The sequence below is a fragment of the Pelodictyon clathratiforme genome (genome assembly GCF_982375515.1).
In genome coordinates, this window is sequence record NZ_OZ455102.1 from 219,353 (window position 1) to 334,695 (window position 115,343).

General features: G+C 47.1%; 118 protein-coding genes, 1 tRNA gene and 1 pseudogene (2 of these 120 running past the window's edge). 100 read left to right on the forward strand and 20 right to left on the reverse strand.

The genetic code is table 11. The annotated features are described in order from the left end of the window. From AC56AD_RS01145 to gatB, 14 genes are all read left to right on the forward strand, one after another. Positions 1-233 carry the 3' portion of a DUF4405 domain-containing protein gene (locus AC56AD_RS01145; RefSeq protein ID WP_012507069.1) on the forward strand. It extends 250 nt beyond the left edge of the window, so the window shows 233 of its 483 coding nt (coding positions 251-483); its start codon lies off the left edge, out of view; its stop codon occupies positions 231-233. Positions 234-567: 334 nt separating this feature from the next. Further along, positions 568-2,931, forward strand: coding sequence for a tetratricopeptide repeat protein (locus AC56AD_RS01150; protein WP_012507070.1), 2,364 nt, complete (start codon positions 568-570; stop codon positions 2,929-2,931). Positions 2,932-3,071: 140 nt separating this feature from the next. Further along, positions 3,072-3,404, forward strand: a complete 333-nt coding sequence (locus AC56AD_RS01155) for a hypothetical protein (protein ID WP_150085543.1) — start codon at positions 3,072-3,074, stop codon at positions 3,402-3,404. Positions 3,405-3,461: 57 nt separating this feature from the next. Further along, entirely contained in the window at positions 3,462-3,929 is a 468-nt protein-coding gene (locus AC56AD_RS01160; protein WP_190274010.1) for an Lcl C-terminal domain-containing protein, read from the forward strand. Between the two features lie 31 nt (positions 3,930-3,960). Then, positions 3,961-4,983 (forward strand): sulfate ABC transporter substrate-binding protein, encoded by a 1,023-nt coding sequence (locus AC56AD_RS01165; RefSeq protein WP_273279107.1) that lies wholly within the window; start codon positions 3,961-3,963, stop codon positions 4,981-4,983. 89 nt (positions 4,984-5,072) lie between these two features. Then, complete coding sequence (locus AC56AD_RS01170) at positions 5,073-6,083, forward strand: vWA domain-containing protein (RefSeq protein ID WP_012507074.1); 1,011 nt, start codon at positions 5,073-5,075, stop codon at positions 6,081-6,083. 85 nt (positions 6,084-6,168) lie between these two features. After that, entirely contained in the window at positions 6,169-7,155 is a 987-nt protein-coding gene (locus tag AC56AD_RS01175) for a vWA domain-containing protein (protein ID WP_223293948.1), read from the forward strand. Between the two features lie 107 nt (positions 7,156-7,262). Beyond that, positions 7,263-7,562 carry a hypothetical protein gene (locus AC56AD_RS01180; RefSeq protein WP_012507076.1) on the forward strand — a complete coding sequence of 100 codons (300 nt, stop codon included), beginning with the start codon at positions 7,263-7,265 and terminating at the stop codon, positions 7,560-7,562. A 30-nt stretch (positions 7,563-7,592) separates the two neighbouring features. Continuing rightward, the gene (locus tag AC56AD_RS01185) at positions 7,593-8,918 is read left to right on the forward strand and encodes a Clp protease N-terminal domain-containing protein (RefSeq protein WP_012507077.1); all 1,326 of its coding nucleotides are present in this window, start codon (positions 7,593-7,595) and stop codon (positions 8,916-8,918) included. A 111-nt stretch (positions 8,919-9,029) separates the two neighbouring features. Beyond that, positions 9,030-11,771, forward strand: a complete 2,742-nt coding sequence (locus tag AC56AD_RS01190; RefSeq protein ID WP_012507078.1) for a BamA/TamA family outer membrane protein — start codon at positions 9,030-9,032, stop codon at positions 11,769-11,771. Positions 11,772-11,972: 201 nt separating this feature from the next. After that, positions 11,973-13,223: an ATP-binding protein gene (locus tag AC56AD_RS01195; protein WP_012507079.1), complete on the forward strand. Its 1,251-nt coding sequence runs from the start codon at positions 11,973-11,975 to the stop codon at positions 13,221-13,223. A gap of 4 nt (positions 13,224-13,227) precedes the next feature. Then, positions 13,228-15,609, forward strand: coding sequence for a tetratricopeptide repeat protein (locus AC56AD_RS01200; protein ID WP_012507080.1), 2,382 nt, complete (start codon positions 13,228-13,230; stop codon positions 15,607-15,609). A 138-nt stretch (positions 15,610-15,747) separates the two neighbouring features. After that, on the forward strand, positions 15,748-16,281 hold the full coding sequence (locus AC56AD_RS01205; protein ID WP_012507081.1) for a lipid-binding SYLF domain-containing protein: 534 nt from the start codon (positions 15,748-15,750) through the stop codon (positions 16,279-16,281). Between the two features lie 76 nt (positions 16,282-16,357). Further along, positions 16,358-17,785, forward strand: a complete 1,428-nt coding sequence (gatB, locus tag AC56AD_RS01210; protein ID WP_012507082.1) for an Asp-tRNA(Asn)/Glu-tRNA(Gln) amidotransferase subunit GatB — start codon at positions 16,358-16,360, stop codon at positions 17,783-17,785. Between the two features lie 4 nt (positions 17,786-17,789). On the opposite strand, the gene xseB is transcribed toward gatB, so the two are convergent. After that, complete coding sequence (gene xseB, locus AC56AD_RS01215; RefSeq protein ID WP_012507083.1) at positions 17,790-18,047, reverse strand: exodeoxyribonuclease VII small subunit; 258 nt, start codon at positions 18,045-18,047, stop codon at positions 17,790-17,792. Between the two features lie 72 nt (positions 18,048-18,119). Here xseB and obgE point away from each other — a divergent pair, with 72 nt between their 5' ends. The 9 genes from obgE to AC56AD_RS01260 are packed head-to-tail and all read left to right on the forward strand — an operon-like array spanning position 18,120 to position 27,571. After that, positions 18,120-19,133 carry a GTPase ObgE gene (gene obgE / locus AC56AD_RS01220; RefSeq protein WP_012507084.1) on the forward strand — a complete coding sequence of 338 codons (1,014 nt, stop codon included), beginning with the start codon at positions 18,120-18,122 and terminating at the stop codon, positions 19,131-19,133. 2 nt (positions 19,134-19,135) lie between these two features. After that, complete coding sequence (locus AC56AD_RS01225) at positions 19,136-19,603, forward strand: N-acetyltransferase (RefSeq protein ID WP_012507085.1); 468 nt, start codon at positions 19,136-19,138, stop codon at positions 19,601-19,603. A 30-nt stretch (positions 19,604-19,633) separates the two neighbouring features. Continuing rightward, positions 19,634-19,900 (forward strand): HPr family phosphocarrier protein, encoded by a 267-nt coding sequence (locus AC56AD_RS01230; protein ID WP_012507086.1) that lies wholly within the window; start codon positions 19,634-19,636, stop codon positions 19,898-19,900. 2 nt (positions 19,901-19,902) lie between these two features. Beyond that, the gene (locus AC56AD_RS01235) at positions 19,903-21,042 is read left to right on the forward strand and encodes a glycosyltransferase family 4 protein (protein WP_223293949.1); all 1,140 of its coding nucleotides are present in this window, start codon (positions 19,903-19,905) and stop codon (positions 21,040-21,042) included. Continuing rightward, complete coding sequence (locus AC56AD_RS01240) at positions 21,042-21,881, forward strand: glycosyltransferase family 2 protein (RefSeq protein WP_012507088.1); 840 nt, start codon at positions 21,042-21,044, stop codon at positions 21,879-21,881. Before AC56AD_RS01235 ends, AC56AD_RS01240 begins: the two co-directional genes overlap by 1 nt. Positions 21,882-21,903: 22 nt before the next feature. Further along, positions 21,904-22,470 carry a class I SAM-dependent methyltransferase gene (locus AC56AD_RS01245; RefSeq protein ID WP_012507089.1) on the forward strand — a complete coding sequence of 189 codons (567 nt, stop codon included), beginning with the start codon at positions 21,904-21,906 and terminating at the stop codon, positions 22,468-22,470. Continuing rightward, positions 22,451-23,617, forward strand: coding sequence for a glycosyltransferase (locus AC56AD_RS01250; RefSeq protein ID WP_012507090.1), 1,167 nt, complete (start codon positions 22,451-22,453; stop codon positions 23,615-23,617). Before AC56AD_RS01245 ends, AC56AD_RS01250 begins: the two co-directional genes overlap by 20 nt. Then, positions 23,614-25,110: an oligosaccharide flippase family protein gene (locus tag AC56AD_RS01255; RefSeq protein WP_012507091.1), complete on the forward strand. Its 1,497-nt coding sequence runs from the start codon at positions 23,614-23,616 to the stop codon at positions 25,108-25,110. The genes AC56AD_RS01250 and AC56AD_RS01255 overlap by 4 nt, the downstream gene beginning before the upstream one ends. A gap of 4 nt (positions 25,111-25,114) precedes the next feature. Further along, positions 25,115-27,571 (forward strand): putative glycosyltransferase family protein, encoded by a 2,457-nt coding sequence (locus AC56AD_RS01260; protein WP_012507092.1) that lies wholly within the window; start codon positions 25,115-25,117, stop codon positions 27,569-27,571. Positions 27,572-28,016: 445 nt separating this feature from the next. On the opposite strand, the gene AC56AD_RS01265 is transcribed toward AC56AD_RS01260, so the two are convergent. After that, positions 28,017-28,475, reverse strand: coding sequence for a HipA domain-containing protein (locus AC56AD_RS01265; protein WP_012507093.1), 459 nt, complete (start codon positions 28,473-28,475; stop codon positions 28,017-28,019). Continuing rightward, complete coding sequence (locus tag AC56AD_RS01270; RefSeq protein ID WP_223293950.1) at positions 28,472-28,846, reverse strand: helix-turn-helix domain-containing protein; 375 nt, start codon at positions 28,844-28,846, stop codon at positions 28,472-28,474. Before AC56AD_RS01270 ends, AC56AD_RS01265 begins: the two co-directional genes overlap by 4 nt. A 182-nt stretch (positions 28,847-29,028) precedes the next feature. Here AC56AD_RS01270 and AC56AD_RS01275 point away from each other — a divergent pair, with 182 nt between their 5' ends. The 3 genes from AC56AD_RS01275 to mazF all read left to right on the forward strand — a co-directional run bounded on the left by AC56AD_RS01275 (position 29,029) and on the right by mazF (position 30,921). Beyond that, entirely contained in the window at positions 29,029-30,258 is a 1,230-nt protein-coding gene (locus AC56AD_RS01275; protein ID WP_498983965.1) for an ATP-binding protein, read from the forward strand. A gap of 80 nt (positions 30,259-30,338) precedes the next feature. After that, positions 30,339-30,581, forward strand: a complete 243-nt coding sequence (locus AC56AD_RS01280) for an AbrB/MazE/SpoVT family DNA-binding domain-containing protein (RefSeq protein WP_012507096.1) — start codon at positions 30,339-30,341, stop codon at positions 30,579-30,581. Next, positions 30,556-30,921, forward strand: a complete 366-nt coding sequence (gene mazF / locus AC56AD_RS01285; RefSeq protein WP_482229374.1) for an endoribonuclease MazF — start codon at positions 30,556-30,558, stop codon at positions 30,919-30,921. Before AC56AD_RS01280 ends, mazF begins: the two co-directional genes overlap by 26 nt. Before the next feature lie 115 nt (positions 30,922-31,036). Here mazF and AC56AD_RS01290 read toward each other — a convergent pair whose 3' ends face one another. Both AC56AD_RS01290 and AC56AD_RS01295 read right to left on the reverse strand, forming a co-directional pair. Then, on the reverse strand, positions 31,037-32,281 hold the full coding sequence (locus AC56AD_RS01290; protein WP_012507098.1) for a type II toxin-antitoxin system HipA family toxin: 1,245 nt from the start codon (positions 32,279-32,281) through the stop codon (positions 31,037-31,039). Then, on the reverse strand, positions 32,268-32,612 hold the full coding sequence (locus AC56AD_RS01295; RefSeq protein WP_223293951.1) for a helix-turn-helix domain-containing protein: 345 nt from the start codon (positions 32,610-32,612) through the stop codon (positions 32,268-32,270). Before AC56AD_RS01295 ends, AC56AD_RS01290 begins: the two co-directional genes overlap by 14 nt. 210 nt (positions 32,613-32,822) lie before the next feature. On the opposite strand from AC56AD_RS01295, the gene AC56AD_RS01300 reads away from it, so the two are divergent. The 4 genes from AC56AD_RS01300 to AC56AD_RS01315 all read left to right on the forward strand — a co-directional run bounded on the left by AC56AD_RS01300 (position 32,823) and on the right by AC56AD_RS01315 (position 38,034). Then, positions 32,823-33,026, forward strand: coding sequence for a hypothetical protein (locus tag AC56AD_RS01300; RefSeq protein WP_150085546.1), 204 nt, complete (start codon positions 32,823-32,825; stop codon positions 33,024-33,026). Positions 33,027-33,764: 738 nt separating this feature from the next. Further along, positions 33,765-34,352 carry a toll/interleukin-1 receptor domain-containing protein gene (locus AC56AD_RS01305; RefSeq protein WP_012507100.1) on the forward strand — a complete coding sequence of 196 codons (588 nt, stop codon included), beginning with the start codon at positions 33,765-33,767 and terminating at the stop codon, positions 34,350-34,352. Between the two features lie 333 nt (positions 34,353-34,685). Next, the gene (locus AC56AD_RS01310) at positions 34,686-37,475 is read left to right on the forward strand and encodes a B12-binding domain-containing radical SAM protein (RefSeq protein WP_012507101.1); all 2,790 of its coding nucleotides are present in this window, start codon (positions 34,686-34,688) and stop codon (positions 37,473-37,475) included. A gap of 16 nt (positions 37,476-37,491) precedes the next feature. Next, positions 37,492-38,034, forward strand: coding sequence for an NUDIX domain-containing protein (locus AC56AD_RS01315; RefSeq protein ID WP_012507102.1), 543 nt, complete (start codon positions 37,492-37,494; stop codon positions 38,032-38,034). A gap of 81 nt (positions 38,035-38,115) precedes the next feature. On the opposite strand, the gene AC56AD_RS01320 is transcribed toward AC56AD_RS01315, so the two are convergent. Both AC56AD_RS01320 and AC56AD_RS01325 read right to left on the reverse strand, forming a co-directional pair. Beyond that, on the reverse strand, positions 38,116-38,823 hold the full coding sequence (locus tag AC56AD_RS01320) for a hypothetical protein (RefSeq protein ID WP_012507103.1): 708 nt from the start codon (positions 38,821-38,823) through the stop codon (positions 38,116-38,118). Positions 38,824-38,923: 100 nt separating this feature from the next. Further along, on the reverse strand, positions 38,924-39,952 hold the full coding sequence (locus AC56AD_RS01325) for a toll/interleukin-1 receptor domain-containing protein (protein ID WP_012507104.1): 1,029 nt from the start codon (positions 39,950-39,952) through the stop codon (positions 38,924-38,926). A gap of 612 nt (positions 39,953-40,564) precedes the next feature. On the opposite strand from AC56AD_RS01325, the gene AC56AD_RS01330 reads away from it, so the two are divergent. The 6 genes from AC56AD_RS01330 to AC56AD_RS01355 all read left to right on the forward strand — a co-directional run bounded on the left by AC56AD_RS01330 (position 40,565) and on the right by AC56AD_RS01355 (position 52,021). Continuing rightward, the gene (locus tag AC56AD_RS01330) at positions 40,565-43,678 is read left to right on the forward strand and encodes an anti-phage-associated DUF499 domain-containing protein (RefSeq protein WP_012507105.1); all 3,114 of its coding nucleotides are present in this window, start codon (positions 40,565-40,567) and stop codon (positions 43,676-43,678) included. Beyond that, positions 43,678-44,286 (forward strand): anti-phage-associated DUF3780 domain-containing protein, encoded by a 609-nt coding sequence (locus tag AC56AD_RS01335; RefSeq protein WP_012507106.1) that lies wholly within the window; start codon positions 43,678-43,680, stop codon positions 44,284-44,286. The genes AC56AD_RS01330 and AC56AD_RS01335 overlap by 1 nt, the downstream gene beginning before the upstream one ends. A gap of 5 nt (positions 44,287-44,291) precedes the next feature. Continuing rightward, on the forward strand, positions 44,292-45,422 hold the full coding sequence (locus AC56AD_RS01340) for a DUF1156 domain-containing protein (protein WP_049759870.1): 1,131 nt from the start codon (positions 44,292-44,294) through the stop codon (positions 45,420-45,422). Between the two features lie 152 nt (positions 45,423-45,574). Continuing rightward, entirely contained in the window at positions 45,575-47,287 is a 1,713-nt protein-coding gene (locus AC56AD_RS01345) for an IS1634 family transposase (RefSeq protein ID WP_012507107.1), read from the forward strand. A gap of 66 nt (positions 47,288-47,353) precedes the next feature. Continuing rightward, the gene (locus tag AC56AD_RS01350) at positions 47,354-49,270 is read left to right on the forward strand and encodes a hypothetical protein (protein ID WP_049759871.1); all 1,917 of its coding nucleotides are present in this window, start codon (positions 47,354-47,356) and stop codon (positions 49,268-49,270) included. A 3-nt stretch (positions 49,271-49,273) separates the two neighbouring features. Beyond that, positions 49,274-52,021, forward strand: coding sequence for a phospholipase D-like domain-containing anti-phage protein (locus AC56AD_RS01355; RefSeq protein ID WP_012507108.1), 2,748 nt, complete (start codon positions 49,274-49,276; stop codon positions 52,019-52,021). A 123-nt stretch (positions 52,022-52,144) separates the two neighbouring features. Here the strand turns inward: AC56AD_RS01355 and AC56AD_RS01360 are convergent, their stop codons facing one another. From AC56AD_RS01360 to AC56AD_RS01380, 5 genes and pseudogenes are all read right to left on the reverse strand, one after another. Then, the gene (locus tag AC56AD_RS01360; protein WP_012507109.1) at positions 52,145-52,447 is read right to left on the reverse strand and encodes a type II toxin-antitoxin system RelE/ParE family toxin; all 303 of its coding nucleotides are present in this window, start codon (positions 52,445-52,447) and stop codon (positions 52,145-52,147) included. After that, positions 52,444-52,674, reverse strand: a complete 231-nt coding sequence (locus AC56AD_RS01365; RefSeq protein WP_012507110.1) for an addiction module protein — start codon at positions 52,672-52,674, stop codon at positions 52,444-52,446. The genes AC56AD_RS01360 and AC56AD_RS01365 overlap by 4 nt, the downstream gene beginning before the upstream one ends. Positions 52,675-52,884: 210 nt before the next feature. Then, positions 52,885-52,935: pseudogene (locus AC56AD_RS01370) on the reverse strand (hypothetical protein); the annotation flags it as partial. Further along, positions 52,917-53,180 (reverse strand): hypothetical protein, encoded by a 264-nt coding sequence (locus AC56AD_RS01375; RefSeq protein WP_012507111.1) that lies wholly within the window; start codon positions 53,178-53,180, stop codon positions 52,917-52,919. The pseudogene AC56AD_RS01370 and the gene AC56AD_RS01375, both read right to left, overlap by 19 nt. A 484-nt stretch (positions 53,181-53,664) precedes the next feature. Beyond that, entirely contained in the window at positions 53,665-53,940 is a 276-nt protein-coding gene (locus tag AC56AD_RS01380; RefSeq protein ID WP_012507112.1) for a transcriptional regulator, read from the reverse strand. A gap of 533 nt (positions 53,941-54,473) precedes the next feature. Here AC56AD_RS01380 and rpsL point away from each other — a divergent pair. The 35 genes from rpsL to rplQ all read left to right on the forward strand — a co-directional run bounded on the left by rpsL (position 54,474) and on the right by rplQ (position 74,353). After that, positions 54,474-54,884: a 30S ribosomal protein S12 gene (rpsL, locus tag AC56AD_RS01385; protein ID WP_012507113.1), complete on the forward strand. Its 411-nt coding sequence runs from the start codon at positions 54,474-54,476 to the stop codon at positions 54,882-54,884. Between the two features lie 30 nt (positions 54,885-54,914). Next, entirely contained in the window at positions 54,915-55,382 is a 468-nt protein-coding gene (gene rpsG / locus AC56AD_RS01390; protein ID WP_012507114.1) for a 30S ribosomal protein S7, read from the forward strand. Between the two features lie 40 nt (positions 55,383-55,422). Further along, positions 55,423-57,537, forward strand: coding sequence for an elongation factor G (fusA, locus tag AC56AD_RS01395; RefSeq protein ID WP_012507115.1), 2,115 nt, complete (start codon positions 55,423-55,425; stop codon positions 57,535-57,537). A gap of 68 nt (positions 57,538-57,605) precedes the next feature. Next, entirely contained in the window at positions 57,606-58,787 is a 1,182-nt protein-coding gene (gene tuf / locus AC56AD_RS01400; protein ID WP_012507116.1) for an elongation factor Tu, read from the forward strand. A 77-nt stretch (positions 58,788-58,864) separates the two neighbouring features. Beyond that, positions 58,865-59,176, forward strand: coding sequence for a 30S ribosomal protein S10 (gene rpsJ, locus AC56AD_RS01405; RefSeq protein ID WP_012507117.1), 312 nt, complete (start codon positions 58,865-58,867; stop codon positions 59,174-59,176). 21 nt (positions 59,177-59,197) lie between these two features. Continuing rightward, positions 59,198-59,827, forward strand: a complete 630-nt coding sequence (gene rplC / locus AC56AD_RS01410; protein ID WP_012507118.1) for a 50S ribosomal protein L3 — start codon at positions 59,198-59,200, stop codon at positions 59,825-59,827. Between the two features lie 19 nt (positions 59,828-59,846). Further along, the gene (gene rplD, locus AC56AD_RS01415) at positions 59,847-60,473 is read left to right on the forward strand and encodes a 50S ribosomal protein L4 (protein ID WP_041526615.1); all 627 of its coding nucleotides are present in this window, start codon (positions 59,847-59,849) and stop codon (positions 60,471-60,473) included. Between the two features lie 31 nt (positions 60,474-60,504). Continuing rightward, a complete protein-coding gene (gene rplW / locus AC56AD_RS01420) occupies positions 60,505-60,816 on the forward strand; it encodes a 50S ribosomal protein L23 (protein WP_012507120.1) in 312 nt (103 codons plus the stop codon). Positions 60,817-60,847: 31 nt separating this feature from the next. After that, on the forward strand, positions 60,848-61,687 hold the full coding sequence (rplB, locus tag AC56AD_RS01425; RefSeq protein WP_083765299.1) for a 50S ribosomal protein L2: 840 nt from the start codon (positions 60,848-60,850) through the stop codon (positions 61,685-61,687). A 33-nt stretch (positions 61,688-61,720) separates the two neighbouring features. Further along, positions 61,721-62,020, forward strand: a complete 300-nt coding sequence (gene rpsS, locus AC56AD_RS01430) for a 30S ribosomal protein S19 (protein ID WP_012507122.1) — start codon at positions 61,721-61,723, stop codon at positions 62,018-62,020. A 30-nt stretch (positions 62,021-62,050) separates the two neighbouring features. Next, entirely contained in the window at positions 62,051-62,410 is a 360-nt protein-coding gene (rplV, locus tag AC56AD_RS01435; RefSeq protein WP_012507123.1) for a 50S ribosomal protein L22, read from the forward strand. Positions 62,411-62,426: 16 nt separating this feature from the next. Continuing rightward, positions 62,427-63,176, forward strand: coding sequence for a 30S ribosomal protein S3 (gene rpsC / locus AC56AD_RS01440; protein WP_012507124.1), 750 nt, complete (start codon positions 62,427-62,429; stop codon positions 63,174-63,176). 44 nt (positions 63,177-63,220) lie between these two features. Then, the gene (rplP, locus tag AC56AD_RS01445; protein ID WP_012507125.1) at positions 63,221-63,640 is read left to right on the forward strand and encodes a 50S ribosomal protein L16; all 420 of its coding nucleotides are present in this window, start codon (positions 63,221-63,223) and stop codon (positions 63,638-63,640) included. Between the two features lie 34 nt (positions 63,641-63,674). Then, the gene (rpmC, locus tag AC56AD_RS01450) at positions 63,675-63,881 is read left to right on the forward strand and encodes a 50S ribosomal protein L29 (protein ID WP_012507126.1); all 207 of its coding nucleotides are present in this window, start codon (positions 63,675-63,677) and stop codon (positions 63,879-63,881) included. 32 nt (positions 63,882-63,913) lie between these two features. Next, positions 63,914-64,213, forward strand: coding sequence for a 30S ribosomal protein S17 (gene rpsQ, locus AC56AD_RS01455; protein ID WP_273278710.1), 300 nt, complete (start codon positions 63,914-63,916; stop codon positions 64,211-64,213). A gap of 38 nt (positions 64,214-64,251) precedes the next feature. Beyond that, positions 64,252-64,620: a 50S ribosomal protein L14 gene (gene rplN, locus AC56AD_RS01460; protein WP_012507128.1), complete on the forward strand. Its 369-nt coding sequence runs from the start codon at positions 64,252-64,254 to the stop codon at positions 64,618-64,620. Positions 64,621-64,630: 10 nt separating this feature from the next. Then, positions 64,631-64,706: transfer RNA gene (locus tag AC56AD_RS01465), tRNA-Gly, on the forward strand. A gap of 31 nt (positions 64,707-64,737) precedes the next feature. Then, positions 64,738-64,980 (forward strand): 50S ribosomal protein L24, encoded by a 243-nt coding sequence (gene rplX, locus AC56AD_RS01470; protein ID WP_012507129.1) that lies wholly within the window; start codon positions 64,738-64,740, stop codon positions 64,978-64,980. 61 nt (positions 64,981-65,041) lie between these two features. Then, on the forward strand, positions 65,042-65,629 hold the full coding sequence (rplE, locus tag AC56AD_RS01475; RefSeq protein ID WP_012507130.1) for a 50S ribosomal protein L5: 588 nt from the start codon (positions 65,042-65,044) through the stop codon (positions 65,627-65,629). Positions 65,630-65,645: 16 nt separating this feature from the next. Further along, positions 65,646-65,915 (forward strand): 30S ribosomal protein S14, encoded by a 270-nt coding sequence (gene rpsN / locus AC56AD_RS01480; protein WP_012507131.1) that lies wholly within the window; start codon positions 65,646-65,648, stop codon positions 65,913-65,915. Between the two features lie 64 nt (positions 65,916-65,979). Continuing rightward, positions 65,980-66,375 (forward strand): 30S ribosomal protein S8, encoded by a 396-nt coding sequence (gene rpsH, locus AC56AD_RS01485; protein WP_012507132.1) that lies wholly within the window; start codon positions 65,980-65,982, stop codon positions 66,373-66,375. Between the two features lie 28 nt (positions 66,376-66,403). Continuing rightward, positions 66,404-66,943: a 50S ribosomal protein L6 gene (gene rplF / locus AC56AD_RS01490; protein ID WP_012507133.1), complete on the forward strand. Its 540-nt coding sequence runs from the start codon at positions 66,404-66,406 to the stop codon at positions 66,941-66,943. Positions 66,944-67,000: 57 nt separating this feature from the next. After that, the gene (gene rplR, locus AC56AD_RS01495; RefSeq protein ID WP_012507134.1) at positions 67,001-67,360 is read left to right on the forward strand and encodes a 50S ribosomal protein L18; all 360 of its coding nucleotides are present in this window, start codon (positions 67,001-67,003) and stop codon (positions 67,358-67,360) included. A 23-nt stretch (positions 67,361-67,383) separates the two neighbouring features. Further along, the gene (gene rpsE / locus AC56AD_RS01500; protein ID WP_012507135.1) at positions 67,384-67,902 is read left to right on the forward strand and encodes a 30S ribosomal protein S5; all 519 of its coding nucleotides are present in this window, start codon (positions 67,384-67,386) and stop codon (positions 67,900-67,902) included. Positions 67,903-67,919: 17 nt separating this feature from the next. Next, on the forward strand, positions 67,920-68,105 hold the full coding sequence (gene rpmD / locus AC56AD_RS01505) for a 50S ribosomal protein L30 (RefSeq protein ID WP_041526617.1): 186 nt from the start codon (positions 67,920-67,922) through the stop codon (positions 68,103-68,105). Between the two features lie 34 nt (positions 68,106-68,139). Next, positions 68,140-68,694: a 50S ribosomal protein L15 gene (gene rplO / locus AC56AD_RS01510; RefSeq protein WP_012507137.1), complete on the forward strand. Its 555-nt coding sequence runs from the start codon at positions 68,140-68,142 to the stop codon at positions 68,692-68,694. A gap of 18 nt (positions 68,695-68,712) precedes the next feature. Beyond that, complete coding sequence (gene secY / locus AC56AD_RS01515) at positions 68,713-70,044, forward strand: preprotein translocase subunit SecY (protein ID WP_012507138.1); 1,332 nt, start codon at positions 68,713-68,715, stop codon at positions 70,042-70,044. Positions 70,045-70,054: 10 nt separating this feature from the next. Next, positions 70,055-70,852, forward strand: coding sequence for a type I methionyl aminopeptidase (gene map / locus AC56AD_RS01520; protein WP_012507139.1), 798 nt, complete (start codon positions 70,055-70,057; stop codon positions 70,850-70,852). A 39-nt stretch (positions 70,853-70,891) separates the two neighbouring features. Next, complete coding sequence (infA, locus tag AC56AD_RS01525; RefSeq protein ID WP_012507140.1) at positions 70,892-71,110, forward strand: translation initiation factor IF-1; 219 nt, start codon at positions 70,892-70,894, stop codon at positions 71,108-71,110. Positions 71,111-71,226: 116 nt separating this feature from the next. Beyond that, positions 71,227-71,343, forward strand: a complete 117-nt coding sequence (rpmJ, locus tag AC56AD_RS01530; RefSeq protein WP_011362841.1) for a 50S ribosomal protein L36 — start codon at positions 71,227-71,229, stop codon at positions 71,341-71,343. A 33-nt stretch (positions 71,344-71,376) separates the two neighbouring features. Then, positions 71,377-71,754: a 30S ribosomal protein S13 gene (gene rpsM, locus AC56AD_RS01535; RefSeq protein WP_012507141.1), complete on the forward strand. Its 378-nt coding sequence runs from the start codon at positions 71,377-71,379 to the stop codon at positions 71,752-71,754. A 48-nt stretch (positions 71,755-71,802) separates the two neighbouring features. Next, entirely contained in the window at positions 71,803-72,186 is a 384-nt protein-coding gene (gene rpsK / locus AC56AD_RS01540) for a 30S ribosomal protein S11 (protein WP_012507142.1), read from the forward strand. 37 nt (positions 72,187-72,223) lie between these two features. After that, a complete protein-coding gene (gene rpsD / locus AC56AD_RS01545) occupies positions 72,224-72,835 on the forward strand; it encodes a 30S ribosomal protein S4 (RefSeq protein ID WP_012507143.1) in 612 nt (203 codons plus the stop codon). 29 nt (positions 72,836-72,864) lie between these two features. After that, positions 72,865-73,848, forward strand: a complete 984-nt coding sequence (locus tag AC56AD_RS01550) for a DNA-directed RNA polymerase subunit alpha (RefSeq protein ID WP_012507144.1) — start codon at positions 72,865-72,867, stop codon at positions 73,846-73,848. Between the two features lie 46 nt (positions 73,849-73,894). Then, positions 73,895-74,353 carry a 50S ribosomal protein L17 gene (rplQ, locus tag AC56AD_RS01555; protein WP_012507145.1) on the forward strand — a complete coding sequence of 153 codons (459 nt, stop codon included), beginning with the start codon at positions 73,895-73,897 and terminating at the stop codon, positions 74,351-74,353. A gap of 41 nt (positions 74,354-74,394) precedes the next feature. On the opposite strand, the gene rsmG is transcribed toward rplQ, so the two are convergent. After that, positions 74,395-75,081: a 16S rRNA (guanine(527)-N(7))-methyltransferase RsmG gene (gene rsmG, locus AC56AD_RS01560; protein WP_012507146.1), complete on the reverse strand. Its 687-nt coding sequence runs from the start codon at positions 75,079-75,081 to the stop codon at positions 74,395-74,397. A gap of 183 nt (positions 75,082-75,264) precedes the next feature. Between rsmG and AC56AD_RS01565 the strand changes: the two genes are divergently transcribed. After that, a complete protein-coding gene (locus AC56AD_RS01565; RefSeq protein ID WP_012507147.1) occupies positions 75,265-76,386 on the forward strand; it encodes a mannose-1-phosphate guanylyltransferase in 1,122 nt (373 codons plus the stop codon). On the opposite strand, the gene cysS is transcribed toward AC56AD_RS01565, so the two are convergent. After that, the gene (cysS, locus tag AC56AD_RS01570; protein ID WP_012507148.1) at positions 76,383-77,837 is read right to left on the reverse strand and encodes a cysteine--tRNA ligase; all 1,455 of its coding nucleotides are present in this window, start codon (positions 77,835-77,837) and stop codon (positions 76,383-76,385) included. The two genes, AC56AD_RS01565 and cysS, sit on opposite strands and share 4 nt — an antisense overlap. 144 nt (positions 77,838-77,981) lie before the next feature. On the opposite strand from cysS, the gene yihA reads away from it, so the two are divergent. From yihA to AC56AD_RS01605, 7 genes are all read left to right on the forward strand, one after another. Continuing rightward, positions 77,982-78,563 carry a ribosome biogenesis GTP-binding protein YihA/YsxC gene (gene yihA, locus AC56AD_RS01575; RefSeq protein WP_012507149.1) on the forward strand — a complete coding sequence of 194 codons (582 nt, stop codon included), beginning with the start codon at positions 77,982-77,984 and terminating at the stop codon, positions 78,561-78,563. 11 nt (positions 78,564-78,574) lie between these two features. Then, the gene (locus AC56AD_RS01580) at positions 78,575-79,879 is read left to right on the forward strand and encodes an adenylosuccinate synthase (protein WP_012507150.1); all 1,305 of its coding nucleotides are present in this window, start codon (positions 78,575-78,577) and stop codon (positions 79,877-79,879) included. Positions 79,880-79,897: 18 nt separating this feature from the next. Further along, the gene (locus tag AC56AD_RS01585; protein WP_012507151.1) at positions 79,898-80,218 is read left to right on the forward strand and encodes an MTH1187 family thiamine-binding protein; all 321 of its coding nucleotides are present in this window, start codon (positions 79,898-79,900) and stop codon (positions 80,216-80,218) included. 97 nt (positions 80,219-80,315) lie between these two features. Further along, positions 80,316-81,578, forward strand: a complete 1,263-nt coding sequence (gene bchN, locus AC56AD_RS01590; RefSeq protein ID WP_012507152.1) for a ferredoxin:protochlorophyllide reductase (ATP-dependent) subunit N — start codon at positions 80,316-80,318, stop codon at positions 81,576-81,578. A 41-nt stretch (positions 81,579-81,619) separates the two neighbouring features. After that, positions 81,620-83,227: a ferredoxin:protochlorophyllide reductase (ATP-dependent) subunit B gene (locus tag AC56AD_RS01595; RefSeq protein ID WP_012507153.1), complete on the forward strand. Its 1,608-nt coding sequence runs from the start codon at positions 81,620-81,622 to the stop codon at positions 83,225-83,227. Between the two features lie 33 nt (positions 83,228-83,260). Continuing rightward, positions 83,261-84,088, forward strand: coding sequence for a ferredoxin:protochlorophyllide reductase (ATP-dependent) iron-sulfur ATP-binding protein (gene bchL / locus AC56AD_RS01600; protein WP_012507154.1), 828 nt, complete (start codon positions 83,261-83,263; stop codon positions 84,086-84,088). Between the two features lie 71 nt (positions 84,089-84,159). Then, entirely contained in the window at positions 84,160-84,735 is a 576-nt protein-coding gene (locus tag AC56AD_RS01605) for a four helix bundle suffix domain-containing protein (RefSeq protein WP_041526381.1), read from the forward strand. Between the two features lie 89 nt (positions 84,736-84,824). Here the strand turns inward: AC56AD_RS01605 and bchJ are convergent, their stop codons facing one another. Then, on the reverse strand, positions 84,825-85,397 hold the full coding sequence (bchJ, locus tag AC56AD_RS01610; protein WP_012507156.1) for a bacteriochlorophyll 4-vinyl reductase: 573 nt from the start codon (positions 85,395-85,397) through the stop codon (positions 84,825-84,827). A 23-nt stretch (positions 85,398-85,420) separates the two neighbouring features. Beyond that, positions 85,421-86,518 (reverse strand): Ig-like domain-containing domain, encoded by a 1,098-nt coding sequence (locus AC56AD_RS01615; RefSeq protein WP_041526382.1) that lies wholly within the window; start codon positions 86,516-86,518, stop codon positions 85,421-85,423. A gap of 157 nt (positions 86,519-86,675) precedes the next feature. Between AC56AD_RS01615 and AC56AD_RS01620 the strand changes: the two genes are divergently transcribed. From AC56AD_RS01620 to AC56AD_RS01660, 9 genes are read left to right on the forward strand one after another with little or no spacing between them, the layout of a single operon-like run. Then, positions 86,676-88,145, forward strand: coding sequence for a starch synthase (locus AC56AD_RS01620; RefSeq protein ID WP_012507158.1), 1,470 nt, complete (start codon positions 86,676-86,678; stop codon positions 88,143-88,145). A gap of 8 nt (positions 88,146-88,153) precedes the next feature. Further along, a complete protein-coding gene (locus AC56AD_RS01625) occupies positions 88,154-88,744 on the forward strand; it encodes a D-glycero-alpha-D-manno-heptose-1,7-bisphosphate 7-phosphatase (RefSeq protein WP_012507159.1) in 591 nt (196 codons plus the stop codon). A gap of 36 nt (positions 88,745-88,780) precedes the next feature. Continuing rightward, positions 88,781-89,905, forward strand: coding sequence for a radical SAM family heme chaperone HemW (gene hemW, locus AC56AD_RS01630; protein WP_012507160.1), 1,125 nt, complete (start codon positions 88,781-88,783; stop codon positions 89,903-89,905). Positions 89,906-89,932: 27 nt separating this feature from the next. Further along, positions 89,933-92,575: a glycosyltransferase family 117 protein gene (locus tag AC56AD_RS01635; protein ID WP_012507161.1), complete on the forward strand. Its 2,643-nt coding sequence runs from the start codon at positions 89,933-89,935 to the stop codon at positions 92,573-92,575. 8 nt (positions 92,576-92,583) lie between these two features. Further along, positions 92,584-93,381 (forward strand): acyl-ACP--UDP-N-acetylglucosamine O-acyltransferase, encoded by a 798-nt coding sequence (gene lpxA, locus AC56AD_RS01640; protein ID WP_012507162.1) that lies wholly within the window; start codon positions 92,584-92,586, stop codon positions 93,379-93,381. Between the two features lie 19 nt (positions 93,382-93,400). Beyond that, positions 93,401-94,384 carry an ROK family protein gene (locus AC56AD_RS01645; RefSeq protein ID WP_012507163.1) on the forward strand — a complete coding sequence of 328 codons (984 nt, stop codon included), beginning with the start codon at positions 93,401-93,403 and terminating at the stop codon, positions 94,382-94,384. 18 nt (positions 94,385-94,402) lie between these two features. Beyond that, positions 94,403-95,095: a ComF family protein gene (locus AC56AD_RS01650; RefSeq protein ID WP_012507164.1), complete on the forward strand. Its 693-nt coding sequence runs from the start codon at positions 94,403-94,405 to the stop codon at positions 95,093-95,095. 7 nt (positions 95,096-95,102) lie between these two features. Beyond that, a complete protein-coding gene (locus AC56AD_RS01655; RefSeq protein WP_012507165.1) occupies positions 95,103-95,846 on the forward strand; it encodes a 16S rRNA (uracil(1498)-N(3))-methyltransferase in 744 nt (247 codons plus the stop codon). A 30-nt stretch (positions 95,847-95,876) separates the two neighbouring features. Continuing rightward, positions 95,877-96,968 (forward strand): AI-2E family transporter, encoded by a 1,092-nt coding sequence (locus tag AC56AD_RS01660; protein WP_012507166.1) that lies wholly within the window; start codon positions 95,877-95,879, stop codon positions 96,966-96,968. Between the two features lie 81 nt (positions 96,969-97,049). Here the strand turns inward: AC56AD_RS01660 and AC56AD_RS01665 are convergent, their stop codons facing one another. Further along, positions 97,050-97,472 (reverse strand): nucleoside-diphosphate kinase, encoded by a 423-nt coding sequence (locus AC56AD_RS01665; RefSeq protein WP_012507167.1) that lies wholly within the window; start codon positions 97,470-97,472, stop codon positions 97,050-97,052. Between the two features lie 395 nt (positions 97,473-97,867). Beyond that, on the reverse strand, positions 97,868-99,235 hold the full coding sequence (locus AC56AD_RS01670) for an IS1182 family transposase (protein ID WP_012507168.1): 1,368 nt from the start codon (positions 99,233-99,235) through the stop codon (positions 97,868-97,870). A gap of 814 nt (positions 99,236-100,049) precedes the next feature. On the opposite strand from AC56AD_RS01670, the gene AC56AD_RS01675 reads away from it, so the two are divergent. The 5 genes from AC56AD_RS01675 to AC56AD_RS01695 all read left to right on the forward strand — a co-directional run bounded on the left by AC56AD_RS01675 (position 100,050) and on the right by AC56AD_RS01695 (position 107,741). Further along, positions 100,050-101,849, forward strand: a complete 1,800-nt coding sequence (locus tag AC56AD_RS01675; RefSeq protein ID WP_012507169.1) for an AIPR family protein — start codon at positions 100,050-100,052, stop codon at positions 101,847-101,849. Continuing rightward, positions 101,846-103,591, forward strand: a complete 1,746-nt coding sequence (locus tag AC56AD_RS01680) for a site-specific DNA-methyltransferase (protein WP_012507170.1) — start codon at positions 101,846-101,848, stop codon at positions 103,589-103,591. Before AC56AD_RS01675 ends, AC56AD_RS01680 begins: the two co-directional genes overlap by 4 nt. A gap of 3 nt (positions 103,592-103,594) precedes the next feature. After that, positions 103,595-104,098 (forward strand): hypothetical protein, encoded by a 504-nt coding sequence (locus tag AC56AD_RS01685; protein ID WP_012507171.1) that lies wholly within the window; start codon positions 103,595-103,597, stop codon positions 104,096-104,098. Between the two features lie 3 nt (positions 104,099-104,101). Continuing rightward, positions 104,102-106,783, forward strand: a complete 2,682-nt coding sequence (locus tag AC56AD_RS01690; protein ID WP_012507172.1) for a DEAD/DEAH box helicase — start codon at positions 104,102-104,104, stop codon at positions 106,781-106,783. A 577-nt stretch (positions 106,784-107,360) separates the two neighbouring features. Next, complete coding sequence (locus AC56AD_RS01695; protein ID WP_012507173.1) at positions 107,361-107,741, forward strand: methyltransferase family protein; 381 nt, start codon at positions 107,361-107,363, stop codon at positions 107,739-107,741. A 143-nt stretch (positions 107,742-107,884) separates the two neighbouring features. Here the strand turns inward: AC56AD_RS01695 and AC56AD_RS01700 are convergent, their stop codons facing one another. Next, positions 107,885-108,046: a redoxin domain-containing protein gene (locus tag AC56AD_RS01700; protein ID WP_317623600.1), complete on the reverse strand. Its 162-nt coding sequence runs from the start codon at positions 108,044-108,046 to the stop codon at positions 107,885-107,887. A gap of 757 nt (positions 108,047-108,803) precedes the next feature. On the opposite strand from AC56AD_RS01700, the gene AC56AD_RS01705 reads away from it, so the two are divergent. Further along, entirely contained in the window at positions 108,804-109,025 is a 222-nt protein-coding gene (locus tag AC56AD_RS01705) for an addiction module protein (protein WP_012507174.1), read from the forward strand. After that, a complete protein-coding gene (locus AC56AD_RS01710; RefSeq protein WP_012507175.1) occupies positions 109,022-109,258 on the forward strand; it encodes a hypothetical protein in 237 nt (78 codons plus the stop codon). Before AC56AD_RS01705 ends, AC56AD_RS01710 begins: the two co-directional genes overlap by 4 nt. A gap of 15 nt (positions 109,259-109,273) precedes the next feature. Here the strand turns inward: AC56AD_RS01710 and AC56AD_RS01715 are convergent, their stop codons facing one another. Next, a complete protein-coding gene (locus AC56AD_RS01715) occupies positions 109,274-110,422 on the reverse strand; it encodes an IS4 family transposase (RefSeq protein ID WP_012507176.1) in 1,149 nt (382 codons plus the stop codon). Positions 110,423-110,915: 493 nt separating this feature from the next. Between AC56AD_RS01715 and AC56AD_RS01720 the strand changes: the two genes are divergently transcribed. The 5 genes from AC56AD_RS01720 to AC56AD_RS01740 all read left to right on the forward strand — a co-directional run. Next, the gene (locus AC56AD_RS01720; RefSeq protein ID WP_482229290.1) at positions 110,916-111,791 is read left to right on the forward strand and encodes a Shedu immune nuclease family protein; all 876 of its coding nucleotides are present in this window, start codon (positions 110,916-110,918) and stop codon (positions 111,789-111,791) included. 102 nt (positions 111,792-111,893) lie between these two features. Next, positions 111,894-113,135 (forward strand): hypothetical protein, encoded by a 1,242-nt coding sequence (locus tag AC56AD_RS01725; RefSeq protein ID WP_012507179.1) that lies wholly within the window; start codon positions 111,894-111,896, stop codon positions 113,133-113,135. Between the two features lie 306 nt (positions 113,136-113,441). Then, positions 113,442-114,464 carry an HNH endonuclease gene (locus tag AC56AD_RS01730; RefSeq protein ID WP_012507180.1) on the forward strand — a complete coding sequence of 341 codons (1,023 nt, stop codon included), beginning with the start codon at positions 113,442-113,444 and terminating at the stop codon, positions 114,462-114,464. Positions 114,465-114,606: 142 nt separating this feature from the next. Then, entirely contained in the window at positions 114,607-115,002 is a 396-nt protein-coding gene (locus AC56AD_RS01735; RefSeq protein ID WP_012507181.1) for a DUF4431 domain-containing protein, read from the forward strand. Between the two features lie 142 nt (positions 115,003-115,144). Continuing rightward, positions 115,145-115,343: the 5' end (the start) of a PspC domain-containing protein gene (locus tag AC56AD_RS01740; protein WP_012507182.1), read on the forward strand. Its footprint extends 224 nt past the window's final position; the window shows 199 of its 423 coding nt (coding positions 1-199); the start codon lies at positions 115,145-115,147; its stop codon lies off the right edge, out of view.

Genomic DNA, 115,343 nt, shown 5'->3' on the forward strand with positions numbered 1-115,343 from the left:
TGAAAACAAAAAGCACTGACGGAACCAGACGTTCAGTTGAGCTTCTTGCCATCATTGCTCTCTCTCTTCTTTTTGGTATTGGTACCTACAACAAAGTTCAGCCGTTTTCGGGCATACTTGATTTTGGCAGAAGCATTTCAAAATCATGGGAAGGTCCAAAAATGCAATCTCCAGAAAGGCAGCAGAGGTCAGGTACTATCATCAATTCACGCGGTAATCATGAGTCTGAATAACTTTTCAGGCTGCTGCCGGTGAGGTCGCTTCAATATTCCCTGCCATGTGGTTTGTGAAATGGACGTTGAAGCTACCCAGCGCGATTTTTCGGAGATGAAGGGGGAAATTTTCTGCCGACAGGCTTTAGGTTGTAGTGTCTGTCTGTTCAAATATGAGCGCTCGGTAGTGTAAACAAGCGGAACTCTTGCGGTAGAAGGTCGTTGAAAACAGATGGTTCTCCTTTGGAAAATACGCTGATATGATGTACCATCCAGTAATGATTTATAACGCATAACGTGCTTGGCGAGCAACCAGAACCCGTTCGTACAATTGGGGTTCCTGCAACGGAATATTATGACTGGTTATTTGCAGTATTGGCGGGGAGGAAAGTCCTGGCGCTCTGGGCGCTTTGCTGCTGCTTCGGCGGGGTTGATTTTTTTTATCATCATCGCCCTTACAGGCACGATTGGTGCCACTCTTTCCCTTGCAGCTCTCAAGAGTGATGCCAGTATGCGCACCCTTGTTGAGGCCAGGAAAGCTTTGGAACAGGCGGAAAAGAGTGCCGATCCTGATCAGATTGAGGTTGCTTTGAGTCTGAACAATCTTGCTGGTCAGTGCTTCTTTCTGAATCAATATGCAACAGCCGACACCCTTTTCAGGCGGGCACTGGCAATCCGGGAGAAATCCCTTGGTTCTGCTCACCTCGATGTGGCAACGAGTTTGAACAACCTGGCGGAGTTATATAAAATTCAGGCCCGATACGCAGAGGCAGAGCCTCTCTGCATTCGTGCACTTGCTATCCGTGAGGGCTCTTTTGGGCCGGATCATCCCTCTATTGCAATGAGTCTGAATGCTCTTGCAGGACTTTATTTTATTCAGGGACGGTATCTGGAATCCGAGCTACTCTTCAAGCGTGCATTAGCAATGCATGACAGGCTTCTTGGTCCAGACCATCCTGATCATCCCGAGGTTGTCATGGGCTTGAACAACCTTGCAACTCTTTGTCAGTTTCAGGGCAGATATACTGAAGCCGAGCCATACTATCGACGTGCACTGGCAATCAGTGAAAAGCTTGCTCGGCATGATCAACCGGAAGTTGCGACCTCTTTGAACAACTTTGCAGAGTTCTGTAAGATTCTTGGCCGTTATGCAGAAGCTGAGCCTCTTTTGACCCGTGCGCTCTCAATTCGGGAGAAAATATTTGGTACTGCGCATCCCGATGTTGCGACGAGTCTTAACAATCTTGCCGGCCTTTACTTTGCACAAGGCCGGTTTAGAGAGGCAGCTCCATTATACAAGCGATCACTGGCAATTCGGGAGAAAATTTTTGGTTCCGCTCACCCTGATGTGGCAATAAGCCTGAATAATCTTGCTGAGCTCTACAAAACGCAGGGCAAATATGCTGAAGCGGCTCCACTCTTTCTGCAAGCCCTTGCAATAAAGGAAAAGTTTTTTTGTTCCGCTCACATCCAGACAGTAGTGGGTCTGAATGCTCTTGCCGGTTTTTACTCGTTTCAGGGCCGGTATGCAGATGCTGAAGCGCTTATGAAGAGGGCGCTTGCCATCCGCGATAAGATTGTCGGTTCGGTTCAACCCGACAGAGCAACCTGCATGAATAACCTTGCCGGACTCTATTCCGCACAAGGCCGATACAGAGCTGCTGAGCTGCTGTACAGTCGTTCGTTTGCATTGCGGGTGGAGTCTGTCGGGCCTGAGCATGTCATGGTTGCCGAAAGTCTGAATAACCAGGCTGAACTCTGTCGCTCGTTAGGCCAGTATGCAGATGCTGCTCCACTCTATAATCGTGCACTTGCCATTCAGGAGAAGGTTTTTGGTTTAGATCACCCCTGTGTTGCAAGAACTCTGAACAACATAGGGAAGCTCTATTCAATACAAAATAAATATGCAGATGCTGAGCAACTCTACCGACGTGCACTTGTCATCCGGGAAAAGTTTTTTGGCCCTGATCACCCCTATGTCGCAAGAAGTCTGAATAATCTCGCATCTCTTTATTCTGCTGATGGTCGGTATGCTGAAGCGCATCGCCTTTACGTCCGTGCGCTTGCTATTCGTGAAGAGGCGCTTGGTTTTGATCATCCGGATGTTGCCTTGAGTCTGAATAATCTTGCCGCTCTTTATCAGGCTCAAGGCCGTTGTGCATTGGCCGAGCCACTCTACACTCGTGCACTCGATATTCAGGAGAAGGCTTTCGGGGTCGAGCACCCGGATGTTGCTACAACACTGAACAATCTTGGGAGGCTCTATTATGCCGGTAACCGCAATGTCGAGTCAGAAGCGTTGTACCGGCGAGCACTTGCCATTCAGGAAAAAGTCTTCGGGGCATGGCACCCTGATGTGGCCACCACCCTGAATAATCTTGCATTACTGTACAAATTTGAGGGTAGATACGCTGATGCCAAGCCACTCTTTACCCGCTCCATTGCGATTCGCGAAAAGTGTTTCGGTCAGGATAACCAAAATGTAGCTGTGAGTTTACAGAACCTTGCCGAACTTTATACTGCTGAAGGTCGCTATGCTGAGGCTGAGCCATTTACCAGACGTTCATTGGCAATTGTAGAGAAGAGTCTTGGTCCTGTTGATGCCAATGTTGCTACGCTCCTTGAACATTTGGCGATCATCTGCCGGAAAACCGGGCAGGGAGTTGTTGCTGATGAGGCGCAAAAGCGTGCAGCAGTGATAAGGAGTCTGCATCACTGATATCAGGAGTGGTCATTGTGTGAAATGTCTTATATTGTCGAACAGGCATTAATGATAAACACTCAATTCGTATCAAGGTTGTATCAAGCGAAGAGAAAAAAATGATGAAATGTTTCGTAAAAAGAACTGTTCTCCGGCTCATGAAGTCTTTATTGCTCTCTTTTTTTGTTCTGTTGGGCGTTTCGCCATTATCTCAGGCACGTACATTGAAAGTTGGCGATGAATATGCTGGCGGTATAGTCATTTACCTCTTCCAGCCAGGTGAGGAGGGTTTTAAGGAAAGGGCAGAAGAGGTCATGATTGTCGGTGAGACTACGCTGTCGGAGCATCTCTACTGGTCGGATGCCAAAGCGGCATCCGATAAATTTGATTCACCCTCTTATGGTGACTGGGGTGAATCTGGTGCTTTGTTGCCCGAACGTGTTACTGCCAATGAAGTTATCAAAAGCGATGTTCAACAGATATATCGGTAACGATGGAAGTTCATGTTCTCCAGTGAGAGCGTCCTCTTTTTAATGGATTATTTTTGCATGATGGAAGCACATAAAAGGAAATGCCTCTCCCTGTTGACAGTCATGATGATTTACTCGACCTCCCCTTTTTTGTTGGCAGCTCCCTCTAACGGGGAGACAGAGGTGACGCGAGGCAAGGTTGCTCTTCTTGAAAAGCAGAGTAAGTCAGCATATACCGCGTCGGTGCAACATGGTCTTATTGCGGCGAAAGAGAATCTCTCGGGAAACTTCAATTGGAGCGATGCTTTTGGAGCGTGTGAGCGGATGGAGGAAAATGGTTATAACGACTGGCACTTGCCGAACAAGGATGAGCTGAACAAGCTCTATCTCGCAAGAACACTCATTGGTGGTTTTTCAGACGACAGATACTGGAGCTCGACGGAGTATGATCAACAATCTGCATTAAGTCAGCAATTCCTTGATGGCTCTCAAAAGTTGATTCCCAAGGTAGAGAGTTTGTCCGTCCGGCCAGTTCGCACCTTTTAACTGATCTCTTGTTTATGATAACGGGAAGAAAGTGAGCTATTACTGGATAAAAAAAATCATGTTTTTTGCGCTGCTGCTTTTCCTTTTCGCCGTGTCGGGCACTGCTGCAACGACACCCGGAGAAAGCTGTTCGCTGCTGAATGTCTCTTATGATACTTCGCGGGAGCTTTACAAAACCGAAAATGCGGCGTTTGTACAATACTGGAAAAAGAAAACCGGCCAGACGGTGATCATTAACCAGTCACATGGTGCTACAGGAAAGCAGTCCCGTGCTGTTATTAACGGACTTGAAGAGGCTGATGTGGTGACGCTGGCACTTGCCAGTGATATTGATGCCATTGCCGAGTGTAAACTTCTCGCATGTAACTGGCAGAAAAGGTTTCCGTTCAAAAGCACTCCATACTCATCGACCATTCTCTTTGTGGTTCGGAAGGGAAACCCGAAACAGATCAGAAACTGGGATGATCTGGTGAAACCTGGCGTATCGGTCATTACTTCAAACCCGAAAACATCAGGCGCTGCACGGTGGAACTACCTGGCGGCATGGGGCTACAAGCAAAAACAGACGGGATCAAAAGAGGAGGCACAAGACTTTGTAAAGGCATTATACCGTAATGTTCAGGTGCTTGATACCGGAGCCCGTGGCTCAACCATAACTTTTGCGCAGCGCGGCTTTGGTGATGTGCTTCTGACCTGGGAGTATGAAGCTCATCATATTCTTGAAGAGTACGGTGCAGACAACTTTGAAATCGTCGCTCCATCAATCAGCATTCTTGCAGAGCCACCAGTGGCCATTGTGGATAAAAACGTTATGAAACATGGTTCCCGCAAGTTGGCGGAAGCTTATCTGCATTTTCTCTACACTTCCAGGGCCCAGGAAATTATTGCACAACACTTCTATCGTCCGTGCATTCCTGCTGCACGGAAAAAATATGCGGCAAATTTTTCGCCCGTCAAGCTCTTTACCCTTCAAGAGGTGTTTGGAAGTTGGCGCATTGCCCAGAAAACCCATTTTGGCGATGGAGGAGTTTTTGATCAGATCTACGTACCCTGAAACATTTTTTTCGCTGAAAAGAGCTCACAGTGTTCAGGATATCCAAAGACAGATTTCTGTGAATGGAGCTAAACGGATAATGCTGTTTTATGCTGGATTGGTTTGCCCGTATACCGCGTATTGAGTTGGCAGAGCCCTCGTGGCTGTTGCTTTTGCCGTTGTTTGCTCTGGCTGCCTGGTTCAGGGCTTGGCGGGAGCATCTTGGCAAAACTCCTGCCATTCTCTTTCCGGGAGTTGAAAGGCTGAAAGATTCGGGATTTGATGCCCATTTGTGGTTGCGTGAAATGCCGCATTGGCTGCGTTGGAGTGCTTTTGTTCTCTGTGTACTTGCGCTTACAGGGCCTCATCTTTTATTTCGTCAGAGTGAAGCTGAATCGCGGGGTATTGATGTGATACTGGCCCTTGATATTTCGGAATCGATGCTTCAGAAAGATGTTGGTGGAACAAGCCGTCTTGATGCTGCGCGGGAGGTTTCGCGCAATTTTGTATTGCGTCGTTCGAATGACCGGATTGGGCTTGTGGTGTTTCGTGGAAAGGGGTATACACAGTGTCCGTTGACCCTCGATCATGAGGTGCTTGCCATGCTGCTTGACCGTCTTTCTCCTGGGGTGATACAGGATGATGGTACGGCGATTGGTACGGCGATTCTTATTGCTGTCAATCGTCTCAAAGCGTCGGAGTCGTTGCACAAGGTACTTATTCTTGTTACGGATGGTGAAAATAATGCTGGAGAGGTTGGGCCAGGAACGGCAGCCAGCATAGCAGCTCGGAGCGGGGTCAGAATTTATGTTATAAACGCCGGTTTTAAAGTTGTTGAAGATCGCATTGATCCGCCAGAGGAGAGTGGCCGTTACATACAGAAGGATGAAGAGTCGCTGCAGGGGATTGCCCGAACGACTGGTGGAGGGTATTTCAGAGTCGAGGATCCAGCAGCATTTGATCAAACAATCAGATCTATCGATCGGCTTGAAAAAAAACGGTTTACCGGGCCGGTTATGGAGCATCGTTCAGGGTTGTTTTTGCCGCTCTTGACGATGGCGATTCTGCTGCTGTTGCTGGAGGTTGTTTTGTCGAATACCCGACTGCTCAGGATACCGTAGCGTATTGATATTGAAATAGTTGCCGTACAGGAGTGATCTCATGTGTTTTGCCTGGCCAGATAATATTGGATATTTACTTTTTTTGATGCCCCTTGCCGTGATTTTGGGGTATGGAGTCGTAAGGCAGCTTCATGCACGCGAAGCCGTTTTTGGCCCTGCGCTGATTGATGCTATGATGGGACGCCTGTCTTTGAGAGTTCTGGTTGTAAAAAAACTGTTGATTTTTTGTGGTATCGCGTTGCTGCTCTTTGCGTTGGCGGGTCCCCGGTTTTGCAGTGGAGGCCGACCGGTGTTGCGCAAAGGTGCCGATATCGTTTTTATGCTTGATGTTTCCCGGAGTATGAGGGCAAGAGATGTGCTTCCTGACCGTCTCGGGCAGGCGAAGCAGGAGATAACAAGTATCAGTCGTGCTGTCACTGGCGGACGGATGTCTATTCTTCTTTTTGCTGCCAGTCCACTGGTTCAGTGCCCCCTTACGACGGATCGGGATGCTTTCGATGCTCTGCTTGGCATGGCTTCACCCGATCTGATCGAAGAGCAGGGTACCTCTTTCCGTGCGGCGTTTGAGCTTGCCGGACGACTTCTTGAACCGACATTGGAGGATCGAATGGCATCAGGGGTAAAAGGAGAGAAGATTGTGGTGCTGCTGAGTGATGGGGAGGATCATACCGGTGAGGTTCGGAGTGCAGTCCAGCAGTTGAAAAAAGCGAATGTTCATTTGTTTGTGATAGGAGTTGGTATGCGTCAGCCTGTTGTGATTCCGTTGGATGATGCCGGGGAAGGAGTCAAACGGGATGAGCATGACAGGGTGATCATGAGCAGTTTCAGACCTGAATTCTTACAGATGCTGGCCCGTGAAGCTGCCGGGTTTTATTTTCGAAGCAGTGCCGAACATGCCGTTTATAAGGAGGTTTCTGAAAGCATTAACCGTATTGCCTCCGCTTCCCGATGGGTGATGGAGCCTGGTGAGCGTGAACCGCTTTATCGTTATTTTGTTGCGGCAGGACTTTTTTTACTGCTCACTGAAACTATGGTTGGAAGAGCTGCAGGAAAGAGGCGGAGCTGTTCCTGAGAACTCTTCCGAGAGAGCGTTACCCCTTTCTTGTTGAAAAAAAATGTTACATTATTCCGTATAATCAAGTGGGGTTGGTTCATTTTCAGACGAAAAACAGAGACGTTATGGAGCAGCAGAACAGTGGTAAGAAAGTTCTTGACTCAATTGAAAGGGCAAGGCTGGGGTTGAGGGTATTCAGCTTGCCTTTCGCTGAAGCTGAAGAGGTGATTGATGCCTATGTGAGTGGAGGAGATTATGATCCGGCGTGTGTAGAACTCTTCAAGGATCAGCTTGATACCCAGCGACATATCCAGGAGAAAAGTGTGGAGCTGTTATCTACAGGTGCCCAGATTTTGCGGCTTGTGGTTGGCGCCCTTATAAAAAACATTCCGCAGCCACCTACTGAAGAGAGTTCCTCTTCCTGAACATGAACGTCTCGCAAAACAGCTAAAACCATGCAGTTCGATCCAAACAAGTTTACCCTGAAAGCCCAGGAGGCATTGCAGGCGGCTTCGACGCTTGCTGCCAGCCGTCAGCATCAACAGATAGAGCCGGAACATCTTCTCTATGCCATGTTCGACGATAAAAGCAGTATTGCCGTACAGATAGCACAGAAGCTGGAGGCGTCGGCAGAAACGCTGCAATTGGCGCTTGATCGCGAAATCGAAAGAATTCCGAGGGTTACGGGAGCTTCTGCTACAGGGCAGTATATCTCCCAGAATCTCGGCAAGGTCTTTGATGTAGCTCTTAAAGAGGCCGAAAGCCTGAAGGATGAGTACATCAGCTCCGAGCATCTTTTGATTGCCATGGGTGAGGCTGGCATACCGGTTTCACGGATGTTGCGGGATGCAGGATTCAACAGGGACTCCATTCTCAAAGTCCTTGCCACAGTCAGGGGCTCCCAGCGGGTCACCAGTCAGAGCGCTGAAGAGAGCTATAATTCACTGAAAAAATATTCGCGGAACCTCAATGATCAGGCCCGAAAGGGGAAACTCGATCCCGTTATCGGTCGTGACGAGGAGATTCGCAGAGTGCTGCAGATTCTCAGTCGCCGTACCAAGAACAATCCGGTACTGATCGGTGAACCGGGGGTTGGCAAGACTGCAATTGTCGAAGGAATCGCTCAACGCATTGTGGCTGGTGATGTACCTGAAAACCTCAAGAGTAAAGAGATTGCCGCGCTTGATATTGCCCAGCTTGTGGCTGGAGCCAAATTTCGCGGAGAGTTCGAGGAGCGCCTGAAAGCGGTTGTCCGTGAGGTTCAGTCTGCCGAAGGGGAGGTCATTCTTTTTATTGATGAACTTCACCTGCTTGTTGGTGCCGGGTCAGCGGAGGGGTCAATGGATGCGGCCAATATTTTGAAACCGGCTCTTGCTCGCGGCGAACTGCGTTGTATAGGCGCCACCACCCTTGATGAGTATCGCAAGCATATTGAAAAGGATGCTGCTTTGGAACGTCGTTTCCAGACCGTGGTGGTCGATCAGCCGAGTGTTGAGGACACGGTATCTATTTTGCGCGGACTCAAGGAGAAATACGAGATCCATCATGGCGTACGTATCAAGGATGCGGCTATCGTTGCCGCTGCCGAGCTTTCCAACCGCTATATTGCAGACCGTTTTTTGCCCGATAAGGCTATTGATCTGATTGACGAGGCTTCATCGCGTCTCCGCCTTGAAATCGACAGCAGTCCTGAAGAGCTTGATCGGATAAACCGTGAGATCCGTCGTCTTGAAATTGAACGAGAAGCCTTGAGGCGCGAAATTGAAGCTGGAGGGCAATAACCTGCTTTTTCGGGCTTTGAATTTATTGCGTTTTTAAAACGTTGTAACCTCTTTACAACCGTCAGGAAGAAGTTCTCTTTGGGGGCTTCGTTCTGTTAATTTATTTTTGTTATGAGGTTATCGCGTAAAAGGGTCGCATCGCTGCTTGTTCTTTCACTTTTTTCGCAGGAAAGTCCGATTACAGCAAGTGCCGCAATATCAAGAATCCCTGTTGAACAGCTTGATGGGAAACAGCGGGTGAGCGTTGTGCCCTGTGCTGATTATGAGGCAGGGGCGCTGCATACCCTGATGTTTGGTGCACACTGGCGATCACTCTGGACAACCCCTGTCGAGATGCCAGTTCTTGATCTGGGCTCTTTTGCTGGTGGATTGGTGCCGTTTGAGAAAGGGGGCGGTTTTCAGACGATGACGTTGAGTTTCAGGGGAGCAAATGGAAGGGAATATCGTTTTCGTTCTCTCGATAAAGACCCTTCACGCGGCATGCCCTCCAAGCTGAAGAATACCGTTATTTCTGCAGTTTTACAGGATCAGGTTACCACTTCAAATCCTGTGTCGGGCGTTATTGTTTCCCCGTTGCTTGATGCTGCTTCTATTTATAATGTTGCTCCGGAATTGACGGTTTTACCTTACGATAAAGATCGTCTTGGTGAATATTATGATGAATTTTCCGGTCTTGCGGGGACAATAGAGGAACGTCCGAATGAAAGTGAAGGTGCAGGTACAGGTTTCAAAGGATCGGATAAAATATCTGGTACGTATACCGTTTTTAACAGCCTTGAAAAAGATAACGACAACCAGGTTGATAGCGCATCCTATTTAAGGGCAAGATTGCTTGATCTCTTTATCGGTGACTGGGATCGTCACTCCGATCAGTGGAAATGGGCCGGTTATAAAAAAGAGGGCAATACCAGATGGTATCCTATTCCCCGAGACAGGGATCATGCCTTCTCCCGTCAGGACGGAGTATTTTCATGGATTATTACCAGGGTTGTTCCCCGGATGACGAATTTTGGGGAAAATTATCCGAGTATCAAAAATTTAAGCTTCTCCGGTCGTCCTCTTGACCGGCGTCTCTTGTCCGGGATTGACAGGACAGAGTGGGATTCGGTTACCATCGAAGTCAAGCAGAAACTGACTGACCAGCTTATCCATGATGCCGTCATGAAGATGCCGCCTGCAATGTACGACAAGGAGGGTGCTCGTCTTGAACGTGAGCTTCGATCAAGAAGAGACCTACTTGACAAAGCATCTGCAGAACTCTATCTGCTTTATGCTGGAGATGTGGATGTCTATACAAGCAATAAATCTGAGTATGCAAAGGTACATCGTACGGCGGATGGCAGTATAGAGGTTGCAGTTTCCAAAAGAGATGGCAATACCGGAGCCGCAAAGGGAGTGCCTTTCTATTCACGCATCTTCCATCCTGTCGAAACAAATGAGGTCAGACTCTATCTTCAGGGAGGCGATGACCGGGTTATTGTTGATGGGCCGGTCTGCAAAGGTGGAGTGAAAGTAAGGGTTATTGGCGGTGAGGGGCAGGATATCTTTGAAGATTATTCCATAAGAGCTCTCTCTGGTGACCCCGATACCTCCGCGATGATGACCTTTTTCTATGATGATGGTGAGAAATCGGAATTTGTCACCGGGAACCATACCGTGGTTGACCGTCATACGGTTTCTGTTCCGGTTGATGATCAGGAGAAATATGATCTGATGGCGCGTGATGAAGGTCGAGAGATTGGTTTTCGTCCAAGCGTTGATTATTCCTCGGATACCGGAGTATTTCTTGGGATGGGAGCCACTCTTGTAGATTACAGCTTCAGAGCGACCCCTTATCGTTACAGAATGCAACTGAACGGAGGTTTTTCTACCGGAGAGGATATTCGTTATAAACTGAAGTACACAGGCGATTTCCGGTCGCTTTTCAGGAATACATCACTTTTTGTAGAAGCGGGTACGACGGGTATTGATATCATTAACTTCTACGGGCTTGGAAACGAAAAATACTATAATGGCACAGGCCTCACGGAAGATGATTTTGAAATTCTCAACCAGGTTACCTCTTTAAGTGCCTCATTGCGTTATCCGATGGATAGGAATTATAACTGGAGCGCAGGAGTCGGTGCAAAATGGATAGACCTTGCTCTTACCCCAGGTTCATTCAATGACCTGAACAGAGCCCAGGTTCCCGGTATCAATCATGATTTTGCTGGCAGTTTCAGGGTTGGATTTCATTATGATTCACGCGATAGCGGAGATGACATTGCACTTTCACCAAGAAAGCAGGCAAGTTCTCTTGCAGTCGCAGGTCAGGCGGGCAATACAACGGCTCTCAGCGGAATCATGGTGGATGTCAGTGGGAGCTATTATCCCGAGTTTTTTGGAAATGAACAGGCATATGGAAAACTCAGTGGTGAATTCCGTACCTATATCCCGCTGGTTTCATCCCGTTATTCACGGCTGGCCCTTCGTTTTGGCGGAGAGAAGTTATGGGGTGAATATCCCTTTTATGAAGCGGCTTTTCTTGGTGGTTCCACCTCATTGAGGGGTTATGACCGGCAGCGTTTTGCCGGAGATGCTTCACTCTATGCCGGTTCGGAACTTCGTCTCTACCTGGGTACCTTCAAGTTTCTTGTTCCGATTATGTATGGCCCCCTGGCTTTTGCTGAAACCGGCAGGGTTTTTCTTGACGGAGAGGATTCCAGCGCATGGCATTCCAGTGCTGGCGGAGGGTTGTGGTTTGGCGGTATTGAGTCGCGCTATTCCGCAAGCATCGTTTTTGCACAGGGATTTGATGATGGCCGACTGATGGAGGATTACGGAATCTATCTCAGGACGGGTTTCAGTTTTTAGTCCTATATTTGTGCCCATTTATTGCTTGACCAGGCTTCAGACAAAAAATTAAATTACACACCATCTTTACTCTGTCCTGCCCAACACTTTTGTTGCCAACAAAAGTGTTGGGCAGGATTTGCTTTTGTTGTTTTGTTTTTTTAATATTCCAACAAAACTGTTGGTAAGTGAGGATATTGAAAATCTTGAGGGGAGGATGGTATGGAAAGGACGTTGCGGCAGGCACAGGGAAACTGGGTTGATGGTGATCGGTTTTGGGGAAGAGCGGATGATATCAGGATTCTGACTCGCAAGATTGATGAAGGGGCGCATATCTCCCTTGTTGCTCAGCGGCGCATGGGGAAAACCAGTCTCATGAAGGAGTTGCAGCGGAGGCTTTCTGATCGCTATATCTGCCTGTTCATTGATCTTCAGAAAGATTCTGAACCTGCTGATGCAGTTGTTCAACTCAGTCTTTCGATAAAGCCATATGAGCCTCTCTGGAAGAGGGTAAAAAGTTTGTTTGCCAATGTGTGGGGTGTGGTATCAGGAGGAATTGAAGAAGTCAGTTATGGCGATATCGCTCTTAAATTGAGGGCGGGACTGAACTCGGGAAACTGGATGGAGAAGGGTGATGCACTTTTTTCGATTCTTGCAAAATCTGATCGTCCGGTTCTGCTGATGATCGACGAGGTGCCTCTGATGGTGAACCGAATGCTGAAGGGGGACGATTTCGTCATCACCAAAGAGAGAATAGCAGAAGTCGACAGGTTCATGTCGTGGCTCAGGAAAAACAGTATCGAACATCAGGGAAAGATCAGGATAATGCTTTCGGGTAGTATCGGTTTCGAGCCGGTACTGAGGCAGGCAAGGCTGAGTTCGACGATCAATAATTATCAACCCTACGATCTCAGTCCATGGGATGCTGAAACGGCTACAGGATGTTTACGTGCTCTCGCTCAGCAGTATGGTATAGAATTCCTCAATCAGGCAGAAGAGGCAATGGTCAGAAAGCTCGGTTACTGTATTCCCCACCATGTCCAGTTGTTTTTTGCGCACGTTCTTGATCGTTGTGACAGGCAAAATGAGATGCAGTTTTCTGCTGATGAGGTTGACGATCTTTACGAACATGAGATGCTTGGCATCCGCGGACATGCTGAGCTTACGCATTACCAGGAACGGTTGGAACTTTTTTTCAGTAAGGATAGACTACCTCTCGTGCTGGCCATTTTAACAGAAACAGCAATTGCCGGTCAGTTGACCATCCCTGTAATTCGGGAGCTTCAGCGTGAGTATGCAAGAAAAGAGCCTGGTTCCGATGAAGAGATAAAGGAAATTCTTCGAGTACTTGAGCACGACGGTTATCTCAGGAAGATTGGGGAGGGCTATCGTTACGAATCAAATCTTTTGAAAGACTGGTGGAAAAAGGCGCATGCGGAGTTTTATGTTCCGGTGAACAAGAGGGAGAAATAAGAGTATGGTCAAACGTTTTGTGAAATACAACCCTGCTTTTCTTGAAAGTGATGAGCTGATAGAAAATTTTGTTGTCCGGCAGATCGACTTTCGGATGATTACCAGAATCATTCGGGAGAATACCATGGCATCAAATCAGCATATGCTGGTTATTGGGCCACGAGGAAGCGGAAAGACCACTCTGGTTCGTCGGATTGCCCTTGAAGTAGAGCGTGATGAGGAACTGGAGAGTGCGTGTTATCCACTTATATTTGCTGAAGAAAGCTACAATGCTGTTTCCGCTGCTGACTTCTGGCTTGAGGCGCTTTTTCATCTGGCTGAGCATACAGGAGATGCACAAATGATGCGTACCTATCAAGAACTCCGTCGTGACCCTGATGAACAGCGTCTTGGAGAGAGAGCGCTTGGGCAGTTACTTGATTTTGCCGATAAGATCGGCAAGCGCCTTCTTCTTGTGGTAGAAAATCTTGACATGCTGCTTTCAGAGTTTTCAGATAAACAGGAAGCATGGAAACTTCGTCATACATTGATGAACGAACCGCGTTTGATGCTGCTTGCAACAGCAACAGGAAGATTTGAGGAAATCGATCATCCGGCGCACGCCATGTTTGAATTGTTCAAAATTCATGAACTCAAGGCGCTTGACGATCAGGAATGCAATACCGTTTGGGAACTCATAGCCGGAGAGAAGCTTCCGGGAGAGCAGATCAGGCCGGTAAGGATTCTGACAGGGGGAAATGCCCGTCTGATAGCCCTCATTGCGAGGTTTGGGGCCAAACGCTCATTCCAGCAACTCCTTGATGATCTCATAGATTTGATAGATGAGCATACCGATTATTTCAAAAGCCATCTCGACGCTATGGCTTCCAAAGAGCGCAAAGTCTATCTCGCTCTTGCTGAATTATGGAGTCTTTCAACAGCAAAAGAGGTAGCCGAAGTGGCACGGCTTGACGTCAATACTGCCAGTGCGCTTCTTAACAGGCTGGTCAGTCGTAGTAAAGTTTTATTTGAGGAGAAAGGTAAAAGAACAAAATGGTACAGGATATCGGAAGGGATCTACAATATCTATTACCTCATGCGCAGGCGTGGAGGCCCATCAGCAAGGGTCAAAGCCGCAGTCAAGTTCATGGTCAGTCTCTATGATCCTGTTTCAGCAGTCAGGATGTTGATTGACGAGACTGGTACTCTTCAGCCGGAGCAATGCATAGACCATTATGCTGCTTTTGAACAGGTGGTTAAAAATATTTCTGATCGCCAACTTCTACAGAGAATAGGTGCTGTTACGCCGAAAAGTTTTTTGGAGTCACCCTATCTCACTGATACGGTGAAAAATAGCTTGAGAGTTGAAAGCGTAACAGAATCGAAAAAGGATATAAACGAAGGCGTTGATCGTAAAGCGGTAATAGAATTGTTTAAAAAGGGATGTCAATTGGTCAAGGATAAAGATTATGAGACAGCAATTCAGTTTTTTGATCATATCATCAAAAGATATAAAGATCGAACGGAAGTCGAGATTAGCTCATTGGTTGTAAGTGCTCTTTTTAATAAAGGCGTTATACTTCATAAACTGGCGCGTGAGAATGAGGCGATTAAGACGTATGAAGAACTTATTGTAACGTATAGTAATCGTTATGAAGTTGAGATAGCTGAGTGGGTTGTAAGTGCTATGTTCAATAAAGTGACTGCACTTTGGACACTCAATCGCAAGGATGAGCTAATTCATGCGTATGAAGAACTCGTTATAAAGTATAGAAAACGGACTGAAGTCGAGATTGCAGAATGGATTGCAAAAGCCCTGTTTAACCAAGGGTTTGTGCTTAGTAGTTTAAATCGTGAGGATGAAGGGATTCACAAATATGAAGAGCTTGTTGGATTGTATGGAACTCGACATGAAGCCGAGATTTCTGAAAGGGTTGTAAGAGCTCTGTTTAACAAAGGAGTTCTACTTCTACAACTCGAACGATACCAGGAGGCTGAACCTGTTTTTATGCAGGCAATTGAACGGGCTCCCCTTATGTGGGAAGCGTACGTTGAATTAGTAAAATTGTTCTTGAAGATGCCAGAGAGACTGAATGATGCTCTTGATTTTGCAAGAAAGTATGTTGAGACTCCTGGTCTCGTTGAGCAATCAATAGAAGGAGCTATAAAGCTGTTTGTGGAACTTGCCGCATCGGGGTATGCGAAAGAGGCACTTGGCATTCTTGTCGATTCTCCTGCTGAGTCCCATCTTGAACCTTTGGTGGTTGCTTTACGGTTATACACTGGTGAAGAGGTAAGAAGTGCGGTTGAGATACAAGAAGTTGCGAAAGATGTCGTCAAACGGATTGAGCATCGGCGGAGCGTAAGGGAAAAAACGGATGAGCATGCTCTTGCATCCTGCCTCTGAGGGGTATTTCGGGGAGCTGGTCGTGTTTGGTTTACGGTTCATTGCAGGAGTTTAACGCTGAAAATCGTACATTACGGCTTGCATCTCATTGTATGTTTTCTATGCTTTGCTTTTATTAAACAACAAAAAAAGGCGACAATGATGAAGATGATGAAAATTGTTACTCTTGCGTTTCTGTTCGCAGGACTTTTCTGCTCCAGGGCATCTGCTGGATGGGACCCTGCTGACTCGGATCATGCAAGAATGTCGGTCGACTCTTTCCGGGCAAATGCCGGACTTTCCCGTTTTTTTGACAGTGCCTATGGGTATGTTGTTTTTCCTGATGTTTACAAAGGGGGATTCATCATGTTGGGCGGGGGACATGGAAAAGGATATGTCTATGAACTCAATAATCTTGTTGGGCGCTCAACAATTACCCAGCTTAATGTTGGTCCGCAACTTGGTGGTCAATCTTTTTCGGAAATCATTTTTTTTAAAAGCAGGGGAGATCTTGACGATTTTAAAAAAGGTAACTATGAGCTTAATGCCCAGGTTACAGCCATCATAGTTACGACAGGAATGGCAACCAACACAGATTATTCCAATGGTGTAGCCGTCTTTGTTCTTCCAAAGGCCGGGGTTATGGCTGAAGCTACTGTGGGTGGGCAGAAGTTTTCCTATGAGTCGTATTGACCATCCTGATTTTTCCAAGCAGGAGAGGCCTCGGTGCTGATGATCCGGTGTTTTTCCAATAACGTTAATTTTTACAATGAAGTATGAATTAGTGGTGGGCCTTGAGGTGCATTGTCAGCTCAATACCACAAGCAAAGCCTTCTGTGGCTGTTCGGCGAAGTTCGGCAAGTCGGCCAATACCAATGTATGTCCTGTCTGTCTCGCTCTTCCCGGAGCGCTGCCGGTTCTTAACCGTCGTGTTGTTGAAGATGCCGTGAAGCTTGGTCTTGCAACGGGTTGCTCTATAGCGCCCCACTCAGTGCTTGCCCGGAAAAACTATTTTTACCCTGATTTGCCGAAAGGGTACCAGATTTCGCAGTTTGAAGAACCGATATGCAGCGAAGGGATGGTGCACATTGATGCCGGAGAGGGTAATCGGGAGATTCGACTGATCAGGATTCATATTGAGGAGGACGCCGGAAAATCAATTCATGATATCGGTGAGGAGACCTATATCGATCTCAACCGGAGTGGTGTCCCTTTGCTTGAAATTGTAAGTTATCCTGACCTGCGCACTTCGAAAGAGGCGTCAGCTTATCTGCAGAAGGTACGCCAGATCGTCAAATATCTTGGTATCTCGGATGGCAACATGGAGGAGGGAAGTCTTCGCTGTGATGCAAACGTCTCTTTGCGGCCAGTCGGGGAGACGGAGTATGGTACCCGTACTGAGATCAAGAATATGAACTCTTTCAAGAATGTTGAAAAGGCAATCGATTACGAGGTCGAGCGTCATCGTGAGATTCTTGAAGCCGGTGGGGTTATTCTGCAGGAGACCCGTCTCTGGGATGCCGACAAGGGGGAGACCCGTTCCATGCGCGGCAAGGAGTTTGCCCATGATTATCGTTACTTCCCTGATCCTGATCTGGTGCCGGTGCTGGTTGATCAGGAGATGATTGATCGGATCATGAGTGAGCTTCCCGAGTTTCCGGAAGAGAGGGCTGTCCGGTTTGTTGATGAGTATGCCATTCCGGCCTATGATGCAGCCGTGCTGACTGTCGAGCGCGAGGTTGCGGACTATTTCGAGGAGAGCGTCAGGGTTTCTGGCGATGCCAAGGCTTCGTCCAACTGGGTGATGGGTGAGGTGATGCGCGTGCTGAAAGAGAGTTATCTGGATATTGCGGAGTTCTCCATTCTTCCGGAACGGCTTGGAGGGTTGATTGCGCTGATTGGAAAGGGTGTGATCAGTACTACCATCGCCAAGCAGGTTTTTGAGCTGATGCTGAAGAGTGGCGATGCTCCAGCGGAAATTGTTGAACGGGAGGGACTTGCACAGGTTTCTGACAGTGGCGCGATTGAGACGGTTGTGCAGGCAATTCTTGATGCCAACCCCGGTCAGTTGGCCGCCTATCGCGGCGGAAAAACCAAGCTCCTTGGCTTTTTTGTTGGTCAGTGCATGAGCCAGATGAAGGGCAAGGCCAATCCCCAGATGGTTAATGAGGTGCTGTTAAGGAAGCTCGAGGGGTGAGTGATCAGGATTCACTGTCGAAGAGATCTTTGGTTCGCAGCGATTCGGGCCAGCTTTTTGCGAGTTCAGGGTTGATCACCTCGATTTTTTTTCTGGCTTCCAGCAGCCTTTTTTTACAGTTTTCGGCGATGGCAAGCCCCTCTTCGTACATGCCAATAGTGTTTTCGAGGCCGGTTTCCGGATTTTCGATATTCCGGGTGATCTCTTCGAGTCGTGAGATCAGCTCTTCAATAGGGAGTTTTCCGGTGTGGGTTGTTGCCATGATGTTTCAGTATTTAGATGTTGTGTACCAAAATAGAGAAAGAGAAAGATTATTCAAAAGGCAGGTGTGTGAGTGAAGTTTGTTGATAGTGCGTCGATTTTTGTTCATGCTGGAGACGGCGGAAAAGGGTGTGTCAGTTTTCGGAGGGAGAAGTTTGTGCCAAAAGGTGGCCCGGATGGTGGAGATGGCGGTCGGGGAGGCCATGTATGGCTGAGAACCAATCGGCAGTTGACCACTCTTCTCGATTTCAAATATAAAAAGAAGTATATCGCTGTTCGCGGTGTGCATGGTCAGGGCGCCCGTAAAACAGGCAGGGATGGGGCCGATGTTGTTATTGATGTCCCCTGCGGTACCATTGTCAGAAATGGTGAAACCAACGAAATTATTGCCGACCTGACTGGCGAGGATCAGGAAATCTTGATTGCGAGAGGTGGCAAAGGGGGGCGGGGAAACCAGCACTTCGCAACACCAACCCGACAGGCGCCCCGATATGCCGAGCCGGGTCAGAAGGGTGAGCTGCTTATGCTCAACATGGAGTTGAAGCTTATGGCTGATGTTGGTCTGGTTGGATTTCCCAATGCGGGCAAGTCAACACTGATTTCGGTGATCAGCGCGGCCAAGCCAAAAATTGCCGATTATCCCTTTACAACACTGGTTCCCAATTTGGGCATTGTGCGCTACGAGGAGTACAAATCGTTTGTGATGGCTGATATTCCGGGAATTATCGAGGGTGCGGCAGAGGGAAAAGGGCTAGGTCTCCAGTTTCTTCGTCATATTGAGCGTACAAAAATACTTGCCATTCTTATTGCGGCTGATTCACCTGATATTGCTGATGAATATCATACCCTTCTTGGGGAGCTTGAAAAATTTGAGAAGGAACTGCTCGATAAACCAAGGTTAGTGGTTGTGACGAAAATGGATATTGCCGCTGAAGATCTTGAAATTCCCACGCTTGAGGAGGGAGTCAGGGTTCTTTCGATTTCAGCCGTATCCGGCCAGGGGCTTAAAGAGCTCAAGGATGAACTCTGGAGAGAGGTTTCGGGTCGTATCAGGGCTGCAGAACCGTTGGATGAGAGTCTCGGCTGATTATGCAACAAGCTGAACTCTATGTCAGGTATGCGCGTCTGGCTGACGCCTCGGCTATTGCCGCTATCACCGCAGAGTATGCGCGTCAGGGAATCATGCTGGAGCGCTCCGGTGATAATATTGTTGAAAATATTCGTAACTTTTTTGTCGCTGAGTACAATGGCGAAGTGATAGGTTGTTGTGCTATTGCATTCTATACCCTGAAGCTTGCTGAAATACGCTCACTCGCGGTATTTAACCGCTATAAAATGAGGGGTATAGGGCGGAGGCTGGTCGAAAAGGCGGAGTCGGTGTTACATGAAGAGGGGGTTGAGGAGGTTTTTGTTCTGACACTCAGCCGTGAGTTTTTCCGTCGTCTTGGATACAGCGAAATCAAGAAAGAGTATTTTCCTCAAAAAATATGGAGGGATTGTACTCATTGCCCAAAGCTTATGGCCTGCGATGAAATTGCGATGGTGAAAAAATTGTAACTTAATTACACAAAATGGTATAGGAAATTCGTGATTGTTCAGGAAGTTATCGTTAAAAACAAGGCAGGGCTGCATACCAGACCTGCGGCTGCGGTTGTCAAACTCGCATCCCGTTTCAAATCAGATTTTTTTATTGAGATGCAGGGTGTTGAAATTAATGCGAAGTCCATTATTGGTGTCATGAGTCTTGCGGCTCCGAAGGGTACCCGGTTGACGCTTAAGCTGGATGGCGAGGATGCTGCTGAGGCTTCCCGTCAGTTGGTTGAGTTTTTTGAGCAGGGTTTTGGAGAGGTATAGCGTTGCGCATTGCCTTCATATCCCCTTTTTTTCCACTGAAGGGAGGAATCGCCCGCTTCAGTGGAATGTTGAGGGATGCCCTTCAAGACCGGGGATATGATGTTACTCCTGTTGCGTTCAGGGCTCTCTACCCCGATTTTTTGGTCAAGGGTGGAGTTGAAGAGGCTCAGGGAGCAGATCTCACCTTTTTTAATGAGTCGCGTCTGGTACTGTTCAACCCCATTTCCTGGTTTGGAGCGATACGACATCTCCGGTCACTGAAACCAGATCTGCTTCTTGTGGCTTACTGGAGCGGATTTCTGGCACCGCTTTTTTTTACGATACGTCGTCTGACCGGTATCAGGATGGTGGTGCTGCTCCATAACCTCTCTTCACATGAATCATTTTTATTCGACCCACTTATGCAGAGGCTGCTGGCTGCTTCCGCCGATGGATTTTTGACCCTTTCGGAGGCTGTTACCAAAACGGTGCAGAGAGCTCTGCCTGAAATCCCTTTGCTGCAGCTTTTTCATCCCCTCTATGAGCCGGATGGGGAGCACTCTTCGGTGCAGGATGCACGTCAGGCGCTCAAGCTCGACGCTCACTCTCCGGTGCTGCTTTTTTTTGGTTATGTGCGCCATTACAAGGGGCTCGACACCATGCTTCGTGCCATGCCAGCGATTCTGCAGCGGGATCCCGCGCTTCGTCTTGTCGTTGCCGGACAGTTTCATGAGGATCATGGTATCTATCGCAAGCTTGTTGCGCAGCTTGGCATCGAAGGAAACGTCGATTTTTACCCCGGTTACGTTTCCACTGAACGCAGTGCCCTCTTTTTTGCTGCGGCAGACGCTGTTGTACTTCCCTATCGCAGTGCAACGCAGTCGGGAGTGGTGCAACTTGCTTATGGCCACGGTTTGCCCGTGATCGTCACACCGGCAGGCGCCCTTCCCGAGATGGTTCGCCCTGGTAAAACAGGCTGGGTTGCCCCTGACTGTTCGGCTGAGGGGTTTGCCGGGGCAGTCGGTGAGTTTCTCAATCGTCGTGACAAGCATGAGCTTGAGGCGATGCGCCCGGCTATAGAAGCTTTCCGGCGTCACTTTTCCTGGGAGGTTTTTGCAGAACAGGCCGGGCATTTTCTTGAAGCAAGAGCTGTACGGAGGTGATGACCTCTCCGTTGAGCTGCATCGTGGTGCTGAACTGGAACGGCGCAAAGGATACGCTTGCCTGTCTGGATTCGCTTGCGGCACTGATCTCACCATCCTGCAGGGTGCTTGTTGTCGATAATGGATCGACTGATGGCTCTCCGGAAAAGATACGGGAGCGCTTTCCGGCTGTTGAGCTTCTTCTCCTGCCGGTCAATATCGGCTATGCTGGGGGCAACAATGCCGGATTCAGAAGGGTTATGGAGCTGAAGGCTGAATTCGTGATCTTTCTGAACAACGATACTCTTGTGGAGAGCAGTTTTTATACTCCATTGATCGATACCCTGCAGTGCAACCCTGGGGCAGGAATAGCCGTACCGAAAATTTATTATTCGGATCGTCCGGAGAGGCTCTGGTACGCCGGTGGTGTTGTCAACCTTTCGACCGGCCTTATCCGCCATGTCGGGTTGCGGAAAAAAGATGCTCCCGATTTTGATCGTCCGGCTCTTACCGGTTACGCTACAGGCTGCTGTTTCGCAATGCGTTGTCGTGATTTCGATAGTGTTGGCGGGTTTGATGAAACGTTCGGGATGTATGCCGAGGATGTCGATCTCTCCCTGCGGGTTCGCGCTCGGGGTATGAGTATCAATTATGTGCCCTCCTCAAGGGTCTGGCACAAGGTTTCGGCGTCGCTTTCCGGCAGACCGCTGCGGAAACTGCTCAAGAAAAGTATCGGGGCACTTCATCTTTTCAGAAAGCACCGGGCATGGAGCGGTATGGTGCTCTATCTGCTTCTGCTTCCCCTGCGTCTTGCCGGCAGTTTTGGTGAAGAGTTGAGGGAAAAAAAGTCCACAACATAACCGATCGCACAGGGAAAAACAGATGATGCAGAACAAGTACAGAACCGTTATTGACAGAGCCTATCTTGACGAACAGGGTCACCTGCTCCGATGGCAAAGAACACTCGAATTTCTGAGAGGCTCCTCACTCTCCGGTGCGTCACTTGTCAGCGGGCTCGATCTGGGTGATCGAACCCCGTTTACGGCTTCGCTGGAGCAGCATTTTGAATGTCCGTTCGAGAACACAACAGTCGATCTCGACCTTGAGCCACTTTCGGGCTCCTTCGGGGTTGTGACCGCTTTTGAGGTGCTTGAGCATCTCTACAATCCGCTTCATGCGCTGCTTGAAGTCAAAGGGCTTCTGGCTGGTGAGCATGCCTGCCTCTTTGTCTCCATGCCGCTTTGGAAACCCTCCATCCTTGCAAGTTCCGACCATTTTCATGAGATGACGCGCTCTGAAGCGCTCTCGCTGTTCACACGTGCCGGGTTTACCGTTCTCCGAAGTGCGGAGTTTCGTATCCGTCACCCGTTGTTTTATCTTACGGGAGTGAAGCCGCTGCTGCGGGCATGGTATGAAAAAGTGCAGATCTATGAACTTGTCATCCAATAGGGGAGCGCCTTGCAGTCCGTTCAGGCTTGTCTGGTTTTCCGAGATACAGTGGGACTTTCTCTCAACCCGGAAGCAGCGCCTCTTGTGCCGCTTTCCGGAGAGTTGGAGCATTCTTTTCATAGAGCCTTTTGCGCTTCGCCGCCGCCACCACTGGATTCCAGTCAAAAGGGGGCGGGTCTGGGTTGTCACTGTTCCTTTTCTGAAGAGCGTTCCCTTCAGGATAGGGCGCCTGCTCGATCTTCCTTTGCTGCGCTGGCTTCTCTCCCTGCCCGGAATCCTGCTGATGCTCTTCTGGGTGACGATCCTCGGATTTGGCTCCTCAAACAGAATTATTGGCCTGAGCAATATCTACTGGGGCAGGGTTGCAGCCCTCCTGCCATGCCGCCTTCGCTTCTATGATGCCAATGATGATCATCTTGCCTTTCCCGACAATCCGCACTGGCTGAAGGGCTCTCTTGATCACTATCTTTCGAAGGTTGATCTGCTCTTCAGTGTCAGTCGTGAGCTGACCAGCCGTCTCAGGGTGCCACCCGGCGTTCGCCTGGTTGATCTTGGCAACGGTGTTGAGTTCAGCCATTTTGCCATCTCCCGTCCTCGCAAGCCGGCCGCTCTTTCCCGCCTCAAGGGGCCAATTCTTGGCTATGCGGGGGCCATGGACTGGCTTGATAGCTCCCTGATTGCTGCTACTGCCCGTGCATGGCCGGAGTATTCGATTGTGCTACTCGGTCCGGCCTATGAGAGAGAGTGGTGGCAAAAACAGGCCGCCATCAACGAGCTGCCAAACGTCCACTATTTCGGCAAGATTGAGTACAGCGAACTTCCCGCCTGGGTGCAGCACTTCGATCTTGCCCTGATGCCGCTCCTTTCAAGTGATCTGAAAAGGGTATCCCATCCCAACAAGCTCTATGAATATGCCGCCGCAGGGGTGCCGGTACTCTCCATGAACTATTGCAGTGCGGTGGAGCGGGCGCGGGAGGTGCTGCATGTGGCCGTTTCTCAGGAGGAGTTTGTCCGCATGGTGCCGGAAGCTCTTGCTGACCGGCGTGTTGAGGCGCGGCAGGCATTTGCCCGGCAGCACAGTTGGGATACGCTTGCTGCCGTCATGGTGCAGGAGCTGGAGAAGGCCTCTCGGGAGAGGAGTCTGTGAACCGCAATGCCGTCATAGCCGGTCAGGCGGGCTTCTCCTTTGCCGGATTTCTCTTCGGCCAGACAGCCCGATTCGCCTATAACCTTGTGGTTGCAAGGTTGCTCGGTGTTGATGCTCTTGGCACCTACGCTCTCGCCATTGCCGTTATCCAGATTGCCGAGGTGCTTGCTGTTGCAGGGCTCGATTCGGGTCTGCTGCGCTTTGTCAGTTTGCACCGAGATGATCCTCTTCGCCAGAGGGCTGTGATTGGTGCCGCCCTGAAAATGAGCATCACGCTTTCACTCATCGTGGCGCTCCTGCTGCTTCTCTTTTCAGCGCCGATCTCTACAATCCTCAATGGCAGTAGCCTCCTGCGGCTTGCGATTTGCTGCTATGCTGCGGCAATTCCCTTCAATGTGGCAACCCTGCTGTTTGGCCATGCCATGCAGGGGTTCCGCCAGCTCAAGCCCAAAATTGTTGCTACACAGATTGTTAGCCCACTGCTTTTGCTTCTCTTGACTCTTCTCTTCCGTTATACTGCAGGAGAGGATGCCGCCCTCTTTTTTCCCTTTGCACTGGCGGGCGTTGGGGCATTTTTCTGGATTCGTCCCTCTCTTTCCAGAATCAGCGGGACTCTTCAAGGGGATATTCTCCATGCCCACACAGACAAGGTGATGCTTGCATACGCCATTCCCTTTATGGCGGTCTCACTCCTGAGCATGATGAGCCATTGGCTTGATGTTATGATGCTTGGTATGCTTACCGATACGGCAACGGTCGGGCTCTATCATCCTGCAGCCAGAACGGCGGGGCTCATCCGATCAGTCCTCCTTGCCTTTACCGGCATTGCTGCGCCAATGATTGCCGAGCTGCATACGGGGAGGCAGAATGCTGAGATAGGACGGATCTTCAAGATGGTGACACGCTGGATAGTAACGGTGGTTCTTCCGCCAGCCATACTTTTCATGGTGTTGCCCGAACTGGTGCTTTCGGTTTTCGGCGCCCGCTTTGCTGCGGAAGGAGCTGTCGCGCTGCTTCTCCTGACGGTTGCCTCATTCCTGCAGGCCAGCTTTGGCCTCTCAGCGACAGTACTTGCCATGACCGGCCATGCGCGGCTCAGCCTCCTGAACGCTCTTGCTGCCCTTGGCTTGCAGGTGGCGCTCAATTTTCTCCTGATCCCAAAGATGGGTTTGAATGGTGCCGCTCTTGCTACCTTGCTGCTTTTTTTGATGCTCTCTGTTCTCCGTCTTGTTGAGATTCGCCGCATCCTGAAGATTCACCCTTTTGGCAAAGCGCTCTGGAAACCCTTTACTGCCGGATTATCTACAGCCTTACTTCTCATGGCTCTACGCCCGTGGTTGCTTGGCCTGCCACCTTTTGCCGCTCTGGCTGTTTCCGCCCTGTTATCGCTCTGCAGCTTTACGGTATTGCTGCTGCTCCTGAAGTTGGAAGAGGAGGAGAGAGAGATTATCTTAAAGCACCTGCCCTTTCTTGACAAGAACCCAAAGCCATAACGCTGTGAAGAAAAAGATTCTCCTGTTGCTCACTGTTTTTGGCGGCTACACTCTTCTGGTTCTGCTGCTCTTTTATCCGCTTGTCTTTCAATCGAAGATGCTTCTTGCGCCCGATACCCTTATTCCCCAGGCTTCGACAATGGCGCTTGACCGGCTTCAGGCCCAAACCGGCGCATATCCGCTCTGGCAGCCCTGGCTCTTTTCAGGTATGCCGACTGTGGAGGCATTCAGCTACCTCAGCGGACTCTATTACCCCAACCTTGTTTTCAACCTCTTTCATACTGATGGCATCGTTTTGCAGCTCCTCCACCTCGCCTTTGCCGGTTTGGGACTCTTCCTTTTTCTTCGCCAGTACGGCTTGACAATCCTTGCAGCCTCTTTTGGCGGGGTGCTCTTCATGCTCAACCCCTATCTGAGCGCCATGCTGGTGCATGGTCACGGCAGCCAGCTTATGACGGTGGCCTACATGCCCTGGATGCTCTGGGCCACCATGCGTCTCATACAGCGTGGAGGGCTGGTCGATGCCGGGATGCTTGCGCTTTTAGCCGGGTTTCAGTTGCAGCGCTCACACGTTCAGATTGCCTGGTATTCCTGGATGCTCATGCTGCTGCTGGCTGTTGTTTTGTTTTTTTCGCATCGCGGGTTTTTTACAAAAAAGAGCGCTGTTTCAGGGATGCATCCTGTGCTTCCTGGAGGTGGTAATGGGGGTGCGGATGAGGGCAGCCACAAGGGCGGCCCCTACATGACATTGCGAATATTTTTGTTGTTGGTTTTGGCGTTGGGTTGCGGCATTGCCATGTCGGCATCGATATACCTGCCTGCATCCGAGTATGCCGCATATTCAGTGAGGGGGATGGCTGCAGAGGGAGGAGGTTCAGCGTGGGAGTATGCCACACTCTGGTCAATGCACCCTCTGGAGTTGCTCACCTTTCTTGTGCCGGGACTCTTCGGCTTTGGCGGAGTAACCTATTGGGGTTTCATGCCCTTCACCGACTTTCCCCATTATGCCGGAATTGTGGTGCTGCTGCTCGCTGTAGCAGGAGCTGTTATCCGCAGAAAAGAGCCGATGACCTGGTTTTTTATTGCGGGTGCACTGCTTGCGCTGCTGCTCTCTTTTGGACGTTTTTTTAGTCCAGTGTTTGATCTCTTCTACCATTTTGCGCCACTCTTCAGCCGCTTCAGGGTGCCCTCCATGGCGCTCATCATGCTCTATCTGATCATCTCTTGTCTTGCCGCAATCGGAGTCAACGACCTGCTTCAGCGCCAGTCGGAGCGGTTCTTGAAACCGATCAGGATCGGAGCGCTGCTTCTTGCAGCTTTTCTGCTCCTCTTCCTTGCCTTTGAACCGTCGCTTGAAAGTTTCTTCCGCTCACTCTTTCCCGAACCGCAGGTTGGAAGTTTTGACCTGGCCTTTATGGTCAATAAGGTGCGCTGGGAGAATCTGACGGGGAGTCTCTGGATAGTCCTGCTCATTGCATCTCTTTTCTCCGGAGTGCTCTGGCTCAGCATCAAGGAGAAGCTCTCCCACAAAATAACGGCCATCCTGCTCTTTCTTCTTGCACTTGGCGATCTGCTCTGGATGGATATACAGATCATCTACCCATCCACCAGCTCGCTCCGCTCCCCGGTTTTCGCTGATAGCCGCATGGTGGAACCCGCTTTCCGGCACGACGACATCACTCGTTACCTTGCCGCACAGAAAGGGCCTTTCAGAATCTACCCCGCAGGGCCACTCTTTGCGGAGAACAAGTTCGCCCTCTTCGGTATTGAGTCCGTGGGTGGCTACCATCCTGCCAAGCTCAAGCTCTATGAAGAGTTTCTTGCTAAAACGGAGAATCTTGCAAGCCTCAATATCCTGCGGATGCTTAATGTCGGCTACATTGTCACTCCTCAACCCATCGAGCATTCCGCGTTCAAGCTGGTTAAAACCGGTGAACTGCAATTGGCAAGCGGCCCGGTGACAGCTTACGTTTACAGCCTTCAGGGAAGCGCCCCAAGAGCATGGTTTGCAAACCGTGTGACTGGTGTGCATGGTAACGACGCCCTCTTTGCCCGACTTCTTGATGATCAGGCACCAGTCGGAGAGGCTTATGTTGATGGCTCTCTCTGGAAAGGAGTCCGAACCTTTGCATCGGCAACGGTCACATCACTTGACGCAAAAGCAGAATCCATGGTCTTGAAGGTTGCTGCTCCCGGAGAGGCATTCCTTGTGACCAGCGAAATTCATTACCCCCTGAGGTGGAAGGTGAAGATTGATGGCAGGGAAACTGCAGTCGTGAAAGTGAACGGCCTGCTGCGCGGTGTTGTGATTCCGGCAGGCAGCAGGGAGGTCAGGTTTTACTATGATCGAAACGGCTTTGAAACCGGTCGCAGGATATCGCTTGGCGCTTTCGTTGTGGCGTTGTTGATGGTGGCAGGGGGAGTGATCGGAGGTCGGTTCCGGCAAAAGGGCGGAAAATGAGATCATTTGGTTACGAGGTGTACTTCTCTGCTGGACTCCTCTTGCTTGTCGGCAAGGTGTTCTTAATGTTGAGTAAAATTACTCAATAGAGTGAGCAAAAATTTATGCTCATTGAGCGCACTCAAAAAAAGTTCTGACATAACGGGTCGAATCGGAACCCCGTCAATATATCCAGGTGCTTTACGGCGTCACGAAAGAAAATCTGCATAACGAATGCGATACCGGTGAAGTTGCAGGCAAAGAAAACTGGTAATCCAATGGCATACCCTGTTGGGGTTGTAGCAATTCTTTTTGCATAATAATGGCAGGGGAGTACGGCATAAATCCAAGAGCTTAAGGGGGTTTCAGCTTGCCGCAGTACAGAATCAAGAACGGTTCATTCAAAATGTCAGCTTTGCTTTCTGCTAACTCATAATTACAGAGCACTACGGAGGTTGCGGTGTTGTCATCTCCTGCAACAAAACAAATGTTCTGCCTCCGAGCACTCCTGCCCGCTCAACCCAAGACGTCTCGCAAGAACTTTCCACTCTTTAACAACCTCGCACACTTCACGGACAATTATCCCGGCACGAGCGCGATTCATTCGGTAATATTCGGCAGTCGCAATCGCAACCTGAAAATCAGGCTGACGGTTATAGAGATCAAGTGACAGCACATGCTCTGCTTTTCTGAACGAAGGATTCATGTCGAAAGCTGGTGCCAGTCGCCATCCTGAAGGGGAGCGTATGAAGCCGTGATTGCGAAGATGGTCATCGCGGTTTGCCGTGGCGATGTTGAACACCACTCTTGTGAACAGCTCTTCGAGGTTACGTGCGATGTGATCAGCTTCACCGTAGGTGGAGAGAAATTCTGCCAGCTCCAGATAACTGGCATCGTCGGTATCGGTATGGTGAAGCATGGTCATGGCTGAGGCAAAAAAATGGCGCAGCTTCCTGGTTCGCCATCGCTCGCTCCTGCTGGTGCTTTTTTGCGTGGCGCCCTTCTCCGCCGGGGAAGCGATTCGTCCTGCAGGCGACGGCCAAGTGCGTCCTCTTTGGAGATCAACGACAAGTCCGCAAGCAGTCCGAGGACGCGAAGCACCTGAACGTAGAAGCCGATAGCAACCGACGGGTCACCAGTCTCAATTTTGTAGAGAGTAGGACGTGAAAGATTGGCCCTTGCACAAACGGTCTCCATGGAAAAGCGGCGACGAAGTCGCGCATCTCTGAGGCGCTGCCCCAGAGCCTCCATCTCTTTTGCCGAAGCGGGGTATAATGGTGTGGCTCTACTTGTCATAACGATAATTTGTGATTTATCATTACGGTTATAGCTTGTGAAAATGAGGCAGGGTTTATATTGTTCAACAGGCAACTCTTTGCTGAATCTCGGGCTCTCTGCGCCACCGTTTTATTATTTTTGAAGTGCTGCATAGCGTAGACAAGTTTTTCTTGTTGGATGTTTTCTGAATGCTCAACATATTGAGTAATTTTACTCAATATGTTGAGCAAAAAACCATGATCATCAAGCGCTTTCAAAAGAAAGTTCTGACACAACGGATCGAATCAGAACCCCGTCAATTCATTCAGGTGCTTTACGGCCCGCGTCAAGTTGGTAAAACCACGCTGGCATTGCAGTTTATGGAGTCAACAAAGCTTTCGGTTCATTTCGCTTCTGCAGATCTTGTTGCATCCGGGCAATCGAGCTGGATCAGCCAGCAATGGGAGGCGGCACGCATCAAGCTTCGGCAATCAGAAGAGAAGGAGGCGGTGCTCATCATCGACGAAATCCAGAAAATCGGCAACTGGAGCGAAGCGGTAAAGAGGGAGTGGGACAGCGACACCGCACAACGGCAATCACTCAAGGTGGTTCTGCTCGGCTCATCCCGGCTGTTACTGCAGCAAGGGTTGACGGAATCACTCGCTGGCCGATTTGAAACCCTCTTCATCGGGCACTGGTCGTACCGTGAAATGAACGAGGCATTTGACTTCACTCCTGAACAGTATGTCTGGTTTGGAGGCTATCCAGGTGCGGCAGCATTGATCAACGATGAAGAGCGCTGGAGGCGCTACATTACCGATTCACTCATCGAGACAAGCATTTCGAAAGATATTCTGATGCTGACCCGTGTTGACAAGCCAGCCTTGATGAAACGGCTCTTTGAACTGGGATGCGGTTATTCAGGCCAGATTCTCTCCTATACAAAAATCCTTGGTCAACTGCAGGATGCAGGTAATACAACAACACTGGCACACTATCTGCGCCTGCTCGATACCGCTGGCTTACTTGGCGGACTGGAAAAGTACAGCCCTGAAATGGTGCGGCGCCGGGCATCCATTCCGAAATTTCAGGTGCATAACACAGCTTTGATCAGCGCACAGCAGCAGTACTCTTTTCAGGAGATTGTCACAAACCCGTCGCAATGGGGCAGATGGGTTGAGTCGGCAATTGGCGCCCATCTCATTAATCATGCCCGCACCGATGCAATTAACCTCTTTTACTGGCGTCAGGGGAATCATGAGGTAGATTTTGTTTTGGAGCACAAAGGAAAAGTGATCGGCCTTGAAGTTAAAAGTGGCCGTACCGGGCACGCTTCCGGCATGGCAGCATTTGAGCAACAGTGCAAGCCGTACAAGGTTCTTCTGGTTGGAAACTCGGGGATTCCATGGCAGGAGTTTCTTGAACTGGAATCTTTGGAGCTGTTTGCGTGAGTGAGCCGTAGCCCGCCAATCTTTTTGCTTTATCCAGCAAAAAGTAATATCTACATTGTATAAACAAAATGGAGGTAGAGATGCTCACAAAGGTTCAGAAGTGGGGCAACAGCCTTGCCTTGAGAATACCGAAAACCTGGGCGCTTGAGGCCAGGCTCGAAAACAATTCAGAGGTAGAGATTTCTCTGGTTGAGGGAAAACTCGTTATCACTCCAGTGGTCACTATAAAACAAGATCTTGCTCACCTGCTTTCCGGCGTCACGAAAGAAAATCTGCATAACGAATGCGATACCGGTAATGCTGCAGGCAAAGAAAACTGGTAATCCGATGGCTTATACTCCGGATCGTGGTGACATGGTGTGGATTGCCTTTAATCCTCAGGCGGGTCATGAGCAGGCAGGACGTCGTCCAGCATTGGTCTTGTCTCCCAAAGCGTACAACTCCAAAGTTGGTCTGGCGCTTCTTTGCCCCATCACCAGCCAGATTAAAGGGTATCCCTTTGAAGTGCTGCTTCCTGAAGGGTTGAACATCAATGGCGCGATTTTATCTGATCAGGTAAAAAGTCTTGACTGGAAGATCCGGCAGGCAGAGTTAATTTGCCTATTGCCCTCGTCGGTAGTTGATGAAGTGCTGCATAAGTTGCATACCCTGTTGGGGTTGTAGCAAATCCCCTCCCCCATTATCCCGCAGTACAGAATCAAGAACGGTTCATTCAAAATGTCAGCTTTGTGTTCTGCTAACTCATACATTACGGAGCACTACGGAGTTTGCGGTGTTGTCATCTCCCGCAATAAAACAAATGTTCAGCCTCCGAGCACTCCTGCCCGCTTAATCCAAGACGTTTTGCAAGAACTTTCCACTCTTTCACAATCTCGCACACTTCACGGACAATTATCCCGGCACGAGCGCGATTGATTCGGTAATATTCGGCAGTCGCAATCGCAACCTGAAAATCAGGCTGACGGTTATAGAGATCAAGTGACAGCACATGCTCTGCTTTTCTGAACGAAGGATTCATGTCGAAAGCAGGTGCCAGTCGCCATCCTGAAGGGGAGCGTATGAAGCCGTGATTGCGCAGATGGTCATCGCGGTTTGCCGTGGCGATGTTGAACACCACTCTTGTGAACAGCTCTTCGAGGTTACGTGCGATGTGATCAGCTTCACCGTAGGTAGAGAGAAATTCTGCAATCTCCAGATAACTGGCATCGTCGGTGTCGGCATGGTGAAGCATGGTCATGGCCGAGGCAAAAAAACGGCGATGGTTACTGGTTCGGTCAAATCGCTGCACCAGAAAGGTGTGGTATCCTTTACCAATCTGCATGAGGCGAGCTTCGGGAACGGTAATATGGCATTGCTGTGCCAGCTCATGCAGCAGCTTTTCCCAGAGGGCAACATCGTAGTCATCGTCAGCAGAGGGGAATTTGGCAATCCAGAGAGCGCCATCCTCATCAACCAGATTCGCTTTGGGACGAGCGCCGCCAAGTGACGAACCGGGGGCAACAAGAACGTTCAGCCACTCTTTGATTTTACCGAAGTCATCCTGCTTTTTTCTGGTCAACTCAAAGGCCATCTCCTGCAACTCAGCAATTTTTGCCACCGGTGGAGCAGATAACGCCTCGTTGGCCAGATAGAGCGATTCCCCGGGGTGGCTGAAACGCAAGGCACCCATGCGCGTGCAGTCCTGAACTCCCAGCAGAAAATCCCAGGGGGCAAGCGTTCTCGGTGTACGCTCCTCCTCCTTTGCCTCAATCGCCTCCCTCCGTTTCATCAGGAGTTGTCCCCAGCGATCGGGACATGAATCCATGAAGACTCCAAAATTGGAGCCTCCCGGAAAGAAGTCGCCCGCCGAGAGATCAAGCTCCGGATCAAGTGGAAATGCGTTGACCTGCCTGAGCCATGCTGGATCATAAACAAAACGGACTGTACCCCGAGCCCCACGCGAGAGTGTGCCTATCTGCTGGAGAGGTCCGAATGCCGGGTCGTCAAGCCACACCAAGAGCTGCTCCTCTTCACGCTTCGCCATCACTCGCTCCTGCTGGCGTTTTTTTGCGCGGTGCCCTTCTTCGTTGGGGAAGCGATTCATCCTGCAGGCGACGGCCCAAAGCGTCCTCTTTGGCGATCAACGACAAATCCCCAAGCAGTCCGAGAACACGAAGCACCTGGATGTAGAAGCCGACAGCGACCGACGGGTCACCATTCTCAATTTTATAGAGCGTTGGACGAGAGAGGTTTGCCCTGGCGCAGACGGTCTCCATGGAAAAACGACGACGAAGCCTCGCATCCCTGAGGCGCTGCCCCAGAGCCTCCATCTCTTTCGCCGAAGCGGGGTATAGTGGTGTGGCTCTGTTTGTCATAACGATAACGTTTGCTTTTATTATAATGATAATTTGTGAATTAACATTGCGGTTAGATAGTTCCAGGCGATGAGCATATCGTGTATGGTCTTGTCCTGAGACTCTTTGTTAAAGCCAAACCAGTACTTTTTTACTGTATTTGCTGATAGTTTAGTGTACCGTTTTCAGTAGACCGCGCCAAGAGCATGGTTCGCCAGTTGGATCATCGCTGTGAACAATAACGAAGAGTTGTTTGCCCGGCTTTTTGATGATGAGGGCCCTGATGGTGTGGCGTATGCCGATGCTTCACTTTGGAGAGGAACAACCACTTTTGCATCGGCAACGGTGATGTCGCTTGATGCTAAAGGGGAGTCGATGGTTGTGAAGGTTGCTGCGCCCAGCGAGGCATTTTTTGTTTATTATCCGCTGCGGTAGAAAGGTGAAGATTGATGGCCGCTATGCTTTAATGGTGAAGGTGAACGGGCTGTTGCGAGACCTTTTGGTGCCGAGTGGCAGCATGGAAGTGGGGTTTTATTATGATCGAAGCGGCTTTGAGACTGGGCGTTAGGTATCGCTTGGTGCTTTTGTGGTGGCGGTGTTGATGGTGGTGGTGGGAATCGGCTGGTAGGTTTTGAGAAAGTCTTGGGAGTCGAGAATTCCGCGTGGTTATCACTAAAATCCTTGTTTTGGTTTGAATTACGGTACCATGTTATTTATCTTAGCTCTCAGCAGATATTGAAAAAGGGCTATTCGCGGATTTTAATGGGAATAGAGTAAGAAAGAGTTTGTAAGGTGTAATATTGATTCATCGAATGAGTCAGAATGGATCCCTATGATGAAAGACAGGTGTATGAAAATATGCCATAGAAACAGCATCTTTGACGATTTAAGCAAGAATAAACTGAAGCGATAACAAGATGTAAAAAAATGAGATGCAGCTTTTAATAGCCTCGTCAAGGGTCTTTATCAGCTTCGAAAGCTACCGAACAAAGGCATTATTATATCGTAGCAATCTTAACCTTCCTACTGTATTATGAAGTATTATGGTTTCACTGCAACCCACTAAATTATGCGGAGAGCCAAAAAAAAAGTTTATTTGATAGGGGAAAGTATTGAATGCAAAACGTGAACGCTGACCCCCCTGATAATCAAACATCTTTTAAAAGAAGTATAATGCCAAATCGAACAAAAGTTTTTATTAGCTATAGCCGTCAGGATAAACGTTGGTTAACTGAAGTAAAAAAATACTTGAAGCCACTTGTTAGAAATGGATTGGAACTATGGCACGACAATTGTATCGAACCTGGCGATAGATGGGAAGAAAAAATTGAGCAGGCCTTATATCAAACAAAAGTTGCAATTCTTCTTATAACCCAAGATTTCTTTAATTCAGATTATATAGAAGCCAAGGAACTTTCGCTGCTTTTACGTGCGGCTAAAAATAACGAGGTGACTATTATTCCGTTGTATCTAACGGACACTTTCTCCACTAATGAAGAATTATCGCGTATTCAAGGAATCAATGATCCTAAATTTTCACTTGATAAATTAGTTGAATCTGAGCAAAAAACTGTTTTGGTAAGTTTGAGTGAACAGATTAGAAATCTATTTAGTAACTCAACACAGATTGGTTTTGGTTCTTGGGAAGAGCAACGAAAACCCGAAAGGAATTCAGAACCTGTTCGCGTGGCGCTTATTGCAGTTAATTCTCCTACGCATCATTCACTCTGGAATGCATTAAGCGTTGGGCTCTCCGCATAATTTAGTGGGTTGCAGTGAAACCATAATACTTCATAATACAGTAGGAAGGTTAAGATTGCTACGATATAATAATGCCTTTGTTCGGTAGCTTTCGAAGCTGATAAAGACCCTTGACGAGGCTATTAAAAGCTGCATCTCATTTTTTTACATCTTGTTATCGCTTCAGTTTATTCTTGCTTAAATCGTCAAAGATGCTGTTTCTATGGCATATTTTCATACACCTGTCTTTCATCATAGGGATCCATTCTGACTCATTCGATGAATCAATATTACACCTTACAAACTCTTTCTTACTCTATTCCCATTAAAATCCGCGAATAGCCAAGCGTTGAAGTGTTATCCGGAGATTTGCGGGGGTATTTCGGAGCCAAGGTTTCAGTTGTTGTACAAAGGGTCGATCGTGATCGAGACATTTCTTCTTGCATCAAGGAGATACAAAATCATAAGCCTGATATTATTGGATTCTCTATAGGTCTTGGCTCATTGGAACTTGCAGAATCGCTTTACAAACAGTGTTCAGACATTCAACTTTGCGGAGATCAAGCGCCGAAACTTGTACTTGGGAATAAAATCCCGTCTTATTACCCAAAAGATTGCATAGATCGATTTCCTAAAGCTGCTGTTGTTGTTGGAGAAGGAGAATTGGCTCTACGTGACTTGGTAGAAGTGGTACGTGGGAACATTTTAATTAAAAAGGTATCCAATCTCGTCTATAAATTAGATAATGGTGTTTTGGAGCAAAACAAGTCAGAAGAGGCTCCTGACCTTAAAGATCTTGATTACCCACCGTCGGTAGATACAGTTCCTGAAATCGTAAAGCGAGGAGGAAACGCACTTGTCCAAGCAAGTCGTGGATGTCCTTGGTCCCAATGTGCTTATTGTACAATATTTTCTTTTCGTGGGGGCAAGCGTTGGGAGTCCTTTTCGAACGAGAGAATTATAGCAAATATAGAATTGCTTGTAGCTCAAGGGATTACCGAAATTGAATTTGCCGATGATGAATTTCTTGGCGGTCGAACTTCAGTAAGGATTAGGCGTTGTAATATTTTGGTAGAAGCATTTCGAAAAATACGTGAACGTGTTAAAGATTTTTCTTTTCGGATTTTTCTTGAGCCGTCTACAATTTATCGAAGTAATGATATTAGTGGTAATGAAGATATTAGAAAATTGCTTCAAGAGCTCAAGTCTGTCGGACTTGAAAGAGTATATATTGGAGTTGAAAGCGGTTCGAATAAACAGCTGGAGAGATATAAACGCGATGGTAGACTTGATGTTATAAAAGGAGCCATCAAAGTTCTGACAGATATTGGTATAGATATGGATGCTGGTTTTATAATGTTTGACACTTTTGCCACATTGGAAGAACTTCAAGACAATATAGTATTGTTTCGTTCCTTACCAAAAGGTTCGAATACTTGGCCTTTTCGACCCCTTGCCATCAATGAGGGGTCTGATTACCTGAAGGATTGTATTAAATGGAACGTGAAGCTTACAAAGAATCTCTCTTACATGAGTTATACCTGTGATTACTTTGATCCAAGTGTTCGACTTATTGCGCAAACAATAGACGCTGTTAGCTTACATACTCGCACTCTTTTCTACGCATTAAAACGTGGTAGTACAATGTACTATTCTGATAAGAAAAGAACGGATTCGATACGATTTTGCCAAGAATACGTTAACAGAAATAGTGATATATATATCGATTTATTAGAAGAATTGGTGTTTTCTGCTCAAAAAGGAATTTTGGATACTGCCAATTTAATAATCGAGGCGGAAGAAAAACTTAAAAAACTTGTTGCTGAGGTAAAGAAAAGCGTTAAAGATGTCTTGATAGATGACCCTGACTATTTTCTTCATGATGAAATAACTCGTATAGAGTCGTTACATGTTTTGATTGATGTACCACCAGTAGCAACATTTTCTGCAAGTTCTTTACGTAGAATCGTTATCGTAGATCTTGATCATACACTTTTTGATTCTACTGCAGTACGTCGAAAGTGTGCCGAACAAGCCATTAAAGAATTGGGACTCTCAGAAAAAATAGAAAATGAAGCACTTGATCTTTACTGTCGATGTATTTATGATAACTATGCCGACTATGAACTAAACAAATTTCCAGATTTTCGTGTTGTATGGAATACAGCGGAGTCATACAGGGTTTTATTGGCTCTCATTGAATTGGGTATTCATCCTCAAAACTATCAAAAAGAATCTGAAAGCCAGGGCTTTTATTTAAGATTGAGGGGTATGATTGATGATATTTATCAACAATATTCTAGCAAAATTAAAAAGGCACAAGATATTTTCTGGAAAACACCTATGGTTCTATATGATTATGCAATAGAATTTTTAGATAATTTAAAAAATGATTCTCAATATAATTTAATTCTCGCGTCGGAAGGTGATAATATATGTCAGGGTAGTAAAATTAAATATTTAGGATTAGATAAATATTTCGATAGTGATCATGTAAAAATCACGGGGAAGGCGTTAGCTGCAACTTCGCTAAAAGTAATGGCTGAAAGAGCTTATAAGGAGATTCAAAAAAAGATTTATATTTCGCGCAAGTCTATGTTTGAATTAAATATAACAAATACAGAAAACGATAATTTGAAGAATGAAATCATAGCCAAGGTGAAATGGTACTATAAAATCTTGGAAGTAATCGACTGGATTGTTTTATATGCACTTTCTGTATACACTAAAAATAGAATAGTTGATCGGCTTAGTGTTTTAGAAATTGCAAATAGTCAGATCGAGATGCCTGGTGATAAGGTTCAGGTTCTTATGATTGGAGATAGATGGAGCGATATGGAGCCATATACGCATCTGTGTAGGCAACTTCATACAGTCCAGATTAGGCAAGGGCCATATATGAATGAAACCATCGGAAAAGCTGATTATTGTGCAATAAACCTCCAAGAGATAGGTGTGTATCTATCAAAATCTGATACATGGGTAAAAATATTACCTATGGATATCGAAAATCTACCAGAAAAGGGTATGATTGATATGGATAAAAATATTTCTAGGGAACTCAAAACACTTTCGCGTACAAAAAATTTGAAAGCTGTCAGGTCTCTTGCTGGAGAAATATGTCGCATGCTTAATATTAAATAAATAGAGGGAGCTTAGAATGGGTGAATGGAAATGGAATAGTAGTTGCGAGATATATCGTAGCCCGTGGATTCGATTACGAGAGGATAGCGTACTTCGGCCAGATGGAAAACCGGGGACTTATGACGTCGTTGAAATGAAAGGTGGAGTAGGGATTGTTGCGTATCGTGGCAATACCCATATTTGTCTTGTCGGGCAGTATCGCTATGCTCCTGCTTGCTATTCATGGGAAATTCCGAAAGGCGCTTTTGAGGGTTTCGGAATGACAGAGGACCCTTTGGAGACAGCAAAACGGGAGTTAAAAGAAGAGACCGGTCTATATGGAGGGCGGTGGACTTCTCTTGTTTCTCTACACACACTAATGGGTTCAACAAACGATCTGGTACATCTTTTTACAGTAGAGGATCTAACCGAAGGTCCTACGGAAATGGAGGCGACTGAAGATATTACGGTTCGTTATGTAACGCTTTCGGAATTTGACCAAATGGTTTTTGATGGCTTAATTACGGATGCTACCAGTATCGCCGCTGTGGCAATTGCTCAGAAAAACTCGATCAGGTAATTCTTGATCTCATTCCGACACCAGTAAGATGATTGATTGGGAGTATAACGATTCTACGGATGGCAATGCGTGCCGTGAGCATCACCAGTTGCGCCAGTGGCCGCCTTGCCTTGTCAATGTTTCCAAGCTTCTCTTTATCTGGTAAATGCAACTGTTGACAATTTTCAATAGAAATGCGCCATGTAGTTTCCATAGATATAGAATTGTTGATATGACAACAAGAAAATAACAGACGAAGCTAGGAATTAGCTCAAACCCTAAGACATCTATTCTATTGATTTCACCTTTTATTCTGAGCGATATACTCAACAAAATAATTGCTGGAAATGCCGCAGTATACAAAAACCAAATCCATTTCGAAAAAAGTGGATACTTTTCAAGGTAAGATTTACCCTCCCTTGTAAATACTCGTGTTCCGCCATACCTTCCGCTCAATACGTCTTCCAAGTGATGGATATAGTCATATTGACGTTCAATTTGAACTACTATTTGAAAATACTTAGAAGATGCACCAAATAGCAATAGCCATAGCAGTGCTCCAAACAGATTAGAACCCTTATCGACGATAACGCCAACTTTATTATTTATGATTTGGGTTAAAGCTCCATTTACAAGTGCAGTTGATGTGACCTGCAAAGAGAAAAATGCAAGAATGATCAGTAGAGCATAAAATAGGATGTCGCGCTGTTTTATGCTGGCAAGATGAATTTCATAGGTATCTTTGTAATGTGAGCAAAGATTATTGAACTCTGCTTCTCCCAGAGATTTTCCGTCGTTATTTAGCTGCATCGTTCAGTGTCTTGATTATTGACTATAGGGAGACGATGTTATTTCTGCATCTTGGACTGCGGGATTGTTTACAGAACACTCATCCTGATCTATTTTATGTCTAACGTTCAACAAGCCCGAGGATTGCTGCGAGCTTCTCGGCGATGGCAACGAATGCTTGGTCTTGCTCGGGAGCGGGTAAGCTTGATAATGGTTTCTCAGGTGGATGTGCCGACTGGAATTCACTGATCGGGCTTTGCCTGTATGAAGAGGAGCGGACAGGAATCCAAAAGATCGTCACGCCATCAGATTCAGCCGCCTGAAGCATTTTCGGTAACTCGCTGTTTGTAATGAAGTCGGAGTTCAAGAAGTTTTCTGATACGAGAAGTACGGCCACCTTCGCCCGATGAAGTGCTTCTTGGATACTTCTGCGCCATTTCTGCCCGGGCTGTATGTTCTGGTCACTCCAGATCTCAACGCCATGGTTGCGTTCGAGCCACGAAAGGTGAACGCGTAGCATCTGTAACCAGTGGTCACCGTCGTTATGAGCGTAGCTGATGAAGATCCCCTGGCGTGGAACGCGCCTATGCCAGACCTGGAGGATACGCATCAGAAGTGTGTTATAGCCAGCTTCGGTTGCGATGTCAGTGTAGCTGGCGCCGTGGTTTACAGGTGGCATTTGATCCCTGTGGTAGTGTCCGAGACCGATCAGAATGAATTTCTCTGGTCGTTCGGACGACTCTCGATTGATCGCATACCAGTCCCACCAGCGAAAGGGAACGTCGTGTTGCCGATCGATTCTGGTAGTTTCGTTCAGTTGAGACCAGTCAGACCATTCGCCATTGAACATACGGTGCGCGGGATCCGAGTAGGCATACTCGGGCGTGCAAAAGAGCAATACTGAATCGGCTTCTGCGATCTGCTGAGCCGACCAAGCAAGCCAAGGATCCTGAGGATTGCCAGGTATTGGCTGTGGCTGAGAAAAGCCGTGGAGACCATCGCGAAAGTAGATATCAAGTCTGACATCTACACCATCGTTGCGTAAACGATCGGCGAGTTCTCTCACTCTGGGATTAGGCACGCGACCCCACCGGTTCTGTACCGGATCGAATTCGTCGATCCAACTATAACTGATGAATACTACTGCCATCGCTTCTCTCCTTTATCTCTTTACAGTGCCTGGACTGTCTTTCTAAACCCTATATTATAATCAGATTGATCTGCCTAAACTGCGGATTTTTGAATTGTAACCCACATAACGCACCGTATGTGCACGATTCAAAACAGCGCGACTCTTATATGCGAAAAGCAGTTAAGAAAATTAAATTGAGTTTATTTCTGCTTCTTGTATGGATCAGCATAAAGGCACTCACGACGCCCTCTTTTGCAGATCAAGAACCAAGACAATGTACGCATGGATTTGAATTATTCTTCGGTTGACAGCGTGTTTTTTTAACCTATTGATGAATGAACTTGACATTGTTGAATATTCCGGCAAAATTGTACCACCATTTTCTGGCTTGATTTGCTGTTGGAAGCTACATAAAATTTGCGGCTAACGCCATGATAATGGTATTCCAACCCTCTTTTCATGCCCATTATTAATTGAACCCCGTCCAACTAAAGGCAAAATCTCGTATTATACAGGCTGTAGTTCAAAAAACGACAGCTTCCATTCGTTATCGTTACCGTAACTACTGAAATTGCAACCAGTTCAAGGTGCCCCACAGCACAATATCGGTCATAAATCAGCCTTGTCATTATGCTTCCAACCGTAAAGGATATTTGCCAGCTCAATGAAGGAGCGCTGGAGATAAGAATCAGCGACAGTATCGAGCGAATCGACAATGACTCTATTGACGCTGCGGCTGGCCAGCTCTTCCTCAAGCACTCTTACCTGACCAACGGGATGAAAGAGTTGGTGAATGAGGGGTTTAAGCGGCTTTCTGGCTCTTCAGGTGGTCGGCCTGTTTTCCGATTGAAGCAGGCAATGGGTGGAGGAAAGACCCATCTGATCAAAACGATGGCGTTTCTTGCTCGCCACCCGAAGCTCCGCACGGAATTTTTTCCTGAAACTTCCTCCCGTTATGCATTTGGCGCGGCTCAAGTGGCCTTTTTCAATGGTCGTGAGCAGCCTAATGATTATTTCTGGGGGAGAATTGCGGCGCAGCTTGGCTCTGAAGGTTTTTTTAAAGCGGGGACAGAGTCACCGGGGCAGGAGCACTGGCAGGCTTTGTTTGACAACATAGAGGCTCCGGTTCTCATTTTGCTGGATGAAATGCCGACGTACTTTGGCTATTATCGCACGCAGGCTGTCGGCAGCGGGACGGTTGCGGATATTGCAGGGAGAGCCTTTGCCAACCTGCTTACGGCTTCGAGCGGCAAAAAGAACATCTGTATCATTGTTTCCGATCTGGAAGCCAGTTACGCCGAAGGCACCCAAATTATCAATGCTGCGCTTGAATCATCTCGTAAAGAGCTGAATCGAATAGAGTTCAATATTACCCCGGTTGATCTGTCGGGGGATGAAACCTACGCAATTCTCAAAAAAAGGTTGTTTTCCCGGCTGCCGGATAACGCACAAATTGCCCATATCGCTGAAAGTTTCGGCAAGGCAATAGAGCAGGCGCAGCGCTCAAAAACCATTGAGCAACAGAAATCGCCGGAGCAACTCGCCTCTGAAGTGGAGCAGACCTATCCGTTTCACCCTCAGATGAAACACATTTTTGCCCTCTTCAAGGAAAACAAGGAGTTTCAGCAGACGCGTGGCCTGTTGGAGCTTGCCTCACGGCTGTTAAAGTCGGTCTGGGAACGGAAAGAAAACGATGTCATGCTTATCGGCCCGCAGCACTTTGATCTTTCCATTGATGAGGTGAGAGAGAAAATCATCTCCATCTCACGACTCGACGATGCGGTTGCAAGGGATATCTACTCTTCCGATGGCAGCGCCCATGCTCAAACCATTGATGCAAATGCAGGCAACGACGCTGCGGCTCAGGTTGCCAATCTGCTTCTTGTTTCAAGCCTCTCAACGGCGGTCAATCCGGTTAAAGGCCTTACCCTCTCGGAAACCCTTGAATGCCTCGCCACCCCGAATGCTGATCTGAGTTTTTACCAGCAGGCCTGTGAAAACCTTACAAAATCAAGCTGGTATCTCCATAAATCAGCCGAAGGTCGCATCTATTTTGACAAGCTCGAAAACCTCACCAAGATGCTTACCGGTCTTGCTGCACGAGCGCCTGAACCCAAAGTTTCAGAGCTGATTGCACATCGTCTGCGAGAGGCATTCGAACCAAAAAGCAAAAGAGCCTATCAAAAAGTGCTGGCCCTGCCAAGTATTGATGAAATTGAAAAGGAGGTACAGGTAAACCGCGTCCTCGCAATCATTTCGCCAGATTCAAAATTGCCACCGGAAGAGGTTGGCAAGCTTTTTTCAACGCTTGTACGAAAAAACAATCTGCTGGTGCTCACCGGCGAAAAATCGTTTGAGGTTGGCAAATTGCATGAAGCTGCCCGTCAGGTCTATGCTGTCGGCCAGGCGAATACTACGGGGAAAGTAAAGAAAGGAGACCCGCAATGGGAGGAATTTGAAGATCTTAAAGCGAGCTATGAACATCAGTTCAACAGTGTTGTCAAGTCACTCTTTGACAAGCTCCTTTTTCCTTCGCAACGCCCAGGGCTGGAGCCAAAACTTGAGGCCCGACCGCTGGAGCATACCGGAAATACAACGGATGGTGAAAACCAGATTATTGCAACACTCACCAAAGATCCGGTCAAGCTTTACGTTGATTGGGTGGAGAGTACAAAGTTCAGTGGTGTCCGCAGCCGTATCGAGCGCCTCTTTGAAAATCAGGATGAAGTGGCATGGTCAGATATCAGGGATCGGGCGCAATCCAACTGCTCCATGTATTTTCTTGTGCCCGGCGATCTGGAGAGAATCAAACAGCGGGCTATCACTGAGGCTCTTTGGGAAGACCTGCAAAATGGGTGGATCTCAAAAAAACCAAAACCCAAGGTCTCCGGCGTTCAGGTTCTTCCCCTGGGGCAAATGAATGATGCCGGAAAAATAATGCTGGAGGTGACCGTTCTTAACTCCAATCCTGAAACGACCCATGTTCACTATGCAGAAAATGGAGAGGTTTCGACCGAGAGCCCAAAGCTCAATGACCGGAAGCTGGTAACAGATGCCTTGACCGTGGCATTTCTGGCGGTTGATTATTCGGGAAAAACTGAGACAGGTCAGCCGAAAATTTGGAAAAATGAGCTGAAAATACAGTGGGAGATAACCCCTGAAATTGGAAAGGTACGCACCGTACGTATTCCGGTGCTTCCAAGAGCTGACACTATTCGATATACTCTTGATGGTTCAGAACCCCGGAATGGCAGAGAGTACACTGGGCCCTTTGAAGTTGATAACCAACCCCGCCGGCTTTTGATTTTTGCTGAAGCGAGCGGCCTTGAGAAAAAAGCAGATTACCAGATCGTTTCTGGTGATCCTGGAAGCGGGCGCGGTGTTGCAAAGGAGCCGCCTCTCACGCTGCCCGTACTTTTTCCGGTTTCAAACGGTGTGACACTGAATTCGAGAGAGCTTGTTTTTTCGGCGCTCAACAAGGCAAGTGAGCGAAACGTTGTTTTTGATGAAGTGCAGATCAGTGTGCAACATGGCCAAGCGGCTGGCAGGCTCGACAGAATGGGGCAACCCATTTCAGGCGAAAAGCTGCTGCATCTTTTGAGCGCGGTCATTGATGACTTTTCGCCGACCGCTTCTCTGACGATCCATTTCCGAAATGCCCGTTTTCAGACAGGGCAGGATATGATTGATTTTGCGCAAAAAATCGGGCATCACTACAAAAGCAGCGAATGGCAGGAGGCGTGATGACAAACAGCAACTTGATTGGCCTCGACCCCTCGGCAAAAAAGAGATACCTTGGCTTTGGGGCGCCCTCAGCTTATGGCTCCCATGTTTTCAGGGTTATCGTTCCCGCTGGCATGACCGGTAATATTATTGTTCAGGAAGATTACGGTTATCTCGCTGGTATCAACGGAACGCCCGACTTTGAAATTCGTGCCATGCTTCCCCGTTCAAAATGGAAGCTCGTTGCAGAGACGGCCAAACGCGACTTCAACGCCCGGCTTCGCTCCAAAAAAGTATCAATTTCAACATGGAAACCCCAGGACAATTACCTTGACCGTATGCTTGGCAAAGAGCTTTGTGTGCTTGTCTGGGCCGTTGAACATGCTGCAAATGACGATGAGATAGAGGTTATCTGCCGAAAATGGAGAGCGTTGCGACCCGAAGAACGGTGGTGGCTCTACACGGTGACTGCCGCAGAAGGTGGATTGGCTGAAGATTCCGGCAGGGGGTGGCGCAAGGCTTTGTATCTGGCGCTTTCGGATGGCCAAGCCCAGCCAAAACCAAAGAAAAAAGTTCCTGAAAATGATCCCCGTTCCATCGGTCTTTTTGATTCATTGAGCAATGATTGAGCAATATGTCGAGTGCAGTTATACCCTTCAGCCTTAAAGAGGCACCGGCCTTGATTGAAACGCTCTTGCCAGTGCAGCGCCTCTCCGTTGATATTTATAAAGAGCGTATGGCCGGTTCAGGGCAAACGCTCACGGCACTTGGTTCATACTGGAAAGGGCGAAAACCCCTTGTGCTTGGCCGTGCCTGTGTTTTAGGCGCACTGCTGCCTGCTACAGAAAACCCGAAAGAAGATCTTGAAATTTTTGAGCTGCTGATGGGGATGGATGACCTCTCCGTCTCGAAGCGCAGGGGGCTGCCATCCGCAAAACTTGCCGTTGAAACGCTTGAGATTGAGGATATCGAGGAGCATGTACGGGTAACGCCGGAAGGTCAGCTCCCGATGTCAGCCCCTTTCAGGATTGAAGATTACCAATACTACGACAAGCACGGTTTTGCCAAGTACGCAAAGGTACACTGGCGCAGTGATGTGAACCCTGACGAGTTGCACCGCGTGTGTCTGCCGCTTCTCCCGAAAGAGTCCTACAAAGAGCGCATCGGCAATGCAAAGCGGGCAGAGGAGATGTTTGATAACCTCCATACCCATATCTGGAGCCGTGTCAATCAGCATCTTGGCACGGTGGCATCATCGTTTCCTGAGCTGGTCGAACAGCTTGGCATTATGCGTTTTGGCCATCGCCCTCGTGTGGCCGATACCTTTTGCGGATCAGGCCAGATTCCCTTTGAAGCGGCCCGTCTCGGCTGTGATGTCTATGCCTCTGACCTCAACCCGGTTGCCTGTATGCTGACCTGGGGCGCCTTCAATATTGTTGGCGCCAGTGCAGAAGAGCGTGAACAGATTGATGATGAACAGGTTGCTCTTGCGGCGAAAGTCAAGGAAGAGATTGATGCTCTTGGAATTGAAACTGATGGCAACGGTTGGCGGGGGAAGGTCTATCTCTATTGCCTTGAGGTGACTTGTCCAACCTCTGGCTGGAAAGTGCCTGTTTTGCCAACGCTGGTTGTGAGCAAAGGAAAGAGAGTCATCGCGAAATTGCTCCCGGATAAGGTTAACAAACGCTATGATATTGCGCTTGAATATGATGTTACTGCTGAAGAGTTGATACATCCTGAAAGTCGGATAAAGCGCACACATTAACTAAAAAAGATCGCCACCTGAGCACTATTTCAAAAAAAGTTGTGTTTTTTCCGGAGAAGTTGTGTTTTTTTTAGAAAAACCGCGCTTTTTTCTTGCTTTTTAACGTGTACGTATGTATAATAAGGAAAACACTTTAAAAAGGAGAATACCCCGTGTCTAAACCAGTAACTGGAAAAACTCACGTTGGCGAACGGCGTGAAAGGCGCCCGAATGGCGATATTTACATCTATGAGCGGGTTACAGGCTATAATGAACGAACCAGAAAGACCTATACCGTCAGTCAGAAGCTCCAAGGGAAAATCAAGTCGGGAACACAGGAGATAATCCCTACACGCCCGAAAAAAAGCAAAAATGAAGGGGGCTTGGTTGGTGCGCTACGCAGGCACAGTGGCCTCACGGATCTTCTGGAGTGGGTCGGTAAAGCCTCCGGCATTGACGATGACGTGCGTTCTTCGTTCAGCGAGGGCGACGCTGCCAAGATTCTCTCTATTGCGCGTTACTGGATCGGTTCCGGCGGAAACACCTTGCCACGCCTTGAGGGTTGGCAGGTAATGCACTCCCTTCCCTACAGCGAAGTTATCACTGAAGACGTTTACAGTGACTTGTTCAAATGTGTCGGGTGCGACGAAGACCGCGTGCAGCGCTACTTCTCCTTCCGGGCGGATCGCCTGGGCAAGGCACCTGTGCTGGCGTTTGATTCGACCACGATATCGACCTACTCCGAGAACCAGTCGGAAGCACGGCATGGGTTCAATAAGGATGGTGACGGACTGAAAACCATCAAGCTTCTAACCTTGTATTCCGTAAAGGAACGCGAGCCGTTAGCATTCGCCAAGCAGCCTGGCAATGTTCCGGACGTCATATCCATTGAGAACACCCTGAAGCAACTCAAGTGCTTTAACCTTGAGAAACCCTTGATCGTTACCGATAACGGCTACTACAGTGAGGGGAACATGATGAAATTCGCCTTGCGCAACATGAAATTCCTTACTCTGGTTGACCCCAATATCACTTGGGTTCGCGAGACGGTGGATGCGCTTCGGGAGACGCTGGCGGGCATGTCGAGCACTTGCCAGTTTGATCCGTCGGTTTGCGGCGCCACGGCGATGAGAATGCACGAGTTCGGTCGAGTGCGCCAACTGTCGCGAAACGGCAAGCTGAGCGGAGAAGAAGAGAGGTTCGTGCGCCGCCTTTATGTCCATGTCTTCTATTCCCCTAACAGCGACACCAAGAAGCAGCTCGACTTCCGCAAGGAGCTGTTTGAACTCAAAGCTCAAGTAGAAGATGGGGTGATGGAGTTCACGAAATCTGCGCAACGAAAAATCGAGCGATATCTGATCTGCTCAAAAAAGGGGCGTGGTGGACAATTGAGGGTCGGTTTCAACGACAAGGCCATTGTCGAAGCGACGAAATACTTCGGCTATTTTGCGCTCGTCAGCAATCAGGCCATGAAGACCTTCACAGCGTTGGCAGACTATCGATTGCGTGAAAAAATAGAGGAGATCTTCGCCGTGGTGAAGGGAGGCCTTGATGGAGCAAGGCCGCGCACATGGCATCCAGACAACCTGCGGGGAAGGCAATTCGTACAGTTTGTGTCACTGGGGTATCATTGCTTCCTGACCAAGAAAATCAAGGAAATGCGGGCAGAGCTTGGAAAGAACGGAAGCGAAAAAACCAAAGCACTTGTCAATCTCGAAAAAAAATTGGAACAGTGGCTTGAGCAACGATCTCTCGCTCAGATTCTGGATTGGTTCGATTGCATTGAGACGACTCAAGTACGAACTGTCATGGGCAACTACCGCTGGTCTACTGAATCCGTAGCCAGAGATCGGCTGTTCCTGAAATATCTGGGAGTGACCTCATGATAGTGTGCGCTTTATCCTACTTTCAGGATACATGCAGAAAACGGCACCTATCAGAACCAGAGTTTAGTGCATACTGTCAATGGTTTTGAACACCGCAACAAAATTTCAAGTATTCGCGGTGATTACAATGAGATTGTCAATGGCAAGCGCATCAATCGGAACCGGCTTCGGCAGTGGGGTGTTTCAGACATTGTCTTCCGTGATGATGATATTTTCAATGAACGGCTCTATGCAATTCAGTGGTTTAAGGACTATGCCACAAGCCGGTCAGAAATAGAATTCAGGAGTGTTACTCTGGATGATTTGGAACGAGAGGCAAAAGTTACCGCTTATGTCCAGGAACACCTTGCAGAGTGGCAGGAAAAGGGTTGGGTGCCGGACATGCGGATTGAGACAGGTGATGAAACTGAGCGCTTATATCGTGAGCGAGGATGGACTCATTGGCATCACCTATGGCCAAGTCGTCAATTGCTTTATTTGGCTCTGATTAAAAGAGCCTTATCTTCACCAGAATTGGTTGTCTTATTTTCTGGAGCCCTTGATTATACCAGTAAATTGTGTCGATGGGCTACATCTGGGCGGCGTATTGCTAAAGATGGAAGCGGGAAATTTGTAGGTGGGGCAAGTGATAGCCCTACAAATGCTTTTTATAATCAGGCATTGAATACAATTTTCAACTATGGAACTCGGTCTATAGATCAAATGTTTGGTGTTTTGAGCAAAAACATAAAATCTATTCCATGTGATGATAGGCTTTGTTTTACGATAGAGACACTCTCTGCGGACCAGATTGAAACAATAAACGACATTTACATCACCGATCCTCCCTACGGTGATGCAGTGAAGTACGAGGAGATTCTCGAATTCTTCATCGCTTGGCTGCGAAAAAATCCCCCGGCTGAATTCTCTGACTGGATATGGGACAGCCGTCGTAAACTGGCGATCAAGGGGGAAGATCATGACTTTAAAATCAGCATGATCAACGCCTACAAGCGGATGGCCGAATATATGCCGGACAATGGCTTGCAGATCATCATGTTTACCCATCAAAGCGGTTCAATCTGGGCGGATATGGCAAACATTGTTTGGGCTTCTGGCTTGAAGGTTACTGCTGCCTGGTATGTCGTCACAGAAACTGATAGCGAGTTGAGGGGCGGTCAATATGTGAAAGGCACCATTCTGCTGGTGTTGCGCAAGCGGGCTGATAACCTTGACGGTGCCCGGGATGAAATTGCCTATGAATTGATTGATGAGGTGGAGCGTCAGGTGCTCTTTCTTACCGGGCTGAACGAAAATGCCAAAGCGCTCTATCGGGAAGAAAACCTCTTTGAGGATGCCGATATCCAGATGGCGGGTTATGCTGCTGCTTTGCGGGTGCTTACCCGTTATGGCTCCATCAACGGAGTTGATATGGCTCAGGAGGCTCTCCGTCCCCGTGTGAAGGGGCAAAAAACCATGGTCGATGAGCTTATTGAGTTCGCGGTCGATCTGGCCAACCAGCATCTTGTGCCCCAGGGGTTAAGCCGTGAGGTGTGGAATGACCTCAGCAATACAGAGCGCTTCTACCTGAAAATGGTTGATATGGAGAGTCGCGGTGTACACATGCTTTCCAACTATCAGAACTTTGCCAAGGCATTCAAGGTGGCCGATTTTTCGGAGCTGATTGGCGACACCAAAGCGAACGAGACCGCCCTTAAAACGGCGCAGATCTTCGGCAAGCGCGGAATGAGCAGTTCGGATGCGTTTGGATTGACCGCAACCCGAAGCATTCTCTATGCCATTTATCTGCTTCTCGAAAACAAGCTCTCATCGGACGATATTCTGAACCAGTTCCGTCAGCTTGCTCTGGAGTACTACCAGAAGCGCGACAAACTCATCGCTCTTGCTGATTATCTCTCGAAAAAAACAGTCGGTATCCGTGATGATGAGAGCCGGTGTGCCATGATTTTGCGTGACTTGATTCGTAACGACGGAACCTGCTGAGCTATGGGCGATATCCGAAGATTTTCTTCATTGCGTGAACGGCTTGATCACGTTTTCCTTGCCGAAAAACTTCACAATGCACGCTCCTACAAACGGATTGCCGGATACTTTCGCTCATCCATCTTTGAGCTGGTTGGTGAGGAGATTGAACATATCCCTGATGTTCGCATTATCTGTAACAGCGAACTTGACCCCAATGATATCATGGTCTCCAAGGCAGCACGGGAAGCGGCGCTGAAAGAGCGGTGGAATCAGATGCCGGTGGAAACAGAGGCGTTGATGCACCGGGAGCAGTACAAAAAGCTCTACGAACTGCTTTTGTCGGGGCGGGTGCACATCAAGGTTGTTCCGAAAAACACCGTTTTTGTTCATGGCAAGGCTGGGCTCATTACACTGGCAAACGGGCAGCGAACCTGCTTTCTCGGGTCGGTCAACGATAGCCGGGCAGCCTTCTCAAAGAACCATGAAATTTTATGGGAAGACCAGTCGGCGGAAGGGTGCGACTGGGTGGAGCAGGAGTTCGATGCACTGTGGAAACTGGGTCACGATCTGCCGGATGCCATAATCACCGAGGTAAAGCGCATCAGTGAGCGAGTTGAGGTGAGTTTTGCCGATCTGAAGCCGGAGGAGATACCAGCGGCGGCCATGATTGAATCGCCGATCTACCGTGGCGGTGAGCAATTGCAGCCCTGGCAGCGCTCCTTTGTCACAAGCTTTCTCCAACACCGTAACGTGTTTGGAAAAATAAGGCTGCTTCTTGCTGACGAGGTTGGATTGGGCAAAACCCTCTCAATGGCTACTGCCGCTCTTGTTGCCGCCCTGCTTGGTGATGGCCCGGTCCTTGTTCTTTGCCCTGCGACGCTTACCCTGCAATGGCAGACAGAGATCAATGACTGGCTGGGCATTCCAAGTGCGGTCTGGGTCTCCAACGCCAAACACTGGTTAACACCGGATGGACGGCCCGTCCCTTCACGAGGTGCAGAAGATATTGCCCACGCCCCTTATCAAATTGCCATTGTTTCAACAGGGCTGATTGTGCATGACTCCGAGGAGGCTGGTATTTTAAGGAATCTCAGATTTGGGACGTTGATACTGGATGAAGCTCACAAGGCGCGTGTCAGAGGCGGGCTGAAGCAAGAGCAGGAACCAAATAATCTGCTGGCGTTCATGCGGGAAGTTGTGAAGAACTCGAAGCATGTTCTGCTTGGAACGGCAACACCGATTCAGACCGACGTTCGTGAGCTATGGGATCTTGTTGCTCTTCTCAATCAGGGGGCGGAATTTGTGATGGGACGCGATTATGTCTCCTCATGGCGAGACTGGGAAAAAACAGTGCCACTGGTGACCGGCGAAGAGGTTGTTTCAGATGAAATGACGGCATGGAACCTTCTTCGCGCACCGCTTCCGGCAAGAGAAACACCCATGATGGATCAGAGTGCAGCCCGTCTGGTCAGAATGATTCGCACCGATCTTGGTATTCCGGATTCCAAATTCTTTACCGATGCAGCCCCGGAATCGTTAGCTCTCATGACCCGAAAAATGGATCTGCAGTCAATTCTTGGTACTGATTTTTTTCATCGCAATAATCCATTCATTCGGCATGTGGTGATAAGAAGACGTGAAGCACTTGAAAATGCGGGTCTCCTCGATAAAATTGCGGTCAGTGTTCACCCGATTCCTGATGCCCGGCCCGGCACCTATACTGGAGCGGTATTTCAGGGCATTGGCCTCATGACCAACCACCCGTTCGAGCTTGCCTATCAGGCTGCGGAAAGCTTTGTCTCGGAACTCAGTAAGCGGACAAAAGGGGCTCAACTGTTGCGGTCAATCTTTTTGCAGCGAATATGTTCATCCTTTGAGTCTGGCAAACTGACCGTGACGAGGATGCTCAAGAAGCAGCTCAATGAACACGACGATGACGACATACAAAAAGTCGAGCGCAGTGTCCTTGAAACATTGACAGAAGCTGAAATTTCATATCTGCACATCATCCTTGAAGAGTTATCCCGAAGTGAGGCGGTTGATCCCAAGCTTAGGGCGGTGAAATGGTTTCTGCAACATTTTCAAAGCGAAGGGAAGAGCTGGAACGAGTGGGGCTGCATCGTCTTTTCCCAATATTATGATACCGTCAATTGGGTTGCCCTGGAACTTGCGAAACTTTTCCCTGAGCAGATTGTTGCCGTCTATGCAGGCGCGGGGAAAAGCGGGCTCTATCGAGGGGATCAATTTGTCTCAATCAATCGCGACAGTATTAAAAAAATGGTCAAAGAGCGGGAAGTTTCTTTGGTTGTCGCTACCGATGCCGCGTGTGAAGGACTCAACTTGCAGACACTTGGAACCCTTATCAATATTGATCTCCCCTGGAACCCAGCCAGACTTGAACAGCGATTGGGGCGGATCAAGCGATTTGGTCAGGCTCGCAAAAGCGTGGATATGCTCAACCTCACCTATCATGCCACACGTGATGAAGATGTCTACGCAAAAATATCTGAACGGATGAAAGAGCGCTACGATATTTTCGGGGGATTACCTGATTGTATTGAGGATGACTGGATAGACAACATTGAGGGATTTGTCAAGCTTGCAGACACTCACCTCCATATGCGCAAACAGGTCGCGAATATCTTTGAGACCACTTGGGGTAGTACCATCAAGAGCGAAGATGACCGCTGGGAGGAGTGTGCCCGTGTGCTGTCGCAAAAGGATATCAACGCCGTTATGAGCAAGCCCTGGGGGAAGAGGGGATGGTAAAATTGGATGTGGTTGAACAAGCTGTAGCGACAAGAAGCGAAGAGGAGGCATTGCATATTGGTATCGCCACTGCACAAGAGAGTTATCGGATATGATTATAGAGGTGTACTATGGGTGAACGTCTCATTCCATACGTTTTAATCTGCTTCGCCAGTATGTTGGGCGCCTTTTTTGATGGGCTACAGCGACTATCAAAATTAAATCGGATTCAATGGAATAGAACAAGCTATAAGGAAAATGAAGGAGTACTTTGCTGCGGATAGTGCCTCTTATTTGTTTTGCGACAAGGGGATTGGAAATTACTATGGATATTACCCTATGTACTTCCGCAATAAATGCCAAGCCTACTCCGGGAGCTGCATTTTCGTAGTAGCGGGAAGCCTCCCGAAACTCTTCATCTGCTTCCGGCAAGAATTCATAGTTCATGACAATTCGCTTATCGCTCTTTTGAATACTTCGTTACCAGAAATACCGTGAACCTTCCCTGCACGATAATCATCAAGTCGCCTTTCTGCTTCATCCAGCCAAAGTTGTTCGACTTCCGACACTGTTGGCTCATCCAGACTCAAGAGCAGTTTGCCAACGAGACTGCCTCGGGAGTGAATATCCAGATTGAGTGCTTCTGATTCAATTTTTTTTATTGTCATTGGCATGTTAGTATCTCCTATTAATTGTTGAGGTTATCATTGCCTGACGAGTACGGATTAAAAAATGGGTCGTTTTCAACTGCTTCCAAACACTGTGCCAGCGATTAGTTTTGATAAACGTATGCGTTCAATACGCTACCGGTCGGAGAGATTGTTCTGCACCTTCGAGTTACACATTACTACTTTCACGAATTACCTCTTCTTCAACCGCTTTTTTTAAATGAACAGGTTTAAAGACATTTCCTTCATCAAAGCAAGCCTTGGTGCTTTTTGGTGGATGTCTGGCGCAATTCGGACATCAAGTCTCCCATTTTATTTTTCTCGCCGTTGTTTTTACATATTTCAAGATAATCGTTTACAGCCTCTTCAAATCCTGTTTTCAGTTCAATGATACTATCGCCTTCAAATGACATAAGATCTTCAATTCCCTCGATCTTGCCAAAAAACACCTCATCATCTGCATTGAAGTGTACCGATCCTGTATAGTCCTTAAAGACCAGAACGTCTTTCATAGAAGTCCCCTTGATTTCAGTTCCTCAACGACCTGTTCAATTTGGTATTGTTTTAACTCATTACCTGGGTGTGTTTTATGTAAACGGATACTCTTGTGTCTGCAAAACGATAGAGCCAGGCTGCTGGATTACCCGCCTGTCAGCTTCAGTGAATGGCCAGGCTTCTACTTTGCTATTGAGGTCGCAATATTCGGATTTCCTGGATTGACGCTTAAGGTTCGAGTGTTTGGAATGATGACCAAGTCCATATCCTCCATTGGAATGGCGCCAAGTATTTGCTCTCATACCTGACACTGTTTAGCTCAATCAGCATAATCGGGAAAAAGCAGGAATTTGTTTCGGTAATATAGGCACTTTGGATGAGCCGACAGTCATTAAAATAAGTGGCCGATTTTGGTGGCGTTTGACGGGGGCTTCACGGGGAATAGATGTTCTGCCAGTTCCAGATAACTGGCATCGTCGGTGTCGGTATGGTGACGCATGGTCATGGCTGAGGCGAAAAAATGGCGCTGCTTCCTGGTTCGCCATCACTCGCTCCTGCTGGTACTTTTTTGCGTGGCGCTCTTCTCCGCTGGGGAAGCGATTCGTCCTGCAGGCGACGGCCAAGTGCGTCCTCTTTGGCGATCAACGACAAGTCCGCAAGCAGTCCGAGGACGCGAAGCACCTGAACGTAGAAGCCGATAGCAACCGACGGGTCACCAGTCTCAATTTTGTAGAGCGTAGGACGTGAAAGGTTGGCCCTTGCACAGACGGTCTGCATGGAAAAGCGGCGACAAAGCGGGGTATAGTGGTGTAGCTCTACTTGTCATAACGATAATTTGTGATTTATCATTACGGTTATATGGTTTGGAGGATGAGTTTATCTATTTGGGATGCAGGAAGTTGTATATTTTGTTTATGCCTGTGAATCGCTCATGTTATTCAAATATTGCTTAGTCTATTGAGTGAATAATTCAACAGACTGAATAAAATCTGCGCTTGATTGCGACAGCCCACACACAAAGCGCTCCGGGTTTTGCCGGATTACCTGTTGAAAGAAGGGCTTCTCCATCATGGATCGGTAGTGGTATATAATATAAGAGGAAGTTTCGCAGACCACTGAACCGGCTGTTTTGCCTGTTCTGGCGGGGGTTAAGGGATGGTGCAGATTATTTTCATCAGAAGGCGAAATATATTCATTTAGGTTTTGTTTTTTTTCATAATTCGCTTACATTGTCTGTCCTTATGGATTTTTAAGCATTGCATTGCGTTTTTTGTAATCAGGGGTTTTTTAAAAAGAAAGAGAGTTTCAGTATGCCGACGATTCAGCAGCTTATCAGGCTCGGAAGAAGTGTAAAAGCCTCAAAAACAGCGTCTCCGGCGCTTGAGAAGTGCCCGCAAAAGCGGGGGGTTTGTACTCGTGTTTACACAACAACTCCAAAAAAGCCTAACTCCGCGTTACGGAAGGTTGCGCGTGTAAGGTTATCCAACAAGATAGAAGTCACAGCATATATTCCGGGAGAAGGTCACAATCTTCAGGAGCATTCAATTGTTCTGATTCGTGGCGGCAGGGTAAAGGATCTTCCTGGTGTGCGTTATCATATTGTGCGTGGTTCGCTGGATACGTCCGGTGTGGCTGATCGTAAGCAGAGTCGGTCGAAGTATGGAGCCAAACAGCCGAAAGCTGGTGTGCCAGCTCCGGTCAAGGGTAAGGGTAAAAGGTAGATAAGTCGAATCATAAATTCAGAGAAGAACATGCCCAAAAAAGTTGGCTATAAAAGAATCGGTGTTGATTTCCGTTACGGGGACGAGAGTGTTGCCCGTTTTATCAATGCTGTGATGCTTGATGGTAAGAAGGCTGTTGCTACAAAGATAGTCTATGATGCGTTTGCTATCATTGCCGAGAAACTTGCCGGAGAAGATCCGCTTGAGGTGTACCGCAAGGCTATGTCGCATATTGCGCCGGTCGTTGAGGTTCGCAGCAAGAGGGTTGGTGGTGCTACCTATCAGATTCCGATGGAGGTGAAAGCTTCGCGGAGAGGAGCACTGGCTTTTCGCTGGTTGAAGATTTATGCTGCAAAGCGCGGAGGCAGGTCTATGGCTGAGAAGCTGGCTGCCGAGCTGATGGATGCTGCCAATGAGCAGGGTGCATCGGTTAAGAAGCGTGATGAGGTACACCGTATGGCTGATGCTAACAAGGCGTTTGCGCATTTCAGGTTCTAAGAGTTTGTTAAAGTGTGGATTAAAGGTCTAAAATTTTGTTATGGCACGGCTGGTTGATTTAGATAAAGTACGGAATATCGGTATCATGGCTCACATTGATGCCGGAAAGACGACGACGACAGAGAGGATTCTCTATTATACCGGTCGTCTGCATCGGATGGGTGAGGTGCATGATGGTGGTGCGACGATGGACTGGATGGATCAGGAGAAGGAGCGTGGTATTACCATCACTTCTGCTGCTACAACCTGTTTTTGGATGCCGAAGTTTGGCAACTATATCGGAGTTAATCACCGTATCAATATTATCGATACGCCTGGCCATGTTGACTTTACGGTTGAGGTTGAGCGTTCCCTGCGTGTACTTGACGGCGCTGTTGCGCTCTTTTGTGCCGTTGGTGGCGTGGAGCCTCAGTCCGAGACGGTATGGCGCCAGGCAAACAAGTATGGTGTGCCGAGGATTGCCTATATCAACAAGATGGACAGGACTGGCGCAAACTTTTTTGAGACGGTAAAGGCTATCAGGGAACGACTCGGTGCTAATCCGGTTCCTCTTCAGATACCGATTGGAGAGGGCGAGATTTTTGCCGGCTTCGTTGATCTTATCAGGATGAAGGGTATCATCTACAATAAAGAAGATGGCAGTACCTATGATGAGGTCGAGATTCCGCATGACCTGCAGAATGAGGCAAGGACATGGCGGATCAATATGCTTGAGGCTGTTTCGGAGCATGACGATACGCTTCTTGAAAAATATCTGAACGGTGAGGATATCACTGAGTCAGAGGTAAGGAATGTGTTGCGTCAGGCAACGCTGAAGGTTACCATTATTCCGGTGCTTTGCGGCTCTTCTTTCAAGAACAAGGGTGTCCAGTTTATGCTTGATGCTGTTGTTGAGTATCTTGCTTCACCTGTTGATGTCGGCGCCGTTGAGGGTCATCATCCACGTACCGAAGAGCCTGTTACTCGCGAACCGAAAGATGAGGAGCCGTTTGCTGCGCTCGCATTCAAGATTGCGACGGATCCGTTTGTCGGGAAGCTTACCTTTTTCAGGGTTTATTCCGGCGTGCTCAAGGCAGGAAGTTATGTACTCAATACGATGACCGGCAAGAAAGAGAGAATCGGTCGTGTACTGCAGATGCACTCGAACAAGAGAGAAGATATAGATTGTGTTTATTGTGGCGATATCGCTGCTGCTGTTGGTCTGAAGGATGTAAGAACCGGAGATACGCTTTGCGACGAAAACAGTCCGGTGGTTCTTGAGAAGATGGTTTTTCCTGAGCCGGTTATCGAGATTGCTATCGAGCCTAAAACCAAGAGCGATTCCGACAGACTCGGTATGTCACTCGCCAAGCTTGCAGAAGAGGATCCGACCTTCAAGGTGAAAACTGATGATGAGACGGGTCAGACGCTTATTGCCGGTATGGGTGAACTGCATCTTGAGATTCTGGTTGACCGTCTGAAACGTGAGTTCAAGGTTGAGGCCAACGTAGGCAAGCCGCAGGTTGCTTACCGTGAAACGATAAGAAAGTCTGTGGAGTTTGAAGGTAAGTTTGTTCGTCAGTCCGGCGGTAAAGGTCAGTTTGGTTTGGTCGTTCTCCGCGTTGAGCCGCTTGAAGAGGGCAAGGGATATGAATTTGTTGATGCTGTAAAGGGTGGAGTTATCCCGAGGGAGTATATTCCGGCTGTTAATGCTGGTGTTCAGCAGGCGATGAAGAGTGGTGTTGTTGCAGGCTTCCCGATGCAGGATATCAAGGTTACACTTCTGGATGGCAAGTATCATGAGGTTGACTCTTCGGAAATGGCATTCAAGATCGCTGGTTCCATCGGTTTCAAGGGTGGCGCAAAGAAAGCTGATCCGGTTTTGCTTGAGCCGATCATGAAGGTCGAGGTTGTTACGCCTGATGAGTATCTTGGTGATGTCATGGGTGATTTGTCGAGCCGTCGTGGTCATATCGAAGGCATGGGGCAGAGGGCAGGAGCCCAGTTTGTCAACGCCAAGGTTCCGCTTTCAGCAATGTTCGGATATTCGACCGACTTGCGTTCGATGAGTCAGGGAAGAGCGAATTATTCCATGGAGTTTGATTGTTATCGCGAAGTTCCACGCAGTATTGCGGAAGCTTTGCAGGAGAAGAGGACGAGCAAGGATTCGGACTAAGCGAGGCGATGGCTGTACCAGTTTTAATTACTACAAACAATAACAGATAACCGACACGGAGATAAGTTATGGCAAAAGAGTCCTACAAAAGGGATAAACCCCATGTCAATATAGGAACCATTGGTCACGTTGATCATGGCAAGACAACCTTGACCGCAGCGATTACTTCGGTTCTCGCCAAGCAGGGACTTGCTGCAGCGCGTGACTTCGGCAGTATCGACAAGGCTCCTGAAGAGAGAGAGCGTGGTATTACCATTTCAACAGCGCACGTTGAGTACCAGACAAAAAAGCGTCACTATGCGCATATTGACTGTCCTGGTCACGCTGATTACATTAAAAACATGATCACTGGTGCAGCCCAGATGGATGGCGCCATTCTTGTTGTTGCAGGTACTGATGGTCCTATGCCTCAGACTCGCGAGCACATCCTGCTTGCCCGTCAGGTAAACGTCCCTTCACTTGTTGTTTTCCTGAACAAAGTTGATATTGCTGACCCTGAACTTATCGAGCTTGTTGAGCTTGAGCTGAGAGAGCTTTTGACTCAGTACAATTTCCCTGGTGATGATATTCCGATTGTCAAGGGTTCCGCACTGAAGGCTCTTGAAGGTGATCCTGAAGGTGAAAAGGCAATTATGGAGCTTATGGATGCAGTTGATTCCTTTATCCCTGATCCAGTTCGCGACATTGACAAGCCGTTCCTGATGCCGGTCGAAGATGTTTTCTCTATTTCTGGTCGTGGTACTGTTGGTACCGGCAGAATTGAGAGAGGCCGTATCAAGATCAACGAAGAGGTTGAAATCGTCGGTCTGAGACCTACACGCAAATCGGTCGTTACCGGTATCGAAATGTTCCAGAAGCTTCTTGATGAAGGTCAGGCTGGTGATAACGCTGGTCTTCTTCTCCGTGGTGTTGATAAAACAGAACTTGAGCGTGGTATGGTTATTGCCAAACCGGGCACCATCAAGCCGCACACCAAGTTCAAGGCTGAGGTCTATATTCTGAAGAAGGAAGAGGGTGGCCGTCATACACCGTTCTTTAACGGTTACCGTCCCCAGTTCTATTTCCGTACAACAGATGTTACCGGTTCTGTAACGCTGCCTGAAGGTGTCGAGATGGTTATGCCTGGTGACAACCTTGGTGTTGAAGTCGAGTTGCTTGCCCCGATCGCTATGGATGAGGGCCTGCGTTTTGCTATTCGTGAAGGTGGTCGTACCGTTGGTGCGGGTTCCGTTACCACGATTATTGAATAAGAAGAGTGTATGGCGTCCCGGGACGGGGTCGTAAATCCCGTCCCTTTTTTATTGATAACACGAAACAGGGTTGACAAGTGGCTGTACAGCAAAAGATAAGAATCAAGCTCAAGTCTTACGACCATAGCCTGGTTGATAAGTGGGCTCTAAGGATTATTGATGTGGTCAAGCAGACGGATGCTATTATCTTTGGTCCAATACCGCTGCCTACAAAATCGCATGTTTACACCGTAAACCGGTCTCCGCATGTCGACAAGAAGTCCCGTGAGCAGTTTTCATTCTCCTCTCACAAGAGGTTGATTGAAATTATAAACCCGACATCCAGAACCATTGATATGCTGATGAAGCTCGAACTTCCAAGCGGCGTTGATGTTGAAATTAAGTCTTAAAGAATTAGAAAAGATAATCATATGGGTGCGATTCTTGGAAAAAAAATCGGCATGACCCGTTTATTCAATGAGAAACGCGAGGCGGTATCCTGCACGATTATCCAGGCAGGTCCATGCTTTGTAACACAGGTTAAACGTGCAGATAAAGAGGGTTACGACGCTTATCAGATTGGTATTGGAGAAAGGAAAGAGAAGAAGGTAAGCAAACCGTTACAGGGTCATTACAAAAAAGCAGGCGTTGCGCCGGGTTTCAAGTTGGCTGAGTTTGATTTTAAGGAACTGAATCAGGAGCTTGAGCTGGGCAGTGCTGTAAGTGTTGAATCGTTCACCGAAGGTGAGAAGGTCAATGTTCTCGGAGTCTCAAAAGGAAAAGGTTTTGCCGGTGTCATGAAACGTCACAATTTCAGTGGCGGTCAGAGAACACATGGTCAGTCTGACAGGCAGAGAGCGCCAGGATCTGTTGGTGGTTCATCCGATCCATCGAGGGTTTTCAAGGGTACCAGAATGGCCGGACGAATGGGTTCAGACAATATTACGGTACGGAATCTTGTGATTTTCAAGATCATGCCTGAGTCTAACCTTATTGTTATCAAGGGATCGGTGCCGGGCCCAAAGAACTCCTATGTCAAGATTGTTTCTACAAAAAAGTAAATGCTGAATGCACGAAGCTATGGAACTTAAAGTCTTAAATACCGGCGGTACTGAAACCGGGGAAGTGGTAACGCTCCGTGACGATATATTCGGCGCTGAAATATCTGAACATGCGATGTACCTCGACGTCAAGTCGATTCTCGCAAACAGACGGCAGGGAACGCACAAGTCAAAAACACGTGGAGAGGTAAGAGGTGGTGGCAGAAAGCCGCTTCGCCAGAAAGGAACCGGTAATGCTCGTCAGGGTTCAAGCCGTTCGCCACTCAATATCGGTGGTGGTACCATATTCGGTCCTGTCCCCCATGCATACGATCAGAAGGTCAACAAGAAGGTTAAGCTTCTTGCAAGACGCTCTGCTCTGAGTTCGAAGGCGAAGGCCGGTCAGATTGTTGTTATTGAGGATTTTGTCTTTGAGAACATCAAGACGAAACCTTTTGCCCAGATTCTGAAAAATCTTGGTCTCGCTGAGAAAAAAACTCTTATGTTGACGCCCGGGTATGATCTGATCATTGCAAGATCCGGAAAGAATATCGCGGCACTGAATATCATGACAGCCGACAAGGCATCGACCTATGATATTCTTCACAGCCATACGCTACTCGTTCAGAAGACAGCGCTGAAAAAAATAGAAGATACTTTAGGGTAATTGCAGTTTTCCAGAAAAAGGAGTTAAAGAGATGATAAACCCGTTGTTGCGCCCTTTGTTGACAGAGAAAAGTACTGGGCTGACAGAAAAGAAAGGACAGTATGTCTTTGTCGTTAAACCCGATGCAGACAAGACTGATATCAAGAAAGCTGTTGAGAAGAAATTTGGTGTTGAGGTGAAATCGATTCGTACGATTAATTGCCTCGGCAAGTCCCGTGCCCAGAACACCCGCAAGGGCAGGGTTACCGGAAAGAAAAGTGACTGGAAAAAAGCGATTATCACTCTTGAAAAGGGTCAGTCAATAGACTATTACTCAAATACAGCCCAGAAGAGCGAAGGATAGAACTCATAAAAAGGATAGATCATACATTCAAATGGCTATAAGGAAGTTAGCGCCGGTTACGCCAGGGTCAAGGTTCATGTCATACCCTGCATTCGATGAAATCACAAAAAGCACGCCGGAAAAAAGCCTGCTTGTGCCGCTCAAGAAGTCAGGTGGCCGCAACGCTGCGGGACGCAAAACTTCAAGGCATAGAGGTGGCGGGCATAAAAGGCATTACAGGATTATCGATTTCAAGCGCAACAAGGATGGTATTCCTGCAACGGTTGCTGCTATTGAGTATGATCCGAACCGTTCATCAAGAATTGCATTATTGCATTACAATGACGGAGAAAAACGTTATATTCTCGCCCCGAAAGGTTTAAATGTTGGCGACAAGGTGGAAAGCGGAGAGAAGGTCGAAATCAAGACCGGCAACACCATGCCCCTGAAGAATATCCCTCTTGGTACCGATATTCATAACATTGAGATGAAAGCGGGTAAGGGTGGACAGATTGTCCGGTCGGCAGGTGGATTTGCAGTTCTTGCAGCGCGTGAGGGTGATTATGTTACGTTGAAGCTTCCTTCCGGCGAAATCCGCAAGCTCAGGGTTGAGTGTCGTGCGACGATCGGTGTGGTAGGCAATACTGACCATGAAAATATTGTTCTCGGAAAAGCTGGCAGAAGTCGTTGGCTTGGTATTCGTCCCCAGACAAGAGGTATGGCCATGAACCCGGTTGATCACCCGATGGGCGGTGGTGAAGGCAAGTCGAAGTCGGGCGGTGGAAGAAAGCATCCAATGTCGCCATGGGGTCAGCTTGCAAAGGGTCTGAAGACCAGAAATAAGAAAAAGGCTTCACAGAAATTGATTGTACGGGGCAGAAACGCCAAATAACTATAGCGGTTAACAACAACAAGCAGAGAAATTATGCCAAGATCACTTAAAAAGGGACCGTTCATTGATATAAAACTGGAAAAGCGGATCCTTGATATGAATAGCAAGGGAGAAAAAAAGGTTATCAAGACCTGGTCCAGAAGTTCAATGATTTCACCTGATTTTGTCGGTCATACAGTGGCTGTGCATAATGGCAAGAACCATGTGCCAGTCTATGTAGGTGATAATATGGTAGGTCATAAGCTTGGAGAGTTTGCCCCGACGAGATCATTTCGCGGCCATGCTGGTGGTGGAAAGGCAGAAAAAGGCGGATCAGCACCAAGAAAAAAATAAATTGAATAACGCGAAAGGGTAAAGATTACAATGGAAGCTAAAGCAATTTTACGGGATACGCCAACATCGCCAAGAAAGATGCGTCTTGTAGCGGGTCTCGTTCGTGGAAAACCGGTTGATCTGGCCAAGGCCATTCTGCTCAACTCAACAAAGGCCGCTTCTCGAAATGTTATGATGACGCTCAAATCCGCCGTTGCAAATTATGCGCAGCGTAACCCGGACGAACGGGTCAGTGATCAGGAGCTTTTTGTCAAGACTATTTTTGTTGATGAAGGCACCACACTGAAGAGAACGTTACCGGCACCTATGGGTCGGGCATTCAGGATTCGGAAGAGATCGAATCATCTTACGATCGTCATTGATAAGGTTAAAAATCCAGTAACTAAATAATAACAAGGAGAGAGCATTGGGTCAGAAAGTTAATCCTACTGGATTTAGGCTGGGAATTATCAGAGACTGGGCTTCACGCTGGTATGATGACAGTCCTGTTATTTCGGAGAAAATTAAGCAGGACCATGTTATCCGTACTTATGTTCTTGCAAGGCTGAAGAAGGAGAGGGCAGGCATTGCACGTATTATTATCGAGAGAACGACGAAGCATGTCAAGATCAATATCTATGCAGCCCGTCCGGGTGCTGTTGTTGGAAGAAAGGGTGAAGAGATCAACAACCTTTCCCAGGAGCTGAGTCGTATCACCGGAAAAGAGGTGAAGATCGATGTTGTTGAGGTTGTCAAACCGGAAATAGAGGCACAGTTGATTGGCGATAACATTGCCTACCAGCTTGAAAATCGTGTTTCATTCAGAAGAGCCATGAAACAGGCTATCCAGCAGGCCATGCGCTCTGGAGCAGAAGGTGTCAGGATCAGATGCGGAGGCCGTCTCGGTGGTGCTGAAATTGCCCGTTCGGAACAGTATAAAGAGGGAAAGATTCCGCTTCATACCATCCGTGCCAATGTTGATTATGCGAGCGTCACCGCTCATACCATAGCCGGTACCATCGGTATCAAGGTATGGGTTTATAAAGGTGAAGTCCTCGTTCAGCGCATTGATGCAATCGAAGAGGATGAACTGAAGAGAATCAAGGAAAGACGCAATGATGCAGGTGCAAGAAATCGCGATAGTCGCACAAAGCGCCGTCATCGTACCAAGCGATAAATATAACGTACCATACAATCAGAAAATAGAATGGAGTTGCCTGTATGTTAATGCCAAAGAGAGTTAAATATAGAAAGACACAACGGGGCCGGATGAAAGGCAATTCAGGACGTGGTACAGATGTATCTTTCGGTTCGTTCGGTCTTAAAGCAATTGAGCCAGCATGGATTACCAGTCGTCAGATTGAGGCTGCCCGTGTTGCCATGACGAGATTTATGAAGAGGGATGGTAAAATCTGGATCAGGATTTTCCCGGATAAACCGGTAACAAAAAAACCTGCTGAAACCCGAATGGGTTCTGGTAAAGGTTCTCCAGAGTTTTGGGTTGCAGTGGTAAAACCCGGAAGAATCATGTTCGAGGCTGATGGAGTTCCGAAAGAGGTTGCCACAGAGGCATTCCGGCTTGCAGCGAAAAAACTGCCCATCAAGACCAGGTTCATTGTCCGTCCTGATTACGAAGATTAACCGAGCAACTAATTCGACACGAGGGTTACTTATTATGAAAAAGTATGAAATTGCGGCATTGAATAAACAGGAACTGATCGACAGGCTCAAAGAGCTTGAGAACAGACTTGCCGATATCAATTTTTTTAAGGTTATTGAACAGCCGCAGAATCCAATGGTTTTCCGCAATTCGAAGCGGGATATTGCGCGCATGAAAAACCGGCTCCATCAACTTGCGGCTTCCGAAACGGGCCAGGTTTGACGGAAAGGCAAACAATAAAACTGGTTACTTACATGGAAGAAAATAAAATGGGCAGTGTATCAATGGAACAGAATGCTCCAGTAAGGGGAAGAAAAAAAAGCTGGTTAGGCAAGGTTGTCAGTGACAAGATGGATAAGTCGTGTGTTGTTGCCGTAGAACGTAGCGTACAGCATCCGGTTTACAAGAAATATTTCAAGAAGACGACGAAGCTGACAGCTCATGATGAAAAGAATGAAGCTGGTATCGGTGATTTGGTTAAAGTGGTCGAATGTCGTCCATTGAGCAAAAGGAAAAGCTGTCGTTTGGTCGAAATTATAGAAAAAGCCAGGTAAGAGAGCATTTTTATACATTTAATAAAGTTTGAAACAGGATGATCCAGAAAGAAACAAATCTGGTTGTTGCCGATAACAGCGGAGCCAAAAAGGTTCGTTGTATTCACGTTTTCGGCGGAACCGGGAGGCGTTATGCCTCATTGGGTGATCAGATTATAGTATCAGTCAAGGCTGCTGTTCCTGGTGGTATTGTAAAGAAGAAGGATGTGTGCAGGGCCGTTGTCGTGCGCTGTGTCAAGGAATCCCGGAGAAAAGATGGTTCCTATATTCGCTTTGACGAAAACGCAGTTGTTCTTCTTAATGCTCAGGGTGAACCGAGGGGAACCCGTATATTCGGGCCGGTAGCAAGAGAGCTTCGCGACAGGAAATTTATGAAGATTGTATCGTTGGCACCTGAAGTATTGTAGGGTGACGCAGGCGGGAGTAACTCAGTTGGTAGAGTCACAGCCTTCCAAGCTGTTGGTCGCGAGTTCGAGTCTCGTCTCCCGCTCCAGATTTTATGAATAATATCATATCAGTAAAAAATGAAAACAGGTATTAAAAAGGTTAAGTTGCACGTCAAGAAGAATGACTCGGTCGTCGTCATCAGCGGCAATGATAAAGGCAAGGAAGGAAAGATTCTGAAAGTGTTTCCGATAAAAAGCCGTGTTATTGTAGAAGGTGTCAATATCCGGAAGCGCCACATGCGTCCGACCCAGGGGCAGACACAGGGATCGATTATTGAGCGGGAGTTCCCGATTCATTCTTCCAACGTGAAGAAAAGTTAAGTGTTTCTACTAAAAGGCTCCGATGACCAAGACCATCGCGGGTAAACTGATAATGAACAAGATGGACAAGAATAAAGAGATGACACCGACAACACCTTCACTGGCAAGACTTGAAACATTCTTTAAAGAGAAAGTAACTCCCAATCTTGTCGAGCGCTTTCAGTACAAGAATGCCATGCTGGTACCGAAGCTTAAAAAAATATCGATCAATATCGGTGTAGGTGCTGCAGCGGCAGAACCAAAACTGCTTGAAATTGCTCTTCAGGAGCTTGCCCAGATTACAGGTCAGAAACCCCAGATCCGTAAATCAAAAAAAGCAATATCAAACTTTAAATTACGCGAAGGCCAGGCTATAGGTTGCCGCGTAACGTTACGCCGCAAGGCCATGTACGAGTTTTTTGATCGTTTTGTCAGTCTTGCCGTTCCAAGAATACGTGATTTCCGTGGGCTCAGCGATACCAGTTTCGATGGCCGTGGAAACTATACCGTTGGAGTCAGGGAGCAGATTATATTTCCGGAAATCGATATTGACAAAGTACCGAGAATATCCGGAATGGATATCAGTTTTGTAACTTCAGCTTCGACAGATGAAGAGGCTTATGTACTGCTCTCGGAACTTGGAATGCCATTCAAAAAGAAGAACAACTAAATAATTCAGAAAACAGATGGCCAAGAAAAGCGTTATAGCAAGGAACGAGAAGAGAATCAAGCTTGTAGCGAAATATGCAGTCCTCCGTGCGGAGCTGCTTAAAGCTGGCGATTATGAAGCCCTTCGCAAGTTGCCAAGAGACAGTTCTGCAACAAGGGTTCGCAACCGTTGTGTGCTTACAGGTCGTGGAAGAGGTGTTTATGCAAAGTATGGGTTATGCCGGCATATGTTCCGCAAATTCGCTCTTGAAGGAAAGTTGCCTGGTGTGAAGAAAGCAAGCTGGTAAGAAGCTGGTTTGTCATTATCAAAGTAAGGTATTTGTTCATTTTAGAAAGTAACCAACGTTTGCTATGCCTGTAACGGATTCTATTGCAGATTATATCACCCGTATCAGAAATGCGGGAAGAGCAAAAAATAAAACAACCGATATCCCGTATTCAAAGCTCAGGGAGAATCTTTCGCAATTGCTTGTGGAGAAAGGGTACATTAAAAACTTTACGGTCATAACCACCGAAAAATTTCCGTTTCTTCGGATTGATCTGAAGTATACTGCCCATGGTGATCCTGCTATCAAGGAGATCAGCAGAGTCAGCAAGCCGGGTCGGCGTGTTTATGATGGAAAAGATATTAAAAAATATCTTGGTGGTCTCGGGTTGTATATCCTCTCATCATCGAAAGGGGTAATAACCGATAAAGAGGCAAGGGCACAGGGCGTAGGTGGTGAAATCCTGTTCCGTATCTATTAATCCATAAGCCAAAGAGCATTAGAATACCATGTCAAGAATAGGAAAAATGCCCATACCCCTGAGCAATCAGGCGAAGATAGAGATCAAAGATTCAAACATCAGGGTATCCGGTCCTAAAGGCACTCTTGAACAGAGGCTGACCGATCAGGTAACCGTATCGGAAGAAAACGGTTTAGTTACCGTATTGAGAATCGATGACAGTAAAAAGGCTAAAGCACAGCATGGTCTTTACCGTATGCTTATCAGCAATATGGTTGATGGTGTAACAAAAGGTTTTACCAGAAAACTCGAAATTGCTGGCGTCGGGTATCGTGCTGAGCTGAAAAATGATCTGCTTGCCCTGACACTTGGCTATTCGCATATGATCTATTTCAAGGCTCCGGATGAGATTAAAATTGAAGTGCCTGATCAGGTCACTGTTCTTGTAAGTGGCATTGACAAGGCTCTTGTTGGTCAGGTTGCCGCCAAGATCCGTTCATTCAGAAAGCCGGAACCTTATCGTGGAAAAGGCATTAAATATGAAGGTGAAGTCATCCGCCGCAAGGAAGGTAAGGCTGCAGGCAAATAAAGCGTGAACGAAAAGCTCAAGTAGTCAGGCAATAACATTATACAACGGTTCAATAGAATGAGTCAAATCGATAAGGCCTCCCGGAGGCAGAAAATCAAGGACAGAAGCAGAGGCAACGTCCAGGGGACATCGGCAAAGCCGAGGCTTTGTGTTTACAGGAGCCTTTCGCAGATTTATGCACAGTTGATTGATGATGTGAATGGCAAAACCATATTGGCCGCATCAACACTTTCAAAAGACAATTCGGCTCTCAAGGGTTCAAAGTCAGAACTCTGCCGCATAATCGGAAATCAGCTTGGTCAGAAAGCCCTTGCTCAGGGTATAACATGTGTGGTATTTGACAGGAATGGATTTCGTTATCATGGCAGGGTCAAGGCATTGGCTGATGGTGCGAGAGAAGCAGGACTGATCTTTTAAAAACTTTTCAAAGAGATAGGTAAATGGCAAAAACATCTGCTAAGAATATCAGGCCCGGTGAATTAAATCTGAAAGAAAAGCTGGTTCATATCAACAGGACTGCAAAGGTTGTCAAAGGCGGTAAACGCTTCGGATTCAACGCTATTGTTGTGGTTGGCGATAAAGAAGGCCATGTAGGCTACGGGCTTGGAAAAGCAAACGAAGTACAGGATGCCATTGCAAAAGGCATCGAAGACGGAAAGAAAAATGTGATCAAGGTGCCGATTGTGAAGGGTACCATACCTCATCAGATTGTTGCCAAGTTTGGTTCGGCAAAGGTTATGATGAAGCCGGCAACCCCTGGTACCGGTCTTATTGCTGGTGGAGCGGTGAGGGCTGTGCTTGAAATGGCAGGTATTCATGACATTCTGACAAAATCACTTGGATCTTCCAATCCGCACAATGTGGTTAAGGCTGCCATCAAGGGACTTCAGAGCATCTCTGATGCCTATGATGTTGGTGAAAGACGGTCAAAGAGCCTGAAAGAGGTTTTTGAAAGCTAAAAATGACAAATGCGATCATGAGTGAGAAAATATTAAGGATTACCCAGGTGCGCAGCATTATTGGTGGCACAAAAAAGCAGAGAGCCACCATTCAGGCGCTTGGCCTCGGCAGGCCAAATTATCATGTTGACCGTCAGGACAATCCCTGCACCAGGGGGCAGATAAGGGTTGTGCAGCACCTTGTAAAGGTTGAAGAGGTCTAAGATTTTTACTAATAGCAAGTCGGGAATTGAAACCATGGATTTAAGTTCACTTCGTCCTGCAAAAGGCGCAGTAAAAAACAAAAAGAGGGTCGGTCGCGGTCAAGGTTCAGGTAACGGAACGACCGCTGGCAAGGGAAATAATGGTCAGCAGTCACGTAGCGGCTACAAAAGACCTATTATTGAAGGCGGCCAAGTACCTGTTTACCGGAGATTGCCAAAATTCGGTTTTACTCCTCTTGATAAGAAGCCGGTAAATACGGTCAATCTTACCCAGATCGATAAATGGATTCAGGATGGTCTTGTAGAAAACGAGATTACCATTCTTGATCTCAAATCGCTTCTGCATGCGAGTAATGCTGATTATTTCAAGATTCTCGGCAATGGTGAACTGACAAGCGCTATCACCATTACCGCTCATGCTTTCAGCAAAAGTGCCGAGGAGAAAATAGCCGCAGCAGGCGGAACAGTAGTGAAAGCCTTCCGTACGCTGGAAGAGGCATCCAAGGTCAGGGATCTGCCGTTTGAAGAGGCTCTCCTGAAACCAAAGGCAAAGCTCGTAAAGAGAGCAAAAAAATCCACCAAGCCTTGAATCCGTTAAAAGGACGCTATGAAGCTTAATGAAAGTATAAGGAACATCAATAAAATCCCTGAACTCCGTCAGCGGATCCTTTATACGCTTCTTCTTTTATTTGTCTACAGGCTGGGTTCACATATTACCATTCCGGGTGTTGATGCGGCTGCTGTGTCAGGCGCATCGCAGACCCACTCCAACGATCTCTTCGGACTATTTGACCTTTTTGTCGGCGGTGCTTTTGCCAGAGCTTCGATCTTTTCTCTTGGTATCATGCCCTATATCTCAGCATCGATCATCGTGCAGTTGCTTGGGGCGGTTACTCCATATTTCCAGAAACTCCAGAAAGAGGGGGAAGATGGCCGGCAGAAAATCAGTCAGATGACACGATATGGAACAGTTCTTATTGCGGTACTCCAAGCTTGGGGAGTGAGTGTAAGCCTCGCCAGTCCAGCCTCCTTCGGCACTGCCATTGTTCCCGATCCAGGGATCTTTTTTACCATCACCGTAGTGGTTCTCCTGACAGCTTCGACGGTCTTTGTCATGTGGCTCGGAGAAAAAATTACTGAACGGGGTATTGGTAATGGCATATCACTCATTATCATGATCGGTATCCTTGCAAGGTTTCCTCAGGCTCTTGTGGCCGAGTTTCGTTCTGTCTCGCTGGGAAGCAAGAACTGGGTAATTGAGATTATCATTCTTGCCATGATGGCGGCGATTGTTGCTTTTGTGGTTATCCTGACGGTTGGTACCCGCCGTGTTCCTGTCCAGCATGCCAAAAGGGTTGTTGGGCGCAAGGTCTACGGAGGCAGTACCCAGTATATTCCAATGCGGATCAATACCGCCGGTGTCATGCCGATTATCTTTGCACAATCGATCATGTTTCTTCCTGGCACCTTCCTCTCTTTTTTCCCTGAAAATGAGGTGATGCAGAGCATTGCCAAGTTACTCGCTTATGACTCCTGGTGGTATGCACTCATGTTCGGCACCATGATTGTCTTCTTTACCTATTTTTATACAGCAATTGCCTTCAATCCAAAGGAAGTTGCCGACACCATGCGCCGTCAGGGAGGCTTTATTCCGGGTGTTCGACCTGGCAAGAGCACGGCAGATTTTATAGATAATATTTTGACTCGTATTACACTGCCTGGTGCCATATCGCTTGCCATCATCGCAATCCTGCCAACATTTTTGACTAAATTCGCCAATGTAACACCAGGGTTTGCCCAGTTTTTTGGTGGAACAAGTCTTCTGATTATTGTTGGAGTCGGCCTTGATACCTTGCAGCAGGTTGAAAGTCATCTGCTCATGCGGCACTACGATGGTTTTATGAAGTCAGGCAAAACACGCGGACGACAGAGCAGGTAATGGAAAATACATGATTACGATAAAAAGCGAGCGGGAAATTGAGCTGATGAGAGAGTCCGGTGCTTTGGTCGCCAAGGCGCTTGATTTGCTGGAGCAGGAAATCAAACCGGGCATGACGACAAAAGAGCTCGATGTCATGGCCGAAGAGTTTATCAGGGATAATCATGCTGTTCCAAGTTTTCTGAATTATACCCCGAAAGGGGATCCCGATGCAACACCATATCCAGCGACACTTTGTGTTTCACTCAATGAAGAGGTGGTGCACGGTATACCAAGCAAAAAACGGGTGATCAGGGAAGGTGATATTGTTTCCGTTGACTGTGGAGTTTACAAGGGTGGTTATCACGGTGATGCAGCTCGTACGTTTGTACTCGGTGTCATAGATGAAAAGGTTCAGCAACTGGTCGATGTAACTCGCGAATGTCTTGCACGTGGCATTGCGATGGCAGTCGAAGGAAATCGCCTCCACGATATTTCATCAGCCATAGAAGATTATGCCCGTTCATTCAGGTTCAGTGTTATTGAAAACATGGTCGGTCATGGTATTGGAAGTGAACTGCACGAAGACCCTGCTGTACCAAATTATGGGAAAAAGAATACTGGCCCACTGCTGAAGACAGGCATGACACTTGCCATTGAGCCTATGATCGCCCTTGGACGATCGCGCAGGGCAATCAGCCGTCGTGGAGGATGGGTTGCAGTGACAGAGGATGGGAAGCCTTCGGCACATTTTGAGCATACGATTGTTGTAAGGGCCGGTAAAGCTGAGATACTGACCGGTACCTTCCTTGATGGTAAACACCCTTGATCGATTACAACACTTTATAAGAACTAAGGAGCAGACAATTTGGCCAAAGAAGAATCAATTGAAATTGAAGGCGTTATTCTCGAAGCGCTTCCAAACGCGCAATTCAAGGTGAAACTCGAAAACAGCCTTGAGGTATTGGCGCATGTTTCCGGCAAAATCAGGATGCACTACATCAGGATTCTGCCCGGTGACAAGGTAAAAGTCCAAATATCACCCTACGATATCTCCAAGGGCCGGATTACCTATCGATACAAATAAGTGGTGAAATAAGTGATGAGATTATTGATTTTTTAATCTTTATTTATTACATTACAGACCTTTTCAGGTTTCGGGTCAGTTAGTTTAATCATTGCATATTGCATCTGGATGTTATTATGAAAATATATTCTTCTATTAAAAAGCGCTGTGAGCACTGCCGCATCGTCAAGCGCAAAGGCAAGAGATATGTGATTTGTAAAGTAAATCCCAGCCATAAGCAGCGCCAGGGTTGATCTTCAGAAAAACAATAGAACTTTAAAGAGAATATGAGGATAGCTGGGGTAAATTTGCCGTTAAACAAACATGCAGTTATTGCTTTGACGCATGTTTATGGTATTGGGAGAGCATCAGCAGAAAGCATTCTGCAGAGAGCCGGTATTGCGCCAAACAGAAAGATTTCTGAGCTGAATGATGAGGAGGCGCATGCAATCAGAGAAATTATTGCCGAACAATACAAGGTTGAAGGGCAGGCTCGAGGTGAGCAACAGACTGCCATTAAACGTTTGATGGATATCGGTTGCTACAGGGGACTTCGTCACCGACGCTCTCTGCCTGTTCGCGGACAAAGAACACGTACTAACGCAAGGACCAGAAAAGGTAAACGGAAGACCGTCGCCGGCAAGAAGAAGGCAGTCAAGAAGTAGTAGTGTAGAGTAAGCAATAAAATCTTCGATACTAAAGAGTGTAAGTTCATGGCTACAATAAGCAAGAAAAAAAAGAAGGTAAAGGTTACTCCTGAAGGTGCCGTACATATCAAGGCATCGTTCAATAACATCATGGTGACCATTACTGATCTTCAGGGCAATACGGTTTCCTGGTCCAGTGCAGGCAAAAATGGGTTCAAGGGGTCGAAAAAGAACACTCCTTATGCATCCCAGATTACCTCGGAAGCTGCCGCAAAAGAGGCTTACGACCTTGGAATGAGGCATGTGAATGTCTTTATCAAAGGCCCTGGTGCCGGACGTGATGCCGCAATAAGGGCGTTGCAGGGAGCTGGTCTCGATGTTCGCACCATTAAGGATATAACACCACTTCCGCATAATGGCTGCAGGCCTCCAAAGCGCAGAAGGGTCTGATTTTATATATTCATAGAATTTCAATGAAGCAAGTGATATGGCAAGATTCAGAGGCTCAATAACAAAAGTATCCCGCAGGTTAGGTATTGCGCTTGCACCAAAGGCAGAAAAATATCTTGAAAGACGTCCTTTTCCTCCAGGTCAGCATGGTCAGGGTCGGAAAGGAAAAGTTTCTGAATATGCTCTCCAGCTTAGAGAGAAACAGAAGATGAAATATCTTTACGGTATTCTCGAAAAGCAATTCAGGAATTATTATAAAAAAGCAGTATCACAGAGAGGTGTTACAGGCGATAACCTTGTCAAGCTTCTTGAGAGACGTTTTGACAACGTTGTCTTTCGTGCCGGATTTGCTCCTTCACGTTCAGGCGCACGCCAGCTTGTTACGCACGGCCATCTTCTCATAAACGGCAAGAAGGTCGATATTCCATCCTATATCGTTTCTCCATCTGAAGTCATTGAATTCCGTCAGAGAAGCAAAAATATGGGAGCCGTAACGGATTCCCTCAATAAGGCCCCTGAATCCCGTATTCCTTCATGGATACAGGTTGACAAGGCCAACCAGAAAGCTGTATTTCTGAGTGTACCTGAGAGAGTGGAAGTACAGGAGCCTTTCAACGAACAGTTGGTCGTTGAATTGTACTCGAAGTGATTTTAATGAATTCTAAGGTATAAATTACTATGATATACCAGATGCAGATGCCTGCAAAAATAGAGGTTGACGAATCTTCCCATACGGATTGTTTCGGCAGGTTCATTGCCCAGCCGCTCGAGCGCGGTTATGGCGTGACCCTTGGAAACGTTATGAGAAGGGTTCTTCTGGCCTCACTACCGGGAACTGCAATAACAGGGATCAAGATAGATGGTGTTTTTCATGAGTTTGCTGCCATTGATGGTGTTCGTGAGGATGTGCCCGAAATTGTTCTGAACCTTAAAAAAGTACGTTTCAAGTCTACCTGTAAAAGAAACTGCAAGACCTCGTTGACCCTTGTCGGCCCTATGGATTTTACGGCTGGTGATATTATTGCACAGGAGGGTGAGTTCGAGGTGTTGAACAAGGATATGCATGTTGCGACCATAAATGCCGGTGCGACAGTCAAGATCGATCTCTATATCGGAAGAGGACGTGGTTATATGCCTGCCGAGGAAAACAGGCCAGAAGGGATGCCAATAGGTTATATTGCCGTTGACGCTATTTATACACCGATCAGAAATGTGAAGTTTACTGTAGAAAATACGCGCGTCGGGCAGCGGACCGATTATGAAAAAATGATTCTTGATGTTGAGACAGATGGTTCTGTAAGTCCTGATGACTCCATCAGTCTTGCAGGTAAAATCATCACTGATCATGTTACCTTTTTTGCCAATTTCTCACCTACAGAAGAGGAGTTTACCGAAGAGGAATTCAAACAGCAGGATGACGAGTTTGAGACGATGCGCAGGCTCTTTCACACCAAAATCGAAGATCTCGATCTTTCTGTTCGTTCGCACAACTGCCTCAGACTTGCAGAAATCGATACCATTGGTGAACTCGTCTCGCATAAGGAGGACGAATTGCTTAATTACAAGAACTTTGGCAAGAAGTCACTCACGGAACTCAAGGAACAGCTTGAAAAGTTTGACCTGAAGTTTGGTATGGATATTACCAAGTATCAGATGAAATGATAAAATCGTAACCGTTTTTTTGAATTATTGAGATCAGGAAATAGACATGCGTAAAGTTAAGCCGGCAAGAAAACTCGGAAGAACCGCAGCCCATAGAAAGGCGACGCTCAGCAATCTGTCAACGCAACTGCTTGTCTACAAGCGCATTGAGACGACAGAGGCAAAAGCGAAAGAGACCCGCAGGGTTGTTGAGAAAATCATTACCAAAGCTCGCAAGGGTACGGTTCATGCCCAGCGCGAAATATTCAAGGATATTCGTGACAAACAGGCAATCAGAATTCTGTTTGAAGAGATTGTCGCCAAGGTTGGTACCCGTCAGGGAGGATATACTCGTGTTATCAAGCTCGCTCCCCGTTTTGGAGACGCAGCAAAAATGGCAGTGATTGAACTTGTCGATTATCAGGAAGCACCATCAGCAAGCCAGAAGACTGGCAAGCAGGATCGTGCCAAACGAGTCAAAGGTTCCAAGAAAACCGCTGAAGCAGCAGTTTCTGTGGCCGGGTAAACTTCTCTCCCTGTTTCCCTCCTTTCTGCTCTTGTCATCAGTCAGTCATTGTTTGCGGAAGAGTTCTTTCCGTGGACAATGACTATCTGCTTTTCAGAGAAAAAGGGGCTGATGCCATGGATAGGATGCAGTTCAACTTTTGAAGGGAAACCCTCCTGCCCCTTGTTTGACTTCATGGCAGCCGCAATCTCATTTTCAAGATTTCCCCCCTTCAGGCAAATCAGGGTTCCGCCAGCTTTCAGAAGAGGTGCTGAGTAAGAGCAGAGTTTGTCAAGAGGAGCAACCTGCCTTGAAAGAACCGTATCAAACACAACACCTTTAAGCTCTTCTACCCGCGTATGCAGAGCAATAGCATTGTTGATGCCCAGCTCTGTAATCATGGCTTGACAGGCTGCAATTTTCTTCCCCGTCGCATCCACCAGAAGAAAACGAGTACGGGGGAAGAGAAGAGAGAGCGGAATACCTGGTAATCCTCCACCAGTTCCCAGATCAAGAACATCTTCCCCCTCGCGGAAAGAGTGGTAGAGAGTGATCAGGAGCGAGTGAAAGATATGTTTGATAATGACCGGAGCATCTTCCTTCCGACTGATCAGGTTTATCTTGTGATTCCATCGCTCAAGGCAATCACCATATCGTGCCAGTTGCTGAAGTGTCGGGAGATCAATCTCCATCCCCTGTTCAGCACATAACATCTGCAGGGTCAACACATTATCATTCATTCGTTCCATAGGTAGTCATCCTTTCTGTTCTGAGGTTTAACCCCAAAAAACGATATTTTGGGATGAATGACAAATCGGCTGTGCTCTTTGCACGTATGCAGCTCCTTATTTCAACAGAAATAGTCGTAAATTCAAGTTCAAGTCTATTCGTGCGTGTCTTTTTCAGAAACTGCTGGCAAGAGAATGTGTTATATGGGTAACGATGCAAGAGCGCATGTTTATGCGGTTATCATGGCAGGTGGAATTGGTAAAAAACTGTGGCCTCTTTCAAGAAAAAAAATGCCAAAGCAGTTTGTTGATTTGCTGGATGATGGAACGATGATTGCCAAAACGGTACGGCGCATCTCCGGTCTGGTGCCAGAGGAGAATATCTTTATCATTACCAGCGAAATGGGTCGCACACTGCTCTCAGCTTCCCTTGGCAGTTTTCGTCAAGACCATATCATTGTTGAGCCTGCCAGTCGCAACACAGCTCCCTGTATAGCTCTTGCGACGGCACATATCAAAAAAAGGGATGTGGATGCTGTTACCATTGTGCTTCCTTCTGACCATCTCGTTCTTGACCAACAGGCATTCATCAAAGTTGTGGAGGCAGGCATTGAGATAGCCAGCGAAAAAAAAGGGCTTGTAACCATCGGTATTAAACCCGACAGGCCGGAAACCGCTTATGGCTATATTCAGGCTGATGCTGAACTGCCACTTCCTTCCGTTCTCTCAGACAGTTCTGACTTCATGCTTTTCAAGGTAAAGGCTTTTGCAGAAAAGCCGGATGCTGCAACGGCAGTTGAGTTTCTGGAAAGCAAAGATTTTTACTGGAACAGCGGGGTCTTTATCTGGCATATTGATGCAATATCACGGGAGTTTGAGCGCTCTATGCCGGAATTATACAAGGATCTTCTTGCCATCTATGACAGCCTTGGAACGGAGAGTGAACAGAAGGTCATTGAAGATGTCTACTCATGGATTCATCCTCTCTCCATTGATTATGGCATCATGGAGAAGGCCGAAACGGTTTTTGTGCTGACGGGAGAATTTGGCTGGACTGATCTTGGCTGCTGGGACGAGGTACTCAAAGTCGCCGGCGACCGGAGTGTTTCTGCCGGAGATGTGCCTGACAACCGCCTCGTCCAGATTGATTGCGACAATAATTTTATCAAGAACAGTTCAGGCAAAGTTGTCTGTACCATTGGAATGCATGATATCATTATTGTCGTCACCGATGACGCACTTCTGGTCTGCAGCAAAGGGAAGTCATGCCATGTTGGTGACGCTGTCGATACCCTCCGGCGCGAAGGGCTTGAAGAATATCTTTAAACGCTGGCTCTCTTCGACCAACTGGCACCCTCTTTGGTATCCTTGATTTCAATTCCGGCAACAAGGAGCTGGTCGCGGATTTTGTCGCTGAGGGCGAAATCCTTGCTCTTTCTGGCTTCAGCCCGCAGGTCAAGCAGGATATCCATTACGCCATCAAGTCTTTTGCCATTCAGTTCCTCATTTCTACTACCGGATTGGTTATCGTGCTGAAGAATGCAGAGAATTTCCCTTCCGGCCAGGTCAAGAAAAGCTGCAGCTTCTTGCTGAGGAAGTTCCGAGATACTTTCGGTACGATCAAGAGCCGCGTTGATTGATTTTGAGAGGTCGAAAAGAACAGAAATCGCAATGGGGGTGTTGAAATCATCATCCATCGCCTCGGTAAAGCGTTGAATAAATGGGGCCGTATCAAAGTCACCGCTACCCGGAGTCTGTTCCCGGAGTCGTCTTTGGGTCTCACGGAGTTTTTCAAGACCGGTCTGTGAAGCGCGTATCGCTGCGTCCGAAAAGTCAAGCGGAGAGCGATAATGCGACTGCAGGATAAAGAATCTGATGACCATCGGATCGAAGCTCAAGAAGAGATCTTTGAGATTGATGAAGTTTTTCAGGGACTTCCCCATTTTTATCCCATTGACCGTCACCATGTTATTGTGCATCCAGAACCTCACATAGGGTTTCCCGGTGACCGATTCTGACTGGGCAATTTCACAGTCATGGTGAGGAAACTTGTTCTCCATCCCCCCGCCATGAATATCGATTGTCTCGCCAAGATATTTCATCGACATTGCAGAACATTCCAGATGCCAGCCCGGATAGCCGATACTCCATGGAGAGTTCCATTTCATCAGATGCCCCTCTTCAGCCTTTTTCCAGAGCGCAAAGTCGGAAGGGTGCTGCTTTTCAGAGCGTACTCCCACCCTGATACCCGATTGCACCGCCTCCTGGTCCGTTCGTCCCGAGAGTTTTCCATATCCCGGAAACGACTCCACCGAGAAATAGACGTTGCCATGCACCTCATAGGCGTGACCGGCATCGATGAGTCGCTCAATCAGTTCAATCTGCTCAGGAATGTGAGCTGTAGCCGCAGGAGCGATATTGGGACGGAGCACCTCCAGTTTGTCCATATCCTCATAGAAACTTCGTGTATAGAACTGCGAAATCTCCATGGGATCTGTTTTTTCGAGAAGGGCCTGCTTCGATATTTTGTCTTCACCCTCATCGGCATCATCGGTCAGGTGGCCCACATCAGTAATGTTCTGCACATATTTTACCCGGTAGCCGCTATGGCGCAGCCAACGAACGACCACGTCAAATGAGACATAGCTTTTTGCATGACCGAGATGGGCATGACCATAAACAGTCGGTCCGCACACATACATGGTAACAATCGGTGGATGCAGGGGTTCGAATTTCTCTTTTGTTCTGCCGAGGGAATTATAAATGAAGAGTGACATCTTCTGTTGTTCTGCCTTTTTCTTTATGGTGGAGTGAGGATGCTGAGCTTGAAATAGTCCGGTGAAAGTTAAACATTTGGGTTTTTAACGCAAGGTTTTTAGCTTCCTTTTTTGTGCCTCTTTTTTTGTGACCGCTCTTTTTGTATGAAAATTGTCAATACCGCCTTTCACATCAGTGTTTCCGCTCTTTCAGGGCTTCCGGAAGATTCCTTTCCTGAAATCGTTTTTGCAGGAAGATCCAATGTTGGAAAATCAACACTCCTTAACTCTCTGACGGGGGTTAAAGGTCTCGCAAAAACCAGCGCAACTCCTGGAAAAACAAGACTGATCAACTACTTTCTGATTAACCGGGATGTTTATTTTGTTGACCTTCCCGGTTATGGTTATGCAGCCGTAGGTCATGCAGAGAAGGCCCTCTGGGGCAATCTCCTCTCCTCCTATATCATTCAACGGCGGAGCATTTCGCTGGTCGTGCTGCTTTTGGACTCCCGTCATCCGGCCATGCAGTCTGACAGGGCAATGATCAGCTTTCTTGAGTCTCATGATCGGCCCTACGGCATTGTTCTGACCAAATATGACAAACTTACACAAAAGGAAAAGGTACAGACTGGTCGTATTATGGAAAGTTGCGCTGCTAAAGCCAAATTTATTGTAAATTATTCATCTTTTTCAGGCAAGGGAAAGAGTGAGCTTCTGGCTCATTTTGATCAATACATCTGTCAATAAAAACAATCGTCGTGGAATCAAAAAAATTCAGGACACCGTCTCAGTCGGCAACCGTTATTGTCGGTACACAGTTCGGTGATGAAGGCAAAGGGAAGCTTGTGGATTACCTTTCGGACAAATATGATATCGTTGTCCGTTATCAGGGAGGAGCGAACGCCGGTCATACCATCTGTTTCGATAACAAAACTGTCGTACTGCACCTTATTCCCTCCGGAATATTTCATAAAGGATGTGTTTGCGTCATCGGTAACGGTGTTGTTATTGACCCTGCAGCGTTGCTTGATGAGATCAGAAAGGTCGAGGAACTTGGTTATGAAGTAACAGGCAGACTGTTTATCAGTCACAATGCCCATCTCATCATGCCCTATCATAAGCTGCTCGACTCCCTGCATGAAAGCGCTCAGGGTGATCAGAAAATCGGTACAACCGGTCGGGGCATAGGACCGAGCTATGAGGACAAGTTTGCCCGCAAGGGAATCAGGGTTGTGGATCTTCTCAATCCAGAGGTACTCAAGGAGAAGCTCCGTGAAAATCTTGCAGCCAAGAACAAACTTTTCAAAAATATTTATGAGAAGGAAGAGATTGATGTCGAAACGATGGTGCGTGAATATGAAGATTTCGACAAGATTATTGATCCTTATGTAACCAATACCCAACTCTACCTGAATCGTCAGCTTCAGGAGGGTAAAACGGTACTGCTTGAAGGCGCCCAGGGCTGTCTGCTTGATGTTGACCATGGAACCTATCCCTATGTGACCTCATCGAATCCAACCTCAGGAGGTGCCAGTACCGGATCAGGCATCGCGCCGAACTACATCGGCAAGGTGATCGGTGTCTGCAAGGCATACATGACAAGAGTTGGAAACGGGGCATTCCCAACGGAACTTCTTGATGAGACAGGGGAACGGCTTGGCAAGATTGGTCACGAGTTTGGTGCCACGACAGGAAGAAAACGCCGTTGTGGCTGGATCGATCTGGTGGCCCTCCGCTATTCGCTTACCATAAACGGCGTGACGGAAATTGCGCTCACCAAGCTTGATGTGCTCGACACCTTTGAGGAGATCAGGATTTGTACCTCCTATATGCTTGATGGCAAGGAGATCCATGATTTTCCGACCGACCATCAGACGCTTTCAAGGGTGACGCCGCTCTATACCACCTTGAAAGGGTGGATGGCATCAAACGCCCATGCCCGCTCCTTCTCCGAGATGCAGCCTGAAGCGCAGAACTATGTGACCTTCCTTGAAGATGAACTTCAGGTTCAGGTTACCTTTATCTCTGTCGGTCCTGGACGCGAAGAGACTGTTTTCAGATAACACTGAAGTTGTTTTGCCATGGCTTTGATGGATATAGCGGTTCTTCCTCTCGACGCAAAAGAGGGTGGTTTCAGCGGCTTTGTTGCCGGTTTGCAGGAGCTGCTTGCCGCCAGCGGTTGCAGTTACCGCCTTCATGATATGGGTACAACGGTTGAAGGGCCTGCGCCCCTGCTCTTCAATCTTGCGCTCAAGCTTCATGAGTACTCGTTCAGTCAGGGTGGCAGGCGCGTTTATACGGTCATGAAGATCGATGACCGCCGGGATCGGGCAGTTCGCCTTGGAGACAAGAGTGCCTCGGTCAAAGCGAAAATAGTCCCGACAAGGGAGCCGGGAGAGTAGGGGGATTAGTGAAAAATATTTTATCTTCACATGGTCTTTACGTTTGACCTCTGTAATACAGTTTATTGCGGGCAGTAACTCTCAAAAGAAAACATTCATGATGCAGGTTCCCGGAGATATTCAGGTAATCAAGGAAGATAACGTTACACACAGTTTTTGTGGCCTTGCCTGTGTTGGATGGATGTATCAGAAGATCAAGGACAGCTTTTTTCTTATTCTTGGAACGCACACCTGTGCCCATTTTCTGCAGAATGCGCTCGGCATGATGATCTTTGCCAAGCCGCGTTTTGGTATTGCGCTCATGGAAGAGGGTGATCTTTCGAAGCAGGAGCCAAGCCTTCAGGATATTATCAGTGAAATCATGGCCGATCACCATCCGTCCGTAATTTTTCTGCTCTCTTCATGTACCCCTGAGGTCATGAAGGTTGACTTCAAAGGGCTGGCCCATCTGCTCAGTACACCGGATGTACCAGTACTTTTTGTTCCGGCAAGTGGTCTGGTCTACAATTTTACCCAGGCTGAAGACTCAGTCCTTGCCGCTCTTGTACCTTTCTGTCCCGAAGCCCCGGCAGGTCAGAAAAAGGTGGTTTTTCTCGGTTCCGTCAACGATGTAACGGCCGACGATCTGAGGGCAGAGGCCGAAGAGCTTGGGATTCCAGTCGGTGGCTTTCTTCCTGAATCCCGTTTCGACAAAATGCCGGCTATTGGCCCCGATACCGTCCTTGCTCCGATTCAACCCTATCTTTCACGGGTTGCCGTCAAACTTTCCCGTGAACGGGGATGCAGCGTTCTTCATTCACTCTTTCCGTTCGGCCCCGATGGAACCAGAGCCTTCTGGGAGGATCTGGCCCGTGAATTTGGCATTACCGTCGATCTTCGTGATCGCGAAAAAGCTGCGTGGGAGAAGATCCGCAGCCAGACAGAGCTTCTGAAGGGCAAAAAGATCTTTCTGACTGCCGACACCATGATGGAGCTGCCACTTGCGCGTTTTCTTCATAGTGCAGGCGCCGATGTGGTTGAGTGCAGCAGCGCCTATATCAACAAAAAATTTCATGCGCGTGAACTTGAGGCACTTGATGGCGTTCGCGTTGTCGAGCAGCCGAACTTTCATCGCCAGCTTGAGGATGTTCGGCGTATCAAGCCCGATTTGATCATTACCTCGCTGATGACAGCAAACCCTTTTGTTGGCAACGGTTTTGTTGTGAAATGGAGCATGGAGTTCATGCTGATGTCCATTCATAGCTGGTCGGGAGTTATTACCCTCGCGAACATGTTTGTTTCACCGCTCCAGCGCCGCAGCAAGCTGCCAGCGTTCGACAAGGAAGTCTGGCTTGAAGGTGTCATGCCAAGCGCTGAATAATTCACCGTCATGAAAATGCAATAAACAAACAACACAAGAGTATGCGCTTAGCTTTCTGGCTCTACGAGGGCACCGCCCTTCACGGTATCAGCCGAGTAACCAACAGTATGAAAGGGGTTCACACCGTTTATCATGCTCCCCAGGGGGACGATTACATTACGGCAACCTATACCATGCTCGAGCGAACCCCACAATTTCCCGGCTTATCGATCAGTGTTGTTCGTGGAAGAGACCTTGCCCAGGGAGTATCAAGACTACCCTCGACACTCCAGCAGGTCGAACACCATTACCATCCTGAACTTATTGTCATCGCACCGAGTTGCAGCACAGCCCTTCTTCAGGAAGATCTCCATCAACTTGCAGCCCACTCGGGCCTGCCGCAGGAGAAAATTCTGGTCTATGCGCTCAACCCATTCAGAGTATCGGAAAATGAGGCGGCAGATGGTCTGCTGACCGAACTGGTCAAACGTTTTGCTTCTCCCCAGGAGAAAACAGCACAGCCATCGGTGAACCTCCTTGGCTTTACCTCGCTCGGATTTCACTTGCGTGCCAACCTGACCAGCATCCGTCGCATGTTGCAGACGCTTGGCATTGCGGTCAATGTTGTTGCTCCCTGGGGAGCCAGCATCGATGATCTCCGGAAACTTCCAGCCGCCTGGCTCAATATTGCCCCTTACCGTGAGATCGGTTCAACGGCAGCGGAATATCTTGCTGATGCATTCGCTATGCCAGCGCTTTATGAAGCCCCGATCGGAGTCGAACCTACCCTTGCATGGCTTCGCTCCCTGATCGAGAAGCTTAACGCAGCGGGCGCTGAACGGGGAGTTGCTCCGATTGTCATGCCGCAACTCAACGCATTCTCGCTCGACGGCCTGAGCGCTCCAAGCGGTGTTCCCTGGTTTGCCAGAACTGCCGATATGGAAAGTTTCAGCAATAAACGTGCCTTTGTGTTCGGTGATGCCACGCATACCGTCGCCCTCGTCAAGTTTCTGCGTGACGAACTTGGTATGCAGATCATCGGTGCGGGCACCTATCTGGAACGTCATGCCGATTGGGTGCGCAAAGAGCTTGAAGGCTACCTTCCCGGAGCGCTTATCGTAACCGACAAGTTCCAGGATGTTGCACAAATTATTGATGATCAAATGCCGGATCTGGTCTGCGGTACGCAGATGGAACGGCACAGTTGCCGCAAGCTCGATGTTCCCTGCATGGTGGTCTGTCCACCGACCCATATTGAAAACCACCTGCTTGGCTATTATCCCTTCTTTGGATTTGATGGAGCTGATGTTATTGCCGACAGGGTCTATCTTTCCTGCAAACTCGGTTTGGAAAAGCATCTGATCGACTTTTTCGGTGATGCGGGTCTTGAGTACGAAGAGCCCGAAGTATCCGCCCCTTCTGAAGAACCTGTGGCACTCTCCGTCGCCCCTAATGATCATCCTTCACCGGAGGCTGCAGCAGAGGCTGTAGTGATTGCAGAGGAGGGAGAGATGAAGTGGAGCGATGAGGCTGAAACCATGCTGAAAAAGGTACCCTTCTTTGTCCGTAAAAAGGTCAGGAAAAACACCGAAACTTTTGCCCGCGCGAGTGGTGCATCCATGATCTCCGTTGATGTGTTCCGACAGGCAAAAGAGTCGCTGGGTGGTTAAGATTTTCTATCAATCATATTCTCTGTTATCATTATGAGTTTAGTTTTAGCGGTATATGGCAAGGGCGGCATAGGAAAAAGCACCACAAGCGCCAACATCTCAGCGGCACTTGCCCTGAAAGGCGCCAAGGTACTGCAGATCGGCTGCGATCCCAAGCATGACAGTACCTTCCCCATTACAGGAAAGCTGCAGAAAACCGTTATCGAAGCTCTTGAAGAGGTTGATTTTCATCATGAGGAGCTCAGCGCGGAAGATATTATCGAGACCGGTTTTGCCGGTATTGACTGTCTCGAGGCTGGCGGCCCTCCCGCCGGAAGCGGCTGCGGCGGATATGTAGTCGGTGAATCCGTTGCCCTGCTTCAGGAACTCGGCCTTTATGACAAATATGATGTCATCCTGTTTGATGTACTTGGCGACGTTGTCTGCGGTGGTTTCAGTGCCCCGCTCAACTATGCCGACTATGCAATTATCATTGCAACCAACGATTTCGACAGTATTTTCGCAGCCAACCGTCTTTGCATGGCTATCCAGCAGAAAAGCGTACGCTACAAGGTCAAGCTTGCCGGAATTGTTGCCAACCGGGTTGACTACGTCACTGGTGGAGGCACCAATATGCTCGATCAGTTTGCTGAAAAAGTGGGAACCAAACTGCTTGCCAAAGTGCCCTACCACGAACTGATCCGCAAAAGCCGTTTTGCCGGAAAAACCATGTATGCCATGGAGGATACACCGGACAAGGAAGAGTGCCTCAAGCCCTACAACGAAATTGCTGATTTTCTCATTCAGGAAAGTCCTATTGCTTCGGTACCTGTACCAATCGGCGACAGGGAGATCTTCAAAATGGTCAACGGCTGGCAGTAATCTTGCTTCTTTAAGATTTTATAGGTCATATGAGTCTCATGACCTATAGGACTCATAAGATCACTAAGATTATGAAAACCTCCGACCAAACCTTTTTACCGCCTCATGGTAACTACCGTAACCTGCTCTCTTACCAGAAGGCGGAGGTGGTTTATGACCTTACCTTTCGCTTCTGTAAGCGCTTTTTGATGCGGGGTGACCGTACTATTGACCAGATGGTACAGGCGGCACGTTCCGGTAAACAGAATATCGTTGAAGGCAGTAAAGCCTCAGTTACTTCAAAAGAGATGGAGATCAAGCTGACCAATGTGGCACGGGCCAGTCTTGAAGAGCTTTTGGAAGATTATCGGGATTTTTTGCGGGTACGTGACGGTAACATTTGGCAGAAAGAGTCTAAAGAGGCCCGTTATGTCAGAAAACTGGGCAGCAAACCTCAGGAGAACTTTGAACGCTATCGGGAATTTGTTGAAACCCGTCCGTCAGAGGTGGTGGCCAATATCGCCATTTGCCTGATTCACCAGACAAACTATCTCCTTGATCAGCAAATTCGACGACTGGAAAAGGATTTTCTTAAAGAGGGCGGCCTTCGTGAATGCATGACTCGTGCCCGACTGCAGGCACGAGAGCAGCAAAAAAACCGGGGGTAAAAGGTACTGAAGAAAGGTTGCTTTTTTATAAGTCTTATGAGACTATACGAACTATAGGACTTATAAAAGCAGCTCTTTCCTTTGAAAATTCAGATTTCGCACCGGTAATGGCATCGGATGTTTCCGTTTTCCTTGCGGATATCAGGTTTGATTTTCGTTGTCGGGTTGACCAGTTCCTGCAGGAGGGCGGTGAAGGTGCCGAGGTAAAAGTTACCAACGACCTGGTGGGAAGGGAAGGTTACCTTGACAGTTATTTCGGGTGGGCGATTCATGGTGTAGCTGAATTCGCCACTGCCAGCAAAAGTCCATGCATTTTTACTGATGGCAAAGAGGAATAGTCTGAATGCCGGACGGGGTGGCAGGAGCTTAACTAATTGCTGGAAGATGCCGGGAATGCGCACCTTCAGGAGGTAGCGGGCTGTTCTTTCTCCGGACTCTTTAAGGATACCGGAGGTTGCTGTGTCACCAATCTCTTTCTGCAGCGCAATGACGAGGGAGTGAAATTTAGCCTCTTCAACCATCTCTTTCGGGAGGTTTCCGACAAGGTATCCCTGACCGATTTTGCGGAGCATGGCTTCAGATTTTTTTTTGCCATAGGTTGTTTCAAGCGCTGCAACGGTCTGGATGATGGAGTTCGGCCCTATTTTGGAAGGTGTGCTCATTATGCAAAAATAATCATTGTTTGTTACCTGGAAGTGATGATGCGAATATCGATATGCTCTGTTGTCCATCGAGGTCGTACCGTTACCTTTTCCGGATAATATCCGAATGGTTCTGCGGCTTGAAATGGCTCAAGAGAACCGTGGTTCCGTTGCCTTTGTGGTTCGGGCTTTTTGGTGCCGGAAGGGACAAATGCGCTGACAGTATAGCTGCCGGGAGGGAGTTCGGGGAAAGAGTAGTGCCATGTTTCGTTCCGGTCACGCACTGCGATGGTGCTGTACGATGCCGTCAGGCTTGATGCCTCAACAACCACATATTGTCCGGAAGCAAAGCATTTTCCTGAGAGCGCTCCAGTTTCTGTAAGGCTACCTGTTTTCACGGCTGGTCTGGAGAGAAATCTGGCAGTATCGTTGTGCTTTCCGGAAAGCATGAAGAGCAGGTCGGAAGAGCCAGAGGGAACAATTGCCCTGCTGCAGAGTCCGATCTCCTCTGTTGCAGTATTATAGCGCAGATCATTGTTTCGGTCGTTGACAGCAACAATTCTGTACGATCCTGCTGCCATGTGCCTCAACGAGAAGAGTCCGGATGGCTCTGCCTGTATAAAATAATCCGGTTCTCTCTGCAGCAGGTTTCTTGCTCCGACATGTTCCGGGAGTTCCGTAAAAGCAAGTATCAGGGCATTCGTGGCTGGGGAATAGTCGGCATTGATCACCTTTCCGCTGATGGTTCCACGGTTGATAACAGCTCCGGTTGAAAATGCCAGGGTATACGGGGCTTGCAAGGTGTGTCCACTATGATCGCTGAGCTTCTTGTCGAGGGTGAGGATGTAGGTTTTGCCCGGTTCAAGTGGTTTGAACCCTTTTATTATCGCTTTTTTTCCATCAACAGTTATATCGCAGTCGCCGATTGGTGGAGAAATAACGAGTGCATTGAGCAGTTGCCGTCCGGTAATCTCATGGTTGAAGGTCAGTTGTATCGACTCAGCCGAAACATTTACGGCTGATGGTGCAGGGTCGGAAAAGATCACCTGCAAAGGAGTTGTGTCAAGAGGGCCGCCCGACGGTGGTCGATCAGAAGCGCACCCGCTGGCAAGCCAGAGCAGGAGAATAAGAAACACCTTCATGATAGGGGAGCTGCTTTGCATGAAAATCCTTCGACTCCTTGGTAAATATACGGGAAGAGAGGCTTGATTGTATGTGTCTGTGAAAATTCGTAAATTAAAAACTAATGTAGTTCTATGAAAGCTTTTCATGAAAAATTATAGATTGAGTGTCATATAGATGTCCAGACGAAATTTTAAAGTTCTTTATGTCTCCGGTGAAGTCTCTCCTTTTGTAAGAATCAGTCCCCTTGCTGATTTTATGGCATCATTCCCCCAGGCTATCGAGGAGGAAGGATTCGAGGCCCGCATCATGATGCCGAAGTACGGTACTATCAATGACCGCAAGTTCCGGTTGCATGATGTTCTGCGTCTCTCCGACATTGAGGTTGATCTCAAGGAGAAAGTTGATTTGCTGAACGTCAAGGTTACGGCCCTGCCTTCAAGCAAGATTCAAACCTATTTCCTGTATAACGAAAAATATTTTAAGCGTAACGGTCTTTTTACCGATATACACAACGGAAGTGATTTGAAAGGCAGTACCGACAAGGTTGTTTTTTTCAATGTTGGAGTACTTGAAACTCTTCAGCGGCTGGGCTGGAAACCTGATATTATCCACTGTCACGACTGGCATGCGGCTCTTATTCCACTTCTACTGAAAACAGTCTATGCCTCTCATGAGTTTTTCAGGGATATAAAAACGGTTTTTACCATTCACAATATTTACCGTCAGGGGATTCTTCCCATGAAGGCATTCCAGAAGCTGCTTCCCGAGGAGGTCAGCTCTGCCCTGCATTGCAGCAACGATGAGGTGAATATGCTCTATACCGGCGTTGAACATGCAGACCTTCTGACGACGACGTCAAAAGTTTATGCCGAAGAGATTGTGCATGATGGCCTGCAGACCTATGGTCTTGGACGGGTTCTTGAGGAGCATCAGGCAAAGTTTTACGGGATACTCAATGGTATCGACAGCAGGCAGTGGAACTCTGCGGCGGACAAGCTTATCAAGAAACGGTACAGCCTCGAGCATATGGATGGCAAGCTCGACAACAAAAAAGCGTTGCTCGAGGAAGCTGGCCTTCCTTACACGGAAGGAACTCCTGTAGTGGGGGTGATTCTCAATTTTGACGAGTTTCAGGGAGCAGAACTCTTGCAGCAAAGTCTTGAGCAGCTTGCAGCCCTCGATATACAGCTTATTATCAGCGGTTCAGGTGACAAGAAATATGAAAAAGTGTTCCAGGATTTTGCTCTGGAGCATCCCGAGCAGGTGAGTGTTCATGGTGAATATTCGGACTCCTTTTTTCATCTTGCCATTGCGGGTCTCGATATTTTGCTCATGCCAGGTATGATTGAGTCATGCGGCATGATTCAGATGTTTGCCATGAACTACGGAACGATACCGGTTGCCTATGCTGGCGGAGGGATTGTTGAAACCATAGAGGAGCGGGACGAAGAGAGTGGTTCCGGCTTTATTTTTCACGACTATTCAGCCGAGTCGCTTGTCGGCAAGCTTGAAGAGGCTCTTGCCTGTTTTCATGATGAAGAGAGCTGGCAGCAGATTGTGATGACAGCCATGACCCGCGACTTTACCTGGAAAAAATCGGCAGAGGAGTACGATCAGTTGTACCGTGAACTTCTTGAACCATAGGCAGAAAAATGGCGCAGACAATAAAGGTTCTCTTTCTCGATCGTGACGGCACCATCAATCAGGATACTGGTTCCTACGTTTTTTTGAAGGAACAGTTGAAACTGATTGATCGTGCGGACGATGCCATTGCACTTGCCAAAAGTGCCGGGTTTCGGATTGTTCTTGTGAGCAATCAGGCGGGGATTGCCAGGGGGATCGCCACCATCGCCCAGGTTGAAGAGGTGAACCGCTACCTCAATGAGCTGCTTGCGCTCAAAAATGCCAGTTTCGATCGCTCATACTACTGTCCCTTTCATCCCGCATACCCTCATCCGGAGTATGACCGTTTTGCCGAGTTCCGCAAACCGGCAACCGGTATGGTTGAACTGGCCATCAATGATTTTCTGGCAGAAGGGCTTATTGTTGATAGAAGTGCATCGTTTTTTGTCGGAGATAAAACGCTTGATATCGAGTGTGGCCTGCGTGCCGGACTTCGACCAGTGCTGGTTCGAACCGGCCACAATGAAGAGGCGCTCTGTATGACCCAGAACATCATTCCTGAATTTGTAGCTGACGATCTCTATAAAGCCGTTACGGAGCATATTCTTGCCATCTCCTGATCGCCCTTTACTCCCTTGTGTCACACCCCTCAGCTTATGCTGACTCTTTATCTCCATATTCCATTTTGCAAAGCACGCTGCTCTTATTGTGACTTTTATCTGGTTACGGGCAGAGGGCATATCAGCGACTTTTTCCGTGCACTCTCTCTTGAAACAGCATCCCGGTTAACAGATCTGAAAGGAGAGACGGTTGGCGCCATTCATTTTGGAGGAGGCACTCCCTCAATGGTTCCCGTGAGCTATCTTGCCGCATGGCTTGAAGAGGTTGCTGCCTTGTGCAGTTTTTCTCCTGAAATCGAAATAACCCTTGAAGCCAATCCTGAAGATCTTGATAAAAAGAAGATGGAGGAGCTTCGGGCAGCGGGGATAACAAGGCTCAGCATCGGCGTTCAATCCTTTACAGCCGAAAAGCTGCAGGCTCTTGGTCGGGCGCATACGGCATTGCAGTCCCGACAGGTAACAGCAGCCGCACTTCGTCTGTTTGAGTCGGTCAGTGTTGACCTTATTTGCGGGGTACCCGGAGAGAATACTGTGATGTGGAAGAGCGATCTGCATGAGGCTCTGGCACTGCGCCCGCACCATGTGTCGGTCTATATGCTCTCGGTTGAACCGAAGACCATCCTCCATCACAGGGTAGCAAAAGGGAGTGTTACCGTACCGGATGATGCCGTGCAGGCAGCATGTTATGAGCATGCCCAAAGTGAACTGCAGCTTCAGGGCTACAGCCATTACGAAGTATCCAATTTCTGCTTGCCCGGACATCATTCCCGCTATAACCTTGCGAGCTGGAAGCGTGAGCCATACCTTGGCTTTGGCCCCTCTGCACACAGTTTTTCTGTTTCTCAGGAGCGTGAGATTCGTACGGCAAACGTCTCAAGCCTTACACGATATCTTGCAGCTCCTGCAGACGCAGTTGTTTTTCGTGAAGAGCTTTCGGCTGAAGAACGCTTTACGGAACAGGTTTTTCTTTCACTTCGAATAAACAGTGGTCTGGATGTTGATTTTTTGCGAAAAGGAAATAAATTAGAGCACACTCTTTCACAGACCATTGCCCGATTTTCAGAAAAGGGATGGATAGAGCAGCAGGAAGGATCTCTATATTTGACTCAGAAAGGTTTTTTGTTTGTCGATCTCATTGCCGGGGAGTTTCTTTTCGGGTAACCCAATATTTCAGAGCACGTTTCACGTATGATACACCGGACGATTAACCGCACGCTTGCCGTCTCTCTTTTTCTTGCTGCTGAAATTTTATATCTCCGTACCATGGCTCCCACCTTTTCGTTCTGGGATTGCGGGGAGTTTATTGCCACAGCTTATACCCTCGGGATTCCTCACCCTCCCGGAGCGCCGCTTTTTCTTCTGCTTGGGCGTCTTTTTTCCATGATTCCTTTTTTCGGTGATATTGGCGCGAGGGTTAACTTGATCAGCACACTCGCCAGTGCCGCAACCATCATGCTGACCTACCTCATCACGGTAAGGCTGATCATCATGTATCGCAAACGTGATCCCGACCTCTGGAGCCCGGCTGAAAAAGTATCGGCTTACGGTGGAGCTGTTATCGGCGCTCTTGCCCTTGCCCTCTCCGACAGTTTCTGGTTCAACGCTGTTGAAGCTGAGGTTTACGCACTCTCTTCGCTTTTTACAGCATTGGTTGTCTGGCTCATCCTCCGCTGGTATGAAGAGGAGCCAAAACCCGGTCATGAACGGTGGCTCTTGCTTGTCATGTACATTATTGGCCTTTCGATCGGTGTGCACCTGCTCAGCCTGCTTGCCGTTTTTGCTGTTGCACTGGTCTACTACTTCAAAAAATATGATGTCACGGTTAAATCTTTTGCCCTGCTTATGGTCGCCTCATCGGGGCTTTTTTTCCTGATCTATATTGGAATTATCAAAGGGCTTCCGATTCTGCTGCAACTGACCTCATGGTGGGGATTTCTCCTTTTCCTTGCCCTGCTTGCCTATGCCACGTGGTATTCGCACCTGCATCGCAAGGCGCTCATGAACACCCTTCTGATGTCGCTGTTTCTGATCATTATTGGGTATACCTCCTACGGCATGATCTTCGTACGGGCGCAGGCAGGCCCACCCATAAACGAAAACAATCCCTCCTCGTCCGAAACCTTTTTCTCGTACCTCAACCGTGATCAGTATGGTGATATGCCGCTCTGGCCGAGACGGTGGTCAACCGAGCCGGTACATCAATATTTTTACCAGCACTACTCAAGTGATCTCGACTATTTCCTCACCTACCAGATGCAGAAGATGTACTTCCGCTATTTCGGCTGGCAGTTCATCGGACGTGAAAACGATATGGAGGGTTCAGGAGTGGACTGGTCGGTGCTCTGGGGTATTCCTTTTCTTGTGGGAGTGGCTGGAGCGATCACCCATTTCAGGCGCGAGTGGAAGATGGGGCTGGTTGTTACCGCGCTTTTTGTGCTGACCGGAGCAGCGCTTGTTATCTATCTCAACCAGACAGAACCTCAGCCGAGAGAGCGGGATTACAGTTATGCAGGCAGTTTTTTTGCCTTCGCCCTCTGGATAGGAATAGGTGTTGAGAGTATCTGGCAGTGGCTTGCAAAGCGGTCGAAGTCTGGCGTTCCCGGAAACCAGATGCTGTTTGCCGTGCTTACGGTTACAGCCGGTTTGCTTTTTATCAACGCCCGGATGCTGCAGGCAAACTACCGGGTGCACGACCGCTCGGGAAACTTTGTTCCTTGGGACTGGGCATGGAATATGCTCCAGAGCTGTGAAAAAGATGCCATACTGTTTACCAACGGAGATAACGATACCTTCCCTTTGTGGTACCTGCAGGAGGTCGAACGGATCAGGACGGATGTTCGTGTCGTCAATCTGAGCCTTGCCAATACCGGTTGGTATCTCGACCAGTTAAAAAACAGCAGCCCTCGCGGAGCAAAGCCGGTGGCGTTCACCATGAGTGACGGTGAAATTGCCGGTATTACCTATGTACCCATTGATTCTGTTGATGCCGAGCTTCCCTCACAGGATGCCCGTCAGCAGCTCCTGCGTAATGCCCGTCTCCACGGCCAGTCGCTCCCCTCAGAACCACTTGGCACCATGAAATGGCTCCTCAAGCCTGGATTGACCTACGATGGCCAGGGCTACCTTCGGCCACAGGATATTGCTGTTTATGAGATTCTGATGAACAACTTTTCCCGGCGTCCGATCTACTTTGCCCTGACGGTTGATCCCGAAAGCATGATTGGTCTTCAAAATTACCTCCGTCTTGATGGCCTTGCCTACCGGGTCGTTCCGATTAAAAGCGTCGATCCGATGAGCTATGTAGATTCTGCGCTGCTCTACAGAAACCTTGTTGGGCTCTATCGCTACCGAAACCTTAATAATACCGCCATTAACCTTGAAGAGACCTCAAGGAGGCTTTGTGGCAACTATACGCCTCTGTTTGTCCGCCTTGCCCTTGAACTGGCTGCCGAGCCTGAAGGCCAGCTTACCATACCGGATGCTTCGGGAAAGGAGAAGATTTACCATCGGGGAGCGCTTGCGCTGCAGGTTCTTGACACTTCGTCCAAACTGCTTCCTCTTGCACAGTATCCCCTGAACCCCGAACTTGCAGGATCCGTGATCGCACTCTATGTCCGTCTTGGTGAAAAGCAGAAAAGCTCACCGTATATTAGCTATCTTGAAAAACTAAGCCGTCAGTCATCATCGCTTTCTGATCCTCGCCTCTTCTATGTTCTTGCAAGGGCCTATCGCGATATTGGCAGAAATGAGGATGCGAAACGCATTATTGTATTGCTTGCCAGAGAATTGAAACAACCAGGACTGGTAGACGAGTTTGAAACCATGAAGTAACTAACACTATGCAAAGCACTATTCATCCAACTGCCGTGATTGGCCAGAGTGCCATTCTCGGAGAAGGCGTTACCGTCGGGCCCTTTACGGTCATTGAGGACGATGTTGAAATTGGTGATGGCACCATCATCTGGCCTCATGTCCATATCGCTTCAGGCGCTCGAATTGGTTGTGACTGCAAGATCCATTCCGGAGCTGTGCTTGCCAATGAGCCTCAGGATCTCAAATTTTCCGGAGAGAAGACCTTGCTTTATGTTGGCGACAGAACGGTTATCCGGGAGTGCGTTACCCTTAACCGGGGCACAAAGGCGAGCGGTAAAACGGTGATCGGTTCTGATAATCTCTTTATGGCCTATTCGCATGTCGGTCATGACTGCGTGATCGGCAATCATGTGGTTGTGGCAAATTGCGTTCCCTTCGGTGGCCATTGTGTGGTTGGTGACTATGTCGTTATCGGCGGTCTTGCCGCAGTGCACCAGTTTGTCCGCATTGGTCGCTTTTCCATGCTCGGTGGGCTTTCAAGAATTACGCTTGACGTTCCTCCCTTTATCATGGCCTCAGGAAATGAAACGTTCCGCTACGAGGGGCTTAACGCCATTGGCCTGAAACGGCGAGGCTTTACCTCTGAAAAGATCACCCTCATTAAAGACGCCTACAGGATTCTCTTTCAGTCGGGTCTGTTGCTTGCCAATGGCCTTGAAAAAGTGAAATCGGAACTTCCCCAGGAACCCGAAATTCTTGAAATTCTTGACTTCTTTGCATCAGGCGTCCATGGCAGGAAGTTTGTCAAGCCCTTCAAAAACTGATAGTTAAAAGAAAAAAAATATGTCCCGTTGGGCAATTGGTGTCGATCTCGGAGGTACCGGAATCAAGGCTGCAATCGTTGGTGAAGAGAGTGGAATTCTGACGAAACAGAGAGCTCTCACCGATACGGTGTCCGGCCCGACAGGGATCGTCGGGCAGCTTGCGGCTATTATTACCGATCTTTACCATGTTGCTTCCGAGACACTTGATGTTGCTGATTTTGCTGGTGTCGGATTAGGGGCGCCGGGAGCGGTCGATGCCGAGAAAGGCATACTGAGCTACCCTCCCAACCTTCCTGGATGGACGGTCTTTCCCCTGCGTGACGAACTGCAGAAGCTGCTGCGCCAAAAGGAAGAGCTTTCAATTCCGGTTTTTCTCGATAATGATGCCAACGTTGCAGCGTTCGGCGAAGCGGTCTATGGCGCTGGCCGTGAGTTTCGCGATTTTCTCATGGTGACCCTCGGAACCGGTGTTGGAGGAGGAATTGTTCTCAACAGGAAGCTTTATCGAGGCCCTCATGGAACTGCCGGTGAGGTTGGCTTCATGATCATTGATTTTGAAAGTCCCATTTTTCACGCCGATATATGCGGGACGCTTGAGAGCCTTATCGGTAAAAAGGCAATTGTAGCTCTTGCCTGTAAAATGATCAAGGCGAGCAAGTCAGATTCCCGTCTTGCTCGTCTGTATAACCGCGATCATAGCAGGATTTCACCACGCAAGCTTGAACATGCAGCTTTGTCAGGAGATGCTGTTGCTCTTGCGGTATGGGAGAGGGTTGGTACCATTCTTGGCGTAGGGCTTGCAAACGTTACCGCTCTGATGGATATCAGAAAATTTGTGATCGGCGGAGGAATTGCCGCCGCCGGAAACCTTGTCTTCGATCCTGCCCTCGACCAGCTCAGGCGCTCAACCCTTCCCTCCATGCATGAAGGGCTGGAACTGGTGCCGGCGCATCTTGGCAACAAGGCTGGTATCTATGGCGCAGCAGCATTATGCTTCGGCTAACCATCCGGAGATTATCTCATGCTTGAGCAGCAGCTTCATCTTCTCTTTCCCCATGTTTGCCTTATCTGCCGCAAACTGTTGCTTAAGGGAGAAGAGTACTGCTGCAGCTCCTGCCGGGCCAAATTTGATCCCTTCACTACTCCCCGGGCGGCAGAAGAGCTGCTGCGTCGTACCATCGCGGAACATTTTGATGAAACATTCCTGTTTGAACGGGGCTGGTGCCGTTACCAATTTCATAAAAAAAGCCCGCTGCAGCAGCTCCTTCATGCCATGAAATATGAAGGGCTCTACAATCTCGGGAACAGTTTCGGGCGCCAATTGGGAGAGTGGATCTCATCCGGAGCGGATACAGCGGATATCGAGTGCATTGTGCCCGTTCCGCTCCATCGGCTGAAAAAAATCGAACGATCCTATAACCAGGCAGAAAAAATTGCCGAAGGCATAGCGCAGTCGCTGCAAAAACCATTACAGAGAAAACTTCTGGTACGGAAACGCTACACCGTGTCGCAGACCGGACTTTCTGCTGCAGAGCGGAAAAAAAATCCCGAAGGGGCCTTTCAGGTTGCAAAAGGTGTTGTAGGCCGTCATGTGCTGCTTGTGGATGATGTGATCACAACCGGAGCAACCATGGCGGCAGCAGCCTCGGCACTGCGCGAGGGCGGGGCTGAACGAATCTCTCTTGCCGCAGTTGCTTTAGCCATCAAGGAGTAAAAAACGTATGGAACTCTTTTATACCTCGACCCAACATATTGATCTTGATGCAAGGAACCTTGTGGTTGATGGTGATGAATTTCATCATCTCGTTCGGGTTCTGCGGAAAAAAACAGGAGAGAAGATTCTGGTCACTGATGGCAACGGTCTGCGTTGCGAGGCCAGCATTGCGGAGATTGGCAAAACGTCGTTCACTGCTGACATTCTTGCCTGCAGCCGAATTGATCGGCCAAACACTGAAGTGACCGTTGCCCTCTCCCTGCTCAAGGCTCCCCAGCGATTTGAACTCTTTCTGGAAAAAGCGACCGAGCTTGGAGTCTCCACCATCATTCCCATGCTCACGGCGCGGACGCTCTCCCATCCATCAAATGAAAAAGTGCAGGGCAAGCTTAACCGCTGGAGAACCATCATGCTTTCAGCAGCCCGGCAATCAAAACGCCATTATCTGCCACAGCTCACTGAGCCGCTCACCTTTAAAAAAGCTGCGGCGCTTCAGGGTTATGATCTCAAGCTTATTCCCTATGAACTTTCAGAGGCCCCTCCAAAGGTGAAATGCAGCGGCAAAAAAATCCTCTTTCTCATTGGTGGTGAAGGCGGATTCACTGCCAATGAAATCGAGGAGGCCCGTGCCGCTGGTTTCAATGAACTCTCTTTTGGAAAAACAATTCTCAGGGCCGAAACCGCCGGAATTTTTGCAGTCGCATTGGTTCGCACACAGCTCCTTGAAGAGGAGCGCATCGAGTGGTTTTAAGGCTTTACAAGGCTCATAAATAAAACGATCATGAACAGCATCAAAACAAACCAGCTCATTCTTCTTGTCCTTCTTCTGGTTATTTCGGTCACCTTTGTTGCCATGATCCGATATTTTCTCATGGCGATTGTGCTTGCGGCTCTTTTTTCGGCACTTGCCATGCCGGTTTTCAACCGTTTTGAGCGCTGGTTCAAGGGACGAAAAAGCCTGAGCGCCTCCATGACCATGCTCACACTGCTGCTTATCGTTTTTCTTCCTTTTGCAGCACTTCTCGGTATTGTTGCCAAACAGGCAATCAGGATAAGCCGCATTGCCGTGCCTTGGGTACAGCAGCAGATTCTGGAGCCAGGCGCATTCGACCAGCAGCTTCGCTCACTCTCCTTTTATCCCGAACTCCTGCTTTACCGTACCGAGATTTTTCAGAAAGTCGGAGAGTTTGCCAGTAGCACAGGTACGATGCTGTTCAACACCATCTCCACGTTTACCTACTCAGCCGTCAGCGACCTCTTTCTCTTCTTTCTCTTTCTCTACACCATGTTCTTTTTTATACGGGATGGGAAACAGCTTCTGGCACACTTTCTCTCCTACCTTCCCCTGCGACAAACTGATCAGAATCGACTGCTCGACAAGTTCATATCAGTGACCAGAGCGACCATAAAGGGAACCATGGTAGTCGGTGCAGTGCAGGGTTCCCTTGCAGGCCTTGCTCTGCACTTCGCCGGTATCGACAGCGCCCTCTTCTGGGGTACCATCATGTCGCTCTTTTCGATACTGCCTGTTCTTGGCTCAGCGCTTGTCTGGGTTCCGGCAGTTATCTATCTGGCAGCCACAGGGCAGTATCCACAGGCCATAGGGGTTCTCCTTTTCTGCAGCATTGTAGTCGGTCAGATCGACAATATTCTACGCCCCATGCTGATCGGGCGCGACACGCAAATGCCCGAACTGCTTATATTTTTTGGAACACTTGGCGGTATCAGCCTCTTCGGAGTCTTCGGCTTCATTCTCGGCCCCATTGTCGCCGCTCTTTTTATGACCATATGGGAGATGTACGGAGAGACCTTCAAAGAGTATCTTTCCGAAATTAAAAGCGATAAACCCTCAGGAAAGGAGGATGTATCATAACATCCACCAGGCAGAGTGGAGTGATGCAACAAAAAAAGCGACCTTGCGGGGTCGCTTTTTTGCTATCAGGATACAAACCGGTCAGTTGCTTCTGACAACCTCTTCAGCCGAAAAGAAAAATCCAGCCTCGATGGCGGCGTTCTCTTCAGAATCGGAGCCGTGAACGATGTTCTCGCCCTTGCTGTCAGCATAGAGCTTGCGCACGGTGCCAGCATCAGCCTGAGCCGGATCGGTAGCGCCAATAAGAGTGCGGAAATCGGCAACAGCATTCTCTTTTTCAAGAATGATCGGTACACAAGGGCCCGAAGACATGAACTCAACCAGTTCACCATAAAAAGGGCGCTCACGGTGCACGGCATAAAACTCCCCGGCAGTTTCCTGCGTCAGCCTGATTTTTTTCATGGCCACAACACGGAAGCCAGCGCGTTCAATTTGGTCGATAACTGCACCGATAAGCTGCTTGCGCACGCAATCGGGTTTCAGTATGGTAAGCGTTCTTTCCATTTTTTTGTATGCATTAGTTGCTGAAGAAACAAGGTCGAGCGAAGATACAGAAATGTGCCGGAATATTGAAACGTGAGGGCACCTATTCGTGCTGGTTGGGCGCACGGGTGGCTTAGCTTGTATCAACTGCAAGTGGATGGAAATATTGAGCCACTGAGTATGATTTTGTCGGATATGTACGTTAATATTTCACTCATTATCCGATAACACTGCAAGCTATCCAAGAAAAAATTCTGTCTATGCAGCCTGTCGGAATTGACGTTTTAGCCAAAATAGCAATGATGTCTCCCATAAGCCACAAGTCATCTTATTTTTCGTATTGTCAATCTATGGCGCCACTATTTTGCTCCTGAAGAGACCAAAATAGGGCCAATCAGACGCTTTTACCACCATATTCATGCCATTATCTGACGTAATACATTCAATCGCTTCAGATTCCAGGCAATGCTGACAAGATCCCATTCACCTCTTACATTTTCTATACCTCTGAGCAGAAACTGCCGGAAGCCCATCACTGATTTGATGACTCCAAACACCGGCTCAACCGTACATTTGCTTTTTGCATAGACGGCCTTGCCGTCCTTTGTTTTCAATCGATGTTTCATTTTTGTTACTGCGTCAGCATCTTTGGCTATGGGTTCGGGTTCACTGAAGCGGTTAGCAGGCGACTGGTTATGAGATTCTCTGCTTGCTGCGATGTAAGGGGTTATCGTTTCTTTTTCACAAAGCTCAACATTCTTTTCACTGAAATATCCGGCGTCAGCAATCACCTCGGTTAACGTTCCCAGCTTTGCAGGCAAGTTGTTCAGCTCTTCAAGAGCGGGCCGAAGCTCAAGTTTATCATTTGTATGTTGGGTAACATGAACTCCAACTATCAGCATGGTATCGAGATCAACACTCGCCTGAGCGTTATAGGCCTGCATGAATTCGCCTCCCGATACCGGCATGATCCGTGACTCCTCATCCGTCAAATTAACCTGGTCACGATCCCTCACTCCCGGCTCTGGTGCTTTCGGTGTTTTGCCTCTGCTTTTTTTACCACTTTCTTGCGCTTTCCGTTCACGTTCTGCCAGTTTCTCCTCATGTTCGGCTTGTTCTTTTGCATATCGCTCCTCAGCCCGACGTTCAATTTCAAGCTTTGCCTTGGCAATAGCTTCAAGCCGTTTTTCACGGCGTTCAAGCTCTTCAGGAATACTCATCCCGTCCGGGATTGCTGACTGATCGGCCTGTTCAGCCTGACGAAGCAGGGAGTCAACTTCCGCCTTCAACTGCTTTTCAAGTTTGCAGGCATGACCCCAACTCAGTGCCTGATGCTTGGAAGCATTGGCCTTGATTTTGGTACCATCAAGACTGATCTTGCCGATCTTGAGGATGTTCATTTCATGGGCAAGAGTCAAAATCTGGATAAAAAATGGTTTCAGTTCAGCGAGAAAGCGTTTCCTGAAATTTGCGATGGTGTCATGATCCGGATGACTGTTTCCGGTGATATAGCGAACCGCTATGGATTCATAAGAGGCAAGTTCCAGTTTCCTGCTTGAAAAGGTTCCGGTGGCATAGCCGTAAAACAGGAGGCTTAACAACATTTCCGGATCATAGGCTTTGCAGCCTCTGCCTGCATAGGCGTCTCTTAATGGAGTAAGATCAAGTTGTGCAACAATATCAACAACAAAGCGTGCGAGATGATTGACCGGCAGCCAATCCTGAACAGATGGCGGCAAAAGGTAGAGTGTATCTCGATCGGCTGAAAGAAAGTCGGAATGCATTGCTTTTCAGTGGATAGTTAAGCGATTATGATGCATGCAATATATGACTTATCTTGTTTATTATAAAATGGTTATGCGGCTATTTTTACGATTTCGTGTTGCTGGGTAATCCGACAGGCTGCTAGCCATTGATTTACCTATCACCACCTTCGCACGCCGGGACATAGGGGGAGTTCGGATCTCGCCGAGCAGACACAAGAGTGGCTGGTTGTCGCTCTTTAGCATATTTTATTATATATCCAAATGAGGCACAAGGTGAGTTTTCTATAGTTATCTGGAACCGGACAAGCTATCAAAGAAAAAATTCTGGAAATAATGCCCGAAAAGGACATGCATCACACATGATGATCTGGCACATCGGTTTGAGACTTGTGCCGATGGTGGCGCAGCAACGCGCTGTTACGTGTATACATTATTAATTCGGTTTAATTGCATGTTTCAGGAGTGGGTGTACCTGGATAATCAATTGTTGCCTTGTTGTGATGAACCGTTATCGAGAGCCGTGTCATGTGCGCCGGAGTTGCTTTCTGAAAACAGAAATGAAGACGAAAAGGTGTTTCAGCGGTGCTTTTTTATGCTATGTGCCGGAGGGGTGAGCACCTCATAGTCACAAAATATCAAGCGTGGTGGTCTTAATTTTTTTTGGGAAGGGTACAATAAACCACGATTTCAATATCCAAGGTCAAACCTTGAAGACTGAAAGATGAGCGAAGAACAAAAATTGTTGATTTTTGATATAATTTTGCTGGAAAACCTTATTATAATGAACTCAGGGAGGGTTTTTTATAGTAAATGCTAAATTCAAAGGAATTTTATGGCTCTTACAGATCAAGAACTAACACTCCTGAAAACTGCACTTGATAGCCGATTCGTCCCACACCTTCCTGCACTTATAGATCAAAAAAAATCGGTTTCTGAACGAGTAACCAAAAATTGCTCAAGAGCGTTAAGTGCCTTTGTGATAAAACATATTGCTGACCTCTCCGAAACAGACGCTTGTCAATATGTAACTGATGATTTTGACGATAAAGGAGTTGATGCAATATATTATCAGGCTTCTTCTCAGACTCTTTATTTGATTCAATCAAAGCTGAAATTAAATGAAGAATTTTCACTTGATGAAGCTAACGCGTTTTGTCAAGGTGTACGAAAAATTATAAGACAAAATTTTGATGATTTTAATTCTCATATCCAGAATCGCAAAGCAGAGATTGAACGAGATGTAGAAGATTGCTCTAATATACAACTGGTTATCGCATATACTGGACCGAGAATTAGTGCAAATGCAAAACAAGCGATACGTGAAATGCTTACAGATATAAGCCAAGGAGAAGAGCGCTTCGTTGACACTATTATGGAGTATGATGCTGAAATAATTAAATCTAAGCTTAGTGAGTCAAATGCCTATCCACGTGTTGATGCAACTCTTTGGCTTGAGTGTCAAAGGGCGGTGGACGATGGGCATACTTCCTATTTCGGCCTTGTTGCATTAAAAAGCTTAGTAGATCTGCATAAACAACACGATAAAGCTCTTTATGTTAAAAATATACGTACTTTTTTAGGTCGAACAACTGATGTTAATTCAGCAATACAAAAAACCCTTAGGGAGCAACCCAGTGATTTCTGGTATTTAAACAATGGGGTGACGGCTCTTTGTGCAAACATAGAGCCTAAAAATATGAAAGATGGAAAGAAAAAGATTCAAATTCAAGGTATATCCATCATTAATGGAGCACAGACCATTGCATCTTCAGCGACTGTTGCAAATGAAAATGTGGATATCAGTAGCGCAAAGGTTCTTCTTACGTTAATTAAATCTCCACCAGAAAGTGCATTTGGAAAGAGCGTCACAAAGGCAAGAAATCATCAAAATCCAGTTTCGCTTTTTAATTTTTCTGCATTGGATGAAGAACAGGAACGTTTACGTCGTGATATTGCAAATCTTAATATTGAATACCTTTACAAAGATGGGGTGTCTGATCAAAGTGGCAATTCAATAAGTATCAACGAAGCGGTATACGCCTTATCCTGTCTGCAACAGGATCCTCGCTTTCTTGTATGGTTAAAAAAGGAGCCAGGGAATATCCTCGATCCTGAAACCGAAAACTACCGTTTAATATTTCCGGAAACATTGACGGCCTTTCGTCTCATAAACGCTGTTATTGTATACCGAACAATTCAGAAAAATTTAAAGCAAAATATCCTAAGCACTAATGGTACTGAGAGATTATGTTACAAACATGGGAATTTAGTACTTGCATCTGTGCTTATTAAGCGATTGTTAAAAGAAATTGATATGCCAAGTGTAATTAGGATGGAAGTTCTTGAGGAGAAGCTGAGCTATCCCTTTGATCAAGCACGCAACTCGCTTTGGGCGTATGTGACACCCGTAGTTCCACCATCCAATGAAGCTGGCCCTGGCCCGCTTGCTCTTTTTAAAAACCAAGCTCATACAATTAGTGTGATGAAGTCAACAATGATTGATAATTTTGGCCTTCTAAATGATCCGGTTATTGCAATTAAAGAGAGACGGCAGACGGAAAATCAACCTTACCCAATCGAATTATTTAATTATCTATCAGCAAAAGCTCCACAAATCAGGTTTGATCAATGACAAATAAGAAACGACTTGAATTAACGTGGATTGGAAAGGATAAACGGCCAAAGCTGGAACCGAGGATTTTGCTTGAGGATGTGGCGAGGTCGTATCATGCCAAGCATCTTGTGACGGATAATGATATTTTTGATAACCGGCTGATTTTTGGTGATAATCTGCTTGCCCTGAAAGCGTTGGAGCAGGAGTTTTCGGGCAAGGTGAAGTGTGTCTATATCGATCCGCCGTTTAATACCCAACAAGCATTCGAGCATTATGATGATGGTCTTGAACATTCCATCTGGCTTGGATTGATCCGTGACAGAATTGACATTATTAGGAACCTCATCTCTGAAGACGGTACATTGTTTGTCCATATTGATGACAATGAGCTTGGATATCTGATTGTTTTGCTTGACGAGATATTTGGTAGACAAAATCGGATTACGGTTGTTTCCTTTAAACAAGGAGCGGCGACAGGACATAAAGCCATAAATCCTGGCGTTGTAAGTACCTCGAACTTCATTGTTCTGTACGCAAAGAACAAGACCTTATGGAAACCTAATCGTGTTTTTACCGCAAGAAATAAGCGTGATACACGGTATGGGCAGTTTATTGATAATTTTGATGCGCCCTATGCTCAATGGCGTTTTATTACTTTAACTCAGGCTTTTGCAAGAAGTCTAAATCTTCCTATCCGAGGGCTGAAAAAGGCGGTCGGCGATAGCTATGAAGCGCTGCTCTCTGATTTTGTTGTAGCAAATGCTCCACGAGTAGTTCGTCTTGCAAGACCAGATTATGACGCTGTGAGTGGTGATGCAAGGTCTATGATTGATGCCTCACATAAAACGAGTGAAATTTTGCGTCTTGAGCGAGAGGAATTCTCTGACATGTTTTTTGTTGCAGGAGAGCGCATTCTTTTTTACTCGGATAAGTTGAAATTGATAGATGGCAAGTATGTCGCGGGAGAACCCCTCACAACCATTTGGGATGATCTATTGTCGAACAATATTCATAATGAAGGAGGTATTGAGTTCCCTAAAGGAAAAAAGCCCGAAGCGTTGATTAAGCGTTGTTTTGAGTTAGCAACCATTGATGGCGATTTGGTTCTTGATTCTTTTGCTGGTTCCGGTACGACTGGCGCAGTTGCCCACAAAATGGGGCGACGATGGATTATGGTGGAGTTGGGAGAGCATTGTCACACTCACATCATTCCACGCCTGCAAAAAGTTATTGATGGGGAGGATAAAGGCGGTGTAACGGAAGCTACAGGCTGGAAGGGTGGCGGGGGGTTTCGTTATTACCGAATTGCGCCTTCTCTGCTTGACAAAGATAAATGGGGCAATTGGGTTATCAGCAAGGAGTATAACGCAGCGCAGTTGACGGAAGCTCTTTGCAAGTTGGAGGGGTTCACCTATGCGCCAAGTGATACGCTGTACTGGCAGCAAGGCCATTCAACTGAACGTGACTTTATCTATATCACGACGCAGACACTTGGAGCCGATCAGCTTCATGCTTTGAGTGAAGATGTTGGCACTGAACGATCTTTGCTTGTTCTATGTAGTGCCTTTCGTGGGAATCCTGAGCGGTTCACCAACCTTACCGTCAAAAGAATTCCCAGTACCGTTCTTTCCAAATGCGAATGGAGGCATGATGATTATTCGTTGATTCTCCAGAACTTGCCGATGGCGCAACGGGAAGAAGAGACCCTGAAAAAGAAAAAATCCGCACACCCAAGTTTGTTTGATAATCAGGATGCTTAAATCATGAACACCCTAACATTTAATAGTTCCGAAATTGATTGGACGGTGACCGGGACGCTTTTTGCAGTTGTGATTTCCCTGATTTCAGCCGTAATAGCCGCTATGGCACGTCAGGATTCAAAAAAATCTGCCAGAGAAGTAGAAAAAGCAAGAAAAGTTTCTCAAGCAGATTTGTTGGCAGAGCATTTCCATAACATTAACTATTTGATTCCTGACGCCACTCTATCCTCTTACCCACGACCTGATAATTTCAATAATATTGATTTAGGTATAAAATCAGCTAAAATAATTATTTCGCTAATTGGTGACCAAATATTAAAGAATCATCTTGAAGAGTTAGTGGACTTGCATGGCAAATTCCATGACAAAGTAACTGAGGCTCGTTCGTTACCTACAGAAAGCGCGGTGATAGCTAACACTGAAACTTTCGAAAGCCTTCACAATAAAATAGTTGCGATAAAAAATCAGATTGATATCTGTAAACCTTCTTATCTTGAGATCAGTTAATCCATGAACCGTCACGTTAACTCCATCTCTGGGCGATTGTCACTTCGTGAACCGCAACGGCGTTCACTGGAAATTCTTGACCGGGTGACGGAGATTGTGCCACCGCACAAGAGCAGTGACCTCGTGGCGGCCTTGATGATCATCAAATCAGAATTTCCAGCCGTTACAGACTTTGAGCGTGAGTTCCCTTCTCTCTGTTTTGCGCTTGCTACAGGAGTTGGTAAAACAAGGCTGATGGGAGCCTTCATCTCTTACCTTCATCTGGCGCATGGGCTCAATAATTTCTTTGTGCTGGCTCCAAACCTGACCATCTACAACAAGCTCATTGCCGACTTTACGCCCAACACGTCAAAATATGTGTTCAAGGGTATTGCTGAGTTCTCTATCGCTCCCCCTGCAATTATTACCGGTGACGATTATCAGCAGTTGGCGGGGAACCTGTTCGATCAGACGTTGCGCTGCAAGATCAATATTTTCAACATCTCGAAAATCAATTCCGAAGTGAGGGGAGGTAGCCTGCCTCGTATAAAGCGGTTGGCTGAATATATCGGACAAAGCTATTTCGATTACCTGGCTGCGTTGCCTGACCTTGTTTTGTTGATGGATGAGTCGCACCGTTACCGTGCTTCAGCGGGTGTTCGCGCCATTAATGAACTGAAACCTGTTCTTGGTCTGGAACTTACCGCTACCCCATTTATGGAAACAACCAAGGGGCCGATACCCTTCAAGAATGTTGTGCTGAGCTATCCGTTGGCAAAGGCGATGGAAGATGGTTTTGTGAAAGAGCCTGCCGTTGTGACACGCAAGGATTTCAATTCAGCGGGAATGCCGCTGGAGGCTTTGGAGAAGCTGAAGCTTGAAGATGGTATCCGACTGCATGAGGGCACAAAGGTTGAACTGGAAACCTATGCCCGTGAATCTGGCAACCGTATTGTGAAGCCTTTCGTTCTTGTGATTGCAAGAGATACGACTCATGCAGGGCAGTTGCTGGCGCTTATTCAGTCAGCCGATTTTTTTGAAGGGCGGTATAAAGAGCATGTTATTCAGGTTGATTCGAGTATGACCGGCGAGAAGGAGGATGTGATGGTTCAGCGCCTGCTTGCCGTGGAAAGCACTGATGAGCCAACGGAAATTGTTATTCACGTTAATATGCTGAAGGAGGGTTGGGATGTTACCAATCTGTATACCATTGTGCCTTTACGTGCTGCTAATGCGCGGATATTGATTGAGCAGTCAATCGGGCGCGGCTTGCGCTTGCCCTATGGTCGGCGGACAGGTGTTCCCGCTGTTGACCGATTGAGTATTGTTGCTCATGACCGGTTTCAGGAGATTGTTGATGAGGCTCAACGGCCTGATTCTGTGATTCGTTTGCAGCAGATCATTCTTGACCCTGATGAGCTTCGGCGGGGTGCTGTGACGGTAGTTTCTCAATCAAACCTTTCATCGCAACTGGGGATTAAGCCGCAACAGGTATCGAGTAGTACACAAGTGGCCCCAACGAGCAAAGTATCAGTTTTCAGTACTCCGGAAGAACAAAAGGTTGCGCAACTTGCCTATGAAGCAATCAGGAAGGTTGGCAGTGATGTTCGGGTTCTTCCAAGTATCAGCCACCTTCAGGATCAGAAGGTATTGGACGTGGTTTCGAGCCAAGTTGATGCGGCTTATCAACCTGCACAGTATGAGCTGGGCGTTGTTGCGGAGAAACTTGATATCGCTGCTATTGTTAAAAAGACGGCCATTTTGGTGCAGGAACAGTCCATAGATATTCCCCGTATTTTGGTTGCGCCGAAGGGTGAGGTTTGTTCTGGTTTCAACTCTTTCAAACTTCAACTGGAAAGCCTCAAGTATCAACCGCCTGAAGATGAGTTGTGGATTCAATATCTCCGCACGGGTGAGCATCAGGTTGTCGGGTTTGGTGACGAAGAGAGTGATGAGGTTCGGCTTGAGGATTACATCGTTAATGGGTTGATTGATTTTGATGACGTTTCTTATGATGATCATGCAGACCTTCTTTACGGCTTGGCGCAACAGGTTGTTGCTTATTTCAAGAGTTATCTCGAAGAGGCCAAGGTCGAGAAAATTCTGAGATATCACCAGAAGGATGTTGCCCACTTTGTTCATGCTCAAATGCAAGAGCATTACTGGGAAGGTGATACGGACTATGACATTGAGGTAAAATGCGGGTTTGTGCCACTGAAAGAGAGTGCCTATAGCGTTAACGGAAAAGATTCAGCCTTGGATTATCGACAGGCTCCTGAGGATAAAAGCAACATGGCAAAGTATCTGTTTGGTGGATTTTCAAAATGCCTTTATCCGGTACAGAAGTTTGATTCTGATACTGAACGGCAAGTTTCCGTCATTCTGGAACGTGAAGCGGCAAAGTGGTTCCGGCCAGCACGAGGGCAGTTCGAAATTTATTATCGTTCTTCTACAGGGGAGCAGGAGTATCAGCCTGATTTTGTGGCTGAAACGGAGGATGCTATCTACATGTTGGAGCCAAAGGCACGAAAGGAGATGGAGGCGTCTGATGTGCTTGCCAAAAAAGCGGCGGCGGTACAATGGTGCAAGAATGCGTCTGATTTTGCCAAAACACATGGTGGCAAGTCTTGGATTTATCTCCTTATCCCGCATGATGCGATTGCTGTGAACATGACCTTGAAGGGGTTGTTGTTGTTCAGAGACTAAGGACTTATTCGTAAATAAATTGATGAATTAAGGAACGACATTGATAACGAGCAGTTTTAAGTTAAAAGAGCGGATGATGCCTAGTGTCATGTCACGCTTTAAAAGACCATTAAATAATGATTATTAGGATTTGCAAAAATCATTTATCTCTAATTTATAAAATAAGTTATAGAGGAATATTTGGCGCAAGCATGTGCAACCTTATACGCTTGACTTGACACTAGCCGGGTTGGGTGTGAGTGGGAACGCCTATAACGATGTAAAGTGAAAAGAGAAGTATTTCATTTCAATGTTGGCATCATCAGCACAGATATGCGTCTGAGACCGATTCGATGAGTGCTTTCAAAAAAACCTCGTAAACATCTCAACAGAGGCTTCGATATGCTTGAGGGATATTACAACAAGCTGTTGAGTTTCATGAGGAGGAACACGTCCACCTCATACAGGGTCATCTCACTGTTGGCAGGTGCAATCTGCTTTCTTCTCCTTCTGCCATTTTGTTTTTTTCTGGTTGGCGACAACATCGACCAGCAGATACACTTGAGATACCCCAGGTTATTGGAAATTTCAATTTCTTGTGGTCGCCATCTTTTTCGGATTATTCTTCCTGCTATGGGCGACCTATACCCAGTGGTTCATTGGTAAAGGTACCCCTGCTCCTAACGCACCGACTCAAACGCTGGTGGTAGTTGGTCCGTATAAACTGTGCAGAAATCCAATTGAACTCGGGGCAATATTTTACTATACGGGGATCGGGACTCTATTTGGCACTCTCACTGTTGGTTTCATTTGCGGTACGCTTGGGTTTGTTTTCGGAACTCTCTATCACAAACTTATTGAAGAGAAGGAGCTGGCGTTACGTTTCGGTCAGGATTACCTTGCCTATAAAAAAGAGGTTCCTTTTTTATTTCCAGCTATCAGGAAATCCAAACCAGGTGGGAGGTTCCTGAAATCGTGAACGTGCAATACTCACAAGCTTGGGAATTGGGTGATTGTTCACGCCTACCCACCTGTCAGTAACGCAATCAGTTAAGCAAGACGATACCATTTTCATTGACTCGTACATAGGCGTTGCGACATGCCGGGGAAAACGAGGGCGTCTCAGGCTTTTGCCACTTTTTTTTCGGTTTCGCTCAGGAGGGTGAAGGGGAGCTGGTTGCGCTCGGTAAAACTTTTGTGGGATGCCTGACTGTCGGGGCTGATGCCGAATACCACAATGCCGCGCTGGATAAACTCCAGAACATTGTTCCGGTAATCCCACAATTGGGCAGTACAGATCGGGGTATCGTCACTGAGGTGAAAGATGATGAGTACATTTTTCCAATCAGGTCAGGACTTGCTACAATATAGGGGTGTCTTATAGCCAAGGTTGACTTACGGGCGATAGTGAGCGCTTCGGCTTTTCATTTTTAACGGGAATTTGGCGCCCTTCTTCTCAATATTTGTATTTGGGTTGTGAACAGAGGAAGGCAGTGCAACGGAGTGCTTTATGACGCAGCTTTTTGATATTTCTTGCTGTAATATTTGACGGCGTAAGATTATTTTGCTATACTTTATGAGGTTATCCGTTTGGCAAGGCAAGCGCTCTTTTGCGACTCACTTGCTGGAGGGTGGGTATGATGTTCGAACCATTCTGGATTAATGGGGCATAAAGATGTAAGCACCACGATGATTTATACGCATGTTTTAAACAAAGGTGGTCATGGTGTAAAAAGTCCTGTTGATATGTTTATCGCTGGTTTAGACTGATCTGTATAAACCGGCAGGATAAATTAGTTTTGTTTCTCCATATCATTTATAGAAAATAAGTTAAGTGCTATATCTGAATAATTCGGAAGTTGTCTTATACAGAAAGCAGCTTTCTACTTTTCCAGAATTAGGCAGATCAGTCTAAACATTGTTAGATAAAAATACTCCCTGATTATTTGTTGATTTTCATTTCAAAAAATAATATTAAAAGAATTTATTTAAATCCTTTATTGATTACGTTTTTTATCCATATTAAAAAGAAGTAATTGCTATGAAACATATAACCGCTACGGACACCCTTGAGTTATCAGTCCCGGAGAGAATTCAACTGGTAGAAGACATATGGGATACGATATCTAACGAACCTGAAGCTGTCAAGTTATCGCACGAAGAAAAAAAAATAATTGATGAACGTTTGGAAGCATATCACAGAAACCCCACATTAGGTGCTCCGTGGAAAGATGTTTATAAGAGAATAGTATCTAAGCAATGAAACATCAAATCATAATCAGACCTGAGGCTGAAAATGATTTAAGAGAATCATTCCTTTGGTATGAAGAAAAAAGGCTGGGGTTGGGACATGACTTCTTGCTTCAGATTGAGGCTGGTCTTAAATTTATCCAAAGGAACCCTGAGTTAACCACAGTAGAATATAAAGAAGCAAGGAAGCACATCATTAAAAAATTCCCTTATAAAATAATCTATCTCACTACTGTCCGGCTATAAGTTGAATAAATCTAACTAGTTAGAGGCATAGGTGTTCTCAATTGTGCCAGCAGAATTCGTAACTAATTGATTTATATCGACTTTCTCAAAAACACTGACACTCAGGATTTGTAGAAAAGTGTAGAGAGATATATCTAAATTCATGCGTTTTTTTATTAATGCAATAAGCACATATACTGAGATTGCTGTCCAAATTTGTGTTTTAACAGCGTTTTCTGAAGTACCATAAAACGCCTTAATTCGCAAATGTTGTTTAATCCATTTAAAGAAAAGCTCAATCTTCCACCTGCTTTTATAAAGTTGTGCAATGACCTGAGCAGGAAGAATAAAATTATTTGTTAAAAACACATAAAGTTTACCAGTTTCAGGATCAGCATACTTGATTCTTCTCATCTTATCCGGATATTCTTTTGCTGATTTAACACTTGTAAGCATTATAGTTTGGTCACATCGAACATTGGTAGATTCATTGACTGAATGAGAGTATTGTCGTCTAAAACTTAAATTTGATTTACCTCTTGTGACAAAGAATGCTTGAGATTCATTAATATGAAACAATCGCTCAAAGTCAATATAACCACGATCCATAATGTAGAAAGAACCCGGCTCAATAATTAGCATATCGAGGATATTTACATCGTGAACCTTGCCATCAGTAATGGCTATAAAAGAAGGAATACTGCCCCGTAAGTCTAATAATGTGTGTATTTTAACAGCCCCTTTGTGTGTCCGAAACTTTGCCCAAGGAAACAAGGAAAGACACAAATCAATCGTTGTCGAATCTAAAGCATAAACAGTTTCATCAAGTGTCACGCCAAATGAATCTTTACAATATAGTTCTCGTGCTTTATGTATCAGGATTTGCGCAAAATCCTGGTAAATCCTCCAATCTCTTTTTTCATTTGCATCGGCTAATGTACTTCGTGCTATTGTACCTCGTATGCCCATGTGATAGAGTTTATTTTGCATACCAAGTAAACAGGTTGTAATATCTCGAAGACTTTCTCGATAGGTTAATTGAGCAAAAAATAAACAGAGATATTGATCCAGGCAGGTAAACGATTGTACCTTATGATTACCTCCGTAACGTTTGACACAAACTCTAAATTGATGAATAGGCAAATGTTCCTGGAGTTGAGCAAAAATGGTTTTTCCTGTATACATTTATCATCCCTTTTCTAAAAATTATGGAATGATAAAAATAACAAGTTTTTTTCAAGTCGGTGACGATCAAAAACGTATCGTAACTTGTTTTATTATTGGGCGATAAACAGTGTTAATTTTTTCAACAACCGGACACCAGTGAATCTATCTATTCAAAAATGATGCAATTTTTGTTCTGGCAGTGCTTCATGGCAAAAGAAGTACAGCCTTATTAAAAAACAGAATAGACTGCATCTAACAAAATCACTTCACCTGTCTGTCGGCTTCGCCGCCAGCAGGTGACCTTTTCGTTAGGTTTCATACACAACACGCACGCTTCGCAAAATGGATAGCTACCAAGACCCTCAGCACGGTAAGACTTATATTAGTCCGAGTCTTGACTCATTTGGTGAGCCAAAGCGGAAGGTGCGCATTGCCACAAAGCTCATTGAGCATCCAGAGAGCTACGCTTTTGCTCAGATCAAAAACGAAGTCGTGCTAAGACATAAGGAAGATGCTAAGACCTGTATTACTGCCAAGTTTTTCGAAGATGATCGCGGAATCTTTGTACCTGCCACTCGAAGGCAGTGGCTCAATGAAAATTTCTGACGAGGAACTGCGCCGAGTCGTACTTTCCAACGTCCAAGCTCAAGCTCTTTTCCAAGATAATCAAGAGCTATTCGCTGAAGTCATTCGTTCAGCCGTAACAAAGGAGGATGTTGTAGCTGTCGGGTATCGCAAGCGTCAATTGCAGGTTTTCCAGCAACTTCTTGAAAATGACGAATACTTCAAAACGGTCAAGACGCAGAAGCAATGTAACAGCGAAGCAGTGTGGCAAAAATTCTTTGAGAAAAATCCGTGGATTTTTGGCTACGGATTAAGCTACATCCAATTATCCACCCTTGATGACAGGAAACTTGAGCAAGTGGTTCACGGTCACACAGTATCAGAGCACGGAAAGAGAGTGGACGCGCTGCTTAAAACTCGCGGGGTTATCTCAAGCCTCTGCTTCGTCGAGATAAAGACACACAAGACAGAGTTACTCAAATCCCGGCCCTATCGGGTTGGTTGTTGGTCACCATCAGATGAGCTTTCGGGCGCTATCGCGCAGGTTCAAGGCACCGTTGTACTCGCCACTGAAACGATAAAATCCAAACTCGCTCTCACGGATGATGTTGGAAATCCAACTGGCGAAGAGGCTTTCAACTACATGCCCAAATCTTTTCTTGTTGTTGGCAGCCTTCACGAGTTCGTCGGTGACCACGGCGTAAATCAGGAGCGGTATCGTTCGTTCGAACTGTTCAGGCGCAATACAAACAGCCCGGAAATAGTTACGTTCGACGAACTTTACGAACGAGCACGATTCATCGTTCACCAAAATGAAACCTAACCCTACATTCAACCCGGACTACGCAAAAAGCGCGTAGCCGGTTAATTTCACGTTAGCCCGCACAAAAAGCAGGCACATTTTATACATTTCTGAGAGAATAATATGTTCCGATATGATCTAAATAGTCTTTCCCCTGAGTTATTCGCTAAGTTGTGTAATGCCTTATTAATCCGAACGGTCTCGGAAAAAATAAGACCATTTGACACAGTAGGGTCTGACGCTGGACGTGACAGCGATTATGATGGTAAAGGAAATGGTGATTATTCGGAATTAGAAGGATATTGGATTTTCCAATATAAACATCACGATGTATCACGATTAGGCGTGAAAGAAGCTCGAAATGTTATTCGCCAAGAGATATCTTCTGAACTTAGACATTTGTTCGAGCCGAAAAAGAAACAACCCGATATTTACATAATGATAACGAATGTTCCTTTTTCTGGCGTTGTAACCGTTGGCACACATGATTGGTTTAGCAAGGAGATAACAAAATACTCATTAGTACATGCAGAAATATGGGACTACACAAAGCTCGAGTCAATGATTGATGCTAATTATGAAATCCATAAATCTTTCTTTCCTGATCTAACATATACACAGAGTTTTTTCAAGCAGGTCACTGATCGTCTCTCATCCTCAATATTCTGGGAAGGCTTTGAACAGTTATTAAATGTCTCTTCTCAATCTGTCATAGTGTTTCGCTCAAGATCAGATCTGGAATATGCCAAGAATCTTTTATGGGAGCTGTACGACAACCTTAATATCATAATAGGTGTTTTTTCTACTATAAGCAATTACGTTTATAGTTGGCCTGAATTTATAGATGTTGCGGAGATTGCTGTACAAAATCCAGAATACAAGATTAGCTTGGGAGAGCATCACTGGATTGAACATGGGGGTGGTGGGGGCAGTCGCAATATTTGGACGGTTCTCCGTGTATTGATTAAAAAAGCTGAAAATCACTCGTGGAGTGCTCATCAGCAAGTAATGGAAATCGCAGAACGTTACAGTAGTGTCGCAAAAACTATTGCCGAAAATTCCAAACGGTTTTTTAATGAGAGCGATTATGATAGCTTTTATAGAGAGAATGACTTCCTTGTGACTCCCTTACAGTTTATAAGATTCAAAACCGTTCAAGATGTTTTGGATTCCCTAAATCAGCTAATTATGTCCAAAGAAAATGGTCATCAAGGATCACTCGAGGGTGCATGGAAAGCGACTGAAGCTTTTCATAATGCAATATTATTAACAGATGGGTTACGTCGGAGTGTAAAAGAAACCCTGAAGCAACTTGATTCATCATTAATAATGAGCGAGAGCCAGACCAAACAGGGTAATAAGTAGTAGACAATATCCATTTGATGTAGATTTTGCAAAAAACAACATTTCGTCTCAGAAAAATCAAGGTCATAATCTACGTAAGGGAAATGAATTATTAGGTAAGGTTAGCGAACAAATGAACAAATAGATAAAGTCCTCCCCAAGCAAAAAGCGGGCTAACAAAGCGTGCACTGGACGCTGGGGTACGGTGCGGCTTTTTAAGCATTTTTCTGGCTTCGAGTTTTTTCTGCTCCCAAGCAGAGTCCGCGCCCGCCCCAGCGCCAGTAACGCAAACCGTTAGGCGCTACTGTACAAATTAAGGAAACAGAAATGAATGATGTTCTGCTTGTAAATATTACATGGAACCCGAAAAACTGGACAAACAGATATATTAATCCACGAGCAGGGCATGAATACGCCAGACAAAATGCTGGACACGAATCACTCAACTTCAAATTTGATAAACGAGATATTGATACAGAAAAATTTATACACGGTTTCGTTCAATGGACAAATCCCCCAAAAAAGTTTCAGAACGGAGGATTAATTATTTTTTACACAAAAAATATTGACTATAAAAAAGGACAAGTTGTGGGAGTCTACGGCAAATCCGAAATTATTGATCCGCAACAGCACTTTGTTGTTAAAGGTTTTCAAAACAACCAATATAGCATTAACATCAGAGCCGAAAAGCGGTTTTCGATTTTATTCCCTGTTCCCCTTTCTGCAGACAATTACAAAGCCAAATCAAGTGACAGAATGGTTCCACAAGTTGGATTCACTTATAAAGACAACATATTTGCGAAAAAAATTCTCTATGATGAACTTGTAGAATTATCTAACACAGGTATTTTGCAATCCGATTACAAAAAGCTCTCTGATATTTACGAATACTATGTCGAAGAAAAATTCGAACTTCCGTATTGCTCGCAAGACGAAAAAGAGCAGGAAGAACTTGCCCAATTCTATAAACAAGCAAAGATAAAAGAAGAAATTCTTGATGAGCTAAATAATCTACAACCGTCGGATAGTGAAGAAATTATTGTGAACAAAAAAACATATAAACGAGACAATAAGACAATTGCTCAAATAAAAATTCTTCGGGACTTCAAATGCCAAATTTGCGGAGTAACAATTACAAAAAAGGATCGCAGTAAATATATCGAAGCGGCGCACATCAAAGCGAAGCATCAAAAAGGCAGAGAGACTATAGATAATATAATTTTACTTTGCCCCAACCACCACAAAGAATTTGACTTAGGCGATAGAATAATAAAATCACACGATAGCAATTTTATTGATTTTGTACTCAACGGGCAACAGTACAAAATCAGTTTGACAACAGGACAATAAAAGCAGCTAACAAAGCGTGCACATGACTTGTGGGATTCTGTGGCATTTTCGAGTATTTTTCTGGTTTCGAGTTTTTCGTGCTTCCGAACAGAATCCACACCCGCACACACGCTGGTAACGCTAACCGTTAGGAGTTTAAATTATGAAATTGAAATTGCATGTTTTCTTGTCAGTCGCATTATGTCTTGCTTGTTCCGATGTTTTTGCGCAAAGCTACAGGTACGATGTGCCTGTGACGCTCGAAGGTGTTCTGGTTTCATCGATAGCCGATCCAGAAATTACGTACGATGAGAAATCGCATCAGTTCCCTGCTGTTAGGCTGCACAAATCTATATCGGTGCTGTGCGCACCAACGGAAACCGATTGCCAACCGGAGTTAGGCGTTACTTTATTGCATTTGGTATTAAAAAAACCAGATATGGCTAAATTCAAGAGTTTGAAAGGCAAGCCTGTCAAGTTGAATGGGACTCTGTTCCACTCTGACAATGGTCACCATTTCACGTCGGTGTTATTGGATGTTGGATCAATCATCCCCTAACAATGCGGTCGTGAGGGTTGCTCCGCAATCAGCGCTGCTGATCGCTCCGTGCCCCTCACCTAAATATTAGGCCCGCGAAAGCGAATTCCGCACTCACGGGTTCTTAATAACTGCGGCAAACCAATAAAAAGGAGGATAGAAAATGGCAGACTTGAGAATCTCCAGAAAGGGCATAATTCAAGGGGAATTCACTCTTGAACAGATCATTGATGGAGCGCGGACGGGCAATTTTCTGCCTTCGGATGATGTCTTGCAAAAAGGAAGCTCAAGCTGGACGAAGCTCGGCAATATTGAGGGTGTTGAGTTTCCAAAGCCTATAGTTCCGTCTCCGCTTGTGGAGT

Bases quoted from the DNA above. Each gene is read 5' to 3' on its own strand.
- AC56AD_RS01725 (WP_012507179.1), top strand. From the start codon at position 111,894: ATGTTCCGATATGATCTAAATAGTCTTTCCCCTGAGTTATTCGCTAAG.
- AC56AD_RS01685 (WP_012507171.1), top strand. From the start codon at position 103,595: ATGAACACCCTAACATTTAATAGTTCCGAAATTGATTGGACGGTGACC.
- rpsM (WP_012507141.1), top strand. From the start codon at position 71,377: ATGAGGATAGCTGGGGTAAATTTGCCGTTAAACAAACATGCAGTTATT.
- rpsK (WP_012507142.1), top strand. From the start codon at position 71,803: ATGGCTACAATAAGCAAGAAAAAAAAGAAGGTAAAGGTTACTCCTGAA.
- rplO (WP_012507137.1), top strand. From the start codon at position 68,140: ATGGATTTAAGTTCACTTCGTCCTGCAAAAGGCGCAGTAAAAAACAAA.
- AC56AD_RS01380 (WP_012507112.1), bottom strand. From the start codon at position 53,940: ATGCAGACCGTCTGTGCAAGGGCCAACCTTTCACGTCCTACGCTCTAC.
- rplQ (WP_012507145.1), top strand. From the start codon at position 73,895: ATGCGTAAAGTTAAGCCGGCAAGAAAACTCGGAAGAACCGCAGCCCAT.
- rpmJ (WP_011362841.1), top strand. From the start codon at position 71,227: ATGAAAATATATTCTTCTATTAAAAAGCGCTGTGAGCACTGCCGCATC.
- AC56AD_RS01605 (WP_041526381.1), top strand. From the start codon at position 84,160: ATGAAAACCTCCGACCAAACCTTTTTACCGCCTCATGGTAACTACCGT.
- gatB (WP_012507082.1), top strand. From the start codon at position 16,358: ATGAAGTATGAATTAGTGGTGGGCCTTGAGGTGCATTGTCAGCTCAAT.
- AC56AD_RS01735 (WP_012507181.1), top strand. From the start codon at position 114,607: ATGAAATTGAAATTGCATGTTTTCTTGTCAGTCGCATTATGTCTTGCT.
- AC56AD_RS01245 (WP_012507089.1), top strand. From the start codon at position 21,904: ATGATGCAGAACAAGTACAGAACCGTTATTGACAGAGCCTATCTTGAC.
- rplW (WP_012507120.1), top strand. From the start codon at position 60,505: ATGATAAACCCGTTGTTGCGCCCTTTGTTGACAGAGAAAAGTACTGGG.
- AC56AD_RS01655 (WP_012507165.1), top strand. From the start codon at position 95,103: ATGGAACTCTTTTATACCTCGACCCAACATATTGATCTTGATGCAAGG.
- bchN (WP_012507152.1), top strand. From the start codon at position 80,316: ATGATGCAGGTTCCCGGAGATATTCAGGTAATCAAGGAAGATAACGTT.
- secY (WP_012507138.1), top strand. From the start codon at position 68,713: ATGAAGCTTAATGAAAGTATAAGGAACATCAATAAAATCCCTGAACTC.
- AC56AD_RS01585 (WP_012507151.1), top strand. From the start codon at position 79,898: ATGGCTTTGATGGATATAGCGGTTCTTCCTCTCGACGCAAAAGAGGGT.
- rplB (WP_083765299.1), top strand. From the start codon at position 60,848: ATGGCTATAAGGAAGTTAGCGCCGGTTACGCCAGGGTCAAGGTTCATG.
- AC56AD_RS01620 (WP_012507158.1), top strand. From the start codon at position 86,676: ATGTCCAGACGAAATTTTAAAGTTCTTTATGTCTCCGGTGAAGTCTCT.
- AC56AD_RS01155 (WP_150085543.1), top strand. From the start codon at position 3,072: ATGAAGTCTTTATTGCTCTCTTTTTTTGTTCTGTTGGGCGTTTCGCCA.
- AC56AD_RS01550 (WP_012507144.1), top strand. From the start codon at position 72,865: ATGATATACCAGATGCAGATGCCTGCAAAAATAGAGGTTGACGAATCT.
- rplF (WP_012507133.1), top strand. From the start codon at position 66,404: ATGTCAAGAATAGGAAAAATGCCCATACCCCTGAGCAATCAGGCGAAG.
- AC56AD_RS01615 (WP_041526382.1), bottom strand. From the start codon at position 86,518: ATGAAGGTGTTTCTTATTCTCCTGCTCTGGCTTGCCAGCGGGTGCGCT.
- AC56AD_RS01270 (WP_223293950.1), bottom strand. From the start codon at position 28,846: ATGACAAGTAGAGCCACACCATTATACCCCGCTTCGGCAAAAGAGATG.
- rpsS (WP_012507122.1), top strand. From the start codon at position 61,721: ATGCCAAGATCACTTAAAAAGGGACCGTTCATTGATATAAAACTGGAA.
- rplV (WP_012507123.1), top strand. From the start codon at position 62,051: ATGGAAGCTAAAGCAATTTTACGGGATACGCCAACATCGCCAAGAAAG.
- rpsN (WP_012507131.1), top strand. From the start codon at position 65,646: ATGGCCAAGAAAAGCGTTATAGCAAGGAACGAGAAGAGAATCAAGCTT.
- AC56AD_RS01730 (WP_012507180.1), top strand. From the start codon at position 113,442: ATGAATGATGTTCTGCTTGTAAATATTACATGGAACCCGAAAAACTGG.
- mazF (WP_482229374.1), top strand. From the start codon at position 30,556: ATGCTGCAGGCAAAGAAAACTGGTAATCCGATGGCTTATACTCCGGAT.
- AC56AD_RS01365 (WP_012507110.1), bottom strand. From the start codon at position 52,674: ATGCCAATGACAATAAAAAAAATTGAATCAGAAGCACTCAATCTGGAT.
- rplN (WP_012507128.1), top strand. From the start codon at position 64,252: ATGATCCAGAAAGAAACAAATCTGGTTGTTGCCGATAACAGCGGAGCC.
- rplX (WP_012507129.1), top strand. From the start codon at position 64,738: ATGAAAACAGGTATTAAAAAGGTTAAGTTGCACGTCAAGAAGAATGAC.
- AC56AD_RS01190 (WP_012507078.1), top strand. From the start codon at position 9,030: ATGAGGTTATCGCGTAAAAGGGTCGCATCGCTGCTTGTTCTTTCACTT.
- AC56AD_RS01650 (WP_012507164.1), top strand. From the start codon at position 94,403: ATGCTTGAGCAGCAGCTTCATCTTCTCTTTCCCCATGTTTGCCTTATC.
- AC56AD_RS01225 (WP_012507085.1), top strand. From the start codon at position 19,136: ATGCAACAAGCTGAACTCTATGTCAGGTATGCGCGTCTGGCTGACGCC.
- AC56AD_RS01645 (WP_012507163.1), top strand. From the start codon at position 93,401: ATGTCCCGTTGGGCAATTGGTGTCGATCTCGGAGGTACCGGAATCAAG.
- lpxA (WP_012507162.1), top strand. From the start codon at position 92,584: ATGCAAAGCACTATTCATCCAACTGCCGTGATTGGCCAGAGTGCCATT.
- hemW (WP_012507160.1), top strand. From the start codon at position 88,781: ATGCTGACTCTTTATCTCCATATTCCATTTTGCAAAGCACGCTGCTCT.
- tuf (WP_012507116.1), top strand. From the start codon at position 57,606: ATGGCAAAAGAGTCCTACAAAAGGGATAAACCCCATGTCAATATAGGA.
- rpsD (WP_012507143.1), top strand. From the start codon at position 72,224: ATGGCAAGATTCAGAGGCTCAATAACAAAAGTATCCCGCAGGTTAGGT.
- map (WP_012507139.1), top strand. From the start codon at position 70,055: ATGATTACGATAAAAAGCGAGCGGGAAATTGAGCTGATGAGAGAGTCC.
- AC56AD_RS01295 (WP_223293951.1), bottom strand. From the start codon at position 32,612: ATGACAAACAGAGCCACACCACTATACCCCGCTTCGGCGAAAGAGATG.
- AC56AD_RS01340 (WP_049759870.1), top strand. From the start codon at position 44,292: ATGTCGAGTGCAGTTATACCCTTCAGCCTTAAAGAGGCACCGGCCTTG.
- AC56AD_RS01250 (WP_012507090.1), top strand. From the start codon at position 22,451: ATGAACTTGTCATCCAATAGGGGAGCGCCTTGCAGTCCGTTCAGGCTT.
- AC56AD_RS01320 (WP_012507103.1), bottom strand. From the start codon at position 38,823: ATGCAGCTAAATAACGACGGAAAATCTCTGGGAGAAGCAGAGTTCAAT.
- cysS (WP_012507148.1), bottom strand. From the start codon at position 77,837: ATGTCACTCTTCATTTATAATTCCCTCGGCAGAACAAAAGAGAAATTC.
- AC56AD_RS01330 (WP_012507105.1), top strand. From the start codon at position 40,565: ATGCTTCCAACCGTAAAGGATATTTGCCAGCTCAATGAAGGAGCGCTG.
- rsmG (WP_012507146.1), bottom strand. From the start codon at position 75,081: ATGGAACGAATGAATGATAATGTGTTGACCCTGCAGATGTTATGTGCT.
- AC56AD_RS01565 (WP_012507147.1), top strand. From the start codon at position 75,265: ATGGGTAACGATGCAAGAGCGCATGTTTATGCGGTTATCATGGCAGGT.
- AC56AD_RS01670 (WP_012507168.1), bottom strand. From the start codon at position 99,235: ATGCATTCCGACTTTCTTTCAGCCGATCGAGATACACTCTACCTTTTG.
- rplC (WP_012507118.1), top strand. From the start codon at position 59,198: ATGGGTGCGATTCTTGGAAAAAAAATCGGCATGACCCGTTTATTCAAT.
- rpsH (WP_012507132.1), top strand. From the start codon at position 65,980: ATGCCTGTAACGGATTCTATTGCAGATTATATCACCCGTATCAGAAAT.
- rplR (WP_012507134.1), top strand. From the start codon at position 67,001: ATGAGTCAAATCGATAAGGCCTCCCGGAGGCAGAAAATCAAGGACAGA.
- AC56AD_RS01680 (WP_012507170.1), top strand. From the start codon at position 101,846: ATGACAAATAAGAAACGACTTGAATTAACGTGGATTGGAAAGGATAAA.
- AC56AD_RS01200 (WP_012507080.1), top strand. From the start codon at position 13,228: ATGGTCAAACGTTTTGTGAAATACAACCCTGCTTTTCTTGAAAGTGAT.
- fusA (WP_012507115.1), top strand. From the start codon at position 55,423: ATGGCACGGCTGGTTGATTTAGATAAAGTACGGAATATCGGTATCATG.
- AC56AD_RS01705 (WP_012507174.1), top strand. From the start codon at position 108,804: ATGAAACATATAACCGCTACGGACACCCTTGAGTTATCAGTCCCGGAG.
- AC56AD_RS01280 (WP_012507096.1), top strand. From the start codon at position 30,339: ATGCTCACAAAGGTTCAGAAGTGGGGCAACAGCCTTGCCTTGAGAATA.
- rpmD (WP_041526617.1), top strand. From the start codon at position 67,920: ATGAGTGAGAAAATATTAAGGATTACCCAGGTGCGCAGCATTATTGGT.
- AC56AD_RS01360 (WP_012507109.1), bottom strand. From the start codon at position 52,447: ATGAACTATGAATTCTTGCCGGAAGCAGATGAAGAGTTTCGGGAGGCT.
- rpsG (WP_012507114.1), top strand. From the start codon at position 54,915: ATGCCCAAAAAAGTTGGCTATAAAAGAATCGGTGTTGATTTCCGTTAC.
- bchL (WP_012507154.1), top strand. From the start codon at position 83,261: ATGAGTTTAGTTTTAGCGGTATATGGCAAGGGCGGCATAGGAAAAAGC.
- AC56AD_RS01720 (WP_482229290.1), top strand. From the start codon at position 110,916: ATGCTAAGACCTGTATTACTGCCAAGTTTTTCGAAGATGATCGCGGAA.
- AC56AD_RS01625 (WP_012507159.1), top strand. From the start codon at position 88,154: ATGGCGCAGACAATAAAGGTTCTCTTTCTCGATCGTGACGGCACCATC.
- AC56AD_RS01675 (WP_012507169.1), top strand. From the start codon at position 100,050: ATGGCTCTTACAGATCAAGAACTAACACTCCTGAAAACTGCACTTGAT.
- rpsE (WP_012507135.1), top strand. From the start codon at position 67,384: ATGGCAAAAACATCTGCTAAGAATATCAGGCCCGGTGAATTAAATCTG.
- AC56AD_RS01150 (WP_012507070.1), top strand. From the start codon at position 568: ATGACTGGTTATTTGCAGTATTGGCGGGGAGGAAAGTCCTGGCGCTCT.
- rplE (WP_012507130.1), top strand. From the start codon at position 65,042: ATGGACAAGAATAAAGAGATGACACCGACAACACCTTCACTGGCAAGA.
- rplD (WP_041526615.1), top strand. From the start codon at position 59,847: ATGGAACTTAAAGTCTTAAATACCGGCGGTACTGAAACCGGGGAAGTG.
- AC56AD_RS01715 (WP_012507176.1), bottom strand. From the start codon at position 110,422: ATGTATACAGGAAAAACCATTTTTGCTCAACTCCAGGAACATTTGCCT.
- AC56AD_RS01665 (WP_012507167.1), bottom strand. From the start codon at position 97,472: ATGGAAAGAACGCTTACCATACTGAAACCCGATTGCGTGCGCAAGCAG.
- AC56AD_RS01160 (WP_190274010.1), top strand. From the start codon at position 3,462: ATGATGGAAGCACATAAAAGGAAATGCCTCTCCCTGTTGACAGTCATG.
- AC56AD_RS01175 (WP_223293948.1), top strand. From the start codon at position 6,169: ATGCCCCTTGCCGTGATTTTGGGGTATGGAGTCGTAAGGCAGCTTCAT.
- AC56AD_RS01325 (WP_012507104.1), bottom strand. From the start codon at position 39,952: ATGGCAGTAGTATTCATCAGTTATAGTTGGATCGACGAATTCGATCCG.
- AC56AD_RS01305 (WP_012507100.1), top strand. From the start codon at position 33,765: ATGCCAAATCGAACAAAAGTTTTTATTAGCTATAGCCGTCAGGATAAA.
- AC56AD_RS01335 (WP_012507106.1), top strand. From the start codon at position 43,678: ATGACAAACAGCAACTTGATTGGCCTCGACCCCTCGGCAAAAAAGAGA.
- rpsQ (WP_273278710.1), top strand. From the start codon at position 63,914: ATGGAAGAAAATAAAATGGGCAGTGTATCAATGGAACAGAATGCTCCA.
- AC56AD_RS01595 (WP_012507153.1), top strand. From the start codon at position 81,620: ATGCGCTTAGCTTTCTGGCTCTACGAGGGCACCGCCCTTCACGGTATC.
- yihA (WP_012507149.1), top strand. From the start codon at position 77,982: ATGAAAATTGTCAATACCGCCTTTCACATCAGTGTTTCCGCTCTTTCA.
- rpsL (WP_012507113.1), top strand. From the start codon at position 54,474: ATGCCGACGATTCAGCAGCTTATCAGGCTCGGAAGAAGTGTAAAAGCC.
- AC56AD_RS01180 (WP_012507076.1), top strand. From the start codon at position 7,263: ATGGAGCAGCAGAACAGTGGTAAGAAAGTTCTTGACTCAATTGAAAGG.
- xseB (WP_012507083.1), bottom strand. From the start codon at position 18,047: ATGGCAACAACCCACACCGGAAAACTCCCTATTGAAGAGCTGATCTCA.
- AC56AD_RS01185 (WP_012507077.1), top strand. From the start codon at position 7,593: ATGCAGTTCGATCCAAACAAGTTTACCCTGAAAGCCCAGGAGGCATTG.
- AC56AD_RS01315 (WP_012507102.1), top strand. From the start codon at position 37,492: ATGGGTGAATGGAAATGGAATAGTAGTTGCGAGATATATCGTAGCCCG.
- AC56AD_RS01690 (WP_012507172.1), top strand. From the start codon at position 104,102: ATGAACCGTCACGTTAACTCCATCTCTGGGCGATTGTCACTTCGTGAA.
- rplP (WP_012507125.1), top strand. From the start codon at position 63,221: ATGTTAATGCCAAAGAGAGTTAAATATAGAAAGACACAACGGGGCCGG.
- AC56AD_RS01195 (WP_012507079.1), top strand. From the start codon at position 11,973: ATGGAAAGGACGTTGCGGCAGGCACAGGGAAACTGGGTTGATGGTGAT.
- AC56AD_RS01710 (WP_012507175.1), top strand. From the start codon at position 109,022: ATGAAACATCAAATCATAATCAGACCTGAGGCTGAAAATGATTTAAGA.
- AC56AD_RS01205 (WP_012507081.1), top strand. From the start codon at position 15,748: ATGATGAAGATGATGAAAATTGTTACTCTTGCGTTTCTGTTCGCAGGA.
- AC56AD_RS01240 (WP_012507088.1), top strand. From the start codon at position 21,042: ATGACCTCTCCGTTGAGCTGCATCGTGGTGCTGAACTGGAACGGCGCA.
- rpmC (WP_012507126.1), top strand. From the start codon at position 63,675: ATGAAAAAGTATGAAATTGCGGCATTGAATAAACAGGAACTGATCGAC.
- AC56AD_RS01660 (WP_012507166.1), top strand. From the start codon at position 95,877: ATGAACAGCATCAAAACAAACCAGCTCATTCTTCTTGTCCTTCTTCTG.
- bchJ (WP_012507156.1), bottom strand. From the start codon at position 85,397: ATGAGCACACCTTCCAAAATAGGGCCGAACTCCATCATCCAGACCGTT.
- AC56AD_RS01375 (WP_012507111.1), bottom strand. From the start codon at position 53,180: ATGAAAGACGTTCTGGTCTTTAAGGACTATACAGGATCGGTACACTTC.
- AC56AD_RS01355 (WP_012507108.1), top strand. From the start codon at position 49,274: ATGGGCGATATCCGAAGATTTTCTTCATTGCGTGAACGGCTTGATCAC.
- AC56AD_RS01290 (WP_012507098.1), bottom strand. From the start codon at position 32,281: ATGGCGAAGCGTGAAGAGGAGCAGCTCTTGGTGTGGCTTGACGACCCG.
- AC56AD_RS01170 (WP_012507074.1), top strand. From the start codon at position 5,073: ATGCTGGATTGGTTTGCCCGTATACCGCGTATTGAGTTGGCAGAGCCC.
- AC56AD_RS01635 (WP_012507161.1), top strand. From the start codon at position 89,933: ATGATACACCGGACGATTAACCGCACGCTTGCCGTCTCTCTTTTTCTT.
- AC56AD_RS01265 (WP_012507093.1), bottom strand. From the start codon at position 28,475: ATGACCATGCTTCACCATACCGATACCGACGATGCCAGTTATCTGGAG.